91 protein-coding genes and 2 pseudogenes (1 of these 93 only partly in view) are annotated in these 92,635 nt (G+C 71.3%); 47 read left to right on the top strand and 46 right to left on the bottom strand.

Going from position 1 to position 92,635, the window contains the following annotated elements; translation table 11 throughout:
* On the bottom strand, positions 1-1,215 hold a 1,215-nt coding region (locus AB4039_RS05300; RefSeq protein WP_442270112.1), incomplete at its 3' end, for a S8 family serine peptidase.
* Positions 1,216-1,521: 306 nt separating this feature from the next.
* Between AB4039_RS05300 and AB4039_RS05295 the strand changes: the two genes are divergently transcribed.
* On the top strand, positions 1,522-2,235 hold the full coding sequence (locus AB4039_RS05295; protein ID WP_266846434.1) for a BTAD domain-containing putative transcriptional regulator: 714 nt from the start codon (positions 1,522-1,524) through the stop codon (positions 2,233-2,235).
* Positions 2,236-2,411: 176 nt separating this feature from the next.
* On the opposite strand, the gene AB4039_RS05290 is transcribed toward AB4039_RS05295, so the two are convergent.
* Together AB4039_RS05290 and AB4039_RS05285 are read right to left on the bottom strand one after the other, a co-directional pair.
* A complete protein-coding gene (locus AB4039_RS05290) occupies positions 2,412-3,395 on the bottom strand; it encodes a zinc-binding dehydrogenase (RefSeq protein WP_442270111.1) in 984 nt (327 codons plus the stop codon).
* 83 nt (positions 3,396-3,478) lie between these two features.
* Positions 3,479-4,063 (bottom strand): TetR/AcrR family transcriptional regulator, encoded by a 585-nt coding sequence (locus tag AB4039_RS05285; RefSeq protein ID WP_442270110.1) that lies wholly within the window; start codon positions 4,061-4,063, stop codon positions 3,479-3,481.
* 679 nt (positions 4,064-4,742) lie between these two features.
* Here AB4039_RS05285 and AB4039_RS05280 point away from each other — a divergent pair.
* Positions 4,743-5,249: a CAP domain-containing protein gene (locus AB4039_RS05280; RefSeq protein WP_442270109.1), complete on the top strand. Its 507-nt coding sequence runs from the start codon at positions 4,743-4,745 to the stop codon at positions 5,247-5,249.
* 154 nt (positions 5,250-5,403) lie between these two features.
* Here AB4039_RS05280 and AB4039_RS05275 read toward each other — a convergent pair whose 3' ends face one another.
* Complete coding sequence (locus AB4039_RS05275; RefSeq protein ID WP_266846438.1) at positions 5,404-5,934, bottom strand: hypothetical protein; 531 nt, start codon at positions 5,932-5,934, stop codon at positions 5,404-5,406.
* A gap of 356 nt (positions 5,935-6,290) precedes the next feature.
* Here AB4039_RS05275 and AB4039_RS05270 point away from each other — a divergent pair, with 356 nt between their 5' ends.
* Positions 6,291-6,629 carry a peptidase inhibitor family I36 protein gene (locus tag AB4039_RS05270; protein WP_266846439.1) on the top strand — a complete coding sequence of 113 codons (339 nt, stop codon included), beginning with the start codon at positions 6,291-6,293 and terminating at the stop codon, positions 6,627-6,629.
* A 273-nt stretch (positions 6,630-6,902) separates the two neighbouring features.
* On the opposite strand, the gene AB4039_RS05265 is transcribed toward AB4039_RS05270, so the two are convergent.
* Positions 6,903-7,754 carry a LysR substrate-binding domain-containing protein gene (locus AB4039_RS05265; protein WP_266846440.1) on the bottom strand — a complete coding sequence of 284 codons (852 nt, stop codon included), beginning with the start codon at positions 7,752-7,754 and terminating at the stop codon, positions 6,903-6,905.
* Between the two features lie 81 nt (positions 7,755-7,835).
* Here AB4039_RS05265 and AB4039_RS05260 point away from each other — a divergent pair, with 81 nt between their 5' ends.
* The 3 genes from AB4039_RS05260 (at position 7,836) to AB4039_RS05250 (ending at position 9,611) form a co-directional block, all read left to right on the top strand.
* Positions 7,836-8,330 carry a cupin domain-containing protein gene (locus AB4039_RS05260; RefSeq protein ID WP_266846441.1) on the top strand — a complete coding sequence of 165 codons (495 nt, stop codon included), beginning with the start codon at positions 7,836-7,838 and terminating at the stop codon, positions 8,328-8,330.
* Positions 8,331-8,510: 180 nt separating this feature from the next.
* Positions 8,511-8,870, top strand: coding sequence for a DoxX family protein (locus tag AB4039_RS05255; protein ID WP_442270108.1), 360 nt, complete (start codon positions 8,511-8,513; stop codon positions 8,868-8,870).
* 198 nt (positions 8,871-9,068) lie between these two features.
* Positions 9,069-9,611 (top strand): nucleotidyltransferase domain-containing protein, encoded by a 543-nt coding sequence (locus AB4039_RS05250; RefSeq protein ID WP_442270107.1) that lies wholly within the window; start codon positions 9,069-9,071, stop codon positions 9,609-9,611.
* A 289-nt stretch (positions 9,612-9,900) separates the two neighbouring features.
* On the opposite strand, the gene AB4039_RS05245 is transcribed toward AB4039_RS05250, so the two are convergent.
* Both AB4039_RS05245 and AB4039_RS05240 read right to left on the bottom strand, forming a co-directional pair.
* A complete protein-coding gene (locus AB4039_RS05245) occupies positions 9,901-10,281 on the bottom strand; it encodes a hypothetical protein (RefSeq protein ID WP_266846444.1) in 381 nt (126 codons plus the stop codon).
* Positions 10,278-10,535, bottom strand: a complete 258-nt coding sequence (locus tag AB4039_RS05240) for a hypothetical protein (protein WP_266846445.1) — start codon at positions 10,533-10,535, stop codon at positions 10,278-10,280. Before AB4039_RS05240 ends, AB4039_RS05245 begins: the two co-directional genes overlap by 4 nt.
* 810 nt (positions 10,536-11,345) lie before the next feature.
* Here AB4039_RS05240 and AB4039_RS05235 point away from each other — a divergent pair.
* Positions 11,346-13,391: a HelD family protein gene (locus AB4039_RS05235; protein ID WP_442270117.1), complete on the top strand. Its 2,046-nt coding sequence runs from the start codon at positions 11,346-11,348 to the stop codon at positions 13,389-13,391.
* Between the two features lie 91 nt (positions 13,392-13,482).
* Here the strand turns inward: AB4039_RS05235 and AB4039_RS05230 are convergent, their stop codons facing one another.
* The 5 genes from AB4039_RS05230 to AB4039_RS05210 all read right to left on the bottom strand — a co-directional run bounded on the left by AB4039_RS05230 (position 13,483) and on the right by AB4039_RS05210 (position 18,983).
* The gene (locus AB4039_RS05230) at positions 13,483-13,878 is read right to left on the bottom strand and encodes a DUF6009 family protein (protein WP_266846447.1); all 396 of its coding nucleotides are present in this window, start codon (positions 13,876-13,878) and stop codon (positions 13,483-13,485) included.
* A gap of 126 nt (positions 13,879-14,004) precedes the next feature.
* The gene (locus AB4039_RS05225; RefSeq protein ID WP_266846448.1) at positions 14,005-15,552 is read right to left on the bottom strand and encodes a phage/plasmid primase, P4 family; all 1,548 of its coding nucleotides are present in this window, start codon (positions 15,550-15,552) and stop codon (positions 14,005-14,007) included.
* Positions 15,549-16,544: a bifunctional DNA primase/polymerase gene (locus tag AB4039_RS05220; RefSeq protein ID WP_442270106.1), complete on the bottom strand. Its 996-nt coding sequence runs from the start codon at positions 16,542-16,544 to the stop codon at positions 15,549-15,551. Before AB4039_RS05220 ends, AB4039_RS05225 begins: the two co-directional genes overlap by 4 nt.
* Before the next feature lie 1,263 nt (positions 16,545-17,807).
* A complete protein-coding gene (locus tag AB4039_RS05215) occupies positions 17,808-18,224 on the bottom strand; it encodes a hypothetical protein (RefSeq protein ID WP_266846449.1) in 417 nt (138 codons plus the stop codon).
* 51 nt (positions 18,225-18,275) lie between these two features.
* Positions 18,276-18,983 carry a hypothetical protein gene (locus AB4039_RS05210; RefSeq protein ID WP_266846450.1) on the bottom strand — a complete coding sequence of 236 codons (708 nt, stop codon included), beginning with the start codon at positions 18,981-18,983 and terminating at the stop codon, positions 18,276-18,278.
* 1,936 nt (positions 18,984-20,919) lie between these two features.
* Between AB4039_RS05210 and AB4039_RS05205 the strand changes: the two genes are divergently transcribed.
* The gene (locus tag AB4039_RS05205) at positions 20,920-22,080 is read left to right on the top strand and encodes a ParA family protein (protein WP_266846451.1); all 1,161 of its coding nucleotides are present in this window, start codon (positions 20,920-20,922) and stop codon (positions 22,078-22,080) included.
* Complete coding sequence (locus tag AB4039_RS05200) at positions 22,077-23,297, top strand: ParB/RepB/Spo0J family partition protein (RefSeq protein WP_442270105.1); 1,221 nt, start codon at positions 22,077-22,079, stop codon at positions 23,295-23,297. Before AB4039_RS05205 ends, AB4039_RS05200 begins: the two co-directional genes overlap by 4 nt.
* A gap of 756 nt (positions 23,298-24,053) precedes the next feature.
* Here AB4039_RS05200 and AB4039_RS05195 read toward each other — a convergent pair.
* The 4 genes from AB4039_RS05195 to AB4039_RS05180 all read right to left on the bottom strand — a co-directional run bounded on the left by AB4039_RS05195 (position 24,054) and on the right by AB4039_RS05180 (position 28,777).
* Complete coding sequence (locus AB4039_RS05195; protein ID WP_442270104.1) at positions 24,054-24,224, bottom strand: DUF2199 domain-containing protein; 171 nt, start codon at positions 24,222-24,224, stop codon at positions 24,054-24,056.
* A gap of 965 nt (positions 24,225-25,189) precedes the next feature.
* Complete coding sequence (locus tag AB4039_RS05190) at positions 25,190-25,543, bottom strand: hypothetical protein (RefSeq protein WP_442270103.1); 354 nt, start codon at positions 25,541-25,543, stop codon at positions 25,190-25,192.
* 257 nt (positions 25,544-25,800) lie between these two features.
* The gene (locus tag AB4039_RS05185; protein ID WP_266846455.1) at positions 25,801-26,166 is read right to left on the bottom strand and encodes a hypothetical protein; all 366 of its coding nucleotides are present in this window, start codon (positions 26,164-26,166) and stop codon (positions 25,801-25,803) included.
* A 346-nt stretch (positions 26,167-26,512) separates the two neighbouring features.
* Positions 26,513-28,777, bottom strand: coding sequence for a hypothetical protein (locus AB4039_RS05180; RefSeq protein WP_442270102.1), 2,265 nt, complete (start codon positions 28,775-28,777; stop codon positions 26,513-26,515).
* A 370-nt stretch (positions 28,778-29,147) separates the two neighbouring features.
* Between AB4039_RS05180 and AB4039_RS05175 the strand changes: the two genes are divergently transcribed.
* Complete coding sequence (locus AB4039_RS05175) at positions 29,148-29,429, top strand: hypothetical protein (RefSeq protein ID WP_266846457.1); 282 nt, start codon at positions 29,148-29,150, stop codon at positions 29,427-29,429.
* 134 nt (positions 29,430-29,563) lie between these two features.
* On the opposite strand, the gene AB4039_RS05170 is transcribed toward AB4039_RS05175, so the two are convergent.
* Complete coding sequence (locus tag AB4039_RS05170) at positions 29,564-31,078, bottom strand: immunity 49 family protein (protein ID WP_442270101.1); 1,515 nt, start codon at positions 31,076-31,078, stop codon at positions 29,564-29,566.
* Positions 31,079-31,257: 179 nt separating this feature from the next.
* On the opposite strand from AB4039_RS05170, the gene AB4039_RS05165 reads away from it, so the two are divergent.
* The 5 genes from AB4039_RS05165 (at position 31,258) to AB4039_RS05145 (ending at position 33,858) form a co-directional block, all read left to right on the top strand.
* Positions 31,258-31,626 (top strand): hypothetical protein, encoded by a 369-nt coding sequence (locus AB4039_RS05165; protein WP_266846460.1) that lies wholly within the window; start codon positions 31,258-31,260, stop codon positions 31,624-31,626.
* Positions 31,627-31,981: 355 nt separating this feature from the next.
* Positions 31,982-32,611: an SMI1/KNR4 family protein gene (locus AB4039_RS05160; RefSeq protein ID WP_266846461.1), complete on the top strand. Its 630-nt coding sequence runs from the start codon at positions 31,982-31,984 to the stop codon at positions 32,609-32,611.
* A gap of 233 nt (positions 32,612-32,844) precedes the next feature.
* Complete coding sequence (locus AB4039_RS05155; RefSeq protein WP_266846463.1) at positions 32,845-32,937, top strand: LPXTG cell wall anchor domain-containing protein; 93 nt, start codon at positions 32,845-32,847, stop codon at positions 32,935-32,937.
* Positions 32,930-33,484, top strand: coding sequence for an RNA polymerase sigma factor (locus AB4039_RS05150; protein WP_266846464.1), 555 nt, complete (start codon positions 32,930-32,932; stop codon positions 33,482-33,484). The genes AB4039_RS05155 and AB4039_RS05150 overlap by 8 nt, the downstream gene beginning before the upstream one ends.
* The gene (locus tag AB4039_RS05145) at positions 33,481-33,858 is read left to right on the top strand and encodes a hypothetical protein (RefSeq protein ID WP_266846465.1); all 378 of its coding nucleotides are present in this window, start codon (positions 33,481-33,483) and stop codon (positions 33,856-33,858) included. Before AB4039_RS05150 ends, AB4039_RS05145 begins: the two co-directional genes overlap by 4 nt.
* A gap of 112 nt (positions 33,859-33,970) precedes the next feature.
* Here AB4039_RS05145 and AB4039_RS05140 read toward each other — a convergent pair whose 3' ends face one another.
* Positions 33,971-34,423 (bottom strand): hypothetical protein, encoded by a 453-nt coding sequence (locus AB4039_RS05140; protein WP_266846467.1) that lies wholly within the window; start codon positions 34,421-34,423, stop codon positions 33,971-33,973.
* 306 nt (positions 34,424-34,729) lie between these two features.
* The gene (locus AB4039_RS05135) at positions 34,730-34,987 is read right to left on the bottom strand and encodes a hypothetical protein (RefSeq protein ID WP_266846469.1); all 258 of its coding nucleotides are present in this window, start codon (positions 34,985-34,987) and stop codon (positions 34,730-34,732) included.
* 353 nt (positions 34,988-35,340) lie between these two features.
* On the opposite strand from AB4039_RS05135, the gene AB4039_RS05130 reads away from it, so the two are divergent.
* Positions 35,341-36,660 (top strand): FAD-dependent monooxygenase, encoded by a 1,320-nt coding sequence (locus tag AB4039_RS05130; RefSeq protein WP_266846470.1) that lies wholly within the window; start codon positions 35,341-35,343, stop codon positions 36,658-36,660.
* A gap of 89 nt (positions 36,661-36,749) precedes the next feature.
* On the opposite strand, the gene AB4039_RS05125 is transcribed toward AB4039_RS05130, so the two are convergent.
* The 5 genes from AB4039_RS05125 to AB4039_RS05105 form a co-directional block, all read right to left on the bottom strand.
* The gene (locus AB4039_RS05125) at positions 36,750-37,970 is read right to left on the bottom strand and encodes a DUF6545 domain-containing protein (RefSeq protein WP_266846472.1); all 1,221 of its coding nucleotides are present in this window, start codon (positions 37,968-37,970) and stop codon (positions 36,750-36,752) included.
* On the bottom strand, positions 37,963-38,469 hold the full coding sequence (locus AB4039_RS05120) for an ImmA/IrrE family metallo-endopeptidase (RefSeq protein WP_442270100.1): 507 nt from the start codon (positions 38,467-38,469) through the stop codon (positions 37,963-37,965). The genes AB4039_RS05125 and AB4039_RS05120 overlap by 8 nt, the downstream gene beginning before the upstream one ends.
* Before the next feature lie 425 nt (positions 38,470-38,894).
* On the bottom strand, positions 38,895-39,476 hold the full coding sequence (locus tag AB4039_RS05115; RefSeq protein WP_266846476.1) for a helix-turn-helix domain-containing protein: 582 nt from the start codon (positions 39,474-39,476) through the stop codon (positions 38,895-38,897).
* Between the two features lie 540 nt (positions 39,477-40,016).
* Complete coding sequence (locus AB4039_RS05110) at positions 40,017-40,487, bottom strand: MarR family transcriptional regulator (protein ID WP_442270099.1); 471 nt, start codon at positions 40,485-40,487, stop codon at positions 40,017-40,019.
* A 246-nt stretch (positions 40,488-40,733) separates the two neighbouring features.
* Positions 40,734-40,964 carry an HAD-IA family hydrolase gene (locus AB4039_RS05105; RefSeq protein ID WP_442270098.1) on the bottom strand — a complete coding sequence of 77 codons (231 nt, stop codon included), beginning with the start codon at positions 40,962-40,964 and terminating at the stop codon, positions 40,734-40,736.
* 192 nt (positions 40,965-41,156) lie between these two features.
* On the opposite strand from AB4039_RS05105, the gene AB4039_RS05100 reads away from it, so the two are divergent.
* The 14 genes and pseudogenes from AB4039_RS05100 to AB4039_RS05035 all read left to right on the top strand — a co-directional run.
* The gene (locus tag AB4039_RS05100) at positions 41,157-41,696 is read left to right on the top strand and encodes an ArsR/SmtB family transcription factor (protein ID WP_442270097.1); all 540 of its coding nucleotides are present in this window, start codon (positions 41,157-41,159) and stop codon (positions 41,694-41,696) included.
* Positions 41,693-42,970 carry an MFS transporter gene (locus tag AB4039_RS05095; protein ID WP_266846482.1) on the top strand — a complete coding sequence of 426 codons (1,278 nt, stop codon included), beginning with the start codon at positions 41,693-41,695 and terminating at the stop codon, positions 42,968-42,970. The genes AB4039_RS05100 and AB4039_RS05095 overlap by 4 nt, the downstream gene beginning before the upstream one ends.
* A gap of 352 nt (positions 42,971-43,322) precedes the next feature.
* Positions 43,323-44,054 carry a helix-turn-helix domain-containing protein gene (locus AB4039_RS05090; RefSeq protein WP_266846483.1) on the top strand — a complete coding sequence of 244 codons (732 nt, stop codon included), beginning with the start codon at positions 43,323-43,325 and terminating at the stop codon, positions 44,052-44,054.
* A 265-nt stretch (positions 44,055-44,319) separates the two neighbouring features.
* On the top strand, positions 44,320-44,913 hold the full coding sequence (locus AB4039_RS05085) for a toxin-antitoxin system, toxin component (protein ID WP_266846484.1): 594 nt from the start codon (positions 44,320-44,322) through the stop codon (positions 44,911-44,913).
* Between the two features lie 3 nt (positions 44,914-44,916).
* Entirely contained in the window at positions 44,917-46,089 is a 1,173-nt protein-coding gene (locus AB4039_RS05080) for an MAB_1171c family putative transporter (protein ID WP_442270096.1), read from the top strand.
* Positions 46,086-47,267: an MAB_1171c family putative transporter gene (locus AB4039_RS05075; protein ID WP_442270095.1), complete on the top strand. Its 1,182-nt coding sequence runs from the start codon at positions 46,086-46,088 to the stop codon at positions 47,265-47,267. The genes AB4039_RS05080 and AB4039_RS05075 overlap by 4 nt, the downstream gene beginning before the upstream one ends.
* Positions 47,268-47,460: 193 nt before the next feature.
* Positions 47,461-48,894, top strand: coding sequence for an FAD-dependent oxidoreductase (locus AB4039_RS05070; protein ID WP_266846489.1), 1,434 nt, complete (start codon positions 47,461-47,463; stop codon positions 48,892-48,894).
* Positions 48,895-49,077: 183 nt separating this feature from the next.
* A complete protein-coding gene (locus AB4039_RS05065; protein WP_266846490.1) occupies positions 49,078-50,469 on the top strand; it encodes an FAD-dependent monooxygenase in 1,392 nt (463 codons plus the stop codon).
* A 75-nt stretch (positions 50,470-50,544) separates the two neighbouring features.
* Complete coding sequence (locus tag AB4039_RS05060; RefSeq protein ID WP_266846492.1) at positions 50,545-51,030, top strand: DUF2975 domain-containing protein; 486 nt, start codon at positions 50,545-50,547, stop codon at positions 51,028-51,030.
* A complete protein-coding gene (locus tag AB4039_RS05055) occupies positions 51,030-51,287 on the top strand; it encodes a helix-turn-helix domain-containing protein (protein ID WP_442270094.1) in 258 nt (85 codons plus the stop codon). Before AB4039_RS05060 ends, AB4039_RS05055 begins: the two co-directional genes overlap by 1 nt.
* 75 nt (positions 51,288-51,362) lie before the next feature.
* Entirely contained in the window at positions 51,363-52,070 is a 708-nt protein-coding gene (locus AB4039_RS05050) for a polysaccharide deacetylase family protein (protein ID WP_442270116.1), read from the top strand.
* A gap of 168 nt (positions 52,071-52,238) precedes the next feature.
* Positions 52,239-52,802, top strand: a complete 564-nt coding sequence (locus AB4039_RS05045) for a MarR family winged helix-turn-helix transcriptional regulator (RefSeq protein WP_442270093.1) — start codon at positions 52,239-52,241, stop codon at positions 52,800-52,802.
* Between the two features lie 53 nt (positions 52,803-52,855).
* The gene (locus AB4039_RS05040) at positions 52,856-53,263 is read left to right on the top strand and encodes a hypothetical protein (protein WP_266846497.1); all 408 of its coding nucleotides are present in this window, start codon (positions 52,856-52,858) and stop codon (positions 53,261-53,263) included.
* A 306-nt stretch (positions 53,264-53,569) separates the two neighbouring features.
* Positions 53,570-53,989 (top strand): annotated as a pseudogene (locus AB4039_RS05035) (RNA polymerase subunit sigma-70); the annotation flags it as partial.
* Between the two features lie 132 nt (positions 53,990-54,121).
* Here the strand turns inward: AB4039_RS05035 and AB4039_RS05030 are convergent.
* The 3 genes from AB4039_RS05030 to AB4039_RS05020 form a co-directional block, all read right to left on the bottom strand.
* Positions 54,122-55,018, bottom strand: coding sequence for an aldo/keto reductase (locus tag AB4039_RS05030; RefSeq protein WP_442270092.1), 897 nt, complete (start codon positions 55,016-55,018; stop codon positions 54,122-54,124).
* 15 nt (positions 55,019-55,033) lie between these two features.
* Positions 55,034-55,972, bottom strand: coding sequence for an NAD-dependent epimerase/dehydratase family protein (locus AB4039_RS05025; RefSeq protein ID WP_442270091.1), 939 nt, complete (start codon positions 55,970-55,972; stop codon positions 55,034-55,036).
* A gap of 112 nt (positions 55,973-56,084) precedes the next feature.
* Positions 56,085-56,684 carry an ABATE domain-containing protein gene (locus AB4039_RS05020; RefSeq protein WP_266846501.1) on the bottom strand — a complete coding sequence of 200 codons (600 nt, stop codon included), beginning with the start codon at positions 56,682-56,684 and terminating at the stop codon, positions 56,085-56,087.
* A gap of 90 nt (positions 56,685-56,774) precedes the next feature.
* Between AB4039_RS05020 and AB4039_RS05015 the strand changes: the two genes are divergently transcribed.
* Positions 56,775-57,569, top strand: a complete 795-nt coding sequence (locus AB4039_RS05015) for an MBL fold metallo-hydrolase (protein ID WP_266846503.1) — start codon at positions 56,775-56,777, stop codon at positions 57,567-57,569.
* 47 nt (positions 57,570-57,616) lie between these two features.
* Here the strand turns inward: AB4039_RS05015 and AB4039_RS05010 are convergent, their stop codons facing one another.
* Positions 57,617-58,393, bottom strand: coding sequence for a MerR family transcriptional regulator (locus tag AB4039_RS05010; protein WP_266846505.1), 777 nt, complete (start codon positions 58,391-58,393; stop codon positions 57,617-57,619).
* Positions 58,394-58,717: 324 nt separating this feature from the next.
* Between AB4039_RS05010 and AB4039_RS05005 the strand changes: the two genes are divergently transcribed.
* Positions 58,718-59,860, top strand: coding sequence for a serine hydrolase domain-containing protein (locus AB4039_RS05005; protein WP_266846507.1), 1,143 nt, complete (start codon positions 58,718-58,720; stop codon positions 59,858-59,860).
* Positions 59,861-59,914: 54 nt separating this feature from the next.
* Here the strand turns inward: AB4039_RS05005 and AB4039_RS05000 are convergent, their stop codons facing one another.
* Positions 59,915-60,619: a hypothetical protein gene (locus AB4039_RS05000; protein WP_442270090.1), complete on the bottom strand. Its 705-nt coding sequence runs from the start codon at positions 60,617-60,619 to the stop codon at positions 59,915-59,917.
* A gap of 97 nt (positions 60,620-60,716) precedes the next feature.
* Positions 60,717-61,568: a helix-turn-helix transcriptional regulator gene (locus AB4039_RS04995; protein WP_442270089.1), complete on the bottom strand. Its 852-nt coding sequence runs from the start codon at positions 61,566-61,568 to the stop codon at positions 60,717-60,719.
* A 138-nt stretch (positions 61,569-61,706) separates the two neighbouring features.
* Between AB4039_RS04995 and AB4039_RS04990 the strand changes: the two genes are divergently transcribed.
* Together AB4039_RS04990 and AB4039_RS04985 are read left to right on the top strand one after the other, a co-directional pair.
* Entirely contained in the window at positions 61,707-62,486 is a 780-nt protein-coding gene (locus tag AB4039_RS04990; RefSeq protein WP_285543732.1) for an NAD(P)H-dependent oxidoreductase, read from the top strand.
* A gap of 204 nt (positions 62,487-62,690) precedes the next feature.
* Positions 62,691-64,598, top strand: a complete 1,908-nt coding sequence (locus tag AB4039_RS04985) for an ABC transporter ATP-binding protein (RefSeq protein ID WP_266846514.1) — start codon at positions 62,691-62,693, stop codon at positions 64,596-64,598.
* A 158-nt stretch (positions 64,599-64,756) separates the two neighbouring features.
* Here AB4039_RS04985 and AB4039_RS04980 read toward each other — a convergent pair whose 3' ends face one another.
* The 4 genes from AB4039_RS04980 to AB4039_RS04965 form a co-directional block, all read right to left on the bottom strand.
* Positions 64,757-65,401, bottom strand: a complete 645-nt coding sequence (locus tag AB4039_RS04980) for a DUF6304 family protein (protein WP_442270088.1) — start codon at positions 65,399-65,401, stop codon at positions 64,757-64,759.
* A 152-nt stretch (positions 65,402-65,553) separates the two neighbouring features.
* Complete coding sequence (locus tag AB4039_RS04975) at positions 65,554-66,585, bottom strand: HEAT repeat domain-containing protein (RefSeq protein ID WP_442270087.1); 1,032 nt, start codon at positions 66,583-66,585, stop codon at positions 65,554-65,556.
* A 116-nt stretch (positions 66,586-66,701) separates the two neighbouring features.
* Entirely contained in the window at positions 66,702-67,304 is a 603-nt protein-coding gene (locus AB4039_RS04970) for a hypothetical protein (protein ID WP_442270086.1), read from the bottom strand.
* Positions 67,305-67,445: 141 nt separating this feature from the next.
* Entirely contained in the window at positions 67,446-68,582 is a 1,137-nt protein-coding gene (locus tag AB4039_RS04965) for a barstar family protein (protein WP_266846522.1), read from the bottom strand.
* A 526-nt stretch (positions 68,583-69,108) separates the two neighbouring features.
* Here AB4039_RS04965 and AB4039_RS04960 point away from each other — a divergent pair.
* Entirely contained in the window at positions 69,109-71,163 is a 2,055-nt protein-coding gene (locus AB4039_RS04960) for a transglycosylase domain-containing protein (RefSeq protein WP_442270085.1), read from the top strand.
* Positions 71,164-71,311: 148 nt separating this feature from the next.
* Here the strand turns inward: AB4039_RS04960 and AB4039_RS04955 are convergent, their stop codons facing one another.
* Positions 71,312-72,070 (bottom strand): hypothetical protein, encoded by a 759-nt coding sequence (locus AB4039_RS04955; protein WP_266846524.1) that lies wholly within the window; start codon positions 72,068-72,070, stop codon positions 71,312-71,314.
* A gap of 170 nt (positions 72,071-72,240) precedes the next feature.
* Here AB4039_RS04955 and AB4039_RS04950 point away from each other — a divergent pair, with 170 nt between their 5' ends.
* Positions 72,241-73,203 (top strand): hypothetical protein, encoded by a 963-nt coding sequence (locus AB4039_RS04950; protein WP_442270084.1) that lies wholly within the window; start codon positions 72,241-72,243, stop codon positions 73,201-73,203.
* Positions 73,204-73,224: 21 nt separating this feature from the next.
* Here AB4039_RS04950 and AB4039_RS04945 read toward each other — a convergent pair whose 3' ends face one another.
* Genes AB4039_RS04945 through AB4039_RS04930 form a run of 4 tightly spaced genes read right to left on the bottom strand, consistent with a single transcriptional unit; the run spans position 73,225 to position 75,282 of the window.
* Positions 73,225-73,698 carry a GNAT family N-acetyltransferase gene (locus tag AB4039_RS04945; protein WP_442270083.1) on the bottom strand — a complete coding sequence of 158 codons (474 nt, stop codon included), beginning with the start codon at positions 73,696-73,698 and terminating at the stop codon, positions 73,225-73,227.
* 32 nt (positions 73,699-73,730) lie between these two features.
* Positions 73,731-74,159 carry an arsenate reductase ArsC gene (locus tag AB4039_RS04940; RefSeq protein ID WP_266845428.1) on the bottom strand — a complete coding sequence of 143 codons (429 nt, stop codon included), beginning with the start codon at positions 74,157-74,159 and terminating at the stop codon, positions 73,731-73,733.
* Positions 74,156-74,905, bottom strand: a complete 750-nt coding sequence (locus AB4039_RS04935; RefSeq protein ID WP_442270082.1) for an aquaporin — start codon at positions 74,903-74,905, stop codon at positions 74,156-74,158. The genes AB4039_RS04940 and AB4039_RS04935 overlap by 4 nt, the downstream gene beginning before the upstream one ends.
* On the bottom strand, positions 74,902-75,282 hold the full coding sequence (locus AB4039_RS04930; protein ID WP_266845432.1) for an ArsR/SmtB family transcription factor: 381 nt from the start codon (positions 75,280-75,282) through the stop codon (positions 74,902-74,904). Before AB4039_RS04930 ends, AB4039_RS04935 begins: the two co-directional genes overlap by 4 nt.
* 87 nt (positions 75,283-75,369) lie before the next feature.
* Here AB4039_RS04930 and AB4039_RS04925 point away from each other — a divergent pair, with 87 nt between their 5' ends.
* Together AB4039_RS04925 and AB4039_RS04920 are read left to right on the top strand one after the other, a co-directional pair.
* Entirely contained in the window at positions 75,370-75,870 is a 501-nt protein-coding gene (locus AB4039_RS04925) for an ArsI/CadI family heavy metal resistance metalloenzyme (RefSeq protein ID WP_442270081.1), read from the top strand.
* Positions 75,871-76,020: 150 nt separating this feature from the next.
* On the top strand, positions 76,021-76,629 hold the full coding sequence (locus tag AB4039_RS04920) for a DJ-1/PfpI family protein (RefSeq protein ID WP_442270080.1): 609 nt from the start codon (positions 76,021-76,023) through the stop codon (positions 76,627-76,629).
* Between the two features lie 95 nt (positions 76,630-76,724).
* Here the strand turns inward: AB4039_RS04920 and AB4039_RS04915 are convergent, their stop codons facing one another.
* Positions 76,725-77,150 (bottom strand): secondary thiamine-phosphate synthase enzyme YjbQ, encoded by a 426-nt coding sequence (locus AB4039_RS04915; protein WP_442270079.1) that lies wholly within the window; start codon positions 77,148-77,150, stop codon positions 76,725-76,727.
* Between the two features lie 40 nt (positions 77,151-77,190).
* Entirely contained in the window at positions 77,191-77,793 is a 603-nt protein-coding gene (locus AB4039_RS04910; protein ID WP_266845440.1) for a TIGR03086 family metal-binding protein, read from the bottom strand.
* Between the two features lie 143 nt (positions 77,794-77,936).
* Between AB4039_RS04910 and AB4039_RS04905 the strand changes: the two genes are divergently transcribed.
* On the top strand, positions 77,937-78,524 hold the full coding sequence (locus tag AB4039_RS04905; RefSeq protein WP_266845442.1) for a hypothetical protein: 588 nt from the start codon (positions 77,937-77,939) through the stop codon (positions 78,522-78,524).
* 38 nt (positions 78,525-78,562) lie between these two features.
* Here AB4039_RS04905 and AB4039_RS04900 read toward each other — a convergent pair whose 3' ends face one another.
* A complete protein-coding gene (locus AB4039_RS04900) occupies positions 78,563-79,603 on the bottom strand; it encodes a glycoside hydrolase family 26 protein (RefSeq protein WP_442270078.1) in 1,041 nt (346 codons plus the stop codon).
* Between the two features lie 334 nt (positions 79,604-79,937).
* On the opposite strand from AB4039_RS04900, the gene AB4039_RS04895 reads away from it, so the two are divergent.
* Positions 79,938-80,531 carry a hypothetical protein gene (locus AB4039_RS04895; protein WP_266845444.1) on the top strand — a complete coding sequence of 198 codons (594 nt, stop codon included), beginning with the start codon at positions 79,938-79,940 and terminating at the stop codon, positions 80,529-80,531.
* Between the two features lie 329 nt (positions 80,532-80,860).
* On the opposite strand, the gene AB4039_RS04890 is transcribed toward AB4039_RS04895, so the two are convergent.
* Positions 80,861-81,103, bottom strand: coding sequence for a hypothetical protein (locus AB4039_RS04890; protein WP_442270077.1), 243 nt, complete (start codon positions 81,101-81,103; stop codon positions 80,861-80,863).
* 470 nt (positions 81,104-81,573) lie between these two features.
* Between AB4039_RS04890 and AB4039_RS04885 the strand changes: the two genes are divergently transcribed.
* On the top strand, positions 81,574-82,971 hold the full coding sequence (locus tag AB4039_RS04885; RefSeq protein WP_266845446.1) for a DUF7507 domain-containing protein: 1,398 nt from the start codon (positions 81,574-81,576) through the stop codon (positions 82,969-82,971).
* 65 nt (positions 82,972-83,036) lie between these two features.
* Here the strand turns inward: AB4039_RS04885 and AB4039_RS04880 are convergent, their stop codons facing one another.
* Positions 83,037-83,978 carry an alpha/beta fold hydrolase gene (locus AB4039_RS04880; RefSeq protein WP_442270076.1) on the bottom strand — a complete coding sequence of 314 codons (942 nt, stop codon included), beginning with the start codon at positions 83,976-83,978 and terminating at the stop codon, positions 83,037-83,039.
* Between the two features lie 206 nt (positions 83,979-84,184).
* Here AB4039_RS04880 and AB4039_RS04875 point away from each other — a divergent pair, with 206 nt between their 5' ends.
* Genes AB4039_RS04875 through AB4039_RS04865 form a run of 3 tightly spaced genes read left to right on the top strand, consistent with a single transcriptional unit; the run spans position 84,185 to position 87,701 of the window.
* Positions 84,185-85,369, top strand: a complete 1,185-nt coding sequence (locus AB4039_RS04875) for a caspase family protein (RefSeq protein WP_442270075.1) — start codon at positions 84,185-84,187, stop codon at positions 85,367-85,369.
* A complete protein-coding gene (locus AB4039_RS04870; protein ID WP_442270074.1) occupies positions 85,366-86,661 on the top strand; it encodes a hypothetical protein in 1,296 nt (431 codons plus the stop codon). The genes AB4039_RS04875 and AB4039_RS04870 overlap by 4 nt, the downstream gene beginning before the upstream one ends.
* Complete coding sequence (locus AB4039_RS04865; RefSeq protein ID WP_442270073.1) at positions 86,661-87,701, top strand: ComEC/Rec2 family competence protein; 1,041 nt, start codon at positions 86,661-86,663, stop codon at positions 87,699-87,701. The genes AB4039_RS04870 and AB4039_RS04865 overlap by 1 nt, the downstream gene beginning before the upstream one ends.
* 29 nt (positions 87,702-87,730) lie before the next feature.
* On the opposite strand, the gene AB4039_RS04860 is transcribed toward AB4039_RS04865, so the two are convergent.
* Positions 87,731-88,147, bottom strand: a complete 417-nt coding sequence (locus AB4039_RS04860) for a hypothetical protein (protein WP_442270072.1) — start codon at positions 88,145-88,147, stop codon at positions 87,731-87,733.
* Positions 88,148-88,491: 344 nt separating this feature from the next.
* Here AB4039_RS04860 and AB4039_RS04855 point away from each other — a divergent pair, with 344 nt between their 5' ends.
* A complete protein-coding gene (locus AB4039_RS04855; protein ID WP_442270071.1) occupies positions 88,492-89,868 on the top strand; it encodes an MFS transporter in 1,377 nt (458 codons plus the stop codon).
* A 191-nt stretch (positions 89,869-90,059) separates the two neighbouring features.
* Here AB4039_RS04855 and AB4039_RS04850 read toward each other — a convergent pair.
* A pseudogene (locus tag AB4039_RS04850) lies at positions 90,060-90,113 on the bottom strand (hypothetical protein); the annotation flags it as partial.
* 539 nt (positions 90,114-90,652) lie between these two features.
* On the opposite strand from AB4039_RS04850, the gene AB4039_RS04845 reads away from it, so the two are divergent.
* Both AB4039_RS04845 and AB4039_RS04840 read left to right on the top strand, forming a co-directional pair.
* Entirely contained in the window at positions 90,653-91,147 is a 495-nt protein-coding gene (locus AB4039_RS04845; protein ID WP_266845457.1) for a hypothetical protein, read from the top strand.
* A gap of 324 nt (positions 91,148-91,471) precedes the next feature.
* A protein-coding gene (locus tag AB4039_RS04840; RefSeq protein ID WP_442270070.1) for a CHAT domain-containing protein crosses the window boundary here: on the top strand, positions 91,472-92,635 show its 5' portion. Its footprint extends 1,779 nt past the window's final position; 1,164 of the gene's 2,943 nt are visible here — the first part of the coding sequence; the start codon lies at positions 91,472-91,474; its stop codon lies beyond the right edge, outside the window.

Raw genomic sequence — 92,635 nt, 5'->3', positions numbered from 1 at the left:
GGCCTGGACCGCGACGGGCGCCGGGGCCGGGGCGGCAGGGGCCGGAGCCTGGGCGGCCTGGACCGGGGGCAGTGCGGCCGGCGGGGGTGGTGCGGCCGGCCGGGGCGGTGCGGCCGGCGGCGGGGGAAGTGCGCCGCCGGCGGTGACACCGGCGGCGACCGGCGCGGCGGCGGGGGGCGTGGGCGCGGCGGCCGGGGCCTCGTACGACGCGGGGGCGACGGCCGGTGGCGCGGGGACCTCCTGCGGAGCCGGAGCCGGAGCCGGAGTAGAAGCGGGAGCAGGAGCGGGAGCAGGAGCGGAAGCGGGGGTGGTCACGGGTGTCTCCTCTTTCCTGGTGGTGACGAGGGCGTACGCCCGGGGGGTGTCGAGACTGCCGCCGAGCCCGCGCCTGCAGGCCGGGGCCTCGGGGTCGGCGCAGTCGCCGGGGGCGGTCGCCGTCGCGGTCAGCGCCTGCCCGGCGGCCTTCGGGTCCGCCGCCCCGCCGCCGGCCAGCTGGGCCGCGACGAGCAGCGCCGCGGTGCCGGTCACGAGGGGGGTGGCGAAGCTGCTTCCCGTCAGGGAGGCGAGGCCGCCGCCGGGTGCGGCGCCCTCGATGTCCTGCCCGGGGGCGAGGATTCCGTGGGTGCGGTAGGCGGCACCCCAGTTGCTGATGTCGAGCGGCCGGCCGTCGGCGGCGGCGGCGCCGACGGCCAGGACGGAGGGGACGGCGGCCGGTACCTGGACGGTGTCGGCCCCGTCGTTCCCGGCGGCGGACACGACCAGGACGCCGCGGTCCTCGCAGAGCCGCAGGGCCCGGTCGAGGAGGGAGTCGGCCTGTCCGTCGGGGGCGCGTTCGCCGCCGCTGATGTTGATGACGTGGGCACCCTCCTCGACGGCCCGTTCGATGGCGCGGGCCAGGTCGAGCTGCGGCACCCGGCCGTTCCCGTCGTCCCGGAAGACCGGCAGGAGCAGGCCGCGGCAGCGCGGGGCGAGTCCGGCGACAGATGTGCCGGGGCCGCCGAAGATCAGGCTGGCGACGTGCGTACCGTGCCGGGACATCGGCCCGTGCCCGGCGGGCTCCTGGACCAGGGTGTCCAGACGCGTGAGGTCCGCGCCCGCGAAACAGGGGTGGGACAGGTCGACCGGGCCGTCGAGCAGGGCCACGCAGACGCGCGGGTCGCCGAACGGTGCGTCCGGCCGTGCGCCGAGGTCCCCCAGGACATCCCGAGGCCTCATCTCGGACCTGCTTTCCGTGCCCGTGGGCACCGCGTACCGAAAGTCATGCCGAGTACGAGCGTCGGAGGTCCTCGTCCCCGGTCCGTCACCCGTAATGTCCAAACGTCGTCGTCACGGCGTCTTCGGAGCGTTTCCGGACCATTGCGGGAACGTCTGTACGCCGGTCAGACCCGTGACGGCGGGGTGCCCGGAGCGCCGCGGAAATCGGGCAGGCGGCGCGGGACCGGGGCATCGGGGCGGTTGTGGGGGCAGATGAAGGGGTGGGTGCGGATGCGTGGTCCACCGGCCGGTTGCACAGTGAGGGATGTGTCTTCGAACGGCGTAGACCTTGAACTGCTCGGAGCGTTCGAGCTCTCGTACGCCGGATGCCGCATCCCCCTCCCTTCCGGGACACAGCGCCTGTTGGCGCTGCTCGCCCTGCACACGGCCGGTGTGTACCGGGGTGCGGCAGCCGAGCGACTGTGGCCCGACTGCAGCCCGAGCAGGGCGTCAGCGAACCTCAGGACCGCCCTGTGCCACGCGCGGCGCACGGCTCCCCTGCCCATGGTGGAGTGCGTGGACCACCGGCTGCTGCTCGCGCCCGTGGTGAACGTGGACCTGCACAGCGCGCGCTGGCGGGCAGCCCAGGACGCGACGGGCGACGGCCTGCCTCCCGCCGACGCCGAGGCGCTTTCGGCCATGCTCGGGAAGGAGCTGCTGCCGCGCTGGCCGGACGAGTGGCTCGTCCTGGAGCGGGAGCGCTGGGACCAGGTGCGGCTGCACGCCCTGGAGAGCCTGGCGCAGAGGCTGCGGCGGGACGGGGAGTACCTGGCGGCGCTGCAGACGGCGCTGACGGCCACCGAGATCGACCCGATCCGGGAGACCGCGCACCGCATCCTCATCGAGATCCACATCGCGGAGGGCAACACGGCCTGCGCGGTGAAGCGCTACAAGGAGTACCAGCGGCTGCTGCGCCGTGAGCTGGAGGTGGATCCGTCCCCGCTCATGACGCGACTGGTCCAGGACCTCACTTCGGTCTGAGCGTCCGGCGTCCGGTGGTCGCCGGTCACCGGTCGCCGGTCGCCGGTCGGCAGGGCCGGGAGCCGGAAGGCTGCGGAGACAACCGGGCAGCCGGAAACGCTGTAGGGCGCTGTAGGGCTGTAGGGCATCAGGCGCGGCGTTTCCGGCCCCCGGCTCCGGCGAAGGCGGACAGTGTCTCAGTCGACGGTGACGGTCATCTTGCCCAGCGCCTCCCCCGCCTCCATGATCCGGTGGGCTTCGACGATCTCGTCGAAACGGAAGGTCCGGGCCGGCCCCGCCGACAGCACCCCCGACTCGACCTTGGCGTAGATCTCGTCGAACGGAACGTCGGCGAGCGGAAATTCGGGGCTTCCCAGGACGAAGGCGCTGCCGAAGAAGCTGAGCTGGACGCCGGTGGGGAGATCGGTGATCGGGTTGAAGTCGCGTACCGGCTCGAAGCCGCCGAGGAAGCCGAGTTGGCAGACCCGGCCGCGGGGGCGGACGACGGCCAGGGAGTCGCGCAGGACGTTGTTGCCGACGAGATCGAACACCGCGTCAACGGCGTCGTGGCTGCCTCTGTTGACCTGGGCGGCCAGGTGGCCGTCGTCGATGAGGACCTCCTCGGCGCCGAGTTCCTTCAGCAGCGGCGCGTGCGCGGGGTTGCGGGTGGTCGCGAGTACCCTCGCGCCGTGGACGACGGCGAGGTTGACGGCGGCCTGGCCGAGGGAGGACGTCGCTCCGCGCACCAGGACCCGCTCGCCCGGGCGCAGGTCGAGGTTGCCGAACAGCCCGTTCCACGCTGTCGCGTAGACCTCGGGAACCGCCGCCAGCTCGGCCCATCCCAGTGACGAGTTCACCACTGCCACGTTGGTGGCCGGTACCGTGACCAGCTCGGCGTAGCTGCCGTTCCGGGTGCGGCCCATGCCGCCGAGGAGGGCCACGACTCGGGTTCCGGGGGCGAGGCGGCCCGAGGGGTCGGCCTCGACCGATCCCGCGCACTCGATCCCCGGGACGGCCGCGACATCGCCCCAGGTACCCGCGCGCATGTATGCCTCGGCGTGGTTGATGCCGAACGCCTTGACCCGGATCAGCACCTCTCCCTGTGCGGGCACGGGGTCGGGCAGGTCGGTGATGTGCAGCACCTCGGGGGCGCCGTAGGTGGATATGACGATGGCCTTCATTGAGCGGGCTCCGTTCTTGAATAGTCATTCATCTATTGGGGCCGAAAAAGAGCCACCGCATGCGGTGGCCCCGGGTGGAGCTGTCAGACGAGGACGGCGAAGGCGTTGTCGACGATGGCGCGCAGTACCACCCCGTCGGGGTTCGCCTTCCCCACGACCATGAGCCCCTGGCACGTCGCGACCAGCAGCCTGGCGCTGCCGCCCGGGTCCACCGAGGCGCGCACCTCGCCGGTGTCACGAGCGTTGCGGAGGGCCGTGGCCATGCACTGCTCCAGGCGGGCCAGATGGCCGCGCACGACGGCGGCGGCCTCGTCGTCCTCGGCCGCGTTCTCGATCGCGGTGTTCACCAGCAGGCATCCCTGCCGGCCCTCCGGACTGAGCAGGTCGCTCACCAATCCGTCGAAATAGCCGCGCAGCTCGGCCAGCGAGGCGCCGGGCGCCGCCAGCTCGCCGAGCTTCTGAGGAACGACCAACGCGGAGTAGCGCTCCAGCGACTTCAGGAACAGCGTGCGCTTGCCGCCGGGGAACGCGCTGTAGAGACTGCCGGGCTTCACCCCGGTCGCCTTCACGAGGTCCTCGATCGAGGTGGCCCGGTAGCCCTGCCACCAGAAGCGCAGCATGGCCTGGTCCAGCACGGCGTCGAGCTCGAACTCGCGGGGTCGGGGCATGAGACAAAAATACATGAGTGACCATTCAAGAACAAGGGCGACGCCTCGCCCGGCGCGTGTCGCGGTCTCCGGCCGGACGCTTCCCCTCTCCGGGACGAGGAGGCCGGCTGTCGTGCGGTCCGGCACCTCGCGGATGATGTCGAGGTCGGCCAGGCGGACGGCCATCGGGCGCCCGGAGCACAGCCGGGGCGTCTTACCGGCCGCGATCGCCAACCCGGCATGAGCCGGCATCCGTTGGAGCCCGGCGTCCTTCCGGATCTCGCGCCGCTGTGCGGCGACCATCCGCAAGTCCACTTCATCGGCGCGGCCCTGGCCTCCCCGCCCTTCAACAGGACCTTGCCGAACCGTCCCGGGTCCGGGCGAACCTCGCCGGTCCGCAGCAGCCACGGTGCCGGGATCCGCGGACCACGCTCTCGGAACTCGCCTGCATGGCCACCCGCCCGCCAACGCCGGAGCAGTCGCGCCGGTGCCCGTCCCGCAGCCCCGGTCGCCACCCCCGTCACCTGGACATACGCTGGCCATAGGGGAGGCGGCCATGGGCCGCCCTTTCGAAAACACCGTGTCGCCGATGGCTCAGTCGCCATCGCGCCTGCCGGCCGTTTCGCCCCCTCCCACGACGGTCGACGGTCGTGAACCGCGCCGGCACTCTCCGCTGTTTCCGTGCGACCAGGGAGTCGCCATGACAAGACTTTCTCGTACACGCCGGCGCGCCATCGCCCTTGCGGCAACGCTGATGGCCGGAGGAATGATGTTGGGGGCGGGCGCAACGGCCTCCGCCGCCGTCCCGGCCGGCCTTCCCTCCGAGGTCAGCCCCGCCGACCAGGCGGCCCTCCTGAACGACACCAATGCGATACGCCAGACGGAAGGCGCCCCGCCCATCGCCTGGGACGCGGCTCTCGCCTCAGGTGCGCAGGCATGGGCCGACAACCCCGCTTCCCACGCCAGTGGGCTCGCGCACGACACGAGCTTCAACAACGGAGCCGAGAACATGTCGGGCGCCGGACCGTCCCAGGCCGTGTCCCAGTGGGCCGGGGAGAAGGCCGCCTACGACGCGGCCGGCCCGAACTGGGACACCAACGACCCCAGCTACAGGAACTGGGGCCACTACTGGAACATGGTCCAGAAGAACTACACGAAGATGGGATGCGGTGCCGCAGCCGGCGTGACCGTCTGCCGCTACACCTGACCACTTCCGCGCGGGGGCCGACCGCCCGTACGGGCTTCGACGAATTCCCCGACCCGGGGCCCTGACCAGCCCGCTGCGGCACACCGCCCTCGGAGCCCAGGACCCCCGCCGGCAACGATTCCGCCGACCTCGCGCAGCCGGGGCGCCCGAATGATCAGCCTTCGGGATCCCGACGGGCTCGCTGCCATGCCGCCTCGAAGTCATCACGTCCGATCTCCATGGCCGCATACTGCGGATCATGAAGATCGAACGGTGAGTTGAACGGCCAGTCCTCGGCGCTCGTCTTGACCGCGCCACCGTCGGGACCGGTCTCAACCTGCCGCAACCGCCGTCCGTCCGGCCCGAGCTCCATCAAGAAGACCTCTCCGTCCTCGAACTGCGGCCAGCGCAAGTAGACACGGTCTCGTCCCGCCAGGACGGCGAACCCGGGCTGACCGCGTTGGGCATCCCTCTGCGCGCGGAAGCCGGACAGCGGATTCGGATCCGGAGCGTCAAGGTGGACCTCCTGCAGGTCCCACGTCTCGGCGCCTCTGACGGAGTCCGGGTTCGTGATCACCTCGACTTCGGCGCATGCACTGACGATCTCCTCGGCAGAGCCCGCCCACACCCACCACCACAGACCTCCCATGCCATAGTCATGAAGGACCAGATGGCGCGTCTTCCCGACCTCACCCAGTTGGCTCACAGCCCGTGAGCCTACTGCCCGTGCTGCGCTTCATCCTGAACGGCGACGCACAGAGGCGGGCCGGCTCATCCCCGACCCGCGGCGGCCATCAGAAGCGGACCTTCTCCCGCCCTGGAACCTCTTCGAACCAGCTGGTTTCGTACACGGAACCCGGCGTGGACCCCCGCACGCAATGACCTCACGAACGTCCATCACCAGGAGCCGGCTGCGCCAGGCCTGGCGCTCGGCCAGACGGGTGGTCATGTACACAGCAGAAACGATCAAGCTATGCCATGGGCATACGCCAAGGGCTTCCCGTGGAACGTTGATCCCGCACCCGCCGGAAAGGCCGGCGGGACGAGAGAGCGGAGCGATCCATGAGTGCGACCAAGGGGCTGCCCAGCGGTGTCGTAGTGGTCAGTCCCCCTGAGGGTTCACCCTGTCCGCCGAAGACCCTGGGCCTGTGGCGGCACTACAACTGCGGGGGCGAGGCATACGGAATCGGGGCCGGCCACCCGGTGGACCTCAAGCTCCTGCCCCTTCCCAACGGCGCCAGCATGTACAAGAACGTCTCGTCGTGGGTCAACAACACGGACAGCAACGCGAAGCTGATCAGCAAGAACGGCACGCTCACGCGCATCCTGAGGGCCGGCGACAAGCTCGAAGAGCCGAAGGAGCACAACGACACGGTGGAACGAGTCGAGTGGGAGCTCTGACCCCGGCCGGCTGACGTGTGGGGGTGGGCATCCGCAGCGGCGCCCGCCCCACATCCGCCTGATCCGATCCGGACCCGCTCCCCAGCGGCACGTCGAGCGCCGCTTCTCTCCCCCCAGGCACCGAAACGACAGCAGCGCTGACCGCCCTGGCCGATGGCCAGACCCCAGAGCCTGCCCGGGGTCGCAAAGCCGGCTTCCCGCGCAGGCGACGGCGTACGGCGGACCCGTAGAAGCAGTACTGCCGGCACTACGACGTCCCCGATCGACGGGAACTCAGTGGCGGTACGCGACTGTCGCGGTCTCGATGAAGGACCGGATCAACGGGTTGACGTCACCCTTGTTCCACACCGCCACCGCTCGGCTCGGCGCCATGTCGATCAGCGGCACCACGGCCAGCTCCGCGTGCAGGTCGTCTCCGAGCGGAGCCAGGCCGACCGTGCCGTTCCACAGCACGGCCTGCAGGCATTCCTGGACGGTGCGCACCACCGGGCCCTCGCGCGACATGCCGCCGTTCCAGTACGACTGCCAGAGGGGGTCGGTCCCCTGCGGGAACTGGAACCAGCGGCGGTCGTTCAGGTCGGCCAGCCGTAGTCGGTCGTGCCGGGCCAGCGGATCGTCGGCGCGCAGGACCACACCGACCGGATCCGCCCGCAGCTCACGCACCGTCAGGGCAGTCTCGTCGAACGGCGCCCGGGTCAGGGCGACATCGACCAGCCCGGTGCGCAGCCCGCAGGTCGGGTCGGTCAGGTCGGTGTCCCGGATGAGGATGTCGATGCCGGGGTGGCGTCGGCGGTACGCGGCCGCCAGCCTGAGGGCCGCCGGGTCGGTGCCGTCACCCAGGATGCCGACCGCGATGGACGCGACGCCGGCCGCCGCACTCACGCGCAGGCGGACGCGGTCGGCATGGTCGAGCAGTGCCCGCGCCTCGTCGAGCAGCACCGTACCGACCGGGGTGAGCCTGACGCCGGCGGCCGATCGCGCGAACAACAGGGCCCCGACGTCGGCCTCCAACTGCTTGATCGCCCGGCTCAACGGCGGCTGGCTCATGTGCAGTCGGGTGGCGGCCCGGCCGAAGTGGAGTTCCTCGGCGACGGCCACGAAGTAGCGCAAGGTCCGTAGCTCCACGCTGCAACGATACCCACGGGATATCGGCGTTGCGGAATGGGTCTTGGACAGCCGTGGGGCCTTGGCCGTGCACTGGTGGGCATGACCGAAGAAACCAAGACCAGCGAGCCACAGGCCGGCCCCGCCGTATCGGTGGTCGGTCCCGGCGACGGCGAGACCATCCTCCTGGGCCCCACGCGCATGCGCATCCTTGAGGACGGCAGCCGTACCGGGCACCGCCTCGCGATCGCCGAGTCCGTCCTCGCCCCGCACACCCAGGGACCGCCGCAGCACCGTCATGCCGGACACGACGAGGGCTTCTACATCCTCTCCGGCACCGTGCGGTTCACCGTCGGGGACGAGGACCACGACGCTTCCGCGGGCACGCTCGTGATCGTTCCGCCCGGCACCCCGCACACCTTCGCCAACCCGACCGACCGCCCCGCCGTCATGCTCAGCACGTTCACCCCCGATCTGTACGTGCAGTACTTCCGAGACCTTCAGGACGTGCTTGCCACCGGCCGGCCGATGACGCCACAGGCCGGCATCGACGCGATGAGCCGCTACGCGACCGAGCCCGCCACCGGCTCCCCCTGAAGCCGACGGGAAGGCCCGGCGGCGCTCCCCCAGCGCCAAGCCGGGGCGCTCCTCCGTCTCTCGGCGGCAGGGCCCCTCCGGTCATGAGCCGGGCCTTCGCCCGAGGCTTGCCCGGAACCTTTCCGGCATTCAACGCGATCGACGGGCTCCCGAGAATCCGGTGGCCCGGGAACGGGAATCATGAACACCGCCTATTGGATCGTCGCGGGACTGCTCGCCCTCTTCTACCTCTACGCGGGCGCGATGAAGGTGATCCGCAGCCGTGACCGACTCCGACCGATGATGGCCTGGGTCGACCGCGTGCCCCTGGCCGCCGTCAGAGCGCTGGGGACGGTCGAAATACTCGGTGCCTTCGGGCTGGTCCTGCCGCCGTTGACCGGTATCGCTCCCTGGTCGGCGTCGGCCGCGGCCATCGGGTTCGTCCTCCTGCAGACGGGCGCGGTCGCCGTCCACCTGACCGGCGAAGACCGCTCGATCACACTCAACGTCGGGCTCATCGCCACGGCGGCCGTGACCGTCTGGCTGGCCACCGGGCTCTGAGCGAGCACTGCCTCGACAAGCAACTTGCCGAGCAGTACGGACCCGGCAGCTTCGCAGACCACCGACGTCTGCACTGCGGAGGGTGCGCTGGCAGAGGGGCATGCTCCCCCTACTGCCTCGTCACGCAACGTTCGCCCCTTTCGCGGAGCTGGCAAATCGAGCTGCCGTGGCCGGGGTTGCCGCGTAACCTGCACGGCTGTGGACAGGGATCACAGTGCTCGGCAGCTTCGGCTGATCGGCGAGACGGTAGAAATCGCGAAGGCTCTCGGTGTGGAGGTGTGGCTCCGCGGGGGTTGGGCCATGGACTTCTTCATCGGCGGGGTCACGCGTGACCATGTGGACATCGACTGGTTCGCCTGGGCAGATGACGCCTCCACTCTGACCGAGGGCCTGCTTGGTTCCGGCCATGACCCGCTGCCCGGGCCACCTGCCGGGCAGCAGCTCGATTTCTGCAAGGAGGGGGTGGAGAGCAGCTTCGCCCTCCTGGGCAGGGACAGGTCCGGGCGCGTTGTGGTCGTCGGCGGCCCCTGGGCCGGAGAGGTGTGGCCGGACGGCATGCTCAACACTCCTCCAGGCCGTATCGGGGCGCTGGAGTGCAGAATCATCAGTCCCCACGCCCAGATCGAGATCAAGCGGATGACGCCGGTCTGGGTTCCGGGCCGACCGCGCCGCAGGAAGGACGCCGAGGACATCACCCGGCTGCGGACGGCTCTGAGAGAGCGGGATGACCGCCCGGCATGAGGACTGGAGAGGCGGGCAGCAGCCGACGTCGCGCGTGGCAGAACGGGTGCGCCTACGCATCGCCGATCGACGCCCGTACCGCGCATCCTCGCGCCCTCTGGCACGACCAGCTGCTGCGGATGAAACGTGTCGCACTGGTTCCGCCACTGCGCCGAACCGGACGCGGCCTACCGGGTAGGGCGTTCCCGTGCCACGTTGGGCCAGGTGGGAGCGCCAGAGGGCTGGGTGGCGCGGGCCTTCTCACGGCAGGCGGTTCAGCACCACGATCAGCGAGGACGCACCCGCCGGCTCACGGGGTGAGGTCCAAGATCCGGACGGGCTGGCCCTCCCAGCGTTTCGGCGCAGTGGTGGCCACGATCGCGCCGTCGGGCCGGTCCGCGGTGGGCTGGGCGGCGTGCTGGCTGTGGGCGGCCGCCCACGTCTCCTGCTGCGCCAAGGCGAGGGCGGCGGGCAGGTCCAGGTCCAGGACCGTGATGCCGGGCAGGGCGGCCAGGTGCTCCGCGGTGCCGGGGCGGGCGCGGTCGGCTTCGACGAGTGCGCAGGAGGGGGCGTAGAGGAACCACCCGGTCTCGGCGTGGGCGCGGTGGATCAGGCGGGAGGCCAGCACGTTGCCCTGCCCGGCCGCCGCCATCGCCGTCTCGTCCAGCACGATGTGCATCGCTTCGCTCACGGGCGCTGCACCCGCGCAAGACGCCGGTCGAGTTCGTCATCCAGCTCGTCCTGCTCGGCCGGGGTCGGCGCGTACCCGTTCCAGGCCCGCAACGCGGCCTGCGCCTTCTCCGCACGCTCGGCGCGCTCGGCCGGCGTCAGCATCGTCTCGGCCAGCCGGGCCAGATAGGCGCGCAGGGACAGTCCCTCGGCGGCGGCGATCGCGGCCAGCCTGTCCTTGGCTTCCTCGGGGATTCTCACGTTGGCATCGGACATCGTGGTGCTCCTTCCCATCCCTTTAGGGTACGGGTACGTACCCGTACCCGTACAACCGCTGCCCGGTCGGGGGCCGGTTCGGGCCGCATCCCGTTCAGAGAGCGACTGCGCGCGGCGCTCCCGCCCCGGGGATGACGGCGGACGTGCGCCGGTCACCGCGGCGGTACAGCGGCGACGTCCCCGCCGACGGCGTCCGGGGTCCACGTGACGTTCCCCGTGCCGGGTGCTTCGAGAGGCTGGTCTCCCACGGCACGCACGCGGCCGGTCAGCGCTGGGCGGGGGCCGTCCGCTCGGCGTTCTCCATCAGGAGCAGGCTGTCGAAGTCGAGCCGGTCGTGGGCGGCGCGGGCGTCGCATGCGGCCCTCCTCGAACGCGAGGTGCGCCCGGAGCACCAGCGGTTCCTGGTGCCGGACGGGCATGCCGATGATCGAGAGCGCCACCTCGGTCTGCGCCAGGTACGCGTGGACCGCCTCGTCGTCCCCTTGGCGGGAGCAGACGGTGGCCGCCGACCACAGGACCTCCCCCTTTTCCCGAGCGCGGCGAAACATCGCCGGCCTCCCCGGCGGGCTAGCCCATTACTAGGCAGGCCGGCATCGGAAGCGCAATTGGCGATATACGGAAGGGAGGAATACGCGATACGCAATACGGTCAGCCGTCACGGATTCAGCTGTAGGGGCATAACTTCAACAAGTAAGTCAAGACTTACCTTTGGAGAACTTTGACCGTAGGGTGTGGCTCGAATGGAAGGGGCCCCTGTTGTCGACAGTAAATGATCCTGCTGTGCGTGCGGTTGAATCGGAGCGGGATTATGTGTCCTCCTTATATGAGTTGCTCACCGAGCGGATTTCCGAGGCGCGAGCACACCGAGCGAGTGTACTGAAGGCTCCGGCGGAAAGCGCCGGTGAGGCACACGAGAGAGAAATCGCCGCCGAGCGTCTGGCCAAGGAAATCGGCCGGCTGGAGGGCGCCGAAAAGGGACTGGTCTTCGGCCGCATCGACTGGACGGATGGCACGGCCCTGCGCATCGGACGGATCGGACTGCACACGGAGGAGGATGACCTGCCTCTGCTCGTGGACTGGCGCGCGAACGCGGCGCGGCCCTTCTACGAGGCGACACCGGTGCACCCGATGGGCCTGCGGCGGCGTCGGCACCTGCGCCTCAAGGAGCGCACGGTCATCTCGGTGAGCGACGAACTGCTGGACGGGAGCGCCCCGACGGACGAGGACGTCGTGGGGGACGGCCMGTTGACCGAGGCCCTGTCGGCACGGCGTACGGGCAGGATGCACGCGGCCGTCGCGACGCTGCAGGCCGAGCAGGACGAGGTCGTCCGCTCCGCCCACCGCGGGGTGACCGTGGTGCAGGGCGGGCCCGGTACAGGCAAGACGGTGGTCGCCCTGCACCGGGCGGCCTATGTCCTGTACGCGTTCCCGCGCGCAGCGGAGGAGGGTGTCCTGGTGGTGGGCCCGAACGCCCGGTTCCTCGACTACATCTCCCAGGTCCTTCCCTCACTCGGTGAGAACGACGTCGTTCTGGCGACCTGCCGGGAACTGGCCGGAGTGTCCACGGACACGGTGGACACGGTGGACACGGTGGACCCGTTCGATACGGCGCGTCTCAAGGGCAGCTCCGACCTCGCCGACGCCTTGGCCGGCCTCCTGCGCGTCCACCAAGCCCCCGCCGGTGACTTCACCGTACGGGTCGGACAGGAGCTGGTTCACCTGTCCGACGGGGAAGTCGCCACGGCACGCGACGCCGCCGTGGCAGCCGCACCGGGGCACAACCCCGCGCGCGAGGTGTTCAGGGAGCTCTTGGTCGACGCCGTCACCGACGCGATGCAACGAGACCTGGGCGACCTCCTGGAGCAGATCGACGCCGATGCCGAAAGCATGACGGGCATCAACCTCGACCGGTTCACAGGAACCGCCCAGCGCCGGGCCGAAGGTGCGGCCGACCCGGGTCCGGTCCACGAGCTGGACCTGGACGCCATCCGAGCCGATCTCCTCGACGACGCCGGCGTCGACCGGGCGGTCGAGGTGTTGTGGCCGCGGCTGGTACCCGGTGACCTCGTGAAGGCGCTCCTGACGGACGCCGACGCTCTCGCCGAGCGCCTGCCCCGCTTGACCGAACAGGAGCGGTCCCTTCTGCTGCGCGGTCCGGACGACCCGTGGACCGATGCCGATGTGCCGTTGCTGGACGAGGCGGCGAGCCTGGTCGACGGTCCCCCCGAGCGGACGTACGGGCACGTCGTCGTCGACGAGGCGCAGGAACTGACCGCCATGCAGTGGCGGATGATCGTCCGCCGCTGCCCTGCGAGGGCGATGACGCTGGTGGGTGACTTCGCCCAGGCAGGCCCGGTCGCGATGGCACGCGACTGGAAGGAAGCACTGAGCCCCCACGTAGGACCGCGGTTCAAACTGCACGACCTGACCGTCAGCTACCGCACCACGCAGGAGATTCTGGAGAGCGTCCGGGACCTGCTCACGCGGATCGCTCCGGACCAGAAGCCCACACGGTCGCTGCGAAGCGGTGAGAGCCCCCGCACCGTGACCACGTCTGCGGACGGGTTGGTCACCGCCGTCGTTCAGGAACTCCGCGCCCAGAGCACCGCGCACCCGGGCGAGCTTCTGGGAGTGATCTGCGCGGACGCCAGGGTGAGCGAGCTGACGGACCGGGGCATCGCCCACCACGCACGCATCGTGCCGGCGTCCGAAGCACGCGGCCTGGAATTCGACGGGGTCGTCGTCATGAACCCCGAGGAGATCATCACGGCCCGCCCCGGTGGGGAAAGGGACTTGTACGTGGCCCTCACCCGGGCCACCAAGCGCCTCCGCACCATCACCATCCAGCCCGCCTGACGACCCGCACCCCGACCACCCAAACCACCCGTTCACTCCACGGGCGRCCCGGTCACGGCGGGCCGCCCGTCGGCGGGCGGCCCGTCCGGTGCTACGCCGTTCTGGCCCCGGTGGCGGCTATCTTCCCCGCCCGGCTGCCTTGCGAGCGGGGGGTCTTCTCCCCCACCCGGCGCGGTTCGATGGTGCGGGGGTCGACCGCTTCGCCCGGGGCGCCCGCCTGGTAGAGGCCGTCGGGCTGGGCGTCGCGGTCGTGCGGGAGGAGGAAGAAGACGCGGCGGAGCTGGAGGCCGCTGTCGGGATCGGCTTCGGCGTGTTCGTCGAGTTCGGTGTAGCCGACCATGCGGCCGTCGCGCGCGTAGCGGGGCTTGCCGCGGCGGCGGGCGGTCTTGTCGAGGGCCTGGCGCACGTAGTCGAGTTGTTCGGGGTTCTCCAGCCACACCACGGTGTTCTCGTGGAGGAGGTCGCTCTCGTTCAGCAGCGAGCTCATGGCTGCGGCCCCTTTTCGTTGTCGGCGGCCGGGTGCGGGCCTGGGTGGGTCTGGCGGGCGGGGTCCCGGGGGACGGGACCGAGTCCATCGTAGAGAGATGGGCGACTGGTGTGTAGGCGGCGTGGTCTAGACATATGAGGATTCCGGGTCGTCATCGGCCAGGAGTGCGAGTCCCGGGTAGTACTTCTTGCCGCTGGACTTCATCATGTCGGCCGGTGAGGCGAGGGAGAGTTCCTGGCGCACGCGGGTGGCGAAAGCGCGGGCGGTGGCCGGCCGGATGCCCTCGCCCGCGTTGCACCATGCGCTGTAGGCGCCGTAGAGCAGGCCCTGTTCGACCCTGAGGTCGCCGCCGCTCCGGGCGGGCTCGGTGGTGCAGCACTCGGCGAGGAAGCGGCCGATGTGGTCCTCCGTCGTCGCGTACGCCTGCGTCGCCACGCGGACGGAGGACGGTCCCGTGAGCGGGTCGCGGGTGCGCAGGTAGTGCTGGGCGCCTTCGACGAGCCAGTGCAGGATGCCGGGACCCTCGCTGTCGACGAGTTCCTTCGCGAGGTTGTCGATCTTGCGGGCGGCGGGCACGACCCGTTCGAACGGGATGAGCCGGATCCGGCGCCAGAAGGCGTGCCCGCCCGAGGCCACCTCGGGGCGGTGATTGCCCAGCAGCCACAGCTTGTGCGTGGGGGTGAAGGAGAAGAAGTCCTGCCGCATGCGGCGCGCCATGATGCGGTCGCCGCCGGTCAGGAGCTTGACCCGGGACTCGTCGAACTTGTCGTTGGGCTTGAGCTCGCTGCACACCACGATGCGCCGGCCGTGGAGTTCGGTCAGCTCGGTGGAGTGCTCGGAGAACTTGCCCTTCTCCATCAGGAAGCCGGGCGGAGCCGCCTGCGCGTAGTCGCCGAGGATCTGGGTCATGACGTCCAGGAGGACGGACTTGCCGTTGGCGCCGGTGCCGTAGAGGAAGGGCAGGACCTGCGCGCCGACGTCCCCGGTGACCGAGTAGCCGAGCAGCAGGTGGAGGAACTGGATGGTCTCCGCGCCCTTGGCGTCATCGCCGAAGGTGTCGGTCAGGAAGCGGTGCCAGCGCGGGGTCTCGGTGGCCTCGGGGGCGACGCTGGTGGCGCGCGAGTGCATGTCGCGTTCGGGGTCGGGCTTGCGGATCCGGCCGGTGTGCAGGTCCACGACGCCGGCCGGGGTGCACAGGACGTAGGGGTCGCCGTCCAGGACGTCGGGGTCGAGGGCGAGGGCGGGCGAGGCCTTCGCCTGGGTGAGCATCGCCTTGATGCCCGGGGTCGACATCGAGCGGCGCCGGTGCAGGAGCAGTTCGCGGTCGCTGTACAGCCCGGTCGGGTCGGAGGCCGGCATCTGCTCCGCCATGTCCCCCGCCGCCCACACCGCGGCCTTCTCTCCCCCGCTGCGCTTCCAGCGGTACTGGTTCCAGTGGTACCAGCCCAGGCCCTCGACGTGACGGAACTGGTCCCCGTACATCACCGCGAACAGCTTCGCGTTCCCGCGGTCGCTGAGCAGACCCGGCAACTGCCCCGACGGGCGGGCCTGCTCGTGCACCGTCACGGCGCCCTGCTGTGCGGGCAGGTTCGGGGCGGGCAGGTGGCCTTCGAGGTCGAGCATCTGCTGGGCGGCGGCAGTGGCGTCGAAACGCGGACCGTCGGCGCTGCTCATGGGCGTCCTTTGAGGTGGAGCGGCCGGTGGAGACCGGCGGACAGGGCAGAGTTGATGATGGCGAGGCTGCGGTGGCTCTGGTGCGGGCGGGCTTCGTCGGCGGCTGCGGTCAAGAGCTCCCGGGCCTCTGCGTCGGTGAGGTGGCCGGAGGCGACGAGGCCTCCGGCGGTGTAGGCGGCCCGGTTGAGCTTCTCGGTGAAGCTCGCTCCCTGCGGGACGGCGGCGCATCCGTGGACCTCGGCCAGCAGGGGCTCCAGGAGGCGGTGGGCGCCCGTGCTGTCGGGCCTCGGGGCCGGGCGGGGCGCCGTCGTGGCGGTGGCGGCGGAACGGGCGGGGCCGTCGTCGACGAGGTGTCCGGTCCGGGTCAGTTCGGCGGCCAGCCAGTCCGGGAGCGGGGCCGGAAGCCGGGCCGGGCCGACGGGGTCGTACGTACCGGCCGGGGTGCGGGTGGCGGGAGCCACGATGTAGCCGCCGACGGCCCGTACGTCGACCTGCCAGGCGAGGGCCACCTTGGGGCTGGAGCCCGTGGAAGAGCGGTAGCGCACCCCGGGCTCGGTGACCCGGTACCAGATGTGCAGGCCGCCGGAGGGGGTCCTGACCCGCAGGGTCGACTCGTCCTGCACAGGGTCGGGCCGATGGCGGTAGGCGGCGAGCAGGGCCAGCGTGTCGAAGCCGGAGGCCAGGCCGTCCAGGTTGACGCCCGGGTGGATGGCGATGCCGGGCAGGAGCCGGTCGCGTTCGGGGACTTCGGCACTGTGCGCGTCGACGTCGAGGACCACCAGCCCCGCGGGACCGCAGGAGACGCCGACGCCGAAGGAGGCCTGCTCTCCCCACCAGGCGCTGAGGCGGGCGCTGTCGGTGGTGGCCGCGTGGAAGCCGTGGCACCACTTGCCCGCTGCCGTGCAGGGGCAGCCCTGCGGGGGGTGGGTGTGCTCCCGGCAGGCCGCGCAGTTGGCCGCCGGCGTCTTGCGGCCGGGCGCCAGAGGATGCACGGGCCAGCCCTGGACCGCGCACCACACGGCGACATCGAAGGGACTGATGGTCCCCGATGACGCTGCTCTGGTGGTGTCGCCCTGGCCTGGCACTCGGATCGTCCTTGTCGAGGGACCCAACAGCTGATTCGATCCCTGAGGCAAAAGCACTGGTCAAAGGGCCGTCACAGCTCAGGGAGGGACTGAAGGGACCGAGTTTTCGAATGAGGCCCTGAGCCTACCTCAGGAGGCGGCGCTCCTCGTCACGTTGTATCGGTTTTTCAGTCCCTTCGGTCCCTTGGACGTCAGCACCCATCAGGGTCCCTCAGCAGGGCGCCGACAACCGCAGGTTTCCCACCCCGGGCGTGTCGCCTTCCGGGCAGCCGGAGGCACCTGCTGGGCGCAGGGACTCTCGGCAGGGACCCAGCGTTTCGGTCCCTCTTCGGTCCCTCACAGAAAAGCCCAGGTCAACGGCCTGCAGGTGCCGCAAGAGGGACTGAAGGGACTGAGAAGTCCTAGTTATCAGCGCTCCAGCGTTTTAGGGGTCTTCTTACGCGCGTACGCATACACACGCACGCGTAATCAGTGGAACAGGAAAGTTCGGTCCCTTCAGTCCCTCCGGTCCCTCGCCGCGGACCGCGGGAACGCTCTGACCTGCAGCTTTATGAGCAGCACCGGCGAGGGACCGAAACCAGAGGGACTGAAGGGCCCCTTCAGTCCCTCCCAGGCCCTGCCTCCCCGGTCTCCACCACACACATGTATGAGGGTCTTCGGGCTGGGACAGGCCGGCGTCCGGCCGATACAGTGAGCCTCGACTGTTACTCAGGCGCGGAAGGCTCTCCACCCCGGTGGAGAGCCTTCCGTTTTGCATGGGGCAGCTCCGGCCACATCACCGCGACACGCGGCCTCCGTACTGCTTACAGGTGATCGAGCCTGGACGCAGCCTCGATGGGCCGATGCCGGCATCACGCGCCGGAGTTCACCTTCTTCGGGCAGGAGTCCGGCGATGAGATCCCAGATGTGTTTCGGCCGAACCCGTACGAGTCACATGATGCTGTCCGGACCGAACAGGGCTACGCGTGGTCGGCGCGCGGCGACCAGGTCGTTCCCGCCGGCCGATGGTGAAGGCGGCCGTACCGGGGACACGGCCGGCTCGTGTGGTGCAGTACGGCTGCGCCTGCCCGGTGCCTGATGGATATAATGACCGAACCATCCTGTTACTCAGGCGCGGAAGCCCCCCACTTCGGTGGGGGGCTTCCGTCTTTCCGGGAGTCGGCTACCCGTTCAGGCGACCTGCAGCTTCGGACGGCCGGTCGGGGTGGGCGGCGTCTGCTGGTACGTCGGCAGCTTCAGGTTGGGCAGATCTCCCGCCTGAATGCGTACGAGCGTCGCGCGGAAGGCCGCCTCCATGTCCTCAGGGCTCTCGTACTTCGCCGCCAGCGGGTGGAGTCGGTACGAGTTGCCGTTGCGTTCGCCGCTGCGCGGCCTGAGGACGATGTTCAGGTCGCACAGGGGCGCCATGAGGCCGCTGACGGCCTGGGGCGTGACCCCGTACTCCGCCGCCATGTCCTTCTGCCGGACCGGGAGGGCTCCCCCGAAGTCGCTGCGGGAGACGAGGTACTGGAGGAACTTGACGGCGGACCCGGACAACGGCAGGGCCCAGATGCGCTCCGCGATGATCGGAGACATGACGTTAGCCATGGGAGAGCCTTCCTCGTGAGCGGGTGCCCGCGAAGGGGCATGGCAGAACTATCACCCGGTACGCCTCCTTCTGCGAAGGCGGGCTTCGGCCTCGTAGCCGAAGTCGAGGTCGAGCTCCTCCTGGTGGGCACCTTCGGGGCCCACCGCGTAGGGGAAGGCCTCGACGTCGTGCTCGTGCCGGTCGGAGATCTCGGAAAGAACCTCGTGCTGGGCCGTGCTGTTGCCGTGGAACCACAACCGCACGTTGATCTGGATACGACCGTTGCCGGCCTTTTCCACCCAGTTGTAGCCGCAGAGCGCCTGGACGGCTCGATTGACCGTGGACCGCGTGATCATCTTGCCGCCCTTCTGAGCGGCGATCTTGTTCAGTCCGTCCGTGATCTCCTGTTGCGTGTACGGGGTGATGCCGGTCCCCGGTACCTGCCCTCCGGCCACGAAGAGGAACACGCACAGCTGGGACTTGGTGATGCTGTTCGCGACGGCCAGCTGCGCCAGCAGCTGCGTGAACCAGTTGCTGGCCAGGCTGTATCCGGCGCCCCCGGCCATGTCGTGTACGGCGCGGGGGTCGGCCGCGTACTCGAAGTGGACTCCCTTGAGCCTCCGGCGGCCTCCGGGGTCGGTGGCCTCGACCACCTTCTCCCCGAGCTGCTGGCCCAGGACCGCCAGGATGTCTCCGTACTCGGCTTCGTTGCCCGCGGCGGTGGGGACGGGTACGGGCCGGGGCCCGCGCCGACGACGGGCGGGCGGATCAGATGTCACTGGACCTCCTTGTTACTCAGGCGGTCCGAGAGTATCCAAAAAATCAACGTGTGCTTGTCTTTTGACGCCCCGGCGCGCCGGATGAGCCCTCGGGGCACACCGCCGTTCGAACGCTGCGCCAAAAGTCCATGCCTCGTGGAGTTTTTCTGCGTCCAAGCGCCGGAAGTACATGGCTGCTTGATTTTGTGTGTCGCGATGACGGCACATCATTGTAAAGCCCACGCATGCATTCTGGCTCCTCCGGGTCCGAGGGCCACCTCTCTGACCTGCAGTGTTTCCAGGGCTGTTGGCGCTGTCCGAAAATCAAGCAGTGCTTGATTTTTTCGCGAAATGTGCTCGCCAGGTACACATTTCGAAACCCCAAATGTGTCCTGGGGGACACATGGGGCGCGACAAACATGCAGGTCAGGGGTCTGAAATCGCGGCGCCCTCTTATTAAAGAGCAGCTGTCGAGGACGGCCGTGAGGCTCCATCAGGTTCTTGTCTGTGAGCAGCACGAAGCACCGCTCAACAGGTCGATCGGTGTGTCAACAGTCGACGAAGCACCACGGCTTCCCCACTCCGACCTGGGCCAAGTCACCTCGAAGTCCACGAGGGCTGTACTTTTCGTGCTTCCTCCGCACCCCCGGCCTCAGCCACATCCGGTATCAACCACCCTCTGCCGCCGCCCTCATGCCCAGTGAGGGCGCCCAGCGCCCGAGGGGTGCGCGGCCGACCGTCAGGGAGGCCGTGCAGGGCGTGAGGGGTGGGCTGGTCCAGGGCGCCAAGCACCTGGCGAGGGGGTCTGGGGGGCGAGTAGCCCCCCATGCCAAGGCCGGTCCAGCGCGGCCAGGCGCTGGCGGGGTCCAGGGGCTGGCCCCTGGGATGTTCGGTCCGCAGTCACCGACGGACAAGATCCCCTATGTGGTGGGTATGCGCTTTCTGGTCCGCTGCCGGCCATCGCCGTGAGGGCTTGGAGGGTCCTGCGCTCCACGACCMGCTGATGTTCGAGCTGTGGCCGTATCCGGGTTCGGCAATCCCGACCCTGAGTTCATGGCTCCCCAGCCGCTCGGCTTCCCGTGCAACGTCGTCGGCAGCATGCAGGTGTGGCAGTCGCAGTGCAATCTGCGTCCGGGGAAGACAGGCTGGCGATCCCCTTTCGCGGCCTGACGGGCGACCGTGTTCCCTACGCCCATGCGCGCGATCCTTGGCCATTCGAACATCTAGTCAATTTTCCGACATCTCTGGCAATTTTGGACCGACAGAACCGGGCCTCAAAGGCCCGAACTCGACTGACCCGGTGTGATGTGACCTTCCCTCACACGTGAAGCCGTCAGCGGGCCGCACAGCGATTTTTGCCCGGCGGGAACCGCCGTGTACGGCTGCGGAGACGCTCTCGGACGAAGTCGGGCTCCATGAAACGCTCCGGGGAGGTCCGTGGAGTTCGAGGGCTTCCGGGGCTAGGTAGGGAGGGTCGAGTGAGACCGGGCGGGGCTGGGAGGGTCATATGACTTCATACGGGCGGGGGATGTTCCGGAGGTCTCCCGCCCGTAGGCCTCGTCACGGATCCAGAAGGAGACGTTGACGATCTCACCCCAGGGGGTTCCGGTTTCCGCCTCCAACTGCAGGAGCGGCCGGTGCCCCTTCGTGGGGTGGGGCGTCGCGGCTGTCGCACCAGCCGAGCCGGCGGTGTCGCGGAGTCGGCAGCCGCCGGCCCCACCACTCCCCTACCCGGCAGCGTCCGGACCGGTGGGCGGAGCGGTTTGGGGGCGGAGGAGGGGCGAATGGGCGGAGTTGAGGAGGTCGGGACGGGTGCCAGGGAGCGGGGCGGGGCCGTGTCGGCGTCGTGGTTCGCTGAGGTAACCGCTCGTGTTTCGGGCGAACTCCGCGCATAGCCGGACAAGAATCTTCGGTGTGCCTCTTCGCCTTCCCCCAAGAAGGTTAGTAAGGTACCCGCATGACCGCTCCATACGACCCGGAAGTCAGGGAAAAGGTAGTTGCCAAGCTGCCGGCGTCCCTGCGGCAGGAACTCAAAGTCCGCGCAGCCCAGTTGGGCGTGGACATCCAGGACGCCGTCACCGAGGGGGTGCGCGCCTGGCGCGCCGACGCCTCGGCGGCAACCCCCGTGGACACCTCGGGCGCCTCGTCGTTCTCCACCTACCTCCCCACCGGCCTGTACGGGGAGTTCAAGGACGACTGCCGCGCGCGTGAGATCCCGTACAACCAGGGCCTCGCCCAGTCCATCCGGCTCTGGCTCGATACCCATCCCTCCCCCGTCGGCCGCCGCCGCCCCGCGAACGAGGGCGCCCGCCGGATCGTGGTCTGCAACCAGAAGGGCGGCGTAGGCAAGAGCGCCATCAGCAACGGCGTCTCCCAGGCCCTGGCCGAGACCGGCGCCCGGGTCTGCGTCATCGACTTCGACCCGCAGGGGCACCTGACGCGTCACCTCGGCGCCGACATGCTCTCCATCAAGGAGCCCAGCCTCGCCAAGCACATGCTGGGCGAGATCGAAGGCCGCGTTCGCGACCTTCTCGTCCCCATCGAGCACGGGGTGTTCGCCGGGCGCCTCTTCCTCCTGCCCTCCTGCAAGGACGCCTTCCTCCTCGACGCCCGCCTGGCCACCACCCGGCACGTCCGGACCAAGGAGACCGCCCTGGAGAAGGCGCTGGAGGAACTGGAGAAGGAGTTCGACTACATCGTCGTCGACTGCCCGCCGAGCCTCGGCTACACCATGGACACCGCGCTCTACTACGCGCGTACCCGTGACGGCGAGGCCACGAAGACCTCCGGCATCATCGTCCCCGTCCAGGCCGAGGACACCTCCGCCGACGCGTACGACATGCTCACCGAGCAGCTTGAGGACCTCATCGACGACCTCGACATCGAGATCGCCCAGCTCGGTTTCGTCGTCAACCTCTACGACAGCCGCAAGGGGTACGTCGTCACCTCTTCCCTCAACAGTTGGAAGGAGTTCGGCGACCCGCCGGTCATCACGGTCATCGCCGACCTCAAGGAGCAGCGTGAGGCCGTCCGCGTGAAGCTGCCCCTGCTGCACTACGCACCCGACTGCGAGCAGTCCGAGGCCATGCGTGAGATCGCCCGGAGGATCGCGGCATGAGCAAGAGCGACCTCCTCGGTACCGGCGCCGCCTTCAGCAACGCCCGCCGTGCCGGCGGCCGCAGCGAGCGAGGCCGGGCCAAGGCCATAGCGCAGGGCGACGTACCGTCGTACGAGCTGATCCGGCTCCCCCTCGACCAGGTCTCCCCCAGCCCCCTCAACCCCCGCCGAAACTTCGGCACGGACGAGGAGAAGACCCGTTTCGGCGAGGAACTGCGTCAGGCGCAGCTGTCCGCCTGTGTCGTCACCACTCGCGGCGCCTATCTCGCACTGTGGCCGGACCACGCTTCCCGGATCGGCTCGGCGACCCACGTCCTCATCAACGGTGAGCGCCGATTCCGCAGTGCCCTGCATGTCGGGCTGGAGTCCCTCGACTTCGTCGTACGCGACGACCTCGCCGCGTCCCGGACCGACTTCATCGACCACCTCCTGGCTGAGAACCTGGAGCGCGAGGACTTCGACGTCATCGAGCGCGCGCGGGGTGTGCAGCAGCTGGTGGAGTCGTGTGCCGAGGAGGGCCGAGAGCACGGAGCCAAGTCCCGTGCGGCGGAGCGGCTCGGGCGCTCGCCGTCCTGGGTCACCAACCAGCTGGTGCTGCTGGAGCTGCCCGAAGAGATCCAGATCCGGCTCAGCTCCGGCGAACTGCCCGAGCGCGATGGGCGGCTCCTGGCCCGTGCGGCGAAGGACCGGCCGGGTGTCGGCGCGGCCGAGCTCCTCGGCTTCCTGCAGCAGAGCAAGCAGCAGGAGGCCGAGGTGAAGGCGGCTCAGCGGGAGATCTTGCGGAGCGCCCAGGAGTCCGTGGCGGACCAGACCGGGGGAGTGCCGCAGCCACCGGAGCCAGCCGCGCAGCCCGCCCGACTTTTGTCCGCGGACAAAAGTCGGGACCCCGAGCCCCAGCCGCCAGTGCGTGAGGAGCCCTCGGCTCCGGTCGCCGAACGGGTTGCTGAAGCCCCTCTTTCTGCACCGGTTCTTCCTCCCGCGCCCGTAGCCGCTCCGGAGCCGGTTCAGCCGGTTCAGCCGGTTCAGCCGGTCGAGAGCGAGTACGCGGACGAGCGCGAGCCGGAGGGGGTGATCCCTTCCCAGACCCGGACCACGGACACCCCGTCGGTCTTGTGGCAGGACCCGAAGGCGATGTACGAGGCGATCTGGGCCAACATGTCGCCGAAGCACCGGGCAGAGCTGACGATGCTCCTGATCGAGAACAACCGGCGAGGCTAGCCCCCGTCCACCCCAGCCAGGGCCCCACCGCACATCGCGGTGGGGCCCGACTTTTGTCCGCGGACAAAAGTCGGGCCTCCGGCAGGAGGGCCCGGGGGAGTGAGGTGACCGCGTCGGGGTCTTGATGGGGCGTGGGCGGAGGCGGCGCCTGCGGTAGTGCCGTACCTCTTGCGTAGAGGTTCAGGCGGCGGGCGATAGGCGCATGCCGATGCCGGGTCCGTTCGAGAGCCGCCCTCGACTTTTGTCCGCGGACAAAAGTCGGGCACCGCTGGAAGCCGATGGTGGGGGAGAGGGGCGGTTACGTAGCGCCTGTGCTCTTGCGGTGCGGGCATGGCTGACACGCCGTCCACTGGACAACCGCCGAGCGGGCTCGACCTATGACGAGCTCTGCGAGCGCTACCTGGAGCCGGACGATGTCGTCGTGCCTCGGGCGCCGGCGCCGGCAGCGGTAGCGGCTGTCTGCGGCGAGGCGGAGTTTGGCGGTCAGCTCACCACCGGGCTGACCCATTGCGTGGTCGGCGGGTCGTCGGCCTGACCCCTCTTCTTTGCAGGCCCCGGCGGCGGTCGCACCGATCACCAGTCGGTGATCGCGCCACCGCCCATCTGGTATCCGAGCGACCTGCGGTCGCCGGGCAGGGGGACGGAATCCAGGGCGAGGTTCCCTGCCCGGCACTGGGCGACAGGCTTGGCTGTAGTTGTTCCCTCCGGGTGGGTGAAGCCGACTTTTGTCCGCGGACAAAAGTCCAGTGCCCTGTCTCAGCGACGTTCGAAGTGGCCGGGGGGCTCCAGCTCGACGAAGGGCCGCTTGCCGACCGGCCGCGTGTGGGCGTCGGTCTTCAGGTCGGTGGTGCTCTCGGAGTAGATCGCGAGCTCGGTCTGAGCCAGCCGAAGTACGGCTTCTCGGCTTCTCGGCCCTCGGCGCTCCACAGCTTGAGGGGGCGAAGTTGTCCTTGCTCAGAGAGAGCCAGAGGCAGGCCGTTGCTGTGAAGAACGCCCCGACTTTTGTCCGCGGACAAAAGTCGGGGCTGTGGTGCGATGGCGGTCCTGCCCACGACACGGCAAGGCGTGCGGTCTCACGGCTTGCGGAGGCCGGAGCATGCCTTCGAGACCTTCGCCTGTCGGGCCTGACTCGTACATCCTCACCATGAGTCCGGCGGCGTCGTGGCTGGCAGCACCGGCTGATGCGTCTCTGCCCGTCGCACCGGCTCAGGACGTGTTCGGAAGGACATATCTGAAGTTGGGTCTCTTCAGTCACTGCACAGTCAGGATCACTGCCCTGACCTGCTTCTTCACCAGCGGCTGAGCGAGCGACCCAGCGGTCTGGCACCGTTTCGCCCGAGAAAGGACGACGGGAGGCGACAGCGGTGATGCCTTCCACCGTGTTCAGGCTGTTGCCGCTCGTCCTGGCCGAGCGTGTGCCTCCAACTCGTCCTGGTGGATGGCCGCTTGCGCGGAGCGGTATCGGTCAGGAGCCGGCTGTTGACCACCTCGTGGTCGCGCGTTGCTCCGTACGCTCGGCTCAGCGGCCTACCGCCACAGTCCGCACCGTCGCGCCCGCTCGGATCCGTCGTCAGCAAGTTCTCGTGGAGGCCCGACAGAGGGCGGCCCGTGGGAGACCCGTCTTCACCGGACTCCATGGGCCTCGTCGATCGCCGACCTCGCCCGATGGGAGCGTCAGCCGTACCGAGAGCCTCGAACTGCGTTCGCGGTGACTTCGCCGCAGACCGCTTGGCCGGAGCAAGTCCGGACAGCCACGATTGCCATGTCGTTTCGGCGTCATCCCTCACACCAGGATGTCCCGCCGACCGCGCGACATCAGCGCCACCAGCTGAGGAGTCAGAGGCCGGCCTGCTCGGTGGGCTCTGAGGCCTCGGACTGCGTCGGCCCGGCCCTCATGCCTCCGGCGGCTGCAGGACCGCAGGCCACAGGCGTTCCTCCAGTGGGGTTCTGCGGTGGCGTACCGCGGCGTCGCGGAGGCCGGCCATGGCAACGTCGCGGTACGGGCTGGCCGCCAGTTCGTGGGCGGCGTCGGCGCGTACGTCCTCCTCCCGGCGGCGGGCGGCGGCCGTGTCGAGGGCCTTCTGGAGCATCGCCTGGGGGCCGTCGGCCAGGCCCCCGATCAGCCGCAGCCAATCCTCGCGGTCCACGGTCGAGGCCAGCCGGGTCAGCGGCTTCTGCCACTTCCACCCCAGCCGGGTGACGTGGTGGGGGTCCGCCAGGCCGGAACCCGCCGTCCGGCGGGCCACCGCGAGCGTCACCTCGACGGCCGACCCGGGTCGAACTCGCAGAGGCGTTCCGTCAGGAAACCGGCCCCCGAGTCGTGGATCGCTGCGGTGTCGGCCGAGAGCCGGATCTGGCCGGCCACGGTGTCGACCGCCGCGGCGACGGCTTCCCGCGTGCCCAGCGGCGCGAAACGGCAGCGGAGGAACGAGCGGAGCAGAGCGACCTCCCCGGCCGAGGCGTCCGGGACGACCGCCGAGGCCAGAGCCGCGTCCAGTCCCTCTCAGCCGTGCTCGCCGCCGACGGCCGCGACCGAGGAGACGTCGTGGCCGTTCCAGTGCCGCAGGACCGTGCACGCGGTGGACCACCGCCCGCTGCCCACCTTCGCCGCCAGCCGCGCCTGCACCGCGAGCGACGGCCGGTCGGCGGCGCCCATGCGGACCACGTCGCCCCACAGGCGCAGCGCAGCCAGCTTGGCGCTCGGGTCCGGACACGGGCCTCGGTCCCACAGATCGGCGCACCACTCGGCCAGATCCGGCCCGAACCGATCGAACAGCGCCCGGGCCGGGGCGGCGGCCGAACCGGGCTGCTCCACCGTGCGCTTGGCCAGGGCGGCGAGCCAGGGGATGGCGGCCGTCGGGACTCGCACACGCAGTGCCTCCATGACCAGCCGATGGGCCTGGGGGCGTGATCGGTGAAGGCTGCCTGGACCACCCCGATCATCGTGTCGCGGTCCCGGGGGCCGTGGTACGGCCTTCCGCCCCGGAACCCCGGCCATGCGTTGCGGCCTTGGGCCAGCTGCGCGTGCCGGAGTCCCTCAAGCGTCCGCCAGCGCTCCAGCGCGACGACCGCCCTGGTGTGCCCGGACGTGGCCAGGGGGACGAGGAGCTTGGTGGCGCCGTCGAGTGCCAGGAAGGTGTCTTCGATCCTGTCGTTCCGGCGCCCCATGGAAGGCCAGTGCACGAGCCCCACGGAAGGCCAGCGCACGATCTCCTTCAGCCGGGCCGGCGGCAGCTGGGCCAGGCCGGTGACCGCGAACCGCAGGGCCGGGGATCCCGTAYGAGGGCCCCGGCCGCCACGCGTGTCGAAGAGGTCGAGCCGGGCGGCGCACCAGGCGGCGGCCGCACGTGTCCCCGGGGCGTCGGGGGCCCATGGAGCAGGGGTGGCAGCAGGAAGGCCGCGATGGTGCCGACCGTGTCCCGGTCCCGGCACAGCGCTACGGTCTCCTCCAAGAGCTCGGGCACACCGTCGGCTGCCTCGCGCAGCAGCGTGCCGACCCGGCCGAGCACTGCCCGCAGCCGGGAGTTCGGTACGTCGAACGGCTTCTTCCCCTCGGCCGCCAGATCACGGATCACCTCCCCGGGCGACCTGTCGGGGGTGGAGAGGGCGGCGGCGAACCAGTGGGCGTCCAGCGCCGCCTGGGCCTGCCGCCACTCCTCCACCGGCGTACGGGCCTCCCACGTGCCGGAGCCGCTCCCCTCCTGCGCGTCCCCGACTCCGGCCGGAAGCCCCTTGTCGGTACCGAGGCCCTTGTCGGTACCGAGACCCTTGTCGGTACCGAGCCGCTGAGCGATCCGGGCCGCGACCGGGAAGAGCGCGTCCCACTCCGGATCCCCGGTACGCCGGTGGATGACGGCCACGCACTGGAGGGCCACGGCCTGCGGGTCCGGCTCGCGCCTGAGACAGCGCACCGGGTCGGTGCAGAGCTCGGGCAGGAACGCCCAGACGACGTCCGCGGTCCTCCCGTCCCGCCGCCCGAACCTGCACAGCACGTCCGGTACGCGCCACTCCACGCGGGCGCCGGGGCGGGAGCCCCGCTTGAGCACGACGCCGAGGTCCTCGGCCACCCGCTCGGGGTTCGTGTGCTCGCGGGTCGGCAGCAGCGTCAGTACCTCGCGCACCATCGCCGGTGACGCCTTCTCCCGCAGGTACCGGTGGAACACCGCGCGGATGTCGCCGTACAGGTCGTCCGGAAGCAGCGCGCAGGCCCGTACCGCGATCACCTGGAGGTCGACGTCCTCGCTCCCCAGGAGTTCGCAGAGCAGCTTCTCCGCGTCGTCCCGTACGCGGCCCCTCGCGCGCATGCGCTGGACCAGGGCCTGTTCCGCGACCACCGCCCGCAGGTAGTCGTCCGGGTGCTCCGCCAGGTGCCGGCCCAGCGCCCCGTAGTACGACTGCTTCTTCTCGGAGGCGAGGCGCACCAGGCAGCGGCCCGCCGCGTACTCGAACAGCGTCCGGTGGAAGAAGTGGACGCTGGAGCGGCGGTCGGCCGCGTCCGCGACCACGCTGCGCCGGTCGAGCTGTACCAGCAGCTCCAGCGGATCGTCGTCGCCGGCCTCGGGGTTCGCCCCGGGCAGGCGGCCGACCGCGTCCGCGACGGGCAGGGCCACCGCCCCGTCGTGCAACATGAGGCGGGTGAGGGACTGGGCCGGCCAGGAGAGGTCCGGCGAGTGCGGCACGGTGTGCCCGTCGGCCCCCTGGCGGCCGTCCTCGCGGACCCGCCGCTCCCAGTAGCGTTCGTACAGCCCCGCGGCGTCGATCTCGGGAGCCGGCGACTGCGGTGCGTACACCTCGAAGAGCATGCGCAGCGTCGGCGGCCTGGCGACCACCTCGCGGACGGGCAGCCCGCGCACCRCGGCCTCCAGGAGTGCCGCCACCGCCTTCGCCCGGGCGGTGGGGGAGGCCGCCGGCAGGTAGTGCAGGCAGTACGTGGACAGGGCGCGCTCCAGCTCCTCGCCGCTGTGGAAGTCGCCGACGCGGCAGACGACGTCGGACGGTGTCCTGCCCAGGAGACCCTGGAGGGCGTTGCCGTCGCGGGTGCGGCAGGTCAGGGCGAGCGGTACGTCCCGCTCCTGGCAGGCGGCGACCGTACGGCTGAGCACGCTCCGGCCGTCCCGGGCGTGCAGGAGCAGGTCCGCCGTGTCGAGGAGTGCGACGCAGCCGGCCGTCAGGCTCAGTTCGAAGGACTCCAGCAGCCGTTCTCCCTCGCCGGGGGTGAGCAGCTGCTCCGCCCGCAGCAGGACCGGCCGGAGCGCCGTGCCCGCGCGGATCTCGTCGGACGGAGGGACGGTGCGCGTCTCCCGGAGGGGGGCCACCGCCCGTCGGCCGTCGAGGAGCTCCGCCAGGTACCACAGCAGGCTCGACTTGCCGGCACCCGCTTCGCCCAGCACCACCTGGACCGGCTGGCCGGGGCTGCCGGCCAGGGCCTGCTGCTGCAGGACGCGCGCCAGGCGCTCCTCGGTGCCGCGCCGCACGTACACGTCCCGCAGCGAGACCGGTGGGACATCGGCGGAGCCGTGGTCCGGGTGTCCGGGCGGTCGCCCGAAGCGGTACGCCTGTGGGTACGCACCACCGCCGGGGTGTACCGGACGCGGCTCACGGCTCGGCGGAGCCGCCGCGACGACCGCTGACACCAACACCGCTCCCGGTCCGTCCGCTGGTGGCCCCGATGGGGTCACCGGCCGGGTACGCGCCGGCGCGGTCGCGGTCCCCGTATCCGGCGCGCCCCGTACCGCCGAACCGGACACGTATCCCGCCCGAATCCCTTCGCCGATGGCGCCCGTGAGAGCAAGATGGGACCTGGCAGGGGACACACCGCCTGGTGGGCTTGATCTCAGTGGGGTGAGGTAGATGGGCTGGCGGCACACGGACGCGGAGACGCCCGTGCGGCGGGGCGCCGACGGGCAGCTGTACATGGCCGTGCAGGACGTCACCGCGATGCTCCGCGACATGGCGCGGGCGTTCGACCTGCAGGCGCAGTCGGGCGAATTCGCGTGGACGGCGGAGGGCCAGGCGACCCAGGACAGGCTGGACGTGGGCACGATGCGCACGGTCGCGAGCATGCTCTGTGCGCAGGCCGACGAGATGGACGTTCAGCTCATCGCCATCGCCGGCCAACACCCCTTCGGGTAGCCGCCACCCGCGGGCCGTACGGCCCCCGCACCCCCGACGACGCGTGTCATGTGGCCGGTTGCTGCGGTGCGGACGCGGACTCGTGGGCCGACGCGGTTCCGGTTCGGTTCCGGTTCCTGCCCTCTACGGCACGGCTACGAGGGGTCCCCGGATTCGGGGATGTCCTCGATCCGCTTCCCGTCGAGCAGGTAGGCGGGCAGGCAGGGCTGCTTCGGGTCGACGGGGAATCCGCGTTCGTAGGCCATGCTCGCCATCGCGAGCGGCCCGAGGGCGAGCCCGGCGCGCGGCGCCGCCGACCCGGCCCAGTACCCGACGTGTTCCGCGAGGGCTTCCGCCAGCGTCTCGGCGAAGGCGTCGGGGTCACCCGCGACGAGGCGGTGGAAGAGGGCGACGGGCTGGTAGTCGATCCGGTTCACGAAGTCCTTCGGCGCGTGCGTCAAGCGCTCGGGCATGGACGACTCCATGGTGGCCAGCAGCTTCTCCACCACCTCGTCCATGGACCGCCGGGAGAAGTAGGCCTGCAGGGTGTCGACCCAGTGCAGGACGTACGCGTCGACGGAGTCGTCCTCCCGCAGCCGTGCCGGCGGCACCGCGCACAGCCGGCCGATCCGGTCCGGCTGGCGGCACACGATGGCGAGGTACAGGGCGTCGAGCCAGGCGCGGGCGTCCGCGGGCGGGTCGGCGGGCGTCGCGGGCAGCTGACCGACCCGCTCTTCGCCGAGGTGGCACTGCTGGGGCCGCGCACCGGTGAACAGCGCGGAGCCGAGCTGTACCGAAGTGGCCCAGGCGTCCCACGTGTCGATGCCCGCCGCGTCGGGGTCTTCGACGCATCGGGCGTGGGCGAGTGCGACGGCGGAGCCGAACGCGCCGCCCAGCCCCGCGGGGTCCGTGGCGAGGCGTCGCACCGACTCGACGGTCGCTTCGGCGAGTTCGTCGAGGTCGGGAGCCTTGTCCGCGGTGCGGGTGGCGATCCGGCCGGCGCCGTCGAGCCGGGCCAGGCCCTTCATCATCGCGAGCAGCTGCGGCGGGGGCTGCACGGAGAAGGTGCGGGTCTCCTCGTCGAAGACCGTGAGCGACGTCAGGCCGCCGGCGTGCCACCAGTAGACCTGCGGCGACAGGGCGCCCTGCCCCGAGTCTTCGTAAGCGCCCAACGCGTAGGCCGCGAGGGCGTTGACCGCGCCGACCACGGATCCGTCGCTGATCGGGTGGAACACCAGGTTGTGCCGACTGGGCACGACGACGAGGGCGCCGGTGTCCGGGAGCGGCTCACCGGTGACCTGCCGGGCCGTCTCGGACAGGAACAGGGCCTTGGCGGCGATGAAGTGCGAGTCGCCGTAGACGGAGTGCAGCCGTACCCCGTCTTCGGTGAGTACCTCCGCGTACTCGACGGGTACCCGCATCAGGTTCGCGTACGCCGCCTGCCCCAGCTCCCGGAGCCCGGCACGCTCGACGTCCCTGTCGGTGAGGGTCCGCACGCTGGTGGGTCCGTCGAGGGCGTACGCGAAGACGAGCCCGTCGGCCACCACACGGGCGTACCGCATGGCCCCCATGAGCTCGGGGGTGAACGCGGCCAGGGGCAGCAGCCGGGCGTGGACACCGTGCAGCAGTTCGGTGGTGTCCGTCGGGTGAAGGGCGTCGTCTCGATTCACCCCTCCGACTCTACGGGGAGGGTGTGACAGCGTGACGACGGGGCAGTCGGGCAGGAGCGCTCGGCGGGGTCACGTGTCCCATGTCCTTGCCGCGGCGGTCCAACTCGTCGACGATGCTCCAGTACCCCAGCTGTCCGGATTCCACCGGGCGGTCAGGGCGTTGGAGAACAGGGGAGACAGTGAAGAACAACAGCAGTCCCAGGAAGCGTCCGGCAACGGCGGCGGTACTCGTACCGCTCTTCATACTCGCCGGGTTGCTGCTGGGCCCGGCGGCAGCCGCGGAGGCGGCCGTACCGGCGGCCCGGCAGGCTCCCGCCGCCACGGCGCTGGCGCAGAACTCCCTCCCGGCGGGAGCCGGCGTGGCAGCCGGTCTCCGCGCACCGACGTCGTCCCGGGTCGAGGCCGTCACCGGAAACAAGAAGAGCAAGAAGAGCAAGAAGAAGAAGGGCGGGCTCTTCTCGAAACTGCTGATCGGGCTGCTCGTCGTCATCGTGTTGATCGTGGTCCTGTACGGGGTCCGCCGGGCAATGCGCCGCAGGTCGGCCTGAGGTCTGCCACGGAAGCGGATCTCGTACCCGATCTCCACGTCCTGCGGGACGCGGAGATCTGACGAACAGCCGGCACGCTTGACCTGAGCCGTTGTCGTTGCCGCAGGGCAGTCGGACAGGGCCGGCCGCAGGCGTGGGCGCGGCGGCAGCTGATGGACGGCATACAGGCCCGCCCGGACCGGACCACCGCCCGCGCCGCAGGCCGCACCCTGTGCCCATCGATCGTGGGCGGCCCCAGCTGCCGCACCTGCCGGCAGAGGCTGGGGCTGACCTGCTTCCTCCCCATGCCCTTCGGAATCCGATGTCGGTGACGCCGGATACATTGCCCCGGTACGAGCACACCGCTGGAGGGGCCATGCAGCCTGAAGAAACACCTCTCGCCGCGCTTCTGTCCGTGATGCCGCCCCATGACGGCGCGGACGAGCAGGTGGACTGGGAGGAGCTGCGGCGGGCTTGGGGTGTCCGATTCCCGTCCGACTACACAGCCTTCATGGCCACGTACGGCGGCGGGGGCATCGACGACGCGTTCGGCGTGCTCACTCCCGAAGCGCCTGCACAGCCACCGAACGGTCCGGTCATGGGGAGCATGCCGGGCGAAACCGCCACCATGCGGCACATATGGGAGACCGCAGGAGGCCCTGACGGAGTCAGTGGCGGCCCTGATTCCGTCATCGCCTGGGGTGTCAGCTGCGGAGCCGACATCCTCGGCTGGCTCGTCGTCGACGAGGACCCCGACAGATGGCCGGTCGTCGTGTGGGAACGGCACGGCCGGCCCAACTGGAAGGTCTACGACTGCGGCATGGTGGAGTTCCTCCGCCGCTTGTTCGCCGCGGGCTTCGACAGGTGCCCGCTCAGCGATGCGTCCCTGTGGGGCGAGCCCGCACCGCGGTTCGTCCACTGGCGCGAGGAGCAACGACGCTGGGAGTCCGGTGTCGACCCCTACACGGGCGAGCCCGACCCGTACTTCGGCATGGAGTTCGAATGACCACGCATCCCTGACCCCCGCTCCTGTCCGAGCCCCCTCCCACGGGCAACGATCCACGGTCGGCCGGGAAGCGCTCTCCGCTCACATCCGACGCGTCCTGGTCATGTGGGGCCGAAGCCGACCCGGGGGCACGGCGCGATCGAGATTTTCCCGGGACGGACCGAATCCTTTCGGCGGGCACGCGCCTCCTATACGTGTGCCGACGACCGTCGGAACGGGAACAGGAGGTCTTCATGCTCATCGGTATCGCCATCGCCGCCGGAGCCGTGCTGCTCTGCACGTGCGCCTACTTCGTCACGCGCAAGCGCAAGCAAGCCCGTGGCTGACTCGTCCTGGCCCGCCGAACAGCTCGTCGTCGACGCCCAGCGCGGCGACGTCGACTCGATCACCGCACTGGTCGCGGGCTCGCACCCGAACGTACGGCGATTCGCCCGCTCGCTCTGCGCCACTCCCGAGGACGCCGAGGACGCCGCACAGGAAGCCCTGATCATCCTCTACCGCAAGATCGGGACGCTCCGGGCGTCCGGCGCGCTGGCCTCGTGGATGTTCCGCATCGTCCGCAACGAGTGCCTGCGGCGCGCGCGGACGATGCGGTCCGACGCACACCTGCCGGATGCCGCCGTGAGCTCCGCCGAGGACGTGGTCCTGCAGCGCATCGAGGCGGGCCGGGTCGCCGCCGCCGTCGCCGCTCTGCCGGCCGAGCAGCGCCGCGTGCTGATCATGCGGGACATCCAGGGTTACAGCGGACGGATGGCCGCCGAGGCGCTCGGCCTCAGCACCGCGGCGATGAAATCGCGCCTGCACCGCGCTCGCGCCTCCGTCCAGCAGTCCCTCCGCTCCACACCCCGACCCACGACCGGAGACACCGCATGACGACGACCACCCGATCCGACGGGCCTGACTTCGCGAGTCCGTCCCTGCCCCGCCACCTGATCCGCGGCCTGATCGGCTTCGGCAGCCTGATCGCCTCGCTCGCGCTCGTCGCCACCACGGGCCCGGTCAGCCTGCTGCTCCTGCCGGTCGGCGTGCTGGCACTGCGCGGCTGCCCGATGTGCTGGACCATCGGTCTGATGCAGACCATCTCGCGGGGCCGACTGCAGCGCTCCTGCGAGGACGGCCGGTGCACGCTGACGGTCGCGGAGCCTGCGGGGGCCGTTCACGCACTCCGGCCGGACCGGAAACCCGCTGCGGGCCCCGCGGTCCCCACCCCGGGCACTGCCGAGCCCGCCCTGCACGGGCCGGGGTGACCGGCCACCGACCCCACCCGGTCCGGGCGAGCGGTCCCGCCGGTCGTCCCTCTCTCCCCCCTCCCGTGTGGGGGAGAGGGCCGCGACTGGCGGCGGGCTGACGAAGAGGTGCTCAAGCCGCCGGGGAACGCCTGACCAGGCGCCCGTCGAGGACGACCTCCAGCCAGGTGTAGCAGTCACCGATCCACAGCCCGACCTGCGTCCCACACCCCGCGCACGCCAGATTCGCCCCCTCGTGCCCGCCTGGCCCGCAGCAGCCGCCCCATCGGCTGAGGATCTTGGTGGTACCGACCAGGTCGGCCGGGCTCAACAGCAGGTCCACTCCTGGCCCGTTCCCCGCCCGGGACATACGGAAGCCCTTGGGCGGCGGGCCCCAGGTGATGCGCCCCGGTTCCGGGTCACGGGCGAAGGTGCCCGCCGCCATTCTGGGCGGGCAGGGGTCCACGGGAGAGTCGAGCGGCGTCCAGACCTCGTCCTCCGCCGGAGGATGCACCTCACGCACCGGCACGGACAACACGGCGCTGCACACGGCGCAGGAGAAGACCTCGACACCAGTAGTCCGCATGTCCTCTTCCTCGTCCGTCGGCGCCACCGAAGCTACCCCACGCCACCTTGGACCGGTCACCGAGGTCGTCGGCACGCTGCCCGTCGGACAGCGCTCCCGGTTCCGGCGGCTTCAACGGCGGCGGTACCGGCGGGTCCTCGGACTCCGTCTACGGTGGTGGTGGTGGTGGTGGTGGCGGCGGCGGCATCGCCGGTGTGGAGTGCCGGTGGAGCGCTGCGGTGACGCGACGTGAACCGAGTCCCCCCGGCGATCAGCGGCTGGAGCAACAGCTCCCGGGACACATGCGGCTGCCGACAGCCGCGTGCATCAGCTCTCTGGAGATCCGGGCACCCGGCGGAGTTCGAGCAGGGCCACCACGATCTTCACCGCGGTCGAAATCGTCAGGGCCTGAAGAAACGGCATTCCCATGAGCCACAGGGCCACCATCATGACCGTGAGGACCAGGAACGTGGGTAGCAGACGGGTGCGCATGACCGCACTCTTCAGGCGCTCGGCCCTGCTCCGATCCTGGTCCACCGTGCCGATCGGGCGCACGGTGAGGCCTTCCTCGTCGGCTTCCGGCATGGGGCGCTGCCCTTCCCTCGTACTCGTCCCCGTCAACGAGCCTCGGGCACGATCCGGCGGCCTGCCACCGTTGCCACCCGTCGCGGCGGCCATCCGAGGTACAGCTCGTACAGCTCCACCTCATCGGGCGAGGTGGGCCCCGACCGCCCTTTCCGCCGCCGCGACCTCATCTCCGTCATCCTCCCCGGCTGCCGCCGCCTGACGAACTCCCCGAGTGGATCTTCTGATCGCGTTCTCGCCAACCAAGCCGCCTGCTCACATTGGTCGTTGATCAGAACGGCCCTAGGGTGCTGTGCCGGGGCCGTGCGCGGGTTCTCGAACGGTGAGGGCAGTCGATGAAGGAGGGGGAGCACGTGCAGCATGTAGTCGTCCTGGGGGGAAGCATCGCGGGGCTGGCCGCCGCACGGGCCCTGCGGAGCCTTGGCACACGGGTGACCGTCGTCGAGCCCGATGGACTTGCCGCGACGGTCGCGAGGGGCGGTGTGCCGCAGAGCGGGCAGCTCCATGCGCTGCTCGACATGGGACGGACGCAGGCCGAACGCTGGTTTCCCGGGTTGTCGAAGGACTTGGTCGCCGATGGCGCGGTGCTCGGGTCGGGGAGCGAGATCCAGCTCTTCTCGAACGGACGGCGGAAGGCCAGCGTTCCCGGAAACGAGCTGATCGGTGTGAGCCGCGGCCTCCTCGAAGAGCACATTCGCCGCCGGACCCTGCTGGACGACGGGGTGACGGTGAGGGTGGGCAAGGCGTGCGGTCTGGACATTCGGGGCACGCGGGTGGTCGGCGTCCGCGTCCGCGCCGCCGACTCCGGCGAAGTGCACCTGGTGCCGGCCGACGCGGTGGTCGACGCCACGGGCCGGTCGAGTCGGCTGACCTCCTGGCTCCGGGAGGAGGGGTGGCCGGAACCCCCGGTCGACCGCATGCGGATCGATCTGGGCTACGCCACCGCGCGCTTCCGCAGGGGAACGGAACTCCCCGACGTCCGCGTGGCGCACCAGTTGCCCGCTGCCGCGAGCGGTACCGCCGAGCAGCCGGACACCGGGGCCATGGCCGCGGTGGAGGGCGACCAGTGGATGGCGGTCATAGCGGCGTACGCCGGCAAGCGCCCGACCCGGGATCCCGCCGAGTTCCGCAGGCGCATGAGGAAGATGGACGCGAGCCCCTTCGGCGTCGTCGCCGACCGGTGCGAGCTGCTCGGCGAGGTCGAGACGTACAGCATGGCGCACTCCTTGCGGAGGCGGTGGTGGGCCGTGGAGCGTCTTCCCGGAGGACTGTTCGTCGTGGGTGACGCCGTGGCCTCCTTCAACCCGGTGTACGGGCAGGGCATGACCAGTGCCCTTCTGCACGCGTCGTGCCTTGTCGCGTACCTGCGCAAGGGCGGTGACCTCCATGCGCCGGCCCATGCCTACTTCCACCACATCAGGGTCGTGGTGAACGCGGCATGGGAGATCTCGACCCTGTCCGACCTGGCACAGCCGCACGTCACGGGTCCCTATCCCCGCGGCTACGCAATGGCCAGGAAGATGGCGGCATGGATGGAGGAGGCCTCCACGACGGACGCGTGGGTGAACGAGAGGTTCCTCGACGTCGTCAACATGCGCAAGCGTCCCGCCGATCTGCAGGCGCCACGGTTCTTGTGGCGTGTCGCGATGGCGTGCGCACGGCGGGACGCGTGACACCGGGACCACCGGGACGGCCGGGCGACCGGGACCACCGGGACCACCGGGACGACCGGGCGACCGGGACCACCGGGACGGCCGGGCGGCTAGGAGCTGGAGACCTGCCGCCCGTCCTTGTCCACTCCGGCCGCGGCCAGAACCTCGGGGTGGTCGAGAAGGCGGGCCATGCGGACCAGGTGGGCGCGTTGGGCAGCCGCTTCCAGCTCGGACCCCGGCAGCGGGACGCCCCTGCCGCTCACCCGGCCGGCTCCGTCCTCGGCGAGCGCCACCGCCCCGAGGAGGACGGCGGCGGCAGCGGCGGCCCGCTCGTCATCCTTCGACCAGCCGGCGCCGACGGCAGCCTCGCGGACCCGGTCGGCGGCGGCACGGCCGAAGTAGGGGTGCAGGCTGCGGATGCCGCTGAGGATGTCGGCCATACGCGTGATCAGATGCCAGTCCCGTACGTAGACCAGGCCGAGCTGCGCCACCGGATTGGGCTCGGTCAGCGTGATCCGGGGGTCGGCGCGACGCGTCAGCTGCCACAGCGGGGCCAGCGCCAGGTAGTCCCGACGGTCCGCGCGCCACGTGGCGATGGCGGCACCGGAGAACCCCCAGTTGATGATGATGGCCCCGATCGTGCCGGAGACCGGGCCGAGGCTGTGGAGGGGGTCCAGGCCGCGCCAGCCCGTGGCGCCGGCCACGGTGGCCGGCCCGACGCACGCCACGTACCCGGCGATGAACCAGGTGGCGATCGCGATGTGCTGCAGTGCCCGGCGCAGCCTCGGATCGTCCTGCGAGGAGAGGGCGTTGTGACGGAACCGCAGGGCGGTGGAGACCGAGGCATAGCCGAGGCCCAGCTGGAATGCGCCCAGCATGACCAGCGCGCCGGGGTCCCGGCCGTAGGTGATGTTGAAGTCCAGCGGGTGCGGTGCGTCGTCGAGCCCGGCGGCAGCGAGGAATCCGGTGATCAGGGCACCCGCGACGAGGCCGTAGACGACGAGCGGCCCGGTCAGCGGGCTGCGGCCGGTCGCGCTTGACCGGGAGGGGCGCCACAGCAGCGACATGATGTGCGTATGGGCGAAGAAGCCGAGGATGCAGAGGAAGACCAGCAGCTCGGCGAGGTTCTGCCTGCCCGTCAGATCCGCTGTGCCGCGGTAGACCACGGGCGTCGCGAACACGAAGGCGCCCACCCCCAAGGCGGAGCACATGGCGATCAGCCGCAGCGCGGGTGAGCGTTCCCGCTGCCAGGCGACGAACTTCGCGAAGGTGGTGCACGACCCGATCGCGGCGACGGTGAGGTAGACGATGTTCGCAGTGTCCTCAGACACCGGTCCCCCTGTGGCGCAGGGCGGAGCTCACCGAGGTGGTGGGGTCGCCGCTGATGTTGGTGATCATGCTGACGATCAGCCGCCCCAGGGTCTCGGCTTCCCGCTCGGGCGGAGTCTGCCCGCAGGACAGTGTCGTATCGGGCCCGTCGAAGTAGGTGCGGGCCAGCATCATTCGGCTGACCTTGGGGTTGAGGGCGGGAGCCAGGCTCGCGAGCAGCTCGTCCTGGAGGTCATGTCCCGCTGTTTCCGGATCGTGCCCGAGGAAGGCGTGTGCCAGTTCGTGGGCGATGACGAAGTTCTGGAGGATGCTCTGCGAGTCCTTGTCGACCACGATGATGAGCTCGGAGGGTCCCCGCAAGAGTCCCCCCGTGAGCGGGTACTTCAAAGGGAGGTGGAGGATCCGGATCGGCACCCCACAGCGGTCGGAGACGGCCGATACGACCTCGTCGATGGTCGGGTGGGCCGGCAGCCCGAGTTGCGAGCAGAAGGTGTTGCGCAATCTGCGGAGGGTGCGGATCTCCCGGAGCGTCTCTGAGACGATTCCGACGGTCTCCCGGATTCCCGCCACGGTCTACCCCTTCTGCAAAAACCACAGCACATGGGACGCATGCCGCGGTTCCTTCGTGAATCTGCTGGATTCTTCGTACGTGGTCCCACGCCCATGGACCGCCGACCCACGGCGGGCGACCGCCCTGACCAGCGTCGGGGGAGCGCCGGAGGGATGGCGTGCCCACGTCTGGAGAGTCACAGTGAGTAGCTTGTACGTTCATTGTGAGGGAGATCAAGTGGGACAGGCTTCCGGTTGGCGTACTTCCTGGATCGGAAAGCTCCGGGGGAGGAGCAATCGCGAACGAACCGGATGATTCCGGCGGCGGCTTCCCCCGCTTCACGCTGTGGGTGACGGCTGCGGCCGGAGCGAACCGTTCAGTCCCGGGAGTCGGGCAACGTCCCGAGGTAGCGGCTGAGGACCGCCGGGGCGCCGGCCTCGCGCAGCAGGGCCACGAGTTCCACCTGGTCCTTGGTCTCCTGCACCAGGGCGTCGGTGTCGGGAAGAGTGAAGAACGCGGGGCCGGCCTCGATGCCGAAGTGTCTCGCCAGGGCCTCCAGGGGGTCATCCGTGAAGAAGGACGGATCCACCTTGAAGATCTTGCAGAGCAGCTTCGTGGACTCCAGGCTGGGCTTGCTCTTTCCCTCCAGCAGGTTGTAGAGCCACATCCGCGACTTTCCGCACGCCCTGGCCACATCCGTCTGTGTGTGGGGCTTGCCCTCGTCGGTCGTCCGGGTCTTCAGCAGGTGCCCGAGCCGGCCGATGAACGGATCGTCCTCGGCGGCCTCTCCCGCGGGCTCGCCCGCCCGCAGGGCCTGCAGGACCTCAAGCGGCACACCGGTCGTGTGACTCACGGCGGCGTTCGACTGGGGCTCGGAGCCTCGCGGGAAGATGTGCGTGAACAGGAAGTCGAGACGCTCTGAGATCAGCAGCGCCCGCTGGTCGCCCGTGCCGCTCATCGATCCCTTTCCTGCCACGTCCGAGTGACCGTCGCCGTGACGGCCTGTCCGGCCGTACGGCTACTGCCGTGATCATCACCGCTTCCGCCGCGTTGGCGAAGGAACCGCCGCCGCACTGGCAGAACTCGGGGCGGCGGGCGCCCCTGCGAGAAGTTACTCGAACTGCATGCTGGCCGCATCAAGTCTAACCGGCAAGCCGCGGCAGCAGTCGATTCCAGGTCCCACCCGACGTCCAAGAGCCCTTTTTCGTCTCCAAGTTGGCGTCATGTGCAAACTATTGTTGACACCGGGCGGAGGGTGCAGCAGGATCTTGTCCATGCCGCCAGCTGGCCGGGCCCCTCCCGAGAGGTGAGAGGCCTTCATGGCTGGTTGTTTGCGCCGCCCGAAGGCAGCGATCCCCACGGGGGAGGGTCGCAACCCGGGTCGGGCAGCCCCTTCGGGCCCCGATCCGACGTCCGAGGGCGGCGCACGGCATCTCTTCCCGCAGGGGCGGAACCGCGGATCCGCCGACTCCGCCGACTCCAGCGGATCCGCGGTCCGTCAGGCGGCCGTTCCGCCCGCGTTGCGGATCAGCTGCCTGAGCACCTTCACCGTGGTGACGTAGTCGGCGTCGTCAATGCCCTCGTGTAGGGCGGCGCGGATCGCGGGGCCGTTCAGTGCGAGGTCGACGCGGGCCCGTTCCCCCTCCTCGGTGAGCCACAGCCGGTCCTCGGCGTCCCGGTTCAGCCAGCCGCGCTCCACGAGCACCTCGGCCTCCGCCGCCAGGTCGTCCTCGGGCCGGATGTAGGAGGCCATGGCCTTGTGCAACTCGGGCACGGTCATCCCCTCGCCGTCGGGCGAGATGTCGTTCTCCGACAGGTTGCGCAGCAGCCAGAACTGGGGCTGGGTGTAGCCCTTTTCGGCCTGCCGCGCCCGGGTGAAGGCGATGAGCGCCTCGTAGGCGACACCGGTCCAGTAGGCGGCGGGCTGTCCGGCGAGCTCGGCGTCGGAAAGCTGCTGCTGGGTCGTCATGGGCGGTCCCCTCCTGGTGCTTCGGGTGCGGAGCCTGCGGGCCGTGCAGGTCATGGGGAAAACGTAGGACCTCAGGTTCGGTTGAGGTCAAGTGGGTGATCTTCCGGACGTCCTTGACGCAGATCTCGGGACGGCTCGCGGGGAGCAGTGGAGCAGTCGCAACGCGATACGAGGAGCTCGCCGTCCGCTACGAGGCAACCGTGCGCTGCTGCACCGCAGAAGTGCTGAGACGAGCCACGCGGCAGATCAGTGCGCGTCGGTCAGGGGTACGCGCAGCAGGGCCTCAAGCCGGGAGACCGTCTGCTCGGGCTGCTGCGCGTGAACACCCGCGAAGCCGAGCTTCTCGGCCGCCTGCACGTACTCCTCGGTGTCGGCGACGAAAACGCACTGGTCGGCCGAGAGTGCCAGCAGTTTCAGCATGGCTTCGAACAGCTCCGGGTCGGGCTTGCGCATCCCGTGGCACTCGGAGATGACCACGCTGTGATAGCGGACGTCGAGCTCGTATCCGTCGTAGAGGTTCCAATCAGGCGGCCCACCGCCGGCGCAACCCGCAGGCCCCGACAGCCGGAGGGCCGGTGCGGAGGCTCGTGGGGGACACCCGATTCCGGAAGTCCGAACTCCGAACGAAACCCCTTGCCCAATGGTCAAGAAACGTTGACCATTGGGGGCATGCCTACCGATGAGCTTCCCGAGACGTTCCACGTCACCACCGACGAGCAGCTGCGCGCCGTTTCCAATCTCACGCGTCACCGGATCATGGCCGTGCTCCGCTTCGAGCCCGCGACGATCACGCAGATCGCCGAGCGCGTGGGCCTCGCGAAGGGGAGTTCCAGCTACCACGTACGGCTGCTGGAGCGGGCCGGCCTGGTGAAGGTGGTGCGGACGCGGAAGGTCCGGGGCGTCACCGAGCGGTACTACGCGATGGCCGCGCGGTCGATCGTGCTGCCGGATCCGGGCGAGGGAGGGCCGGACGTGCTGATGCGGCACGCGGTGGCGGACCTGGAGGCAGCGCCGGCGGACGGCGAGCGGCACGTGCGGATGGCGCACCTGCGGCTCACCGAGGAGCAGTTCGCGGAGCTGGGGGCGCGGCTGGAGGCACTGGCGGACGAGTACCGGGAGCTGTCCGATCCGTCGCTGCCGGACGCGTCACTCGTCTTCGCACTGTTCCACCCGGCACCGCGCGCGCAGGCCGAAGGAGACGCCAAGTGACCTCGGACATTCGGGAGTTGCCGACCGGTTTCGGACGGCTGTGGACCGCCCAGACGGTGTCCTCGCTCGGTGACGGAGTGACGCATGCCGCGCTGCCGCTGCTCGCGTTGACGTTGACGCGGGATCCGATGGCGCTCGCCGTCGTCACGGCCGCCGGAACGCTGCCGTGGCTGCTCTTCGGGGTGCTCGGCGGTGCGCTGGTGGACCGCTGGGACCGGCGGCGCACGATGTGGGTCGCGGACGCGGGGCGTGCCGTGCTGCTCGCGATACCGGCGGCAGCGGCCGCGCTGGACGCGCTGAGCATTCCGCTGCTCGCGGCCGTCGCCTTCCTGCTCGGCCTCGGCGGACTCTTCTTCGACACGGCCGCCACGGCCTATCTGCCGGATCTGCTCGGCCGCGATCCCGCGCTCCTGGAACGCGCCAACTCCCGCCTGCGCGGCACCCAGACCGCCGCGTCCGGCTTCGCGGGGCCGCCCGCCGGCAGTGCGCTGCTCGCGCTCGGGAGGGCGGTTCCGCTGCTCGCCGACGCGGTGTCGTTCGCGCTCTCCGCACTGCTCGTACGGTCGCTGCCCGCCGCACCCCGGCCCGTACCGCAGGCCCGTGAGTCGCTGCTGCGACAGGCGCGGGCCGGCGCCTCGTACGTGTTCCGCAATCAGTTGCTGCTCGGGCTCGCGCTGCGTCCGGCGGTCGGGAACATCGCCTTCCTCGCCGTGGAGACCGTACTCGCCCTCTTCGCGCACGACCGTCTCGGCATCGACACCTTCGGCTTCGGCCTGCTCCTCACGGCGGAGGCCACCGGCGGTCTGCTCGGCGCGGGCATCGCCTCCTTCCTCGGCCGACGACTCGGCACCGGCACCGCGCTGACCTGCACGGCCGCAGTCGAGGGGCTCGCCGTCCTGGGCCTTGCCGCCGCCCCGAACCCGTACGTCGCCGGCCTCGCGCTCGCCGTCTGCGGAGCGGGCATGGGCGCCACGATGGTGCTCGGCCCCTCCCTCCGACAGGCGATCGTCCCCCCGCACCTGATGGGCCGGGTCGCGTCCACCTCGCGCATGCTCGCCATGTGCGCCGCCCCGTTCGGTGCCTTCCTCGGCGGCTGGCTGGCCACCACCTACGACGTGCGCACCCCGCTCTACGCCGCCGCCGGCCTCCTCCTCACCATGACCGCCGTCACGTCGACCATGACGGGCAACCGCCGGGTCGAGGCGGCGCTGCGTGCCGCCGCCCCGGCCGACGATCCGGATCACCGGAAGTCCCGCGATCCCGTTCGGCGGTGATCGGCGTCCGGCGGGGAGCCGGCGGCGGGCATCGGCCCGGAGCGGGCGCGGGGCTTGAGGGATTCCGGCATGACGAGCCGCCCGCACCCGGCATCCGTCCTGCGGGGAGACTTCCTTCAGGCGGGAGTCGAGCGGCCCAGGGCGCCGTGACGCGAAGCGGCCCTCCGTCAGCGGGACGGGGTGAAGGGATGGCCGGCCATCGACTTCCTGCCACGACCGTGGCGGTTTGGCCGGAGTTCCATGGATCGCCTGCCACGGCTGTGGCAGGATCGGCTTCGCAACAGCCGCTGCGCCGGCGCTTCGACGAGGGTGCCGGGGTGATGCTTCCTGCGCGACGTCGGGAGACCAGCCGGTGACAGAAGCCTTCTCCGTACCGCCCGTGGCCGCCCCGCAGTTGGCCACGGTCGTCGAACGGGTCGTCGACCTGGGGGCCAAGCTGGGGCGCGGCCGGGACGAGGTTCTGGATCCCGAGGAGCTGCACCGCGCCTCCGGGGTCCCGCTCCACGTCGTACGAGCGCTGCTCCAGGGGCGGCCGGCGGGCGAGCCGGACATCCACGAGCGGTTCCGCCAGCGGCTCGACCTGCTCCACGAGACGTACCTCAAGGAGAACGGCCGCAAGTTCTCGCACGGGGAGATCGCCCGGCAGAGCGGCATCTCCCGGCAACAGGTCCAGGCGCTGCTCGGCGGAGACCGCCGCCCGACGATGGACCACTGCTCCCGGCTGGAACGGTTCTTCGAACGGCCCGCCGGTTTCCTCCAGTCGGATGACGCCGAGGCGCTGAGCTGCGTCCTGGCCGTCATCGAGAAGGCGCTGCTCCAGGAATACCGGGAGCACAGCGAACGCGGCGTCCTGGCGGCGGCCTCGGCCGGTGCCCGGCGGCCGAGTCTCTACGAGCGGCACGGCGTCGACGGCATCGCGCTGCGCGCGGCCCTGCTGCCCGACCAGGGGCGCACCAGGTTGCTGGAATGGCTCGACAACTACATGGACGAGCGTGCGACCGAAGGGAACGCTGAGGGGAACGCGGACGGGAACGCCGCGAAGGACGCCGAAGGGAACCGGCGCTCGCCCGGCGATGCGTCCTGAGGTGCGCCGTCCGCCGCGCGCCGGCGGGCTCGGGGGGCCGTGGCCGTCCCCGGTCGTGGCACGGAGGGTTTCCGGAGCGGCCGGCCGCCGCGCAGGGGCGGTGCGGGCCGGCCGCGTGGAATCCACCAGGGCGCGAGCTCCATCCCGTCGCGGAACGGGGCCGGGGCCAGGGCCAGGGCCAGGGCCAGGGCCGGAGCCAGGGCCGGGGCCAGGGCCGGGGCCAGGGCCAGGAGCAGGGGCAGGAGCAGGAGCAGGGGAGAGATACGTGTTCAAGCAGCGGGAGATACGGCGGTCCGTCGGCGCCCTCACGGACGGGATCGGACACCTGAAGTCTCCGGCTCCGGCCGAGGCGGTCTGCCGCGCGCTCTGCGACGCCATGGGGCTGCGCCGGGGGCGCAGGATCGAGTTCCGCACCACGCCCTTCCCTCCGGGCACCGCCAGCGGTCTCGCCCTGGACCTCGGGGAGCGGGACCTCGTCGTCGTGGAACAGAAGACCGCGGCCGAACACCAGATCGTCATCACCGGGCACGAGCTGCGCCACCTGGAGCTGGGCCACTGCCACCTGCACGTCACCGAGGGCTCCGCGGCCGCTCGCCTCCTGCGCCACGACGCCGACTTACAAGCGGTGGTCGAGTCGGCTCTGGCGGTCGCGGGACGCCACAGTCCCGCCCTCCTCAAGCAGGACAGGGCGGCCGCCAGGAAGCACGCGGGAGAGGAGCAGGCCGCCGAGCGCTACGGCCTCGAACTGGCCCACGCCGTACGGCACCTGCTGGCCCCGCCCGACGCACCCGTACTCGACCGCGGCACGACCTCCGGCCGTATCGCGGCCGCGCTCGGCCACCACGGCATACGGGGCTGAACCATGTCCGATCTCGCCTTCTTCATTCCGGCGGCGCTGGGGACCGTGGCGGTCCTCGTCCGGCTCCCCAGCCTGCGCAGGAACACCCGCGATCCCCTTCTCCGGGCCGTGGTGGTGTTCCTGCTGACGGCCACGGGGGTCTTCTACTTCGGGGCGACCTCGACGATCGTCAAGGTCAACGAGATCACGGGCGTGCCGAACTTCGCCGCGCCCCTCCTCTACTCGCTCCTGATGGCCTGCTGTGGATCCGGCATCATCCTGATCATCAACTGGCGAGGTGGCCCGCCCGCCTGCATCCGGCGGTCCACACGCTGGTGCGCGGGAACCTACGCGGCCCTGGCCGTCGCGATGTACGCGCTCTTCGCCCTCGGCGAGGCACCGGTCGAACGGCTGGAGGACCTGGACACCTACTACGCCAACACGCCGTACATCCGCGAAATGATCGTGCTCTACCTGGTCGGCCACTCCGCTGCCGCGGTGATCATGGCGTCCCTGTGCCGGCGCTGGCTGAGCGATGTGTCCCAGGAGCTGCGTGTGGGCCTGGCCCTCTTGATCGCGGGCTACACCAGCACCCTCGGCTTCGACGTGTGCAAGTTCGCGGCCGTCGGCGCCCGATGGGCCGGAACGGACTGGGACGTCCTGAGCACCGAGGTGGCACGGCCGTTCGTCACGGTCTCCTTCTGCCTCATCCTCCTCGGATTCGGCCTGCCCCTCGCCGTGCAGCGCTTCAAGGGACCCTGGCGGGACTGGACCCGGTACCGCCGGCTGGGCACCCTGTCCCGCCTGCTGCACGGGCTGACGCCGACCACGGCGGTGGTCAGGATGCCCCTGCTCTCCACGGTGGGCGTACGCCGGCTGCACCGCGAATCGGGCATCCACGACGGACTGCTCACCCTCAACCCCTACTTCGACCTCACCCTGCGGGCCCGCGCACTCGCCGACGCGCTGGCCCATGGCGCCTCCGACGATGACGCCGCCGCGGACGCGGACGCGGTCATGGTCGTCGCCGCGGTCGACGCGCTGCGCGCCGACCCCGAGCGCCACGTGATCGCGTCCTCCCACGAACTTCAGACGGAACCCGGCGAAGAGCGCGATCTGGTACGGATCTCGCACGCGCTGGCCCGGATCCTCTCCGGGGGTCCGGGCGGGCCGACGCCGGTGAGGGAGCACGCATGACCACCGTGTACTTCTACCTTCTCGTCGGCGTCCTCTCGGTCGCCTTCGCCCTGAGGGCGCCCGCACTCGTCAGGCACTGGCGCGATCCCCTCGTCCGTTCCGTGTCCCTGCTCCTGCCGCTGGGCGCCGCCGTCTTCTTCTTCGCGGCGCCGCCGACGATCTCCCAGGTGAACGCGCTCACGGGCATCCCCAACTTCTCGGTCCCGCTGGTCTACGGCACGGTCACCGCTGCCAGCGCCGCGCTCATCAACCTCACCATCACCTGGCGCGGAGGCCCGCGGGACCGGCGCCGGACCGCCACCCGCTGGTGCGTCGGCGTCTACGGAGCGTTGATCGCGACGCAGTTCACCCTGTTCGCCCTCGGGGACGCGTCCGAGGAACGCCTCCGGGACTTCGACACCTACTACGCCACCACCCCGTACGTCCGGGAGATGGTCGTCCTGTGCGTACTGGCCTACGGACTGGCGAACCTGGTCCTGGCCCGCCTGTGCTGGCGCTGGTCCCGCGAAGTCCCGGGGCTGCTGCGGACCGGGCTGCTCCTCATCGTGACCGGCTCGGTCCTGAGCCTGGGATACGTCGCGTGCAAGYTCACGGCCATCGGGGCGCGATGGGCCGGCCACGACTGGGACGGCGTCAGCACCACCGTCGCCCCGACGGTCTCCTCACTCGCCTCGCTCCTCCAGTGCGTCGGCCTCGCCCTGCCCTCCGCGAGCCAGTGCGTGATGAGCCTGTGGCGCCGGTGGTCCCAGTACCGGCGTCTGCGCCCGCTGTGGCTGACCATGCGCGCGGTGACCCCGTACGAACTGGTGCGCATTCCCTGGGCCTCCTCGCTCGGCAAGCGCCAGCTGCGCCGGACCTGCGACATCCGCGACGGCCTCCGGCTGATCGCGCCCCGTCTCGACCGCCACGCGGAGGAAGAGGGACACCCGGACGGGCTCCCCGGCGCCCTGAAACCGGATGCGGCACGCCACGTCGCCATGGTGGTCGCGGCGTTCGACACCCTGCACGGCACCGGGGCCGACCCGGGGGACTGCAGCCTGGAGAGCATGCTCTCGGGCGACGACGAACAGCTCGTGCGGCTCTCGGACGCCCTGCGCGACCTGGCCGTTCCCGACCGGACCTGCGACCGGGATGCCGGGCGGCCTTCGGTCTTCGAGCGAACCTCCGACCGCGTCTGACCACTCACCGACACGTCCGGGCCGCGCAGATCCCCGGTGCCGCCGGCGCCTGTCGACACACCATCCACACGGAGCACACCGTCCACGCACTCCCCACGGAGCACACGGAATCCGTCCGGTTCGGGGCCGGGCGGCCCCGCTCCCCTGACCAAGACGGCGCCCGCCCCTCGGCGGCCCGCGAGAGAGCAGTCACATGACCCACCCCAGCAACACCCCCACGGCGGCGATACGGCGCCGGGCCCTCGTCATCGGCGGCGGCCTGGCCGGCACCCTGGCGGCTGCCGCGTTGCGCGAGGCGGTGGACGAGGTCCTCATCGTCGAGAACGACGAACTCCCGGCCGCCCCGGGCCCCCGCAAGGGACTTCCCCAGGCGAGCCACGCGCACATGTTCTGGAGCAGCGGAGTACACGCCGCCGAAGCCCTCCTGCCCGGCGTCACCGAGCGGTGGATGGCCGCCGGCGCGAACCGCATCCCGATCCCCACCGGCATGGTCGGATTCACCGCCGAGGGCTGGCTTCGCCGCTGGAGCGCCGAGACGGCCTTCCTGATCGCCTGCAGCCGTGACGTGCTGGACCACGTGGTGCGCGAGCTCGTACTGGCCGATCCGAGGGTGACCGTCCTCCAGCGCACCCGCGTCGAGGGCCTCACCGGCACCGCCGCCCGCATCACCGGCGTGCGCACCCGGGGGGCGGACGGCCGGGCAGCGGCCCTGGAAGCCGACTTCGTCGTCGACGCGAGCGGGCGGGGCTCGCGGGCCCCTCGGCACCTGGCGGAGCTGGGGGTCAGGCCCGCCCCCGAGCGCTCCCTCGACCTCGGCCTGACGTACGCCAGCCGGGTCTTCCGGGCACCCGAAGGAACGGCCGGCTTCCCCATGGTCGTCGTACAGTCCGACCCCCGGACGGCACGCCCCGGGCAGAGCGCCAGCATCCTGCCCATCGAGGACGGCCGGTGGATCGTCACCGCGGCCGGAACGCGAGGAGGCGAGCCCACAGCGGTCAACGAGGACTTCGAGCCGTTCGCCCGCGGACTGCGCCACCCCGTCATCGGCGAGATCATCTCCGGTCTGGAGCCGCTGACCGACGTCACGGTCAACCGCAGCACGCGCAACACCCGCCGCTACTTCGAGAACGTCAGGAACTGGCCGGAACGGTTCGTCGTGCTCGGCGACGCCCTGGCGGCGTTCAACCCCATCTACGGGCACGCCATGTCCGTGGCCGCCCAGGCCGCGCTCGCGCTCCGCGATCTCGCGTCGGCCCACGGGGTCGACGCGCCCCGGCTCTCACGACGGGTCCAGAAGGCCATGGCCAGACCGGTCGCGGCGGCCTGGGACCTGGCACTCGGACACGACGTGTTCTATCCGGGAGCCCAGGGAAGCGAGCAGAGCACCCCGACGCGCAAGGACAAGGTCCTTTCCGGCTACACCTACCGCCTGCTCAACACCTGCTGCGGCAGCTTCACCATGACCAAGGACTTCTTCGACGTCACCTCCCTCCAGGCCCCCCTGACCACCCTGGTCAAGCCGCGCGTCCTCCTCGGCGCCCTGCGCGGCCCGCTGCGCCCGCCCCTGAGCGCGCCGCCCCTGACGGACCGGGAGCTGACACTCGTACGGACCGCCGGTCCGAACTGAGACGTATCTGCCGTGCCCCGAGTGATCGCGTCGGCTGCCCCGTCCGGCGAGCCGTGGCACGAAGGCGGCGGCCGAAACGTTCGGTCTGCTCTTCGGACGTGAGGTGTGGAGGTGGATGACGGGGCGCTCCTTCTGCGCCACGTGCCCGACCATGATCATGCGGCCCAGAAAGCGGGACCCCCCATGCCCGAGATATCCAGCCCCGTCCGGCCCACCGCCGTCGTCATCGGCGCGAGCGCCGCCGGCCTCTTCGCCGCATCCGTGCTCAGCGAGTTCGCCGACGTCACGCTCATCGAGCGGGACAGGCTGCCCGAAGGGCCCGAGGGCCGCAAGGGCGTGCCCCAGGCCCGCCACGCGCACCTCCTCTGGAGCGGCGGTGTCGAGGCCTTCGAAGACCTCCTGCCCGGCCTGACCGACGACATCGTCGCCCGCGGGGGCCGACTGGTCCACATCATGGGCGACATGGTCTCCCGGGCGCCCAACGAGGTCTGGTTCCGCCGGTTCAGGACCACCCACCACCGCAACCTCGTCTCCTCGCGCAACCTCCTGGACCACGCCCTGCGCGAGCGGGTGCTCCGCAACCCGCGCATCAGCCTGCTCGACAAGGCCGTCGCCGAGGGCCTGGAGGGTGATGCCGTCCGCGTCACCGGCGTCCGGATCCGGTCCGGTACCGGCGTACGGACCCTCTCCGCGGACCTGGTCGTCGATGCCTCCGGCCGCGGCTCCCGCGCCCCGTCGTGGCTCCTGGACCTCGGCCTGCCCCCCGTCACCGAACGGGAGGTCAACGCGGGCGTCGCCTACGCCACCCGCGTGTACCGGGCTCCCGCGGCGACAGCGGGCGGTTTCCCCCTGATCAACGTGCAGGCCAACCCGGCCCGAACACCCGGCCGGGGAGGCATCATCCTCCCCGTCGAGGACGGCCGCTGGATGGTCACCCTGTCCGGCACCCGTGGCGGCGAGCCCACACAGGACCCGGACGCCTTCGTCGGCTTCGCCCTCGGCCTGGGCGACCCCGTCATCGGCAGACTCATCAAGGAAGCCGAACCCCTGGGCGGGATCGCCACCACCCGCAGCACCGCCAATCAGCGCCGCTACTACGAGAAGATGCGGGCCTGGCCGGACGGCTTCACCGTGCTCGGCGACGCCATCGCCGGATACAACCCCGTGTACGGGCACGGCCTCACCGTCGCCGCCCAATGTGCCGTCGCCCTCAGAGGAGTCCTGCGCTCCACCGGCCTCACCGCCCCCGGCGCGGCCCGCCGCGTACAGCGCTCCGCGGCCCGGCCCGTCGCCGGAGCGTGGGACCTCGCCGTCGGCCAGGACGCGTTCTACCCCGGCGCCAGTGACACGCCGCCCAGGGCCGCCGAAAGACTCCTCGCACGCTACGTCGACCGAGCCGTCGAAACGGGCGCCCGCAGCCCGCGTGCGCTCGGCGCCCTCCTGGACGTGATGAGCCTGGAGAAGCCCGCGACCCGCCTGTTCTCCCCGGACATGCTCGTCCCCATGCTCTTCGGCCGGAGGCTGCCCCCTCTGCAGGGCCCACCCCTGAGTGACGCCGAGAAGGAGAGCGTCTGAACCGTTCGCGTGACACCTTGTCTCGTCTATCGAAAATCGATAGATTTAGATCGTAAGTCGATGGAAGGGTGGGTCGTGGGAAAGCTGGCAGTGGGTGCCTTGCGCGCCGTGCTCGCGGTGGTGTTCGTCGGCACCGTGTTCGTGCAGGCATTGATGGTGTGGGCGTTGGCGACCGATCCCGAGGACGGGTCGCTCCCGCTGACCCCGCTGCGGGTGATCACGATCCTGGGCATGCTGTCGGCCCAGGTCGCCCTGGTCTGCGTAGGGCGGCTGGTGGCGATGGTGCGACGCGGAACCGTGTTCTCCCACGCCGCCTTCCGGTACGTGGACGGAGTGATCGGCGCCATCGTGGCGGCCGCCCTCCTGTGGTTCGCGGTCACGATCGTCAATGCGCCCGGTCAGCGGGAGGACCCGGGTGTCACCGTCATCATGGGCGGGGTCGGCGTGGCCATCCTGGGCGTCGCACTCATCGTGCTCGTGCTGCGGATGCTGCTCGCCCAGGCCGTCGCGCGCGACGTGGAAGCCGCGCGGATGCAGGCCGAGCTGGACGAGGTGATCTGATGGCGATCGCCGTCGACATCGACGTGATGCTGGCCAGGCGGAAGATGTCGGTGGGGGAGCTCGCGGACCGCGTGGGCATCACGCCCGCCAACCTGGCGGTACTCAAGAACGGCCGTGCCAAGGCGGTGCGCTTCGCGACGCTCGCCGCGCTCTGTGAGGTCCTGCAATGCCAGCCGGGCGACCTGCTGCGCTGGGAAGCCGAGGACGCGGAGGAAGCCGCGGACGCCGAGGGCGCTGCGGCCGCCGGGGACGAATGACGTGTCCCGGGGGCGGAGTTCCGCGCCCGATGTGCCGAACTCGTCGGCGCGCCGCCCGTCGTCGGCGGGCGTGACCTGAACGTCGAGTCCCTGTTCGCCTACGGCGCGCGCGCCGGATTCTGGCGCGTGCACCGCACCCTCGCGGCGCACGGGGCGCCGGTCACCGTGTACGCCGTGGCGCAGGCGCTCGAACGCAACCCGGAAGCGGCGCGGGCGATGGGCGCCGCCGGCTGGGAGGTCGCGGGCCACGGCCGGCGCTGGATCGACTACCGACACGTGCCCGAGGACGTCGAGCGCACCGACATCGTGCACTCCGTGGCGACGATCGAGCGGCTCGTCGGCCGTCGGCCGGTCGGCTGGTACACCGGCCGCACCAGCCCCCACACGCGGCGCCTCGTCGCCGAGGAGGGCGGCTTCCTCTACGACTCCGACGACTACTCCGACGACCTGCCGTTCTACGTCGAAGCGGCCGGACGCCCGCACCTGGTGGTGCCGTACACCCTCAACGCCAACGACTTCAAGTTCCTCATCGTCCACGGCTTCACCACGGCCGACGACATGCTCGCCTACCTCGTCGACACCGTCGACGCGCTCCACGCCGAGGGCGCCGACCGGCCGCGCATGATGAGCGTCGGCCTGCACTGCCGCATCATCGGCCGGCCGGGCCGCATCCGCGCCCTCGACGGCTTCCTGGAGCACGTCGCGCGGCGGGGCGGCGCGTGGGTGGCCACGCGCGAACAGATCGCCCGCCACTGGCTCGCCACGCACCCGCCCCACCCCTGAACCGGCGCGGCCACCCCCTCCCGGAGGCGCTGACGCCGCCGCCAGAGGTTCCTGGATCCCGGGCGGCCCGCTGGCCGTGACGGTCGGTGTGGTGGGGCGGGGCGGTGGGGTCGGGGCGCGCTGGTCTCTGGCGGGGCACCCCCGAACGAGATAGAGTGCTGCTTCATCATGAAGCACGTACATAACTCTGAGGGTCTGTCCCGTGACCCTGACGGATTCCTCTACGACCCCGGTGTCCGGGCGTCCATGGGCGCCTTCGCGCTCGGTGGCGGCTCGCTCGCGCTGGAGGCGGCCGCGGCTGTCCGCTCGGCCTCGCAGGCCGTCGACCGGCTGCGCGCGCAGGGTGCGGGCGGGCGTGGTCTCAGCGCGGGAGCCCTCGACGTCCTGACCCGCCTGAGCGCGGCCACCGAAGAGGGGCTGAGCATCGGCGAACTGGCCCGCGCGGCCGGTGTGAGCTCCCGCAACGTCACCGGCCTGGTCGACACGCTGGAGCGCGACGGGCTGGTGCAGCGGGTCCAGGACCGGCACGACCGCCGGTCGGTCCGGGCCCGGATCACAGCGGACGGCCGCGACTGGCTGGAAGCGTTCCGTCAGCCGACGCAGCGCGCGATGTCCGCCGTCTTCCAGGGCTTCACCGAGGACGAACTCGCCCAGTTCAGGCACCTGTGCCTGCGCCTGGTGGAGAACCAGCACCGGATCGAGGAGTACCTGAACACGGTCCGGCCCGACTAGCCCGCTTCCTGACCCGACCCGACCCGACCCGACCCGACGAGACGGAGTACCGCATGGCTACTGACGACACACCCACCCGACAGACGGTCAGGGCCTACCACGAGGCGAGGTTCCGCGGCGATGTCGCGGCGGCCGCCGCCCGGATCGGCGAAGGCTTCCTCTTCCGCAGCCCGTTCATCACCTCGGACAGCCCCACCGGCCATCTGGACGGGATCGACGGACTCCTGGGCATCGTCACCGGCGTGGAGCTGATCAGCGAGCTGTACGGCGAAACCGAAGCCACCCTGGTCTACGACATCCACACCGCCCCGGCCCTCGGCATAACCCAGCGCACCGCCGAGCACTTCCGCCTCCACGACGGCCGGATCACCGCGATCACTCTCATCTTCGACTCCGCCCCCTGGCAGGCCATCATGGCCGCGGCCGGCCCGACCCGCGACGAGGGTGTCCCCGCACCGTGACGGCCGCGGGTCACCAAGGGGGAGCACGGGGGCGAGGGCCGGGTCGCGTGGGTCATACCGCCATCCGAGTGTGGCGATCGAGTGGTGTTGCGGCCGCACCCGTGGCCGGACCGTTCCCTGTCGAGTCGCCGCGTGTGCAGGGGTCCGTGGTGCCCGTCGTTCGACAGGAGAAGAACCGTCATGGCCATCAACAAGTTGAGGAAGCGCATGGCAGCCCTCGGCGCTGTCCTGGGTGTCGCGCTGCCGTTCGCCGTGGGCGTCGCCCCCGCTCATGCTCAGGCTCAGCTGACCATCACGAAGACCCACTCCGGGAGCCGGATCGTCGAGGAGTTCCTCGCCGCCGCCACGTCGGGGCGCACCGATCGGCTGGTGGCGCTGCTCACCGACGACGTGACGGCGGTCTCGGACGGCGCCGGACTGGCCAGGCGGCTGCTGCGGTACACGACGCGCGAGCGCGTCGCCTCTCTCGCGCGGGCCGGCTTCAGGCCCACGCCGGCGAAGCGGCGGCCGGCCGGCGGTTCCCTGGCGATGCCCATCGCGCGGGTCAACGGTTCCCTCGCCGTCCTCGCCGTCCTCGGCGACCGGGTCGTGGGCGCCGTGGTGTTCGAAGTCAGCGACGGCAGGGTCGCGTCCCTGTGCGGCATCGCCGCGGCGGACCGGCTGACGCGCCTGGCCGGGGCGTGGCGGCGGTGCGAACCCGGCGCGCCGGTCATCGACGCGTGGTGACCGGGGCGGTCAGGTCCGATCGGCCTCGACGGATGGGGTGCGGTCGTCGGAGCGCCGGCGGGCCGGCCCGCCGGCCGGCCACGTCGCCCCGGCGGTTCGCGAGGTGGGGCGCGGTGATCCGTAACCGCCCGGTCAGTTCGACACGTCCGGCCGCCCGGGAGCCTCCAGCCGGGTCAGTTCCTCCGCGCTCAGCCGGAGCGTCGCGGCGCGGGCCGAGTCCCGTACGGAGGCCGGGCGGCTCGCGCCCGGGACCGGGATCACCGCCGGGGAGCGGGCCAGCAGCCACGCCAGGGCCACCTGCTGCGGGCTGACGCCGTGCTCGGCCGCGATGTGGTGGAAGGCGGTGTCCGCCGACGTCTGCCCGGAGGGGCCGTCGAGGGAGCTGCGGGAGATCCCGCCGAGCGGGCTCCAGGGCAGGAACGCCAGCCCCAGGCGGGCGCTCAGCCGCACTTCGGGCTCGCTGTCGCGCACGGCGGCCGAGTACCGGTTCTGGACGGAGACGAGCCCGTCGCCGAGGATCTCGTGCGCCTCGCGGATCTGACCGGTGCTCACGTTCGAGATCCCGGCGGCGCGGATCACGCCGGCGTCGAGCAGCTCGCGCAGGGCGCCGACGGACTCCGCCCAGGGCACGGCCGGGTCCGGCTTGTGCAGCTGGTACAGCCCGATCGCGTCGACGCCCAGGCGCCTGGCCGAGGCTTCGGCCGCGCGCTTGAGGTGGGCGGGGCTGCCGGTGACGGTCCAGCTGCCGTCGCCCGGGCGTCCGCGGCCGCCCTTGGTGGCGATCAGGACGTCGGAGGTGTCACCGCCGTAGCGGGCCAGGGCGCGGGCGATGAGCAGTTCGTTGTGCCCGGTCTCGTCGGCGTGCCAGTGGTAGCTGTCGGCGGTGTCGATGAGCGTGATGCCGGCATCGAGGGCCGCATGGACGGTCGCGATGGCCCGTGCCTCGTCCGGTCGGTGCTCGATGGACAGCGGCATGGCGCCCAGGCCGATGGCGCTGACGGTGGTGTCTGCGATGGTGCGGTACCGCATGGTGGCTCTGTTTCCTCAGGTGGTGGGGGCGGCGGACGCGACGAGGGCCTCGGCAACGGCGCCGGGCAGCCAGTCGGCCGTGCGGGAGAAGGCGAAGCCCAGCTCCTTCGCGCGGGCATTGCTCATGGCGTAGTGGCGGTCGAAGGAGAACGGAGAGGCGGTCTCGCCCGCCGCGGCGGTCCGGTAGACGGGCTCCCGGCCGGTCTGCGCGGCGACGGTCGCGGCCAGGTCGCGCACGTCGAGCAGGTCGTCGGAGCAGGCGTTGAGCGGGCCGGTGAAGTCGCTGCCGGTCGCCGCCCACCGCAGCAGGTCGGCCAGTTCCGCGTAGTGGATGAACACCGTGGGCAGTGCCCTCGCGTGCACGGTGATCTCTTCGCCGTGGGCGACGCGCTCGGTGTAGTGCGCCAGTCGGCCGGTGAATTCCCGTCCTCCGCCGCCGAGTACGTGTGCGCTGCGCACGGAGGCGAACGCGAAGCCGCCGGCGCGGGTGAAGACGGCCTCCGCCTGGCGCTTGCCTTCGGCGTAGTGCGCCTCCAGGTAGGCCTCGTCGTGCCAGGGCAGGTCCATGGCCACCGGCCAGGCACCCGGGTCCACGTTCTCCTCCGGGACCGGGGCGCCTGCCGGGTCCGGCAGTGCGGCGCCCGCCGGGTCGTAGACCTCGATCGTGGAGGTCATGACGTAGCGCCGGGCGCGGCCGGCGAAGGCGCGGGCGGCGATCGCGGCCTGCACGGGGGTGTAGCAGACCTGATCGACCACCACGTCGAAGGTGCGGGCGCCGAGTACGGCGACGAGGGCCGCCTCGTCGTTGCGGTCGACGACCAGGTGCTCGACGCCGGCGGGCGGCGGGGTGGAGCCGCGGTTGATCACTGTGACCTGGTGGCCGTCGGCTTGCAGGCGCTTCACCAGGAGCTTTCCGAAGTATCGGCTTCCGCCGATGACGCAGATCCTTTGCATGCCCCCATCCTCGGCACGTGGCGTCTTCAGCAGAAGTGGCCGCTTACTGCATGGGTGTTAAGGAATTCTGTTGACCGACGTGCGGCGGCTCCGCGTCCTTCGGGCGGAGGCGTCACTCCGCCCCGGCCTGGGCGCGGCGGGCGTACGCGCGGGCGGCGCGGGCCCGGTCGCCGCAGCGGGTGGAGCACCAGTGGCGGCGGCCGTGACGCAGCAGGTAGCGGTTGCAGGGGGCGGAGCCGCAGGCGGTGAGGCGTTCGGCGTCCGGGGAGGTGAGGAGGTCGGCGGCGTCGGCGGCGAGGGCCGCCAGGGCGTGGTCGACGATCGCGGTGGTGGGGTGGGTGGTGGCGCGGTAGGGGCCGTTCTTGTCGTCCCAGGCCAGCAGCGGGGCGGTCGGGACGCGGATCATCGCGTCGTTGACGGCCCGGACGGCGGCGGGGAGGGCGGGGAGCCCGGCGGCGCGGGCCGCGAACAACGACCTGATCTGTTCGCGCAGCGAGCGCAGTTGCGCCGTGCACATCTCCCGCATGCCTGCGTCGGCCGGGGCGAGACCACGCTCCGTCAGCCAGCGGTTCGCCTGTGCGGGAGTCCCCAGGAGATCGATGGTGTGCCCGCCGGGCCGCGCGACGGCGCTGTTGGCGAGGGCGAGGGAGAGGTGCTCCCGCTCGCCCTGGGCGGGCGGCACGAGGGGTTCTTCCCGTACGGACTCCTTCATGTTCCTCATGTTAAGGCTTGCGGTCATCCATGAGAAACAGCTACCGTCACCTCACGGTTAAACCAAATCTATCCGTGAGGTGCTTTCTCCGTGTCCTCTGTGCCCGCACCGACCGACCACTTCCCCGTCCGCGTCCTCGGCGGCCCGACCGCCCTCTTCGAGTACGGTGGCCTGCGCTTCCTGACCGACCCGACGTTCGACGGCCCCGGCGACTACCCGGCACCCGGCAGGACGCTCACCAAGACCGCCCCCTCCGCCGCCGCCCCCGGCGACCTCGGCGCCCTTGACGTGGTCCTGCTCTCGCACGACCAACACCCCGACAACCTCGACCACTCCGGCCGGGCCCTGCTCGCCGACGTGCCGCTCACCCTCACCACCCCCGGTGGCGGAGAGCGCCTCGGGGAGAGGGCCAAGGGCCTGGCCGACTGGGAATCCGTCGAGCTGGACCGCCCCGGTGGCGGCACGGTCACCGTGACCGGCGTACCCGCCGTTCACGGACCCGGAGCGCGCGAGGAGGTCGAGCCGATCGCCGGCCAGGTCATCGGCTTCGTCCTGACCGGCGAGGGGCTGCCCACCGTCTACGTCAGCGGCGACAACGCGTCGCTCGACGCGGTCAAGGAGATCGCCGAGCGCTTCGGCCCGGTGGACACCGCCGTACTCTTCGCCGGAGCCCCCCGCTTCCCCGTGATCTTCGACGGCCGCCTGCTGGTCCTGGACAGCGCCCAGGCCGCCGAGGCCACCCGGATCCTCGGCGCCCGCCGTGTCGTTCCCGTGCACTGCGACAGCTGGGCCCACTTCACCGAGGGCCACGCCGAACTGGAAGCCGCGTTCACCGCCGCCGGACTGGCCGACCGCCTGGACCCGGACTGGCGCCGGCCCGCCTGAGCCGGACGGGGCACCCCCCCCGCCGGGGTTCCCGCGCCGGCCGGCCCTCACTGACGCGGGACGTCGATGCCGGCCGCGCGCAGGTTCGCCTCGACCAGGGCGTTCAACCGGACGAGGGACGGCGACCGCTCCTCCCGGTGGTGGTTGACCAGTCCGTACCGGGAGGCGGTGTCGGACCGGCTCCGCAACCCGTCCGCCATCGCCAGCCGCTCGCGCTCGGCCAGCAGTCTGTCGGCCAGCTCCGACGCCAGTGCGTCGATCCGCGGGTCGTCCGGATCCCAGGACATCGCTTCCCAGCCGCGCTTGGTCAGCTCGATCCATCCGGGGTCGTCGAGCCACCGTTCGAGCTGGGTCAGGAAGCTGTCGAAGAGCTCCGGCACCAGCGCCCGGGCCAGCACCAACGCCTCCCGCTGAGTGGCCACGTAGTCGGCGCCGAAGCCGAGACCGGCGAGTCCCTCCAGGACCGCGCAGGCCCGGTCGGGCAGCAGGGCCCGGTCGCCGTGGGCGAGCCGGTGCAGTGTGTCGCGCCGCGCGGTCAGGTCCTCGATCTGTTCGGTGAGCCGACGGCGGACGTCGTCCAGGGAGGTGGCGAACCGCTCGGGACCGGCGTCGAGCAGCTCACCGATCTCGGCCAGCGGCACGCCCGCCCCGGCCAGAGTCCGTACCTGGACCAGCCGCAGCAGGTCGACCGACCCGTAACGCCGGTAGCCGGAACCGTCGCGTTCCGGCTCGGCGACCAGGCCGAGCCGGTGATAGTGCCGCACCGTCTTGATCGTGACGCCGACGTACGCCGCCGCCTGACCGATCGTGAGCCCGTCTGCCATCGGCTCGGTGCACCTCCGGATCGTAGGTCCTCGGCTCGGGACCGGGCCGGGGCCGCCGGCGGCCCGCACTCCCGCCTCGCGGTCATGGGCCGGTCAGGGGTCGCGGGCGGTCCCAGGGGCGAGGGTAGCGCGCATCCGTTCGGATCCCCTCACCCCCTGCGACCGGTGCCGGGGACCCCAAGGTCCGCACGGGGCTTGAGGTTGACCTCGGGTCAGGGTGCACGCTCCTCGCACGGCCGCTTCGACGGGGCCGGTGGCCACCAGGGCCACCGTCGCGCCGTCGAGCCGTGCCGGACACCTACTGCCGCGAGACGAGGAACGACCATGAGCGAGTCCCTCCACACCGTCGAGACCACCGCTGCCGGGCCGGACCGCCCCGAGCTGCGCGAGGCCATCCAGGAGATCGTCGATTCCGGTTTCGCCGGAATGCAGCTGCGCGTGAACGACGAGCGGGGCGAGTGGGTCGGCACCGCCGGGGTGCGCGAGCTGGGCGGGGCGGAGGCCCCACGGGCCGACGGGCACTTCCGGATCGGCAGCATCACCAAGACCTTCACCGCGACCCTGGTGCTGCGGCTGGTCGCGGAGGGAAGGATCGGGCTGGACGCCCCGGCGGACGACCACCTGCCCGGCTTCGGGCTGGACCGGCGGATCACCGTACGGATGCTGCTCCAGCACACCAGCGGGTTGTTCAGCTTCACCGGAGAGGTCTACGACGACGGGACGGTCGTGCCCGGTGGAGTCCCCGGGATCGGCAAGGAGTGGATGGACAACCGGTCCCGCACCTACCGGCCGGAGGAGCTGGTACGGCCCGCGCTGTCCCGGCCGGCACGGTTCGCACCGGGGGCGGACTGGAGCTACTCCAACACCAACTACGTACTGGCCAGGCTGCTGATCGAGAAGGTCACCGGCCGTTCCCACGCCGAGGAGATGCGCCGGCTGGTCCTGGATCCGCTCGGGCTGACCGGCACCGTGGTGCCGGACGCCTCACCGGAGATCCCCGAGCCGCACGCCCACGGCTACTACGGGTACGAGGACGCCGGCCGGTGGACGGTGGCCGACACCACCCGCTTCAACCCCTCCTGGATCTCCGCCGCCGGTGACATGATCTCGACCACCCGTGACCTGCACACGTTCTTCTCCGCGCTGATGGGCGGCAGGCTCCTGCCGGCCCCGCTGCTGGCCGAGATGCGCACGCCGCACCCCAAGATGGGCTACGGCCTGGGGGTGTTCGTGGAGAAGACGGACGACGGTGGCACCATCTTCCAGCACAACGGCGGATTCTGGGGCTGGGCGGCGCTGATGTACAGCACGCCCGACGGCAGCAGGACCCTGACCGGCTCGGTGACCTGCGGGGACGCGGAGCTCGACCTGGCCGCCACGGTCCAGGCGTTCGAGAAGGTGAAGCAGCGGCTCGTCAAGGAGGTGTTCTGCGACGGGCGGACCGCGCCGGACCGGCCGACGGGCTGAGCGCGGCGGGACGGCGTACGCGGAGCTCCGCGTTCCGCGCGCCCCGCCGCGGAGTCACCTCCGGCGCATCAGGGCGGTCATCGCGGCGATGTCCGTCTCCGACCGGGCGATCGGGATCCAGGGCGGCGACAGTTCGTACTCGGCATGGACCCGGACGAGCTCGTCGGCGAAGGCGCGCACGACCTCAGGGGTGGCCGTGCCCCGCTCCGCGTGCTCGACGAACAGCTCGCAGGCTTCCATGGCGCCTTCGTACTCGTAGTCGAACTCGAACAGCGCGCAGATCGCCTCGACGGCGTGGTCGGACGAGGACAGGTGGCTCATCCCGCAGTCGAGCCCGTCGTCACTCAGGTCGTCGGGGTACGGCGCGCGGTGCCAGGAACCGTCCTCGAACCAGTAGACGCACTCGATCCTTCCCTGGTGCAGAAGGTCGTCCCGGACTTCACGGCGCACCCACCCGGGCGCCCCGGCGAGGAGGTCGATCGCGGGCTCGTACCGCCCGACCTTGCTGGAATCGTCCTGTCCGAAGAGAACCGCCCGGCCGCCGTCGGCCCGGACCAGCACCCATCGGCTGCAACTGCTGTCGTCGTAGTGCAAGGCGCAGCCGTCGCCGCCGGCACTGTCGCCGAGCCAGTACCCGCGCCGGAAGGTCTCCTTCTCCTCCTCGGCGTCCCAGGTCACCGCGGCGAGCGCGGCCCACCGCGCCCACAACGGGCTCGCTTCCGGAAGGTCCTCCGGCCGCCCCGGACGATGAATCGCCATGCCCACCTCGCACTCCCCGGCCCTTCGCATCCGACCACAGACCTTATCGGCGGCTACTGACACACCGGGGCGGCGGCCGCGGGCGGACGTCGTCGGGCTACTCGCGGAGCCGGGCGTCCGCCGGGGGATACGAGGCGTCACCGCGGTCCGCGCCCAGGCCCGCGAGCAGGCGCAGCCCGTCCTCGGCGGGGCTGCCGGGGGGCGCGGACAGGACCAGCAGCTCCATTCCCGACTCGTCCGGCAGCGCGAAGTTCTCCTGGTGCAGTTCCAGCGGTCCGATCAGCGGATGCCGGTACGCCTTGAGTCCGTGCGTACGGGCGCGCACGTCCGCGCGGGCCCAGAGGCGGCGGAAGCGCTCGCTGCCCATCGCCAGCTCGCCGATGAGCGAGGCCAGTCGGGGGTCCTCCGGGTGCTTCCCGGCGGCCAGGCGCAGGTGCCCGACCACGTCGAGGGTGCATTGCTCCCAGTCCGCGTAGAGGCCGTCCTCGGCCTCCTCCAGGAAGATGTGCCGGGCGATGTTCAGGCCCGGCATCGGCCGGCCGAAGAGCAGCCCGGCGAGGCGGTTCCCGGCGAGCGCGTCCAGGCGGTGGTCCATGATCAGTGCGGGTGCGCCGGTGACCAGGCCGAGGACGCGCAGCAGTTCCGGCCGGACCCGCCCGCCCGGCGACTTCGCGCTGCGCCGGCGCTGCCGGGCGAGCCGGTGCAGGTGCCCGCGTTCGGTCTCGTCGAGGCCGAGGACGCGGGCGAGCGCGTCGAGGACCTGCTCGGAGGGCTGGGTCGCGCGGCCCTGCTCCAGGCGCACGTAGTAGTCGACGCTGACTCCGGCCAGGTGCGCGACCTCTTCGCGGCGCAGCCCTTCGACCCGGCGGCGGCTGTCGGCGGGTATGCCGACGGCCGCCGGGTCGACCCGGGAACGCCTGGTCCGCAGGAAACCCGCAAGATCGTCCATGTCCCCAGTATGGCCTCGGAGATGCCCGTGAAGGTGGCCCTGCCGATACCAGGAAGCCCGGTCCGACGGAAGAGGAGCCCCTGAACGCCGGGCGCCGCGTCGCCCAGGATCGAAGGCATCCGATCCGAAGGAGTTCCCGTGAAGACGCTGATCGTCCACGCCCACCCCGAGCCGAAGTCGCTCAACAGCTCGCTCAAGGACCTCGCGGTGTCCACCCTGGAGGCCGCCGGGCACGAGGTGCGGGTGAGCGACCTGTACGCGATGGACTGGAAGGCGGTCGTGGACGCCGCGGACTACGGCCCCGCCGCGTCGAGTCCGCTGAGCGTCGCCCTGGACTCGGGCCGGGCCTTCAACGCCGGGACGCTCACGCCGGACGTCCTCGCCGAGCAGGAGAAACTGCTGTGGGCCGACACGGTCATCTTCCAGTTCCCGCTGTGGTGGTACGGCATGCCCGCGATCCTCAAGGGCTGGGTGGACCGGGTGTTCACCTACCGCTTCGCGTACGGCGTCGGCGAGCACAGCGACACCAAGTACGGCGAGCGCTTCGGCGAAGGCACCCTCGCGGGCAGGAGGGCCCTGCTGTCGGTGACCGTCGGCGGCCCGGAGTCGCACTACTCGGCCCGCGGGATCAACGGCCCCATCGACGACCTGCTGTTCCCGATCCACCACGGCATCCTCTACTACCCGGGCATCGAGGTGCTGCCGCCGTTCGTGCTGCACGGCGTGGACCGGATGACGGACGAGGAGTACGCGCCCGTCGCCGAGGCCTGGCAGCGGCGCCTGCTCACCCTGGAGTCGACCGAGCCGATCGCGTTCCGGAGGCAGAACTTCGGCGACTACGAGATCCCCTCGCTGCACCTGAAGGAGGGTCTGGAGCCCGCCGGCCGCACGGGATTCGGGCTGCACGTGCGCGGCTGACCGCCGGGTCCGGCGGCGCGGCCGGACCCGGCCGCACCGCCGGGGCAGCGGTCGTGCGCTTCCTGGCGAGACCCCGGACCCGGCCCGCAGCCACGCATGACCGCGGACGGTGACACCTTCGGGTGATCGCCGTACCGAGGTCTTCCGAACGACCCGTTCCGGACCGAGTCTTGACCCTCCCCCTCACTCACGGAGGCGTATCCGATGACCGGCGAGGACAGTGGAGTACGGGCGGACGAGGAGATCGCCTTCTCGTGGGACGGCGACACCCGCTGGGAGGCCGCGAAGTACATCACCCTGCGCCACATGGCCCGGCGTCTGCCGCACCTGATGAAGCGCTCCCTGTCGATCGCGTGGCGCGTCGACCGGGCGTCCGTGGCCGGGCTCCTGGCCTGCCAGGCCGTCTCCGGCATCGCGGCGGCCCTGGGCCTGTTCGCGACCACCTCGACGATCACCGCGCTCATCTCCTCCGGGAACATCACCGACCGGCTGTGGCAGGCGTGGCCGTCCGTCGCGGTGCTCGCCGCCGCCGCCGGGATCAGAGCCACCCTCTACATCGTGGTCACCTGGCTGTCCTCCCGCATCTCGCCCCTGCTCCAGCAGGAGTACGAGCTGATGCTGCTCGACGCGGCCACCGGCAGCGAACTCGCCGCCTACGACAGCCCCGGCTTCAAGGACCGGTGGGACAACGCCGAACGCGGCGCCGTCGTCTCCAAGGACATCATCGAGGAGGGCCAGGACCTCCTCGCCGCCCTCGCCTCCCTCCTGGCCGGCGCCGTCGTCCTCGGCACCCTCCACCCCCTCCTCCTGCCGTTCCTGGCCCTCGCCAGCCTCCCCCAGGGCATCGCCCAGGTACACAGCGCCCGCGTCACCTACCTGGCCGCCGTGAGGACGACCGGCCACAGCCGCATGATCGGCGTCCTGCGCTGGCACCTCGCCGACCGGCACTCCGCCGACCAGATCCGCGCCGGGACCATGGCGCCCTTCCTCCTCGGCAAGTACCGGCACCTCACCGACCGGGTCACCGCCGTCCACCGCCAGGCCGTCACCGAAGGCGCCCGCATGGCCTTCCTCGGCGCCCTCGGCGGCGGCCTGGCCTCCGCCGTCGTCTGGGGGGTCCTGGTCGCCCTCCTCGCCACCGGCCACCTCACCGTCGCCGCCGCCGGAACCGCCGTCCTCGCGCTGCGCACCGTCACCGGCTCGGTCCAGGGCGTCGTCCGCAACGCCGCCATGATCTTCCGTACCGGCATGTACATGGACGACTGGTCGACGTTCCTGGAAGAGACCGGGGGCTACCGCCTCACCGCCGGGGAGGTCGTCCCCGGCGCCCCGCGCGAGATCCGCACCGAGAACCTCGTCTACCGCTACGAGGGCGCCGACAGGAACGCCCTCGACGGCATCGACTTCAGCGTCCGCACCGGCGAGATCGTCGCCCTGGTCGGCGAGAACGGATCCGGCAAGAGCACCCTCTCCAAGCTCCTCACCCGCCTCCACCTCCCCACCGCCGGCACGGTCACCTGGGACGGGCACCCCACGACCGCGCTCGACCCCCACGCGGCCTGGAAGCACGTCTCCCTCGTACCGCAGGACTTCTCGTGCTGGCCGATGACCGCCCGCGACAACATCACCCTCGGTCAGCCGCGCAGCGACGACGAGAAGGACGTCTGGGAAGCCGCCGCCGCGGCCGGTGCCGACGAGGTCGTGCACGAACTCCGCGCGGGCCTCTCCACCCTCCTGGCCCGCGAGTGGCTCAACGGCGCCGAACTCTCCGGCGGCCAGTGGCAGCGCGTCGCCCTGGCCCGCGCCTTCTACCGGTCCGCCGCCCTCCTGGTCCTCGACGAACCCACCTCCGCCCTCGACCCCCGCGCCGAACACCGCATCTTCGCCAACCTGCGCCGGGCCGCCCGGGACCGCGCCGTGGTCCTGGTCACCCACCGCCTCGCCAACGTCGCCGTCGCGGACCGCATCGTCGTCCTCGACCACGGCCGGGTCGTCCAGGAAGGCACCTTCGCCGAACTGTCCAGGGCGAACGGACTCTTCCGCGAGCTCCTCGAACTGCAGAACGACCGCACCGTCCCCGGCCAGCGCACCCCGAAGGAGACCACCGCGTGAACACGACGCCGCCCGGCCGGCTGCCGCCCGTGCGTCGGCGTCGAAGCGGGCCGGCCGGCCGTCCTCGGTGAGCAGCACCCACTGAGAGGACGACGCCCCGGCGACCGGCGCGAGATCGGCGACGGGGCCGAGTTCCGCGGGCAGCGGGGACGAACGGGTCATTCGAAATCAGGGCAGTGGTACGTCTCCTGGACATGCCCGGCCCGGGAGTCCCCCACATCGAAGAGGTCGCTCTTGCAGGAGACCTCCCGGAATTGCTCCTTGCTGTTCCGGAAACAGGCGAGGTCCCCCATGAAGCCGTATCCGACCGGGTGGTGATCCGACAGCGCACACGTGGAGCAGATGGCCATCCGCATTCCGTCGGGAGCGTTCCGCTGCAATTCCAGGAGAGCCGACTCCATGTCCCCGTGGCGCGCCGTGGAGACGTCCCCGCCCGGCACGGCGAGCGAGAGCGAGACCCCGTACTCCTGCCCGGGGGCCGGGGCGTGCGGGTTGGGCACCGTGAGCTGCGTCGTGAGGTCGAACCGTTCCGTGCCGGCGCCGGTCATCACGGTGACGGGCGTCGACCACGTGAGCTCGTAGCCGCACAGGTCCCCCCTGTCGAGCCCGGGCGGCTCCGCCGAGGCGACGGCCTCGCCCACCAGCTCCAGGGAGTCGGGGCTGTGCCCCACGAAGCGGTTCCCGCGCCATTCGAGCGAGAACGTCACGCCGTCGTTCGTCATGACGCCGGTGTCTTTTCCCCACCGGTCCCGGACGGAAACCGAACCGGTGAGGGGCGATTCGTACATGAGTTGCTTTTCCATGCGGCCCAGTGTGCCCGGGGGAAATCCCCGGCCGGTGCCGAAAAAAGGCCCTGACAAGCCGATGACAAGAGAACGACAAGAATCCGGATTCCCGCTGACCTCGACCGACGACGGGAACGCCTCCGGCCGGCGGCCACGGGGGCGCAGGACAGTCAGGCGCTGTTCCAGGGGATGTCCGGCGTGAGCATGTCGTGGACGCAGCGGCGCAGGCCGCTGTGGGAGTCGACCGGTGGGAGCCACGGCACCCGCTGGAGCAGAGCGCTGCGCCGATCGGTACTCGGGTCGGTCAGGAGGGCGCGGAGCTCGTCAGGGGCGGGGTCGTCGACCAGGCACAGCCAGGCGAGGCCGGCGCCGATGCGCACCTCGGGCGAGCGGTCGGGATCCGACCACAGGTCCCGTGCCCACACGCGAGCGTGTTCATCCCGGTGTTCACGGGCGAGTTGGGCGATCGCCAGGATCAGGCTCACCTGGACCACCGGATCGTCTTCCACCGCCAGCCTGCGGCGCAGGGCCGAGGAGACCCGTGGAATCCCACCGGTCGCAACCGCCAGGACGAAGGCGGTCGCGGAGCGGACGTCGGGATCGGGGTCGGGGAGGAGGGGGAACAAGAGGTGCAGGTCAACCGCGATGGCATCGCGAGCGGCCTGAATCGTCCAGTCCACCGGGCACATCGTGGTGCCCTCCGTCATCGACGGATCCTCGGCGACGGCGAGAAGGCCTTCACGTGATCCGTCCCCATGGTGCTGACACCGCCCGATCTCGGCTGCCAGGCGAAGGGTTGCCGCGCGGAGCCCGGGGGATCCGGTCACCGCGATCCGGAGCAGGAACGGCACCGCCAGGGCTCCCACCGCGATCGTGCTGCCCTGGTGCTGGAGACCGTCCCACAGCTGCCACAAAGCCTTGCCGGCGGCTTCGGCGTCTCCGGAGGCGAGCGTCGCGAGGAACCCGGGAACCTCCTCGCCGGGGCCGTGGAAATGAGGGAACCGCTGCCAAGGGATCTCGTCGTACTCGAACCCGTCCTTGACCTCCCGCGGGATCGCGCTCACGACCGTGCGCATGTCGTCATCCGTGCCCGCCCACGCATCGGGCCACCCGGACCACGGGTCATCGTCCATGGCCTGGTCTTCGGACATCACGGCAATCCTCCACTCGCCGACCGCGCGATCCGTGTACTCCTGCGTCAACGGCGGGGCCGACACCACACGTGCGGACCCCGGGAGTCTAACGACCGTGATCACGAACGCGGCCCGGTTCTGCCGCCCTGTCGTGGGCCCGCACGACGGCGACGTCATCCCGGCGGTCAGTCGGCCGCCTCTGCTGCCGACCGCTTGCTCAAGAACTGCTTCGCTGCCTCGACCGCTTCCCTGCTGAGTTCCCCGTGGGGGACTTTCCTTTCCTCCCAGCACTCCAGGTTGTGTGCGCAGCGGACAAGCTGTTTCAGTTCTTCGGGACAGCCGAGGTCGTAGGCGACTTCCGCCCACAGGAGGTACGTGCCCTGGGCCGGAGACAGGGATCCGTCGACGATCAGACCGGCGACCCAGTAGGCCATCGCCCACTTCGCCGCCACAGGGTCAGCGGGCGGGTGGAAGGCCAGCCCCAACTCATCCAGCACCTGGCCGAAGAGTGCAGGAGCTTCGGGTTCTTCGCTCCGGAGGAGGCCGGCCAGCATGGCGAGGGACGGACTTTCGAACCCGGCGGTCAGAGCATCCAGTCCTGCCTGGATGAGCCGGTCGGACCCGACGTGCATCTCGAACGCCTGCTCGTGGGCGATGTGGCTGAGTTGTTTGAGAGCGTCGTCGCGGGTCATCACAGCCTTCTCGATCGGCATCTGGGAGAAGGAGGCTCGCATGTCGCAGGCGGCGATGCCAGTGTGGCCCTCGATGACCTGGGGCTTGAGGAACATCGGAACGAAAACGGGCGCCGGCGCCAAGCCTCGGTCGGCCCCTGCTGATGCTGATGGCGAAGTCACGGCAGAAGAAGACGGAGACCGTCCGTCGCTACTTCAAGCCGTCCCCGGAGGCGCATTCGCCCGGGCGCCTGCGGCTCACCGGAGCACGACCGTGACGCCGCGCCGTTCGAGGAGCCGCACGATGTCCTCGAAGTAGGAGAGCCCGTCCTCCGGATCCTCCACGACGTCCGCCAGTGCGCGGCGTGCGATCTCGGAGTCGTGCCAGGTCAAGGTGAAGGGCGGGGTCACTCCGAATCCACCGCCCAGGCAGTCCTTGAACGCGTTCCACTCCCGGCCGAAGTAGCGGCCGGGCCCGAGCAGGGCTTCGGCGATCGCGCAGTGCAGCCCGGGAACGTCCGTGACGAACCGGCCGTCGAGATGGTGCTCACCGCCGGAGCGATCCGGCCGGGGCGCGGGCACCCGCCAGGCACGAGTGGTGAGGTCCAACCACGCGGCCCTGCCCTGCGAGTCGTACGGCGCCCATAGGTTGGGCTCTGCCGGCGGCCCCTGGCACCACTCCGCCCAGATCGGGCGGACCGCCGGCGCTGGCCGATCGTCGCCACCATCGGTGAGGGTGATGTCCTCCAGCCCGTCACCGAGCACGGACGGGCGCGCTCCGGTGATGGCCAGGCCCACGGCGCGGGAAGCCATCACGCCGCCATGGCGATCCAGCACCAGAAGCTCGGCCCCACCCCGTACCCACCGGCGTGGTCGCTGTGTCCCCACGAGCAGTGGCTCCGTGGCCTCGCAGCCGATCAGTTCCATGGGGACGGGGTCCGGGTCCGCGCGCGGCGTGAACAGGCCGTCCACGGCGGAGCACCGGCCTGCACTTGCGGCAGCGGCCGTCGTTCCCGCGAAGAGCTCGAAGCGCGGCTCCGCGGGCAGTTCGAAGAAGCTCTCCTCGCTCCTGACGCCGGCGCCGAGCACGATGTCGTACCGCCCCGGATCAGCCGAGTGGGGCTGATGGGCCACCACGACCGCATCGACGAGAGTCCACCACTGCACGGGCTCCTCGTCGTCCCAGACCTCGACGCACATGTCGCCCAGGCCCCGCAGCGAGATGTCTGGCTCAGCCAGGACCTCGCCCAGGAGACCATCGGGGCGGCATCCGCGGAGGGTGAGGACCTCCCGTGGCGGCGGGACCGGGTCGACGAACAGCCCTTCGACGCCCGCGCACCTCCCCCACAGCTGTTCCACGCCCTCTTCGTCCTCCTGGACCAGGAGGTACTTCACCGGAAAGCCCCGGTCCCACCTGGTGTGATCTGCGATGCGCACCCAACCCCCGAACATCTGAGCAGCCTTCGCGCCTACGATACGGACCCGCCCGGCCCGGGGAGGACGGAGGACGGTCGCCCGCCCTCGATCACGTCTCGTCGGCGGCGCTCAGATCGCGCGGGGGGCGCAAGCCACCCGGCAGTTCCGGTAGCTGGAACGAGTACCGGCCAGGCATGTTGACGTGGTGCCGAACGAACGGGGAGAGCCGGGCGACGTCCTCCTCGCGGACATCGAAGCCATCGGCGCGGAGCGAGCTGGGCGACGGCGGCATCCATCGAACCGCACCGTGGTCAGCTGCATCGCGAACCCCAGGCGGTTGTGGGCCCGCGAGAGCTGTCTGACCGGTCTGCACGCCTTGAGCCCCGTGCCGCACATGAAGATTTGGTGAACGGCCCAACCCGGAAGGTGGATTGATCATCTTCTCGGTCGAGTCCGTCACCGCCCCCGAGGTGACGGTCCGCGATCGAGGAGGTCCGCATCCCCCATGAGGCTGCCCCGCAAACACCGCGCGGACCGAGGTGCCACGGACGGAACCGGAAGCCCGCAGCGGACGGAAGGGCCGAAACGCACGCGGCGCGCCGCGGGCCGGGCGAAGAGCCGCAGGAGAGCGGCCCGGAAGGCGCGTCGCCGGCTCATCGACTTCCCCCGGCGCGGCCGGCGGGGATGGCGGCGCTGGACGCCGTCCTGGAAACTGACCTCCGGCTTGTTCCTGCTCTTCTCCGGCGCCCTCGCCGCCCTCTTCACCGCCGTCTACCTACAGGTCGAGATACCGGACCCGCACGACTCCGCGCGCCGGCAGGCCACCCTCTACTACTGGGCGGACGGCAGCCGGATGGTGAGCGTCGGCGATGTGAACCGGCAGGACGTGAAGCTCGACCAGGTGCCCGAGTTCGTCCAGCGCGCCGTCATCGCGGCGGAGAACGCCGATTTCTACAGCGACTCGGGGGTGTCGGTGACCGGCATCGGCCGGGCCGCCGTCAACATCGTCAAGGGCGAGGAGACCCAGGGCGGCTCGACGCTCACCCAGCAGTACGTGAAGAACACCTATCTGAGCCAGGACCAGACCGTCCAGCGGAAGATCAAGGAACTCTTCCTGGCCCTGAAGGTCAGCAACCAGCGGCCCAAGACGGAGATCCTTGAGGGGTACCTCAACACCTCGTGGTTCGGCCGGGACGCGTACGGCATCCAGGCGGCCTCGTACGCGTACTACGGCATCCCCGCCCATGAGCTGAACCCCAGCCAGGGCGCCCTGCTGGCCGCTGTCCTCAAGGGCGCGGAGAGCTTCGACCCGTCCCTCAGCGCCGAGAACCGCCGACGCGCCGAGGACCGCTGGAGCTGGATTCTGGACCGTCAGGTCGCCACGGGTTCGATGAGTGCCCAGGAACGCGCGAAGTACAAGGACTTCCCCGAGCCGAAGTCCCCCGTCAAGCCGACCAGCCAGGCCGGGCAGATCGGCTACCTCGTCGACATCGCCAACAAGTACCTCAAGAGCCGCAGCGGGATCACGGACAAGGATCTGGCCTCTGGCGGCTACAGCGTCCACACCACCTTCGAGAAGGACAAGGTGCTCGCGCTGACCAAGGCCGTCGAGCAGGTGCGCGCGGAACGACTGGACCCGCAGAAGCGCGCGGAGGACCAGTACGTGCAGGTCGGCGCCGCCTCGATACGGCCCAAGGACGGAGCGATCGTCGCGGTCTACGGCGGCTCCGACGCGATCGAGCACTTCACCAACAACGCGGACACCTCGGGCGTGCCCGCGGCCTCGGCGTTCAAACCCTTCGTGTACGCCGCCGCCATGGAGCAGGAGCTCGAAGGCGGGGAACGACCCGCGGAGGGCGCTGACCAGGACCCCCGGAAACCCAGGCCGACAGAGGCGCCGACGGCGCCCACGAACCTCCACTCGGCCCTGGTGAACTCCGACCACACACCGTTCGTGGAGAGCGGCAAGAGGATCGGGCTGAAGAAGGTCAAGGAGCTCGCGGTCGGGGCGGGACTGCGTGAGGAGAGCATGGCCAAGCTGGAGCCGACCTTCTCGATCGGTACCTCCACCCCCAGCGCCGTCCGGCTGGCCAGCGCCTATACGACCTTCGTCAACCAGGGCCGGGCCACCGAACCCTACTCGGTGGTCAAGGCCGAACGGAACGGCGTCGCGGTGGACGGCCTGGGCCACCCCAAACCGCGGCGGGCCATGAGCTACGAGGCGGCCTCGACCGTCGGCGCGGCGCTCCGCCAGGTGAGCTCGAACGCCGTCGGACCGCCGAAGGGCTGGGGGACCAGCCTGCCGTCCTGGGCGGGCAAGACCGGTCCGAACGACCGTATGAACTCCGCCTGGTACATCGGCGCCACGCCGGAACTGAGCACGTCGGTCGCGATGTTCCGTACGAAGCCCGACGTACCGCAACTGCTGCCCATGCAGGGTGTGGGCGGCCCCGATTCCGAGCGGGGCAGCGCCTTCCCGCCGCTGATCTGGAAGGCCTACAACGAGGCGGCGACGCCCACGCCGCAGCACTCGGCGGACGGTCCACGGGACCGCCCGTGACGGCAAGGACGCCGCTTGGCCGGCAGTCCGGGAATCCGGCTGCCGGCCGAGGTCCTCACGGCAGGGTGGGCGCACGGTGAACAGCGACGAAGCGCGACGAAGCGCGACGAAGCGCGACGGAGAACGACACCGGCCGTTTCGTGCGGTGTCAGGCGGAGTCCGCCCCCGGGGAGGAGAAGACCCTGCTCAGCGGGTTGCCCTGATGCCGTGGCCGGCTGTCGGAGAAAGCCGTCCGGGCCCGGTCGAGGTCGTCGTGCCGGAAGGGGCGGGGCGCTTGGGGGACCAGCCTGATGACCAGAGGGCGGGCCCCCGCCTGATCGTACGCGGCAAGCTTGTGGTGTCCGTCGAGTAGGTAGCCCACCCGGCTTCCGGCCGTCGGGAAGAGCGCGACCAGTGCCGGCAGCCCGCCCCCGGCCCGGATGCGGTCGCGGTAGCGGCGCACCGCCCTGTGGTCGCGGGGCGGCCACGCGTCGGTGGTCACCAGCGCGAGCTCCTCGTCGGCGTACCAGCTCTCGACCCGGAGGGCGCGCGGGTGGACCACCCGCAGGTCGTGCGGAGCGAGCGCGGCCGACATCACGTACCGCCCCGGGGACAGCAGTGACAGCAGCGGGCGCAGGGATTCCGGATCCGGTGGCTCGGCGCGGCCGGTGCGCGGATCGGGGACGAGGCCGGGGGCGCTGAGCCACTCGGTGAGGTACTTGACCTCGGAGAGCCCGGGGCCGCCCGTACCCGCGCGGGCTGCCAGCCAGCCCACGCTGCCGCAGCCGTCGTTGGCTTCCATGAACTCCGGATCACCCGCGAGCAGGAGCAGACTGCCGCCGTCGTCGCCGGTCACCTCGATGACCCCGTGTCCGTCGGCCACGTCGAAGGACACGGAGGAGGGAAGCGGACGCGACTGTCTGATCATCGGGCGATCCTATGGGCGGCCTGTTCCACACAGAGCGCGGTGGGGACTTGGTGGCCCGGCCGCGTCCGGCCCGGTAGTTCAGCGCTGCCGCCGCTGCTCCGGCCAGGCGGCGACTTCGGCCTGGCGCCGCACGCTCGTCGGGTGTCTGAGCCGGGCGTTAACCTCGGCGCATGATTCCTGCCCGGCCTCTGAAGGCCATCACCCGTCACCGCGACGGACGGATCCACGCCTACGTGATCGGCTCCGCGGATCTCGGGACGCTGCAGCCCGCCGCCGTGTTCCGGCCGCCGGGCGGCGACGAGGTGGTCGCCTCGGCGGTGCGGCCGGATCTGGAGCGGGTCGTGTACACGACGCTGAACCGCGTCGTCTGCCTCACCCGCGCCGGTGACCTGCTGTGGGCGTCGGACTTCGAGCCGTACTCCGACGTGCGCCACGGCCACCGGCCCGGCTGCGCCCTGTCCCTGGACGGCCGGACCGTGTGGGTCTACCGGCCCGACGCGATGGCGGGACGCGGGGGCGGGGACCAGTGGGTGGTGTACGACGCCGAGAGCGGGGCGGTCCTCGCCCGCCGGGAGCTGGAGACGGTGGGGCACGGGGCCGGCCACCACGTGCACCCCGTGGACGGCAGCGTCTACCTCGATGTCGGGGAGGGGCAGGACGGCTCCGTCGTGTTCCGGGGCGCGACCGGAGCCGGTGGTGAGGTGGAGTTCGTGGAGTACCCGTGGCCGGACCGCTGCCTGATCGACCTTGCGCCGGTCGGGGAACAGTTCATGACCGTCGACCACGGGCAGGAGGACGTCGCCTTCCACCGCCACCCCGACGGCGAGGTCCTCTTCACCCTCCCGGTCGAGGCCTTCGGGTACGACCCGGAGGAGGCCTTCGTGGAGTGGGGCGGCGGCTACCTGACCCCGGACACCGCCGTCGTGGTCCTGGGCGGTGAGACCCAGGACGAGGACGAGTGGTTCCGCTACCACCTGGTCGACGTGCACACGGGCACCGTCGGTGGTGAGATCGCCGTCGAGGTGACCAACCCCTACGAACTGGTGCCCCTGGGCGACGGCTCCTGGCTCACCGGCGGCCCCGTGCGCTGTTCCCGGGCCACCGGTACGGACTCGGCGATCCCGCTCCCGTGACCCCGCTCTCTTCGACGGAGGTCAGGTCGCAGTCGGGCTTCTGCGTTCGACGAGGATGACGTCGCGCCAGGCCCCGTGGTGGCGGCCGATGCGTTCGCGGGTGCCGATCACGCGGAATCCGGCCCGTTCGTGCAGGGCGAGGCTGGCGGTGTTCTCCGGGAAGATCCCCGACTGGACCGTCCAGATGCCGGCGGCCTCGGTGGAGGCCAGCAGGGCCTTCAGCAGGGCCAGGCCCACTCCGCGGCCGCGGGCGTCGGGGTGGACGTAGACGGAGTGCTCGACGACCCCGGCGTACGCGCACCGGTCGGAGACCCGCACCACCGCGGCCCATCCCAGCACCCGGCCGCCGCCGTCGAGGGCGACCAGGCGGTGCTCGGGCAGCTTGGCGGCGTCGAACGCCTCCCAGGTCGGCACGGAGGTCTCGAAGGTGGCGTTGCCGTCGTCGATGCCGAGCCGGTAGACCGCCAGGACCTGCCCGGCGTGCTCGGGCCGCATCGGCTCGACGCGTAGGCCCCCCGCGGCGGCGGTCACGCCGATGCCGGGATGCCGAGCTCGGCGAGCAGGCCGCGGACGCGCCGCTCGATCTCGTCGCGGATCGGGCGGACGGCCGCGACGCCCTGTCCCGCGGGGTCGGTCAACGTCCAGTCCAGGTAGCGCTTGCCGGGGAAGTACGGGCAGGCGTCGCCGCAGCCCATCGTGATCACGACGTCGGAGGACCGCACCGCCTCCACCGTGAGGACCTTCGGAATCCCGGAGGAGATGTCGATGCCGGCCTCGGCCATGGCCTCGACGACGGACGGGTTCACGGCGTCGGCGGGTGCGGAGCCGGCGGAGCGGACCTGGACCCGGTCCCCGGCCAGGTGGGTGAGGAAGGCGGCGCCCATCTGGGAGCGGCCGGCGTTGTGGACGCAGACGAACAGCACGGACGGGACGGACGGGACGGTGGGGGTGCTCATGAGGTCGGCGCGCTTTCTTCGGCAGGGCGGGCGGCGGGGACGGTCTGGTCCGTCGGGGTGCGGGGCGGCCGGCCGAAGCAGGCGGCGACGAGGCCCAGGCCGAGGGCGCCGCCGAGCAGTTGGGCGGCGATGAACGGCGTCACGGAGCCGGGGGCGATTCCGGCGAAGGTGTCGGTGAACGCGCGGCCGATGGTGACGGCGGGGTTGGCGAAGGAGGTGGAGGAGGTGAACCAGTACGCCGAGCCGATGTAGGAGGCGACGAGAACCGGTGCCAGGTGCGCCCGGCCGGTCCGGGCCAGTCCGAAGACGAGCCAGAGCAGCCCGGCGGTGGCCACCGCCTCGCCCAGCCACAGGTGCCCGGCCCACCGCTCGTGGGAGGAGAAGGCGATGACCGGCTCGGCGAACATCGCGTCGGCGAGCATCGCGCCGCCGATCGCCCCGGCGATCTGGGCCGGGACGTACGCGGCGACCTCGCGCAGGGTGAGCCCGTCATGGCCGCGGAGGCCGGTGATCCAGGCGGCCAGCGTGACGACCGGGTTGAAGTGTGCCCCGGAGACCGGGCCGAGGAAGGCGACCAGCACGCCGAGGCCGAAGACGGTCGCGAGGGAGTTGGCCAGCAGCTGCAGGCCGACGTCCAGGGTCAGCTCGGTGGCCTGTATGCCGGAGCCCACGACCACCGCGACCAGGGCCGCCGTTCCGGCCGCCTCTACCGCCGCCCGGCGGGCCAGCGGCGCCGGGGTGCTCACGTGCCCGCTTTCGCGGGCGCGGCGGGGATCCGGAGCAGGGCGGACAGCTGGGCCAGGGCCTGGGGGATCACCCAGTAGTACACCCAGGTTCCGCGCCGCTCGGAGCCGACCAGTCCCGCCTCGCGCAGCACCTTGAGGTGATGGGAGATCGTCGGCTGGGAGACGTCGAAGGGGCCGGTCAGGTCACACACGCACGCCTCACCGCCCTCGTACGAGGCGATCAGCGACAGCAGTCGCAGCCGGATGGGGTCCGACAGCGCTTTGAACATCCGCGACAGCCCGGCTGCGGTCTCCTCGCCCAGCGGCTCGCGGACCATCGGCGTACAGCACGCCGCATCGTCCTGCCCGAGCAGCGGCAGGCCAGCTTGTTTCGACATGCCTCTATGTTGACATCTATCTAATCCGGTGGCAACGTCTTCTATATCGACAAACGTCGAATCAGAATCCCGGAAGGGGAGACCGCCATGTCCCGTGTCCAGCTCGCCCTGCGCGTCGCCGACCTGGAAGGCTCGATCGCCTTCTACTCCAGGCTCTTCAACACCACACCGGCCAAGCTCCGCCCCGGCTACGCCAACTTCGCCATCGCCGAGCCGCCGCTCAAGCTGGTCCTGATCGAGGGCGGGGCGGACGAGCCCACCCGCCTCGACCACCTCGGCGTCGAGGTCGCGGCCACCGAGGACGTCATCGCCGCCACGGCCCGCCTGAAGGAGGCGGGGCTGGCCACCTTCGAGGAGAACGACACCTCCTGCTGCTACGCCCTCCAGGACAAGGTCTGGGTGACCGGCCCCGGCAGGGAGCCGTGGGAGGTGTACGTCGTCAAGGCCGACGCCGCCACCCTCGGCAAGAGCGCCGACGCCGCGCCGCGGGCCTGCTGCGACCCCTCGGACGAACCGTCCCCCGACGCCGCCCGGACCCCGGCAGGGGCAGGGGCCGAGGCCGCGGCCGGCTGCGCCTGCGGGAGCTGATCGGCCGTCGGTTCGCCGCGGGATGCCGGAAGCACGGCGAAGTGAGAGGAGAGGGGGCGGAAGGCATGCCACCGGCCGCTGATTGGCCCTCGACGCGGAACCGTGGGCCGGGGAGGCTCACGATCCGACACCGTACGTGAGGGAGTTGTGATGCAGGTAGCCGTGGTCACTTTCGACGGGTTCAACGAACTCGACAGCTTCATCGCCTCCGCGCTGATCAACCGGTGTCGCAAGGACGGCCTGGAGGCCTTCATCACGACGCCGGCACCGGTGGTCACGTCCATGGGCGGCGTCGAGGTGACGGGACAGCGCCCGATGGAGTTCGTGACCGAAGCCGACGTCGTGCTGGTCGGCAGCGGAATCAAGACGCGGGACGTGGTCGCCGACGACCGGCTGATCTCCAGGCTGGTGCTGGACCCTTCGCGACAGCTGATCGGCGCGCAGTGTTCGGGCGCCCTGGTGCTGGCCCGGCTCGGATTGCTGGACTCCATGCCGGCCTGCACGGACATGACGAGCCGGCCCTACGTCGAAGCCGCCGGCGTCACCGTGCTGGACGCGCCGTTCCACGCGGAGGGGAACATCGCCACGGCGGGCGGTTGCCTGGCCTCCCAGTACCTCGCCACGTGGGTGGTCGCCCGGACGCTCGGGGAGGAGGCCGCGCGCGACGTCATCGACTACGCGGCTCCGGTCGGCGAGAAGCGGGAGACCGTCGAACGCGCCCTGCGCGCCGTCCACATGGGCGAGAGCGCCCTGCGCTGACAGTCTGCGGGCCGGGCGGCCGGCGCCGGTACGTTCCGGCAGCGCGTGGGGTACCCGCGTTCACCGGCGTCACCGGAAGGGGCGGCCGGGGGTGGTCAGCAGCCGAGGAAGGACAGCCGGACCTCGCGGTGGGGATTGTCCCGGTTGGTGTCCACCAGGGTGACGGACTGCCAGGTACCCAGCTGCAACGCACCGTCGATCACGGGAAGCGTCACATGGGGCGGGACCAGCGCGGGCAGCACGTGGTCGCGCCCGTGACCGGTGGAGCCGTGCCGGTGCTGCCAGCGGTCGTCGGCGGGCAGCAGCGACCGCAGAGCGGCCAGGAGGTCGTGGTCGCTGCCCGCTCCCGTCTCGATGACGGCGAGGCCGGCCGTCGCGTGCGGTGTGAAGACGTTGAGCAGCCCGCTCCGGTTCCGTGCCACCTCTTCCAGGAACGAGGCGCAGGCGGCGGTCAGGTCGTGGACGGTCTCCCGGTCCCCGGTCGTCACGTCCACGGTGCGTGAAACGAAGGTATCGGCCATGGCTCCATCCTCGCCGCTCGTTGCGCTCGTCGGCCTCCGCTCACGGGGAGGCCGGCGGCGTCCAGCCCGGATCGCGCCCGCTCAGCCCCACTGCCCTGTCCAGCAGCGGAGCGTCGTCGGGTACGGGCACGACGGCCCCGAAGATGCCCCCGCCCCGGCTCTCGTCCTGCGCGGCGGCCAGCAGGAACGCGTGCGAGGCGCGCAACGCGGCCTGATCGGGTACGTACTCCTGGCCGGTGGCCCTGGCCAGGTCCCACCCGTGGATCACCAGTTCGTCCACGGCCACCACGGCCGCGATGTCGCCGGGCAGGTCCACGCCGCCCGCGCGGGTCATGCCGGTCCGGGCGGCCGGATCCCTCCAGGCTTGAGCCAGTTCGTCGAGGACCCGGGGAAGGTCCGCGCGCCAGGACGCGGGCAGGGCCGGTGCGGCCGTACCGGGGGCCGTGTCCGTCGTGGGGCCCAGGTCCTTGCGGGCGGCGTCCCGGAAGGCGACGGCGAGGCCCGCGAGGTGGCCCAGCAGGTCACCGACCGCGTACGCCGGGCAGGGCGTCCGGCCCCCGAGCCCGGTGTCCGGGACGCCCGCCACGAGACGGGCCACGATCCCGGCCTGCGGTCCGAGGTCGAGGGTCGTCGTATCGGTCATCTGCCGCTCCTCCGGGACGATGGGTCTGCAGGGTAGACCGGCGGCGAAGCCCGTACGCGGCACAACGCGGTCCGAAGATTCACCCGGGCGGACCCGGTTCCGCCGGTGCCTGTCCCCTTCGGTCGAGGCACCTTCCGCACGCCGTGGACGTTGCGAAGGTTGTGATCGAACTCAAGCGTGTCCTCACCGTCGTCGCAGTGGCCCTCATCGGCGCCGCGGCCCTCACCTCACCCGGCACGGCCGCCGAGCGTGCCCCGTACGAGCCCACCCGCGCGGGCTCCCGCGCGGCGGGGGGCCCGGCCGCGCCGGAGCGGGCGACAGTCACGGAAGGGCAGGTCGAGGAGGTCGCACCCGGGGGCGTGATCACGTATCCGAGCGTCACCAGCTGCCTCACCGTGACCGTACGCCTGGGGGACGGCGGTCTCGTCGGCGCTCACGCCAGCCTGTTCCAGGTACCCGGCGAACTGCGGTCCGATGAGATCCTGGCCGCGCTCAAGGACCGCGTCGGCAACCGCCGCGTGACCGCGGTCCAGGTCAAGGGGGCCGTCGGCGCGTGGCACCCGAGCTACTTCGTGAAGGCGATCGAGAGCTACGGCGAGGGGGAGCGGGTGCCCGTCCCGTCGGGCCCGGACGCCGATGGGCTCGCCCGGGCGGTCGCGCGGGGGCTCGGCGCCTCCCGCACGCTCGTCACGGTCGAGGACATACCCGACGGGGATCAGATCGTCAGCTGACGTTCGCCGCGCGAGCTCCGCCGCGCCGCCCACTCGCGTCACGAGCGCCTCGTCCGCACCTCACCGTCGAAGCCGAGCGTCCGGCCGCGGTCCGCATCGGTGGAGAGGAAGTCCCGGAACACCTGTGCGGAGCGCGGGTTCCGGGTGCACTGCCACACGCCGTGCGGGCAGTAGTCGGTGATGCTGTGGTAGAGCGGGCGGTGCTGCTCGATCCACTCCAGCATGCGCCCCATGTACTCGGGGTTGTCGCCGTTGCGGAACAGGCCCCACTCGGGGTAGGAGATCGGCTTCCCGTGCGCCCTCGCGAAGTCGACCTGCTGCTGGAGTCCGTAGGGCTGGGTCACCTGCTCGTCGAAGGTGTGGCCGGGAGGCTGGTCGTAGCTGTCCATGCCGATGACGTCCACCACGTCGTCGCCGGGGTAGCACCTGGTCCAGGCGATGGCGTCACCGCCGCGGTTGGGGGCGAAGTCGAAACGGAACCGCTGGCCCTCCACCGAGCGCATGGCAGCCGTGATGCGCCGCCAGTACCTCTTCCAGTTCTCGGGGTCGGGCCGGCAGCGGTGGGTGTAGTTGAAGCCGTTCATCTCCCAGCCGAGCACGATCACCGTGTCCGGCACCCCGAGGGCGACCAGACGCTTCGCCAGCCGCCGGAAGTGGTGGTCGTACTCACCGCGGGCGCCGGAGCGGATCAGCTCGGCGACCCGGGCGTCGGGGACGCCGCGCTCGTTGTGCTCCTGCATGGGCACGTTCAACACGAACAGCCGTTCGGCCCTCTCCTTGCGCCACCGCGCCCAGCTGCGCAGGGAATCGGGAGCCCCCTCGATGTTCGCCCACGTGTCGCCGGGCAGGTAGGTGTGGCCCGCGCGGAGCTCGGTGCCCCCGAGCCAGCGCGAGAGCTCCCGCATCCTCTCGACGCCGGGCGAGCCGTAGTGGAGGTACGCGCCCACCGCGACCCCGCTGCCGGAGCCGCCGTCGGAACCCGCGCGCGGTGGCGTGGTGAGGGCGACCCCGGTGACGAGCAGGCCGGCGACGATCGCACTCGTACAGGCGCCCGCCAGCCGGCGGCCTCGACGGGACATGGTGCCTCCACGCGCTTCGGGACTCGGTGTCTCTCGCACCGACATTAGGCATCCCATCCGACGAGCGGCTCGTCCTATGACCCGAAGCTGGGCCATTCGCGCCGTCCTGCCGCCGCTCCCGCCCCGACCGGGTGAAACCCGCTCTCGGCGCGGAGGCGACGGGCCCGGCGGGCGGCACGTCCACCGACCGGGGCGAGGGTGGTCGCGCTCGGCGTCAAGGAATTCTTGACAAGTCGGCGGTGTCAAGGTTTCCTTGACGCATGTTGATCTTGAAGTGGGCCCGCCACGAAGAGGAAGTCCTCGACGCCCTCGAACCCCTTGCGGGGCTGCGCTGATGAGCGACGAACCGCTGCTCCATCCGACGGAGATCGACCGGATCCGGGAGGGGATCGCCGCGGCCGTCCTCGGTGCACCCGAAGGGCTGGCCGACTCCCTCGAACACGACGCCCACGGGTACCTGCGCCTGGTGGACGCCTCGCGCGTCGGTGCCGAGGAGTCGAACCGGCTTCTGCGCGAGGCCGTTCAGGGCGCCAGGGCCGCCGGGCACAGCTGGGACACGGTGGGCCGCGTCCTGGGGGTGAGCCGCCAGGCCGCCCAGCAACGCTTCTCGGGCAAGGCCGGGGAAGCGGGTTCGTCGGCACCGCCCGGCGGGGGATCGAACGCCCCCGAGCGCCGCACGCTCAGCGGGTTGACCGCGTTCGACGAGATGGCGGCCCTGGAGGAGGCCGGCCGCGACGGCTGGCACGTGGTCGGTTACGGCCCCTTCTACCATGAGGTGGAGGCGTCCGACCATCCCTGGGAGCACTGTCGGGTCGCGCTCCCTTCCGTCGCGCGGCACCGGCGGATGGAGTCGGAAGGATGGATTCCGGTCGGCGCGGGATGGTTCCCGTGGCGGTACTACAAGCGGCCCGTCAAGCCCGGCACTTGAGGGGCCGCGGCGTTCGGGGTGCCGTGGGAAAGCGCCGCGCCGCCCGCGCCCGACGGGGTGATCCGGCGCGGGCGGGGCGGGCGGCGCGGACCGGTGCGTCAGGCGGTGGCCCGCTCTGCCTGAACAGACGGTCACCGGCGGTGGCCATGCGATGGGTGCCGCCGTGGCGGTTCACCCAGTCACGGACGAGGTTGACGGCGTTGGTGCACTGCCGGCTGTCGTGCCGGTCGACGTGATGCCCTCCAGGCTGCCGAGCCTGCCTTCCAGGCTCTTCCAGCCCCGGGGCCCAGCCGGTTGTCACCGGCCGAGGAGCAGTCGTGACAGGCCCGTCATTCGTTCGGGTTCCACCACGCGCACACGTCTGTCTCGATGCCGTTGGCGCCGTGCTTGAGCGCGGCGTCCACATCGGCCGGTGTGTCCACGCGGTGGGCGATGGCGTAGACCGGGTGACGCTGATCGGCTGCTGCCGCCGGGGTCGCGCCGAGCCCGGCGATACCGACGATCCCGCAGAGGGCGGCGACCAGTGCCCGTAACGCCCGTGGTCCGGCACCGCGCCCGAGGTCAGTGTTCAAGGACGTACTCCTTCGTGTCCGTCTGCCGCAGCAGCCGATCGATCCGATCGGGCACATGGTGGCACGCAATAGATGCATGATGAATGAAGTTCGGTCGAAGGCGTCCGGGGTGGTGGTGCCGTTGTGCGGGGCGCGTCAATTCACCGGTGGTCGATTCACCCTCAAGTGGGACGATCGCGCAGGAATTGACGGGGGCTTTCGGTCATGACGGCGCGGGCGGGAGAGGGCCGGGGGACGAGTGTGGCGGGGGCGGTGCGCCCTCGCCGTCATGGATGACGGCGAGGCGGGAGCCGTTCCGGGGGCGGATCCCGCAAACCCGCCGCGCGGGATTGGCCGGGCCCCTCCATTCGTCACTTTACGTGTTCAGCCGCATGCGATGCCCTTACGGAGTGTTCCGCTCCGCCACGGCACTCGGCAGTCGAGGCCGATCGGCGGTGCCCTTCAGCAGCGTCGAACCGAAGGGAAGAATCATGGCAACACCTCCCGCTCCGCTCCGGGTTGCCCTGGCCAACGGCAGCTTCGAGCAGCCCGTCGTGGCCGGTGTGGAGATCCTGCCGGACTCCTCGCAGACGCAGGCGTCCAAGCGGGTCCCGGGCTGGCTCACCACCGCCTCCGATCACCGGATCGAACTGTGGCACTCGGGATTCCAGGGAGTTCCGGCGGCGGACGGCACCCAGTTCGCCGAGCTCAACGCGAACGAGGTCTCCACGCTCTACCAGGACCTGCCGACGACCCCCGGCACCAAGCTGTACTGGCGGCTGTATCACCGCGGGCGCCAAGGGGACGACACCATGGCGCTGGACATCGGCGCACCCAGCGCCCCGGTGGAACAGCGGCGCTTCACCGACGGCAACACCGCCTGGGGTTACTACACCGGCACCTATACCGTTCCGGCGGGCCAGACGCTCACGCGCTTCGCGTTCCGCTCCATCTCCGCCGCCGGCGGAAACCGCGGCATCGGCAACTTCCTGGACGGCATCTTCTTCGGCACCGCCCCCTACGTGGTGCTCGACAAGACCGCCGTCCCCTCGGGACCGCTGGAGGTGGGCGACGTCATCACCTACCGCATCACCGCCAGGAACGAGGGCGGAGGCGCGGCGGAGAACCTCGCCCTGACCGACGCCATCCCGCGGGGGACGACGTATCTGCCCGGCTCCCTGCGGATCCTCGACGGCCCGAACGCCGGGGCGAAGAGCGATGCCCAGGGCGACGATCAGGCGCACTACGACAGCCCGGCGAACAAGGTCGTCTTCCGCCTCGGCAACGGCGCCACCGCCGTGGACGGGGGCAGCCTGCCCAGTACCGAGACGGTGCCGGCGGGGACCACGGTCGAGTACCGGGTCACCATCGACCGGGCCGCCGGCGGCCGGCAGATCAGCAACACCGCGACCGCCTCGTACGAGAACCGGCTCGGCGACAGGCCGGAACCCCTGACGTCCACCTCCAACGAAGAGGTCACGCAGGTCAAACCGGCCGCCGACCTGACCGTGACGAAAGCGGCCGACGCGACGACCGTCACGGTCGGCCAGACGGTGACCTACCGCATCACCGTCCGCAATGCCGGTCCGAACGGCGCCACCGGCGTCACGGTCACCGACCGGCTCCCGGACGGCCTCGCCTTCCTGTCCGCCGACGGCCCCGGAAGCTACGATCCGGCCACCGGGCTGTGGGGGCCGGGAGGCCTGGCCGAGGGTGCCACCGCCACCCTCGTGCTGCGGGCCAAGGCCACCACGGCAGGCCTGATCGACAACACCGCCACGGCCACCGCCAACGAGAAGGACCCCGACACCACCGACAACACCGACACCGTCAGCGTCTGCGTCGAACCGGCCCCCTCCTGCTGCGACCCCTGCGCCGGCCCGAGGTAGCCGAGCACCGGAGTGCGACGGCCACCCCGCACACTCTCAGGAGACCGGCGGCGTGACGTCGCCCGTCAGGAGCGGGCTGACCGGCCGCGGTCAGCCGAGGGGGTCACGCCCGCCTCGGTGAGGAAGTCCACCAGGAGGGCGGTGACTTCCTCGGGGCGCTCCAGGGAGGGGAGGTGTCCGGCCCAGTCGAGCTCCAGGTGGCGCGCGTTCGGGAGGAGCCCGGCCAGGTCTACGGCGATCTCGCGGTGGTCGGCGAAGTCATGGGCGCCGGCGACGGCGAGGGTGGGGGCCGCGATCCCGGAGAGGTCCAACTCGGGGGCCGCCTGCCGGGTCTCCTGCGCCGCACCCGCCTCTTGCGACTCGTCGGCCTCGGGCCGGGCCGGCCCGGCGGTCCCGGTCACGGTGGCGGCCTCGGCCTCGGTGGCCGCTTCGGTGGCCGCTTCGGTGGCCGCTTCGGTGGCCGCTTCGGCGGCGGCCTCCGCGGCTTCGGCGGCCAGCTGGACCCGGAAGGCGTGCCGCTGCATCTCGGCTACCGCCGCGCGGGTCCCGGGGGTGGCGTCGGGCCCGAGCCAGGTGTCGACGTTCAGGGCCACCGCGCCGTCGAGGTCGTCCGCGTTCAGCAGGGCGTCCTCCCGCGCGCCCCAGGCGCGGAGTTCGGCACTCGGCGCCCGGCCGGGGAGGCCGGAGGCGAGCAGGGCCAGGGCGGTGACCCGCTCGGGGTGGCGCGCGGCGGCGGCCAGGGCCAGCTTGCCTCCGTACGAAGCGCCGATCAGGGCGGCCCGCTCGATGCCGAGCGAGTCCAGCAACTCCCACACGTCCGCGACGGGGTCGTAGTCGCCGGCCTCGGCCGGGGTCTCGCCGAAACCGCGCAGGTCGGGGCGGACCACCCGGTACCCGACGGCCCGCAGGGACTCCCACTGCGGGTCCCACATGCGGCGGTCGCAGACGCCGGAGTGGAGGAGGACGAGAGCAGGGCCCGAACCGGCCGCGTCATGGGAGAGGATCACGCCCCCGATCATGTCCGGCCGACGGCCTTTCGCCAACCGGGAATCCGATGCGCCCCGACCCGCCCCGCCACCTGCCCCCTCCGGCCGAGGCGCACCACGATGTTCCTGCCCGCCAGGGCCTCCGGGGGACATATGCCGTACCCATTCCTATAATGAGAGGAAAGCCTCGCGCTGGCCTGCCGATGCATCGCGCCGCGGAGGGTCCCATGGTCGGTTTCACGGTGCACCTCGACGAGAACGCGGGGCCCGCGTCCACGCATGCGCTCGTCATCGGGATCGGGGCGTACACGCACCTGGACGGCGGGGCCTCGCCGACGACCCATCCGGGCGCGACGGGCATGCGGCAGTTGACCTCGCCACCCCTCTCGGCGCGCCGGTTCGCCACCTGGATGATCGGCAGGTACCACGACGGGGGCAGACCGCTCGCGAGCCTGGCGCTCCTGCTCGGCGAGGAGGTACCCGGCCCCTTCGTCCATCCGCGGACCGGTGCGGAGCACGCCGTCGAAGCCGCGACCATCGACAACATCGTGGCCGCCGTCCTGGAGTGGAAGGACCGCGGCGACCACGACCAGGCCAGGCTGGTCTTCTACTTCTGTGGCCACGGCGTCTCGCTGGGGTTCGACACCTCCCTCCTGGCCGCGGACATGTTCGCCGACCTCAACAGTCCGATGAACGGCGCCCTGCACTTCGAAGGGCTGAAGAGGGGGCTCAACAGCTGCCGGGCCGGCCAGCAGGTCTTCTTCGTGGACGCCTGCCGGGCCGGTTCCGACGCGCTCGGCAGGACCGTGGGCGCAACCTCGCTCGGGCGGGTCCCGATCGACGGCAACGAGATGTTCCGGCCCCAAGGGTTCGTGCCGCGCGAGCACGCCGTCATCTACGCGACCCTGCACGGCGAGGAGACGTTCGGGCGGGCCGGCGAGGCCAGCCTGTTCACCTCCGCGCTGCTGCAGAGCGTGGAGGGCGCCGCGAGCGAGAACACCGAAGGCCGCGTGTGGCGGGTGACCACGGGCACCCTGACGCACGCGATCGGCCACTTCATGAGGGAGCCCGCGTTCGCCGGTTCCCTCACGAACGCGGCCGTACCCGTCACCTCCGAGTCGTTCGACTTCGTCTTCCACGAGCTGCCGGGCGACCCGATCGTCCCGGTGTACATCGGCTGCGTCCCGGAGACGGACAACGCGCTCGCCGACTTCGCCTGCCGGCACCCCGGGCAGGACGACCGGCGGCGCCCGCCCCCCGCCGCCGGCGACGAACCCGACCTCACCGAGTGGTCCCTGCTCCTGCCGTTCGGGCAGTACGAGGTCGAGGCCGTCCTCGGCCCCGGAGACGTACGCAGGGACGAACTCGACGCCCGCCCGCCCCTGTTCCACCTCCGATTGGCCCGGCCGTGAGCGCCGTACTCGCCCTCAGGCTGCTCCTCGCGCCCGGCGGGGAGCGCAACGACGCCGTGATCGTCGGGGACATCCGCTCGGCCGACCTCACGGGCTCGTCCCGGCACGACGTCCTCATCCCCTGCGGCAGTTCACCGAGCCCCACGCCCTACCCGGTGGCACCGGGGCGCTACGTCGTGTCGGCGTCCCTGCCCTCCGGGCTGGTGCTCACACAGAGCGCCGTGGCGGTGGAGGGCCGGGAGACCCCGGTGGACTTCGCCATGACGGACTCGCCCTACGAGACGCACGCCTGGCAGTACCTCATGGGCAACATCGAGCCGGGCGGGGTCTACCACGGCGCGGCCCGGAGCCCGCTCGCGGAGTCGGTCGCCTCGCGCCCCCTGGTCGCCGCCGCCCCCCGCCCGGACGGCGCCGGACCCGGGGGAGCCGTCGACCTGGCCGCCCTCGCCACCTGGATCGGCGACTGCGCGCCCGCACGCTGGTCCTTCGCGTCGATCCTGGACCTGGCACAGGCCCCGCCGGGCACCTCGGTCGCCGGATCCATCGGCTCGGGCGGACCCCGCGTCCTGCCGGCGCCCTTCGACGCCGGAGGAGCCGTCACGCCGCTGTACCGGTTCGGTCCGAACGGCCCCGTCGGGGCTCCCGGCGGGCCGGTCGGCGAGCGGCAGTTCCTCGTCGTGGAGGCCGCCGGGTCCGTACGGCTGGTCACCCTGCCCCTGCCGTGGGGCGATGCCGAGGCCGAGGTGCTGGTGAACCTCCGGCAGAGCCCGACCGGCAGCGCCGTCTCCGTGTCCGTGCGCGACGCCGACGTCGGCGCGGGGCTCGCGTACCTGGCCCAGGGCGCCCTGGACACCGCGGCGCGGCTCTTCACCGACGTCGAGGCGATGCTCGACTCCGAGCCCGGCAACCCCCTCGCGGCGGCGGCCGGGTGCTACGTCCTCATCGGCACCGACCACACGCCGGGCGAGACGCGCTGGGACCCCTGGCTGGAGCGGCTGGCCGACGGGTTCCCCTGGCTCGCCGACGGGGCGATCCTGCGGGCGGTACGCCTGCTGCGCCGGCCCTCCGGGGACCGGCGGGACGTGCGGCGGGGCCGGGACGGGCTGATCGAGGCCTTCGACCGCGGCATCCCCTTCTACACGCTCGGGCTCTCCTGGCTCGCCGACGGGCTCGCGGCATTCCCCGAGGACCCCGAGTGCGCACGCCGCCTCGACGAGGCGCGCCGGCTCTCCTGGCTGGCCGACACGCGCGAGCCGTTCCTGATCCTCGACCTGCGGCAAAGGAGGACGTGATGATCCGGCTCAGGATGCTGCCCGCGGAGGACGGCGACTGCCTGCTCCTCGAATACGGCAACGCCGACTTCACCCGGCGGGTCCTCGTCGACGGCGGACGCCACGACACCTACAAGCGGATCAAGCCCCTCCTCGCCGGTCTGGACCGCACGATCGACGTGCTCGTGGTGACCCATGTCGACCAGGACCACATCCTCGGCGTGCTGTCGCTGCTCGAAGACGCGCAGGAGCCGGTGGAGCTCGGGGACGTGTGGTTCAACGGCTTCGACCACCTCCACGACCGCGACGTCTTCGGCGCGGTGGAAGGAGAGATGCTCACGACCACGCTCATGACCCGGCACCTGCCGTGGAACAAGGCGTTCCAGGGGCGCAGCATCGAGGTCGGCCATCCGCTGACCTGGTTCGACGACGGCTCCACGATGGAGGTGCTGGCGCCGGACCGCGGTCTGCTGGAGGCGCTGATCCCGATGTGGGAGACGAAGTGCGCGCAGGCCGGCCTGATCCCGGGAGTCGACCCTCAGGAGAGGCATCCGGTGCCCGGCATCGAACACTTCGGGGCGGTCGACGTCGCCGCACTGGCCGCCGCGCCGTTCGAACGCGACGGCTCCGCGACGAACCGCACCAGCATCGGCCTGCTCTTCTCGTTCGAGGGCACCCGGATCGTCCTCACCGGCGACGCGGACGACCGGCGCCTGGCGGCCTCGCTCCGCCCGCGCGCCGAGGCCGAGGGCGGGCGCCTGCGGATCGACGCCCTGAAGGTCGCCCACCACGGCAGCGCCCACAACATCTCGAACGAGTTCCTCGGCCTCCTCGACTGCGGCCGCTATCTGATCTCCACGAACGGAAAGATCCACGGACACCCGGACGACATCGCCGTCGCCCGCATCCTCCAGCACGGCGGGGAAGCGAAGGACCTGGTCTTCAACTACCGCGAACGGGCGGCGAACTGGGACCTGGCCGCCCTCAAGGACGAGTTCGGGTACCGGGTGGTCGAACCGGCCGCGGCGGACGAGGACGGCTTCGTCACCGTGGAGTTCTGACCGGCGCGGGCGGGCGCTCCTTCGACGGCCTAGGGGAGGTCGGCGGGGAGGGTGAAGTGGGTGCCCCGGGCGGCGGCGTCGACGTGGACGACGTGACGGCCCACGCGGACGGTCTGGGTGCCGGCCGCGGTCCAGGAGCCGTCGGGGCCGTCGCTGTCGGGCAGGGGCGTCCAGACTTCCAGGAAGGTGCTGCCGTCGAGGTTGGTGCCGGTTTCGATCATGCGGGTGCCCTCGGGCCGCAGGGTTCCGATGTCGTGGCCGGGGGAGCCCACGTCGTGGTGGAAGGTGACCTGCTCGCCGTCGTAGGAGGTGCTCCCGGCGAAGCCGCGGCTGTCCGCGTACAGGGCGCCGCTCTGGAGCCAGACGACGTGCCCGGTCTCTTCGAGCGGGCCACCGTCACGGCTGATTCCGGCGCGGAGCCACGCGCCACGGGTCGGTGCGTCCATGGGGCCATGGTGGCAGAGGTCCTGCCGTGCGCCACACGGCGGCCGAATCGCCGTCGACGGGCAGGGGGCCGGCCGCCCGGGGCCCGGTCCTGGTCGGACCGGTTGTACGACCCCGTAAGTATCTTGACGTCGAGATTAATCTCGGGCAGGCTGACCGCCGTCGGGTATCTCGACATCGAGATACTTTTGCTGAGGATACGGGGCTCGGGATGTGGCGGGGCGGGGACGGCCGGGGGAGCGGGAAGAGCCGGCGGGGCCGGCGGGGCTGGCGGGGCGGAGAGGGCGGCGGGCCGGGCCGGCGGGGTGGAGAAGCCGGGCCGGGCCGGCGGGGTGGGCCCGGCCTGTTGGCGCAGCTGCGCCGGCCGCCGGGGGGCCGCCCCGCACGGATCATGCTGCTCGCCCTGTTGCTGGACCGGACCGGCTCGGGAGTGTGGGCCGCGGCCTCCGTCCTGTACTTCACCTTCGTCGTCGGGCTGGACGCCGGGCAGTTGGGCCTGCTGCTCGGCACGGCCGGAGTGGCGGGCATCGCCGGCTCGCCGCTCGCCGGCCACCTGGCCGGCCGGTTCCCGGTGCGCTCGCTGCTGATCGGCTGTCATCTGCTCCGCTTGGCGACCCTGTGCGCGCTGCTCGTCGTCACCCGCTTCGAAGCGCTGCTGCTCGTGGTCGCCCTGACCAACCTGGGCGACCGGGCGGCCAAGACGCTGGAGATGCTCTTCGCCACCCGGGTCGCGGGCGAACGGCGCGCCACCTACCAGGCCTTGTCGCGCAGTTCGGCGAACGCCGGTTACGCGCTCGGCGCGGGCCTCGCCGCGATCGGCCTCGCGGTGGGCAGCCGCGAGGCCTACCAGGTCCTGATCCTCGCCAACGCCCTGTCCTTCGTAGCGGCCGCCACGCTGGTGTGGCGCACCGGGGAGGCGGGCGGCCGCCCGCTGGTGCGGGCCCGCACGGGCGGCCCGGCCGGTCAGGCCGGCCAGGAGGGGCGGGAGGGACCGTACGGACCGACCGGGCGGCTGCAGCCCGGACCGAGCCCTTGGCGGGACCGCGGATACCTGCGGTTCGTCCTGCTGGACATGCCGATGAACCTGGACGACTCGGTCCTCAACGTGGGGCTGCCGCTGTGGCTGGTCCACCACACGGACGCACCCCACGCGCTGGTCCCGGCCTTCCTCGTGATCAACACCGTGCTCGTCGTCGTCCTGCAACTGCGGGTCTCCGCCAGGGTCGAGGCGCCGCGCCAGGCGGCGGCCGCGGTCCGCCTGTACGGGCTGACGATGTTCGCCTCCTGCGCCCTGCTCGTGCTGTCGACGGGAGGCGGGGCCTGGACCGCCTCGGTCGTCCTCCTGGCGGTGGCGGTCCTGGTCACCCTGGCGGAGCTGGTGCGGTCGGTGAGCTCCTGGGAGCTGGCGGTGTCCCTTGCGCCCCAGGAGGCGCGGGCGTCCTACCTGGGGGTGGCGGGCATGGCCCAGTCGGTACAGAAGTCCGCCGGGCCGCCGCTGCTGACGGGCGCCGTGATGGCGGCCGGACCCGTGGGATGGCTCGTCCTCGGAACGGCGGTCGCGGGCCTGTCCGTCGTACAACGGCGCTACAGCCTGCTACGGCTGGACGCCCTGGACGCCCCGCCGGCCCGGACCGTAGCGACCCCGGCCACCGGACACGGGCCCGGGGTGGGCCTCGTGGAACCCGATGGCGGGACCGGCCGGGCCGGATCCGGCCGGAGCTGATGCGGGAATTCGCCCGGCACCTCGTGCAGATGTTCTCGGATCCCCGCGGTTGACGGCCCGTCGCCGCTGCGGACCACCACGGCCGACGCGCCCTGCAGCGAGTCGGGCCCTTCGAGGCCCATGCCACGCACCAGCTCCTGCATCAGCAGCTCGAACATCGGCTCCTGGTCGGAGAAGAGAGGGGCGAAGTGCCCGAAGACCTCCAGCGCGATCTGGCCGTAGAGCGACCGCCAGCAGCCCACCATCGCGCCGCGGGAAGGTCCACCCCGGTGTCCGCCCGGTAGTCCGGCATCTGCTGCCGCGGGCGCGGATCCATCTCGTCCTCGGCGAGAACGGGGAACGGGCGGTCCGCCCACAGCTGCGCGACGACCAGACCCCAGAGGCCGGCGAGCCGCCGCACCCAGGAGCTGGTCAGCTCGCGGTGCGCGTCACCGGCAGCCGTGGCCGGTGTGCCGAACAGCAGGTTGAATTCGGGCTGGTGCGCTATGGCCCAATGCCGCAGCACACGCACCGGCTCGATCATCCGCATCGCGAAATTGTCCGCGGGACGGGAGAGGGCCGCGGCCTGGAGCTCGTTCACCAGATCGCAGCCGTCTCGCGTCGCGCAGGGCGAATACGGGAGGGGCAGCCGGAGGAGCCTCCCTTTCGTGACCTCTGGGTTCCGGTGTCCCGCCCCTGTCATTCTTCCGGGGGACGGTTCATCGCTCGGGTATGAGCCGGCCGAGGCCGGGGGTCGTCCTGCCGGGCGACGCGAGACCGGCACGCCCGCAGGCAGCATCGGGACATGACGACAACCGACATGCCCGGTGCTTCCGCCGCTGCCCCGGTCTGGGCCCGCCGTGCCGCCCATGCCATCGCCCTGTGCGCCCTCCCGTCCGGCTTATGGCGCATCGCCATGGCGTCCGGGGTCTACGTCGGCTACAGCGACGAGGTCCTGCGGGACGTCTACGCCATCCCGGGGTGGGGCATCGCGTACGTCGTCGGTCTGTCCGTCCTCGCCGAACTGGCCGCCCTCTTCCCGCTCCTGCTCGTGAGCGACCGGCAGCGGCTGCTGCGCTCCAGGACTCTTGCCGCAGTGGCCTGCACAGCCGCAGCGGTCCTGGTCGCGGTGACGCTGTGGCAGGTGGTGGTCGCGCTGACCGTCGAGAGCCACACGTACCTGTCGAACGGTCCGGCCCGGGTCGTCTGGGCCTGCTTCTTCGCCCCGCTCGCCGCCATACCCGTGCTGATGACGGCCGTGACCTCCTCGTACATGAAGCGCCGCCGCGGAATCCGGTGACGGGCGGCCGCCCGCTCCCCGGGCGGACGAGGCCCACACCGGCGCGTGACCGGTGCGGCCCGCCCCCCGACCCGGCCTCTCGGAGAGCGTTCGCGGGGAGGTATTTCAGCATTCGCGCCCCACCCCCGCCCCACGCTCGCTACCGTTTGCCGTCACCGCAGGAGCCGATGCGGGCGGGTGATCGGGGGAACGGCGATGGCCGCATTACATCCGGGTCTGCGTGCCGCGGTCCGTCAGGCGATGTCGGATCCGGAGGGACCCGTGCCGTGGTCGTCCGACACGCGTGACAGTGTGCTGGCCGCCCGGACGCACTACAACGTCGCCATGACGCTCTACGACGTGCGTGACCGGCTGACGCCGGACCAGACGGGCGCGGCCGCAGACCTCGCTTTCGACGAGGTCTACTTGGCCGCCTGCTACTACCTCGCCCGGTCCCGCCACCTGCCCGAGGAACAGCGCGAGTGGAACGTGAATGCCACCCGGTTCCTCTTCGACGTCGTGCACGCGGTCCGGCCCGAGCTCGTGCCCGAGGACCTGCGCGAGCTGCACGAGCGGGATCCGCAGGGAGTGGCCCCCGCGTACGAGATCGTGCACGCCGTGGGCGTCGCCCTGTTCCTGGGCAGCGTGGAGGAGGGCCACAAGGAAGGCATCACCGCGTCCACCGTGTGCCTCCTCTGGGCGCGGCAGGAGGCCGAGGGCACGCCGTCCGAGCCCTACATCACCTTCAACGTGGGCTCGGCCGCACTGGCGATGGCCGGTGTCGCCGGCGAGCCCCGGAAGTACCGGCGGGTTGGGCTCGACCACATGCGCCGGGCCCTCGCCTCCCTGCCCGACGGCGACCCCGCCCGTGCCGGGATGCTGGCCGGGCTCAGGCAGGCGCTGGCCGAAGAGCCGCCCGCCGTGCATCCCGACGACAGCCCGGAAGCCGAGGTCAGCGCATACATGCGGGACGGCAGCCGGGAGCGGCTCGACCGGGCCGTCGACACGCTGCGCGCGGCCGTCGACGCGCCCCGGACCGAAGAGCCGCACCGCAGCCGGCGCCGCGCCGAACTGGGGCAGGTACTGCGGATGCGCTTCGAGCTCACCGGTGAGATCGCCGATCTCGAGGCATCGATCGCCGTCCTTGAGACCGTCCTCGGGACCGCCGTCGAGAACGCGGCGCTGGACGACGAGACGCTTGCCGCGACTTCCTCCTTCCTGGGCCTGGCCCGCCTGGACCGGTACCAGACCTTCGGGCAGGCCGCCGACCTCGAAGCCGCCGCGGAAGCCGTCCACCATCCCGCCGTCGCACGGGCGGCCGCCTCTGCCCACCACGCCCAGCGGCTCACCAACCGGGCCGCCGTCCTGACCGCACGGTTCGGTCGCCACCACGACCTCGCCGACATCACGCAGGCCATCGACGACCTGACGTTCGCGGTGTCGGCCACACCACCGTCCCAGCACGACCACCCCGTGATGGCGATCAAACTGGCCGTGGCCCTGCTGGAG

The sequence above is a fragment of the Streptomyces sp. M-16 genome (genome assembly GCF_052114405.1).
GTDB lineage: Bacteria > Actinomycetota > Actinomycetes > Streptomycetales > Streptomycetaceae > Streptomyces.
Note: the sequence above shows the minus strand (reverse complement) of the source record. Positions and strands in the feature narration are given on the sequence as shown.

Coding starts and splice junctions, on each gene's coding strand:
- AB4039_RS04940 (WP_266845428.1), bottom strand. CDS start 74,159: ATGAGCACCCCCACCGTCCCGTCCGTCCCGTCCGTGCTGTTCGTCTGC.
- AB4039_RS05040 (WP_266846497.1), top strand. CDS start 52,856: ATGGCTACTGACGACACACCCACCCGACAGACGGTCAGGGCCTACCAC.
- AB4039_RS05030 (WP_442270092.1), bottom strand. CDS start 55,018: ATGCGGTACCGCACCATCGCAGACACCACCGTCAGCGCCATCGGCCTG.
- AB4039_RS04960 (WP_442270085.1), top strand. CDS start 69,109: ATGAGGCTGCCCCGCAAACACCGCGCGGACCGAGGTGCCACGGACGGA.
- AB4039_RS04920 (WP_442270080.1), top strand. CDS start 76,021: ATGCAGGTAGCCGTGGTCACTTTCGACGGGTTCAACGAACTCGACAGC.
- AB4039_RS05025 (WP_442270091.1), bottom strand. CDS start 55,972: ATGCAAAGGATCTGCGTCATCGGCGGAAGCCGATACTTCGGAAAGCTC.
- AB4039_RS05160 (WP_266846461.1), top strand. CDS start 31,982: ATGCAGCCTGAAGAAACACCTCTCGCCGCGCTTCTGTCCGTGATGCCG.
- AB4039_RS05080 (WP_442270096.1), top strand. CDS start 44,917: ATGTCCGATCTCGCCTTCTTCATTCCGGCGGCGCTGGGGACCGTGGCG.
- AB4039_RS04955 (WP_266846524.1), bottom strand. CDS start 72,070: ATGATCAGACAGTCGCGTCCGCTTCCCTCCTCCGTGTCCTTCGACGTG.
- AB4039_RS04950 (WP_442270084.1), top strand. CDS start 72,241: ATGATTCCTGCCCGGCCTCTGAAGGCCATCACCCGTCACCGCGACGGA.
- AB4039_RS05280 (WP_442270109.1), top strand. CDS start 4,743: ATGACAAGACTTTCTCGTACACGCCGGCGCGCCATCGCCCTTGCGGCA.
- AB4039_RS04860 (WP_442270072.1), bottom strand. CDS start 88,147: ATGGACGCACCGACCCGTGGCGCGTGGCTCCGCGCCGGAATCAGCCGT.
- AB4039_RS04915 (WP_442270079.1), bottom strand. CDS start 77,150: ATGGCCGATACCTTCGTTTCACGCACCGTGGACGTGACGACCGGGGAC.
- AB4039_RS05240 (WP_266846445.1), bottom strand. CDS start 10,535: ATGTCCGATGCCAACGTGAGAATCCCCGAGGAAGCCAAGGACAGGCTG.
- AB4039_RS04945 (WP_442270083.1), bottom strand. CDS start 73,698: ATGCGGCCCGAGCACGCCGGGCAGGTCCTGGCGGTCTACCGGCTCGGC.
- AB4039_RS04995 (WP_442270089.1), bottom strand. CDS start 61,568: ATGGACGATCTTGCGGGTTTCCTGCGGACCAGGCGTTCCCGGGTCGAC.
- AB4039_RS05200 (WP_442270105.1), top strand. CDS start 22,077: ATGAGCAAGAGCGACCTCCTCGGTACCGGCGCCGCCTTCAGCAACGCC.
- AB4039_RS05020 (WP_266846501.1), bottom strand. CDS start 56,684: ATGAAGGAGTCCGTACGGGAAGAACCCCTCGTGCCGCCCGCCCAGGGC.
- AB4039_RS05155 (WP_266846463.1), top strand. CDS start 32,845: ATGCTCATCGGTATCGCCATCGCCGCCGGAGCCGTGCTGCTCTGCACG.
- AB4039_RS05270 (WP_266846439.1), top strand. CDS start 6,291: ATGAGTGCGACCAAGGGGCTGCCCAGCGGTGTCGTAGTGGTCAGTCCC.
- AB4039_RS05255 (WP_442270108.1), top strand. CDS start 8,511: ATGAACACCGCCTATTGGATCGTCGCGGGACTGCTCGCCCTCTTCTAC.
- AB4039_RS04895 (WP_266845444.1), top strand. CDS start 79,938: ATGAGCGACGAACCGCTGCTCCATCCGACGGAGATCGACCGGATCCGG.
- AB4039_RS05205 (WP_266846451.1), top strand. CDS start 20,920: ATGACCGCTCCATACGACCCGGAAGTCAGGGAAAAGGTAGTTGCCAAG.
- AB4039_RS04980 (WP_442270088.1), bottom strand. CDS start 65,401: ATGGAAAAGCAACTCATGTACGAATCGCCCCTCACCGGTTCGGTTTCC.
- AB4039_RS05175 (WP_266846457.1), top strand. CDS start 29,148: ATGGGCTGGCGGCACACGGACGCGGAGACGCCCGTGCGGCGGGGCGCC.
- AB4039_RS04970 (WP_442270086.1), bottom strand. CDS start 67,304: ATGTTCCTCAAGCCCCAGGTCATCGAGGGCCACACTGGCATCGCCGCC.
- AB4039_RS05055 (WP_442270094.1), top strand. CDS start 51,030: ATGGCGATCGCCGTCGACATCGACGTGATGCTGGCCAGGCGGAAGATG.
- AB4039_RS04910 (WP_266845440.1), bottom strand. CDS start 77,793: ATGACCGATACGACGACCCTCGACCTCGGACCGCAGGCCGGGATCGTG.
- AB4039_RS05100 (WP_442270097.1), top strand. CDS start 41,157: ATGCCTACCGATGAGCTTCCCGAGACGTTCCACGTCACCACCGACGAG.
- AB4039_RS05215 (WP_266846449.1), bottom strand. CDS start 18,224: ATGGCTAACGTCATGTCTCCGATCATCGCGGAGCGCATCTGGGCCCTG.
- AB4039_RS05000 (WP_442270090.1), bottom strand. CDS start 60,619: ATGGCGATTCATCGTCCGGGGCGGCCGGAGGACCTTCCGGAAGCGAGC.
- AB4039_RS04930 (WP_266845432.1), bottom strand. CDS start 75,282: ATGTCGAAACAAGCTGGCCTGCCGCTGCTCGGGCAGGACGATGCGGCG.
- AB4039_RS05140 (WP_266846467.1), bottom strand. CDS start 34,423: ATGCGGACTACTGGTGTCGAGGTCTTCTCCTGCGCCGTGTGCAGCGCC.
- AB4039_RS05010 (WP_266846505.1), bottom strand. CDS start 58,393: ATGGCAGACGGGCTCACGATCGGTCAGGCGGCGGCGTACGTCGGCGTC.
- AB4039_RS04875 (WP_442270075.1), top strand. CDS start 84,185: ATGGTCGGTTTCACGGTGCACCTCGACGAGAACGCGGGGCCCGCGTCC.
- AB4039_RS05260 (WP_266846441.1), top strand. CDS start 7,836: ATGACCGAAGAAACCAAGACCAGCGAGCCACAGGCCGGCCCCGCCGTA.
- AB4039_RS04925 (WP_442270081.1), top strand. CDS start 75,370: ATGTCCCGTGTCCAGCTCGCCCTGCGCGTCGCCGACCTGGAAGGCTCG.
- AB4039_RS04885 (WP_266845446.1), top strand. CDS start 81,574: ATGGCAACACCTCCCGCTCCGCTCCGGGTTGCCCTGGCCAACGGCAGC.
- AB4039_RS04845 (WP_266845457.1), top strand. CDS start 90,653: ATGACGACAACCGACATGCCCGGTGCTTCCGCCGCTGCCCCGGTCTGG.
- AB4039_RS04865 (WP_442270073.1), top strand. CDS start 86,661: ATGATCCGGCTCAGGATGCTGCCCGCGGAGGACGGCGACTGCCTGCTC.
- AB4039_RS05145 (WP_266846465.1), top strand. CDS start 33,481: ATGACGACGACCACCCGATCCGACGGGCCTGACTTCGCGAGTCCGTCC.
- AB4039_RS05070 (WP_266846489.1), top strand. CDS start 47,461: ATGACCCACCCCAGCAACACCCCCACGGCGGCGATACGGCGCCGGGCC.
- AB4039_RS05005 (WP_266846507.1), top strand. CDS start 58,718: ATGAGCGAGTCCCTCCACACCGTCGAGACCACCGCTGCCGGGCCGGAC.
- AB4039_RS05110 (WP_442270099.1), bottom strand. CDS start 40,487: ATGACGACCCAGCAGCAGCTTTCCGACGCCGAGCTCGCCGGACAGCCC.
- AB4039_RS05230 (WP_266846447.1), bottom strand. CDS start 13,878: ATGAGCTCGCTGCTGAACGAGAGCGACCTCCTCCACGAGAACACCGTG.
- AB4039_RS05045 (WP_442270093.1), top strand. CDS start 52,239: ATGAAGCACGTACATAACTCTGAGGGTCTGTCCCGTGACCCTGACGGA.
- AB4039_RS05065 (WP_266846490.1), top strand. CDS start 49,078: ATGCCCGAGATATCCAGCCCCGTCCGGCCCACCGCCGTCGTCATCGGC.
- AB4039_RS05135 (WP_266846469.1), bottom strand. CDS start 34,987: ATGCCGGAAGCCGACGAGGAAGGCCTCACCGTGCGCCCGATCGGCACG.
- AB4039_RS05225 (WP_266846448.1), bottom strand. CDS start 15,552: ATGAGCAGCGCCGACGGTCCGCGTTTCGACGCCACTGCCGCCGCCCAG.
- AB4039_RS05290 (WP_442270111.1), bottom strand. CDS start 3,395: ATGAAGGCCATCGTCATATCCACCTACGGCGCCCCCGAGGTGCTGCAC.
- AB4039_RS04900 (WP_442270078.1), bottom strand. CDS start 79,603: ATGTCCCGTCGAGGCCGCCGGCTGGCGGGCGCCTGTACGAGTGCGATC.
- AB4039_RS05285 (WP_442270110.1), bottom strand. CDS start 4,063: ATGCCCCGACCCCGCGAGTTCGAGCTCGACGCCGTGCTGGACCAGGCC.
- AB4039_RS04985 (WP_266846514.1), top strand. CDS start 62,691: ATGACCGGCGAGGACAGTGGAGTACGGGCGGACGAGGAGATCGCCTTC.
- AB4039_RS05115 (WP_266846476.1), bottom strand. CDS start 39,476: ATGAGCGGCACGGGCGACCAGCGGGCGCTGCTGATCTCAGAGCGTCTC.